We start from the raw sequence: 111,216 nt of genomic DNA on the forward strand, positions 1-111,216 counted from the left end.
ACGACTACCCCAGTGCACTGAAGGCCACGACGGTGTTCTTCTCTCCGGGCAACGAACACGCCGCCGCCACGGTGGCCGCGGCGTTCGCCAATTCCAAGGTGCACCGGGTGTCGGGCTACGGTCAGGTCGTCCAGGTGGTGCTCGGCCCGGACTTCAGCGCCGTCGCCGATCCGCCACCCGGCGGCTCACCGGTCAGCGTGCAGATCGAACGCAACTCGGGCGACACGCCGGCCAAGCTGCCCGAAGACCTGACGGTCACCAATGCGGCGGACACCACCTGCGAATAGCCTGATTTCGCGAGAGTCCGCAAAGCGATTTCGGCATCGAGAACGTAGGCTTGGCGGCATGCGGACCGCCTACCATGAGCAGCTTGCGGGCCTGTCCGAGCGGCTTGGCGAGATGTGCGGGCTGGCGGGCATTGCGATGGAACGCGCCACCCAGGCGCTGCTGCAGGCCGACCTCTTGCTGGCCGAACAGGTGATCTCCGACCACGAACAGATCGCGGCGATGAGCGCCCGCGCCGAGGAGAGCGCCTTCGTGCTGCTGGCGTTGCAGGCACCGGTGGCGGGTGATCTCAGGTCGATCGTGAGCGCCATCCAGATGGTCGCCGACATCGACCGGATGGGAGCGCTGGCCCTGCACGTCGCCAAGATCGCCCGCCGCCGGCATCCACAGCACGCGCTGCCGGAGGAGGTCAACGGGTACTTTGCCGAAATGGGAAGGCTCGCAGTCGATCTGGGCAACAGCGCGCAAGAGGTGGTGCTGTCCCGCGACCCGGAGAAAGCAGCCCGCATCCGCGAAGAAGACGACGCCATGGACGATCTGCACCGCCACCTGTTCTCGGTGCTGATGGACCGCAAATGGAAGTACGGCGTGGCCGCGGCCGTCGACGTGACCCTGCTGGGCCGGTTCTACGAGCGCTTCGCCGACCACGCGGTCGAGGTGGCGCGGCGCGTCATCTTCCAGGCGACCGGCAGCCTGCCCGAAGAGGAGAACAAAGGCTCCTCAGAGTAGGCCTCAGCCGAAGCGGCCGGAGATGTAGTCCTCGGTGGCCTTCTCGGTGGGGTTGGAGAAGATCTTCTCGGTGTCGTCGATCTCCACGAGTCGGCCGGGCTTGCCGGTGGCTTCCAAGTTGAAGAACGCCGTGAGGTCGCTGACCCGGGCGGCCTGCTGCATGTTGTGGGTGACGATGACGATCGTGTAGTCCTGCTTCAGCTCACTGATCAGGTCTTCCACGGCCATCGTCGAGATCGGGTCCAGCGCCGAGCACGGCTCGTCCATCAGCAGGACATCGGGTTGCACGGCGATGGCCCGCGCGATGCACAGGCGCTGCTGCTGACCGCCGGACAGCCCCCCACCGGGCTTGTCCAACCGGTCCTTGACCTCGTCCCACAGGTTCGCGCCGCGCAGCGAGTGTTCGGCCACCTCGTCGAGCACCTTGCGGTTGCGCACGCCTTGCAGCCGCAGCCCCGCCACCACGTTGTTGCGAATCGACATGGCGGGGAACGGGTTCGGGCGCTGGAACACCATTCCGATCGCGCGGCGCACACCGACCGGGTCGACACCCGGACCGTAGATGTCCTCGTCGTCGAGCAGCACCTCGCCCTCGACGCGGCCACCGGGAACCACCTCGTGCATCCGGTTCAGCGCGCGCAGCACGGTCGTCTTGCCGCACCCGGACGGGCCGATGAACGCCGTCACGCTGCGGGGCAGAACCGACAGCGTCACATCCGCGACGGCCTGAAACGACCCGTAGTAGATGTCGACACTCTTGAGGTCCAACCGCTTGGCCACCTAGTGCTCCTGCCTTGATTTTCCGGGGGCGAAGATTTTCGAGATCACCCTGGCACCGATGTTGATGACGGCGATCACCAGGATGAGGGTCAGGGCGGCACCCCACAACCGATCCGTGGGCACGGGGTTCACGCCCGCGCCGGCCGATACCTGGTTGTAGATCATGCCCGGCAGCGACCCGATGAACCCGTGGAAGATGTCGAAGCCTATCGACTGCGAATAGCCGACCAGGATAAGCAACGGGGCCGTCTCCCCCAACACCCTGGCCACCGCAAGCATGATGCCCGTGATGATGCCTGACAGCCCGGTCGGAATCACAATCCGGGCGATGGTCTTCCACTTCGGGATGCCCAGCGCGTAGCTTGCCTCGCGCAGATCCACCGGCACGATGCGCAGCATCTCCTCGGTGGACCGCACGATCACCGGCAGCATGAGCAGCACCAGGGCCAGCGACACCGCGAACTCGGAGCGGGCGAGGCCGAACGTCGCCACCCCCACGGTGTAGACGAACAACGCCGCCACGATCGAGGGCACCCCGGACAGGATGTCCACCATGAACGAGGCCACCCTGCCCAGCGGCGTGCCGCCCCCGTACTCGACCAGGTAGATCGCCACCAACATGCTGATCGGGATGGAGATCACCGCGCACACCAATCCCTGCAGCAGCGTGCCGACGATCGCGTGGTAGGCGCCGCCACCGGCCACGAACGCCGTCATACCCGCCTGCGAATGCGTCCACCACGCGGCCGACGCGATCGCCCTGTACCCCTTGGCGATCACCGAGAACAGCACGTAGACCAGCGGCGCCAGGGCGACGAGCATCGACGTGGTCACGAACGCGGTGGCGAGATTGTTCGCCACCCGACGACGCCGGCCGAGGCCGGGGAACGTCCGGGCCTTGAGCGGGCGGTCCAGGATCGAGGTCACCGGCCGCCCCTTCTGCGCCAGATCCCGGCGACCGCGCCGCGCGCCAGGGCGTCGACCAGGAAGGTGAGCACGAAGAGCACCAGCCCGGCGGCGATGTAGGCACCCGCCCGGTACGGGTCGTCCAGCTCGGACGCGGCGCCGGCGATCTTGGACGCGAAGGTGGAACCGCCGTCGAACAACGACCAGCCGAACGCGGACTGGGCTCCCCGCAGGATGACCAGCAGCGCCATCGTCTCGCCCAGGGCGCGGCCCAGACCCAGCATCGCGCCGCTGACGTAGCCGGACCGCCCGAACGGCAGCACGGTCGTCCTGACCACTTCCCAACGGGTGGCGCCCAACGCCAACGCGGCCTCGATCTGGTCGTAGGGCGTCTGGACGAACACCTCGCGGGTGACCGCGGTGGTGATGGGCAGGACCATCACCGCCAGCACGAGGCCGCCGGTGAACACGGTGCCGCCCCCGGTCACCGAGGTGTTCCCGCCGGCGAACAGGAAGCACGAACCCAGGGTGTGGTTCAGCCAGGTCGCGACGGGCCGCAGCCGCGGCGCCAGCACCTGCAGGCCCCACACGCCGTAAATGATCGAGGGAACCGCGGCCAGCAGGTCGACCGCGTATGCCAGCGGGCCGGCGACCGGGCGCGGCGCGTACTGCGTGATGAACAAGGCCACACCCAGGGCGACCGGCATGGCCAGGAGCAGCGCGAACAGCGACACGAAAACCGTCACCTGCAGCAGGTCGAGCATGCCGAAATGCATCGCCGAGGTGTCGGTGGTGACCCACGCGCCCGCGTAGGTGAAGAAGTTCTCCCGGTTGCGCTCCAGCGCCGGGAGGGCGCGCAGCAACAAGAACCCGCCGATCGCGACGATCAACGCGACCATCAGGGCGCCCGACGCCTGCGCGAGCCGGCGAAACACCCGGTCGCCGAGCCGCGGCTGGCCCCGGCCCCATGGGCTGATCGGCACCACCGGGGCCTCGGGGAACGGCGCGGCCACGACCGCGCCCGAACCCGCGTCGGCCGGATTCGGCACTGAAGACATTGTCACTGTGATCCCGTCACAGTTGCGTTGTCGCTCCTTGCGCCCAATTGATCACTGCATGGCGTTGATCGCCGTAACCAGTCGCTCCTTGACTTTATCGGGCAGCGGAACATAGCCGGCAGAAATCAGGCCGGCCTGCGCGTTGGTGGCGGCCACGGTGAGGAACGACTTGACCGCGCGGGAGGTGTTCGGGTCGTACCCCTTGGAACACACGATCTCGTAGGTGGCCAGGATCAACGGGTAGGTTCCCGGCTCCTGGGAGGCGTACATCAAGTCCAGATCCAGCACCAGATCGTTGCCGGTGGCCACGAACGTGGCCGTTTCGATGGCGTTGGCGGCCGTGTCCTCGGTCAGCGGGACCATACCGCTGCCGGTGTCGATCTCCGCGTAGGGCACTCCGGCTTGGTCGGCGAATCCCTTCTCGACGTAGCCGATGGCGCCCGGCGTGGCCCGCACCGCCTGGACCAGACCGGCGGACTTGGTGGCCCCTTCCCCGACGCCTCCCTGGAACTCGGTGCCGACGCCTCTGGTCCAGCTCTGCGGGGCCGCGGCCGTCAGGTATTGCTGCATGTTGTCCGTGGTGCCCGACGAGTCCGCGCGATAGATCGGCCTGATCTTGACGTCGGGCAGGGTCACGCCCGGATTCAGCGCCGCCAGTGTCTGGTCGTTCCAGAACGTGATCCTGCCGCTGAAGATCTCGCCCAGCGCGTCACCGTTGACGACCAGCCTCTGCACGCCGGGGAGGTTGTAGACCAGGGCGATCGGCCCGAACACCAGCGGCAGATCCCACGCGGGGTTCCCGCCGCAACGCCTGGTGGCCGGGCCGATCTGGTCCGCGAGCAGCGGCGAGTCGGCGCCCCCGAAGTCGACGTGCCCGGCGATGAACTGCGCCCGGCCGGCGCCGGAGCCGGTCGCGTTGTGGGACACGCTCTTGCCCGGGCAGTGCTCGCCCCAGACCTGGCTGAAAACCCCGATCGCGTTCTGCTGGGCGGTCGGCCCTTCGGCCGTGAGCCCGCGCTTGCTGCCGCAGCCCGCCGTGCCCGTCGGTCCGGAGAGCGCCACCGCCGCGGTGCCGTGGTTGATGTCGGCGCCGCAGCCGGTCACCACCGCGACACCCAGCACCGCCGCCAGCGCGATCGCCTTGCCCTGCCCGTGGAGCCTCACCGATCTCGCTTTCTGAGCCGTCGCGGGCGTATCCGGGCGGTGCTGGACAAACGCCTGGACATGCTCGAGCGCAGGTTGCTGAGCCAAAGCGAAACTATGCGCCCGCGCGGGCCGAAAGAACCGGCCATGCGGTGAATCTGCAATGAACAATCGGGCACCACGCCACTGCTGCCTGCGATTCCGCTCAGCCGGCGGGGGGCGGGGCCGCGTAGGCGGTGTCGACGCTGTACCGGGTGAAACCCAGGCGTTCGTAGGTGCGCACCGCGGCCACGTTGTCCGACTCCACGTAGAGCATCACGGTCGGGTCGGCCGCACCTGCCAGCCGGCGTGCCAGCGACTCGATGCCGATGGCCGTCAGCAGCTGCCCGATGCCGCGGCGCTGCGCCGCCGGGTCGACGCCCAGAACGTAGACCTCACCCAGGCCGGGCTGGTCTGGATGCACTTTGGTCCAGTGGAATCCCACCAGACGCCCGGCCTGATCGCTGGTCGAGTCGCCGAACGCCAGGAACAGCCCCGCCGGGTCGAACCACGGTTCGGCGCGCCGCTCGGAGAGGTCGGCGTCGGTCCATCCCCCCTGTTCGGGATGCTCGGCGAACGCGGCGTTGTTGACCCGCAGCAGTTCGGCGTCGTCGCCCGGGCCCGCGTAGGTGCGGATACGCATCCCGCCGGCGGGTTCCACCGGGGGGGTGTCGCGCAGCGAGCGCCGCATCTGGACGAGCTCCCGCACGGCGACCAGGTTCAGCGCGGACGCGGTCGCCCGGGCCGCTTCCAGGGTGCCGTGGGCCCAGAACCGGTTGCCTGCGCCGGTCTTTGCCATCGCCGCCCGACTCATCGCCGCCCCGATGCCGCCCCGGCGGGCCTGCGGGTGCACCACGAGTTCGGCCATCCCGGCCTCGCCGTCGCGGGGCGGACTGAGGTTGAGGTAGCCGACGATCGCATTGTCCGACGAGTCGGAGACCAGGAGGTGCTCGGTGCGGTCGTGGCCGAGTTCGCGCAGCACCTGTTCGCCGACGGGAGCGACACCATCGAATTCTGTTGCCGCCGCCACCAATTGGCGCACCTGTCGCTGTTCGTCGGTGGTCAGCCCGGAGCGCCAGTCCGAGGGGGTCACTGAGTGCGCGCGGGGTCGGCGAGTGCGCCCGGCAGGTCCTCGGCCTCGGGCTCGGCATCCCCGGAGCCGTCGGGGTCGGCGAGGGGCGCCCGGCCGCGTGCGGGCCTGACGGCCTTGTAGCCGACGTTGCGGACCGTGCCGATCAGCGCCTCGTGTTCGGGACCGAGTTTGGCCCGCAGCCGGCGCACGTGCACGTCGACGGTGCGGGTGCCGCCGAAGAAGTCGTAGCCCCACACCTCGTGCAGCAGCTGTGCGCGGGTGAACACCCGGCCGGCGTGCTGGGCCAGATATTTGAGCAGCTCGAATTCTTTGTAGGTGAGGTCGAGCGGGCGGCCCCGCAGCCGCGCGGTGTAGGTGCCTTCGTCGATCACCAGCTCGCCGAGGCTCACCTTGCCCGCGCTCTCCTGCTCGGCCAGGCCGCCGCGCCGCCCGACCACCAGCCGGAGCCTGGCGTCGATCTCGGCCGGCCCCGTGCTGGGCAGCAGGATGTCGTCGAGCCCCCAGTCCGCGCTGACCGCCACCAGACCGCCCTCGGTGACCACGGCCAGGACCGGGGCCGACCGGCCGGCCGTGTTCAGGAGGCGGCAAAGACCACGCGCCGACGAGAGGTCGGCGCGCGCGTCGACCAGCACGGCGTCCGCCGTTCCGACCTCCAGCAGGGAGGACGGCTCCGGCGGGACCGTCCGCACGGTGTGGGGAAGCAGCGACAACGACGGCAGGACGGGGTCGGGATGCAGCTCCGAGGTAAGCAGTAGTAGCTCCAACAAGCCCCTCCAGCTCGTGGGAAAGGCATCTCCCCATGCGGGACGCAACGTCGCGTTAGTTGCCAGGTCATCTAACGATAACGTGCCACCTGGTCTTTGGCTTAGCGATCGAGCGCCCCGGCATGCAGTGTGACCAACCGCTCGCGGCAGCCGGGAGGGGACCGCAGGACCTACCTCGCGGCAAACGCGGCGCCGGCTCGGCCACAATATGCGGGTGCGCAAGGTTCTGATCGGTGCGACGGCCGCGGTGATCGCCGTGGCCGTGGTGGCCGTCGGCGCCGTCGGCGTCGACTACGGAACGAGCATCTACGCCGAGTACCGGCTGTCGACGACCGTGCGCAAAGTGGCCAAGCTGGGCTCGGACCCGTTCGTGGCCATCCTGGCCTTCCCGTTCATCCCCCAGGCGATGCGCCGGCATTACAACGAGTTGGAGATCAAGGCCAACGCGGTCGACCACGCTTTGACCGGCAAGGCCACCCTCGAGGCGACCATGCACTCGATCGATCTGACCTACGCGTCGTGGCTGATCAGGCCCGATGCGAAGCTCCCGGTGGGCGAGCTGGAGAGCCGCATCATCCTCGACTCCATGCACCTGGGCCGCTACCTGGGCATCAGCGACCTGATGGTCGACGCGCCGCTCAGGGAAACCAATGATGCGACCGGCGGGACCACCGAATCCGGTATCTCCGGCAGCCACGGCCTGGTGTTCACCGGCACGCCGAAATCGGCCGGCTTCGATCACCGGGTCAGCGTGTCGGTCGATCTGTCGATCGCCCCCGACGACCAGGCGACCCTGGTGTTCACGCCGACCGGGGTGCTCACCGGACCGGACACGGCGAATCAACCGGTCCCGGATGACGAGCGCGGGGCGGTGCTGCACGCGTTCAGCACCACCCTGCCCGGCCAGCGGCTGCCGTTCGGTGTGGCGCCGCAAACCGTCGGGGCGCGCGGTTCGGACGTCATCATCGAGGGCATCAGCTATGGAGTGACCATCACCCTGGAAGAATTCAGGCAATCGTGACCCGGCGCTTGTGACCACCGTTCTCGCCGCCATCGCGGTCGCGGCCGTCGTGGCAACGCTGGCGGGCTGGTTGCTGAGCCGGCGCGCGCGACGGATCAGGCAGGTTCGCCCGGGCTCCACGCGGCACGAGGCCGTCGACCTCGCCGATTTGGGCCTGTCCACCGGTGGGCCGGCCGTCGTCCACTTCAGCGCCCCGTGGTGCGGACCGTGCGACCGGGTCCGCAGGGTGGTCGGCCAGGTTTGCGACGACCTGGGCGGCGTCGCCCACGTCGAGATCGACCTGGACGCCGACCCGGCCGCCGCCCGCCGCTTCGCGGTGCTGTCGCTGCCCACCACGTTGATCTTCGACGCCGAAGGACGGCAGCGATACCGGACCTCGGCCGTGCCCACGGCCTCCGATCTGCGTTGCGCGCTGGAACCGCTGTTGGCCTGACAGCCGCGCGCCTGACGACGTCGCCGGGCCGACTGTGAACTCACGGCTTTCGGTGTGTACACGGGGCGCGCCTCCTCGGCGTGTCCCCGCCCGGGGTTCACCCCCGATGCGGGAAGGGGCGGCGGGAGGGGCCGCGGCCCGCGCCGTCGGCGAATAGACTCGTCTGCGTGGTGCTGTTCTTCGAGATCGTGCTGGTGCTGGTGGTCGTGGTCATCTCCTGGTTCGCGCTGTACACGCTGTACCGGCTGATCACTGACGAGTCGTGACCTCCTCTGACGACGACGCTGACGGCGCGGGCGGTGCGGCCTTCGGCGACCGCGCCATGGCGGCCGCTGCCGAACGCGCCAAGGTGACCTCGGCGCGCAACATCCCGGCGTTCGACGATCTGCCGCTGCCGGCCGACACCGCGAACCTGCGGGAAGGCGCAAACCTCAACGACGCACTCTTGGCGTTGCTGCCGCTGGTCGGCGTGTGGCGCGGGGAGGGCGAAGGCCGCGCGCACGACGGGGACTACCGGTTCGGCCAGCAGATCGTGGTCTCGCACGACGGCGGCGACTACCTGAATTGGGAGGCCCGCTCCTGGCGGCTCAGCGAGGCGGGCGGCTACCAGGAACGCGGGTTGCGCGAGTCCGGGTTCTGGCGTTTCGTCAACGACCCCGACGATCCCAGCGAGTCGCAGGCCATCGAGTTGCTGCTGGCTCATTCCGCCGGTTATGTCGAGCTGTTCTACGGGCGGCCGCGCAACCAGTCGTCGTGGGAATTGGTGACCGATGCCCTGGCACGCAGTCGGTCCGGGGTGCTCGTCGGTGGCGCCAAGCGGCTCTACGGCATCGTCGAGGGCGGCGACCTGGCCTACGTCGAGGAACGGGTGGACGCCGACGGCGGGCTGGTGCCGCATCTGTCGGCGCGCCTGTCGCGGTTTGCCGGATAGCGCCGCGCCGTCGGGATCTCACCGAGCCCGGACATGGAGCGGCCCCCAAGCAAAGCTCCTGGTTGGACAAGACCGGATGCTCGGGGGCCGGGTGACTGCGGGGAATTCGCCAGCGCGCATTGGCCACTGGCTCTTCTCTGCCGAGCCAGTGCTGCTAGCGCGCAGCCACCTCACATGTCCATGAAGCTATCAATTTCGCGGACCACCTCCTTTCCTGTGTAAGCCGACCGTACCTGCAAATCGGCAAGCCGACAACACAATTCACTTCTCAGCGATCGCTGGTGACGGCCGCGTCGATCAGGGCGGCGAATTCTGCGACCATCGCAGGCCGCGGCAGCGGGCGGCCGTCGAGGGTATGCACCCGGGCGGCCAGAGTCATGCTCGACACGAGCCAAACCCCGTGCGCAGCATGGAGATCGGCTATGCGTAACGCGCGGTAGTCGCAGTCGTACCCCTTGGACCGGGCCACCTCGAACAGCGCTTGTTGGGTGGTGCCCCGCAGGATCGGATACCAGGGCGGCGGTGTCAGCAGGCAAGGGCTTTCCGCATCGGAGTTCGTGACGATGACCACAGTCGAACGCGGGCCCTCCAGGACGTAGCCGTCGGAGCTGACGAACACGACGTCACCGGCGCCTCGGCCGGCCGCGTGACGCAGTGCGGCCATGTTGATCGCGTACGACAGCGTCTTGGCGCCGGCCAGCAGCCAGGGCATCGCATCGACACCGAGGGCGGGCAATCCGCGATCGAGCGTGATCGCCGCCAGGCCTTCGCGCCGCACGGCCGCGACGCGTTCCGGGACGCCGTTGACCATCACGTAGGCGGTGGGCGCCGAGCCGCTCTCGCGGCCCCGGCTGTAGATCAAGCGCAACGCGCCCTCGCCGTCGGTGTCCGCCACCCACCGGCGGGTGGCCACGTCGATCGCGCTCCGCCAGCTCGCGAGGTCCGGCGGCGGCAGGTCCAGCATCCTGGCCGACTGGGTCAGCCGCTGTAGGTGCGACTCGATCAGACAGGCTCTGCCGGCGCGGACCAACAGCGTCTCGAAGACGCCGTCACCGCGGACCGCCGCGAGATCGTCGGCGTACAGCAGCGGAGTCCCGGGCGCATGGACGTTGCCGTCCAGCGTGACGATCACACCCGCCTGGCCCGTCATGGAGAAGCAGCCTAGTGGCGAGCGCAGCGGATCGACACCGGGATCAGTGCATGCCGGGGCCCATCATGCCGGGCCCCATCGTGCCGGGGCCCATCATCCCGCGCATCGCCGCCGGCATGCCGTCGCGCACAAAGCCGGTGACCTCCTGCGCGTGCGCGCGGATGGCGTCGGTGAGCGCCGGGTCATCCGAGGTTTCCTCGACCGTCACGCCGGTCGGGGTGATCGTCAGCCGGCGGCGATAGCCGTTCGCATGCCTGAACAGGGTCGGCAGGCTGTCGCTCATGCACATGACCTCGACGCCCCGGTCGAGTTGGGTGTACATGCTCGACACGTGCGCCTGAAGTTGTGCGGCCAGATTCGGGGACGCCGACTGCGTGGTGGTTCGCACCCCGCCGGGTATGTCCTCGACGGTACGAGTTATCTCGTTGTGCCGGTGGAACATCTGGGCGTAGCGCCTCATGTCCGCTGGACCGGCCATGCACCCGTCCTGGTCGGCGAGCCGGATTCGGGGCGCAGGCCACCCGGTCGCATCCCGCAACGCAAAGCCGGCGACGGCCGCGCCGCCGGCTCCCAGCGCGGCAAGCACCGCGCGCCGTCTCACCGCCGCCATCCGGGACTCCGCAGCGGCTGAAAGGTGGTCATCGGCGTCGCCCTCGTGGTTATGGGCGAGGGGTGGGAGTAGGGGTCGCGGGCGACGTCGTCGGGCCGCTCGGCCCACCGGGCCCCATCATGCCGCCGGGCCCCATCATGCCACCGGGCCCCATCATGCCACCGGGCCCCATCATGCCGCCCGGCCCCATCGGACCGCCGGGGCCCATCATCCTGCCGGGCGCCCCCGGCCCCATCCGGACCCAGCCGTCGCGGTGCGACCCATCGTGACCACCGGAGCTCCAGCCCAGGAAGAAGCCCGAAAAGAAGACCACCGCGACGACGAACAGGCTCCCGGCGACGATGCCCACCCACATCGAGGCCTGGCCGAGGCGGCTCGGTCCGGATGGGGCGTCGTAACGCGGAGACTCCGCGGCGGGCGCGGTGCCGGGCACGCTCGCTTGGGGTGATCCAGCCATGTCGATCCCGCCCTCCGGATGACGCATGTTGGCGCGGCAGTCGACTCCGACCACCGGCGCCTCGGACACGCCCTCCAAGTTACCCCGCCCGGGTGGGGTGGGCTAGGGTCGTCGTGCAGTGTTCGGCCGGTCGGCGGGTTGCTTGCCGGGATTCGACCGACAAATTCTCCCCGCTACCTCAGGTGGGGTGGAGCAACGGGACTTGGTGGTGGATGTGAGCGAGGAACTGTCGTCGAAGAAGCGCGCCGCGCTGAACCGCCTCAAGACGGTCCGGGGGCACCTCGACGGCATCATCCGGATGCTGGAATCCGACGCGTACTGCGTGGACGTGATGAAGCAGATCTCGGCGGTTCAGTCCTCGCTCGAGCGCGCCAACCGGGTGATGCTGCACAACCATTTGGAGACCTGCTTTTCGGCGGCCGTTCGCGACGGCCGCGGGCATGCGGCCATCGACGAGCTGATCGATGCGGTCAAGTTCACTCCTGCGTTCACGGGCCCGCAGGCCCAGCTGGGCGGTGCGGCGGTCGGCGAACACAGCGACGACGAGCCGGCGCCTACCGCAAGCACGGTCTGACGACCACCCGTCGTGGCGGCCGCGATTGCGCCGGGCCGCCCACGGTGGCGACCGGTGTGGTGGGGGTCGCGGCACCCGAGGCGTTGGCGAAGGCCCCTGGTCGCGGCGTCGACACGTCCGGGCAGCCCGAGTCCGTAGAGTTGACGTGTGAGCGAAGCGGCGCGGGCAAGATCGGCGCACCCGACCGCGGTCCCCGCACCCGACGGTGGGCCCGACGCGGGCGCGCCCTGGCACTACGGTGACCCGCTGGGCGAGCAGCGCGCGGCGGCGACCGACGCGGTCGTGGTGGACCGCTCGCATCGGGCCGTGCTCGTCCTGACCGGCGGCGACCGGCAGAGTTGGCTGCACAGCATCTCCACCCAGCACGTCAGCGACCTTCCCGAGGGCGCCAGCACGCAGAACCTGAGCCTCGACGGTCAGGGCCGCGTCGAAGACCACTGGATTCAGACCGAACTGGCCGGCGCCACCTACCTCGACACCGAACCGTGGCGGGGCGAACCGCTGCTGGGCTACCTGCGCAGGATGGTGTTCTGGTCCGACGTCACACCGGACAGCGCGGACCTGGCCGTGCTGTCGTTGCTCGGGCCCCGACTCGCCGACGCGGCCGTGCTCGACGCCTTGGGCCTGGACGCCCTGCCCGCCGAGATGATCGCCGCGCCGCTCGCCGGCGGCGGATTCGTGCGGCGCATGCCCAGCGCCGTGGCCGGCTCCGTCGAACTGGACGTGCTGGTGCCACGCGGCGATGCGGCCGACTGGCAACAGCGCCTGGCCCGGGCGGGCGTGCGCGCGGCCGGGGTGTGGGCCTATGAGGCGCACCGGGTCGCGGCGCTGCGGCCCCGCCTCGGGGTCGACACCGACGAGCGCACCATTCCCCACGAGGTGGGCTGGATCGGTGGGGCCGTCCATCTGGACAAGGGCTGCTATCGCGGGCAGGAGACCGTCGCGCGGGTGCACAACCTCGGTAAACCGCCGCGAATGCTGGTGTTACTGCACCTCGACGGGTCGGTGGACCGGCCCGCGACCGCCGACGCGGTGCTGGCCGGCGGTCGCGCCGTGGGACGCCTCGGCACCGTCGTCGAGCACGTGGACCTCGGCCCGGTGGCGCTGGCCCTGCTCAAGCGCGGCCTGCCGCCCGAGATCGAGTTGGCGACGGGGCCGGAGGCCGGGGTTGCTGCGTCCATCGATGCCGATTCTCTGCCGTCCGCCGAACAGATCGGTGCGGGCCGGCTGGCCGTTGAACGATTGCGGGGCGGTGCGCGATGATGGGTGATGACGTCCGCCACAGCGGGCGGGGGCGCCGACGCCCGACCAGTGGGCACGGTAAACTGTCGGCAGGACAATAACGACACCAGAGATCGGAGCCGCCTACTTGTTAGGCCGCTCCGTTATTGCGCGAGGGGGTTCCCCCATGGGCCGCGGCCGGGCTAAGGCAAAGCAGACCAAGGTTGCTCGAGAACTGAAGTACAGCTCCCCGCAGACCGACTTCCAGCGGCTTCAGCGCGAGTTGTCGGGAACGGGTGCTGACATCGACTCCGCCGAACTGGACGACGGCCCAGACAGTTCGTGGAGCGCCGAGGAAGACTGGCGCCACTAGGCACGTGTAATTCCCCGGTGCCGGTGCGCTCCACATCGGAACGGTTTCTCTACCTTGCGGTCTTCAAAATCTCGGGTGTTGGCCGACCAGTTTTGCCCGCGGGCCGTCCTTGCCTTTGCACACGGTGCCCAAGACCCAGCAGTCCAGGTGCCGCGCGGTCAAGATGGCCAACGCGCGGTCGGTGTCTTCCGGGGCCACGATCGCGATCATGCCGACGCCCATGTTGAACGTCTTCTCCATCTCCTCGCGGTCGACACGGCCGCGCTGGGCGATCATCGCGAACACCGGCGCGGGCGTCCACGTGCCCCGGTCGACCTCGGCGACCAGCCCGTGCGGGATGACCCGCTGCAGGTTGCCGGCGAGCCCGCCGCCGGTGACGTGGCAGAACGTGCGGACCTGCGTCTCGGCGGCCAGGGCAAGGCAGTCCCTGGCGTAGATGCGGGTGGGCTCCAATAGTTCTTCGCCCAACGTGCGCCCGAACTCCTCGACGTGACCGGCCAGCGGCATCCGGTCGATCTCGAGCAGCACCGCGCGGGCCAGGGAGTATCCGTTGGAATGCAGGCCGGAGGAGCCCAGGGCGATGATGACGTCGCCGGGTTTGACACGGTCGGGGCCCAGCACGTCGTCGGCCTCGACCACGCCGACGCCGGTGGCCGAGATGTCGTAGTGGTCGGGCTCCATGAGGCCGGGATGCTCCGCCGTCTCCCCGCCCAGCAGGGCGCAACCCGCGCGCACGCACCCCTCGGCGATGCCGCCGACGATCGCGGCCAGTCGCTCGGGCACGGTCCGGCCGACCGCGATGTAGTCCTGCAGGAACAGCGGCTCGGCGCCGGACACCACCAGGTCGTCGACCACCATCGCCACCAGGTCCAGGCCGACGGTGTCGTGCTTGTCCATCGCCTGGGCCACCGCCAGCTTGGTGCCGACGCCGTCGGTGGACGCCGCCAGAACGGGCTCGCGGTAGTCGCCGCGCAGCGCGAACAGGCCGGCGAAACCGCCCAGGCCGCCGCGCACCTCCGGTCTGGTCGCCTTGGTCGCCAGCGGCTTGAACAAGTCGACGGCGCGATCACCGGCTTCTATGTCCACTCCGGCAGACGCGTAGGTGATGCCCTGACTGGCCGGCTCTCGTCCGGGGCTTTTTCCGGGATCCGTCATCGCGATAAAGGCTACCGGGCGGCAGCGACCGCCGGTATCAAACTTCTTCGCGGCGTCGACGGGCCCCCGCGTCAGCGGCCGATCGGCACTTCCCCGGCGGCGGTCCCGGTGGCGGTGATGTCCAGCTCCGCCCCGCGCGCCGCATTGGCCAGCATGTGCTCGACGACGTTTTTGCCCAGCGCCGTCTCGCCCGGCAGCGCGATCGGATACCTGCCGTCGAAACAGGCGGTGCACAACCGGGACGCGGGCTGCTCGGACGCCGCGACCAGCCCGCGCAGCGAGATGTACCCCAGCGTGTCGGCCCCGATGGCGTGCCGAACCGCCTCGAGCATCTCCTCTTTGTCCTCGACGGCATTGGCGATCAACTCCGCCGGCGACGGGAAGTCGATCCCGTAGAAGCAGGGCCACTTCACCGGCGGCGAGGCGATGCGGACGTGCACCTCGAGGGCACCGGCCTCGCGCAGCATCCGCAGCAGCGCGCGCTGGGTGTTGCCCCGCACGATCGAGTCGTCGACGACGATGAGCCGCTTGCCGCGGATCACCTCTTTGAGCGGGTTCAGCTTGAGCCGGATGCCGAGCTGACGGATCGTCTGGGACGGCTGGATGAAGGTGCGCCCGACGTAGGCGTTCTTCATCAGGCCCTGACCGTAGGGAATGCCGGACTCCTGCGCGTACCCGACCGCGGCGGGCGTGCCCGATTCGGGCACCCCGATCACCAGGTCGGCCTCGACGGGGCATTCCCGGGCCAGTCGGCGGCCGATCTCCACGCGGGTCGCGTGCACGGACCGGCCGACCAGCGTGCTGTCCGGACGGGCCAGGTAGACGTACTCGAAGACGCAGCCCTTGGGGGTCGGGTTGGCGAACCGTGTCGAGCGCACCCCGTCGGCGTCGATGGCCAGCAGTTCCCCCGGTTCGATGTCACGGACGAACGAGGCGCCGACGATGTCGAGCGCGGCTGTCTCCGAGGCCACCACCCAGCCTCGATCCAACCGTCCGAGCGAAAGTGGGCGCACCCCGTGCGGGTCGCGGCACGCGTAGAGGGTGTTCTCGTCCATGAACGTCAGGCAGAAGGCGCCACGCACCGTCGGCAGCAGCTCCAGCGCGGCCTGTTCCAGGGTGGAATCGGCCGCGCCGTGCGCCAGCAGCGCGCCCAGGATGTCGGAATCCGTCGTTGCCGGGGCGGGGGCGCGGCGGGCGATCAGGCCGGCGTCGCGGGCCCGCGCGGCGAGTTCGGCGGTGTTGACCAGGTTCCCGTTGTGCCCCAACGCGACTCCCGTGCCGGCCGCGGTGTTGCGGAAGACTGGCTGGGCGTTTTCCCAGGTGGTGTCCCCGGTGGTGGAGTAGCGGCAGTGCCCGATGGCGACGTGGCCGTGCATTGCCGCCAGCGTCTGCTCGTCGAACACCTGGCTGACCAGGCCGAGGTCTTTGAAGACCAGCACCTGGGATCCGTCGGCGACCGCGATGCCCGCGGCTTCCTGCCCGCGATGCTGCAGCGCGTAAAGGCCGTAGTAGGTGAGCTTGGCGACCTCTTCGCCCGGGGCCCAGACCCCGAATACACCACACTCTTCACGGGGCGAGTTGAAGTCCTGCTCGGGTGCATCTGCTCCAGCGACGGTCACGTTCGGCGGCTCCCGGAGAACGGTGGGTGACGTAACGGAGTCTACGGGCACACCGCGCGCAGCGCCGAATCGGACAGCGCGTGTTGAGCGCCGAAAATTGTCCACCTCCACCCTAAACCTGCAGTTCAGGGTTATGTTCAGCCGACACCGAACAGGGGCAACCAGTGCTCGATCTCACGCGCCCGCGAACCTGACAACGTCAGTATCCCGGCGGTCCTGGCCTCCTGCAGCCGCAGCAACCCGGTGGCCAGCAGGAGCCATGTCCGCGGGTCGGTTTCGACGACGTTGGGCGGCGTGCCGCGGGTGTGCCGGGGCCCGGCGACACACTGCACCGCGACGAACGGCGGGATGCGGACCTCGACGCTGGCGCCCGGCGCCACGGCGGCCAGGGTGCGCGCGGTCAGGCGCACCGCAGTCGCCAGCGCGCTGCGGTCGGGTGCGGGCCGCGATTCGTCACGCAGCCAGTCGGCGACGGCCAGCACGGCGGCCCGGGTCGCGGCCGGATCGGCGTTGTCGCGGGTGGGCATGCCTCAGGGTCTCAGAATTCGATCCTGCCTACCGCAATCGTCCGCCTGCCGCCCACCACGGCCGCGGCGACAACTCACCTCAGTCAGAGCGGGCGGTTTGGGGTCGGCGGCGGCTTCTGTATCACCACCACCGTGGGTTTGCGCTCTTCTTGTGCCGGGCCGGCGGCGCCGGTATCGCGGCTGCCGGCACTGCCGGCCCCGCTCATACCGCGAGCGGCCAAACTCGCCAGCGCCATCCCGCTGAGCAGGCCCGTGGCGTTGCCGTCCACGACGGTCGAGTCCGCGCCGACACCGCTGCTGGGCAGCGCCTCGACAGCAAGCCGAATCTCCGGTGCGGTCGTCGTCCAGCTGTGCGGCACCGACAACGCCCCGACCAGTGACGCGTGGCCGACGCCCGCGGTCGCGAGTCCGGCTTCCCCGCCGGATTCCCGGTCGGGGCCGGGCTCGGCCGTCGTCGCGCCGATTGTGCCCCCTTGAGTCGGCTGCAACGCCCCGCCATTCCCATACAGGCCGCCGGGCCAGGGTCTGGTGGTGTTCGTGATCGACAGCGCGAGGCTGCCGGTCCCGACGGCCGCGATGTACAGAGCCAGAACGTCCAGCTCCCCTATCGGGGTTGGGATTGCCTGGGCAGCGTTCGGAAGTTGCGGACCAAGGCTCGATGCGATTCCCAGGAGGCCCGATGTGAACGGATCGGCAGCGCTAAACGGCGGTGGCAAACCGCCCCCGACGGCCCCGGACGACAGCTGCGCCAACAGTGTCTGTGGGTTCGTTGCCGCGCCCGCCTGAGTGAGCATCGCGGTCTGGGCCGTCAGATCGGTGTTCCGCGTGGGATGGGTGAACGGCTTCAGTGTCGACGCGGCCGCCGACGCCGCCTCATAGCTGTACATCGCGGCGGCGTCTTGTGCCCACATCTCGGCATACTCGGCCTCGGTGGCCGCGATCGCCGCGCTGTTCTGCCCCACAATGTTCGTCGCGACCAGCGACATCAACCTGCTGCGGTTGGCCGCGATCAGCGGCGGTGGCACCGTCATCGCGAAGGCGGTCTCAAACGCCGCTGCCGCCGTCCTGGCCTGCGTGGCCGTCTGCTCGGCCAGGGCCGCGGTGGTGGCCAGCCACCCCGCATACGGTGCGGCTGCGGCCGCCATCGCCGCTGACGCCTGCCCCAGCCACGGCTCGGCGATCAGCGCCGACACCACCGATGGGTACGCCGCCGTCGCAGAACTCAACTCGGCCGCCACGCCATCCCAGGCAGCCGCGGCGGCCATCATCGACTCCGACCCCGGCCCCGCATACATCCGCGCCGAGTTGACCTCTGGCGGCAGGACCCCGAAATCCATTTCTCGAAAACTCCTTAGCTGGGCGCAGTCATATCAACGGCCTCCGGGGCCGCATAGGAGTCGGCACCGGCCGCCGGGGTGGCCACCAACTTTCTGGACAATCAGCGCGGTCTGCGCGCTCGTTACCCGGTTTAGCTGAGTGTCCGTGTTGCGCCGCACCACCGTCAACCCCGACACCTCATCGGCGGCCGCTGCAACCACTCCGATCGCTTGGCCGTGGAAGCGTCGCGGCGCGGATCAACGTAGTGTTTGCTGTCGGCTGCGCCGCAATCCGTTGTCGTCATCATGCCGCGCGGCCATTTTCCGTCCGCGGGGAATGGCCGGCCGATCATGTGTCAACACTCGACACTGCATGCGGGTTTCCCAAGAGCGTTCCGGCCCGCAAGCGCATCACCTTCGTCCCCCCGCATCGACCGGGGCGTCCCGGCCCGCCGCGCGAGGTGCAGGCGTTCAGGAACGGCGTGCCGGGGTCTCTGGTGTGGCTCGATCAGCCAAAACCATTGCGCGAGAACGTCACCTGTGCTGTTTTACGCGGCTACGCTGGACGAGCGACGCGGCGATCGCACCGGCCTCGTTGACGGCCAGGTGCGCCAGCATCGGGGCGGCCAGGCTTCCGGACCTGTCGGCGAGCCACCCGAAGGCCCAGCCCCCGAGTCCGGTGGCCAGCACGGTGGCCGCCACCGGTTCGCCCGTCGCACGCGCGTCCGGGATGTGGAACAGCCCGAACGCGCCGGCCTGCAGCAGCCGCCCGCCGACGGCATCACCGGCGGCCCGCGCGGCGAGATGGGCCAGCGCCGCGCGGAAGGCCGCCTCCTCGGCCCATACCGTGCCCACGGGGATGCGCAGCAACAGCCAGGCCGGCGTCGACGCCGGCAGCTGACGGGCGGACATGGAAAGCCGCACCGGCGCGAACGCGGTCGTCCCGGCGATCACGGCCGCGGCCGCAGCGCCCGCCGCAGCTCCCCACCGCAACCCCGTCCACAGCCGCGGCGGGCGCAGGCCCAGCGGCGCACGGGTCAGCCGGACCAGCAGCGCACCCACACCGGCCTGCACGACGGCCCGCCACCCGGACCGCAACCGCGGGGCGACGAACCCCCAGCCGACCAGGGCGGCGGCCAGAGACAACGCGTCGGGGCGGCGAAAAGGCCTCTCAGGCATCGCTGTTCGCCGGTGACGCCCCTCCGAAGTATCCCGGCAACACCGAGGCGGACGTTTCGCGCAGTTCGGCCAGCGACACCGTGAACAGGCCCTGAACCTCCAGCGCGTCCGACCCCTGGTCCACGACCCCGATGCGGATCGCGGGCAGGCCCCGCGCGTCGCACATCGACCGGAAGCGGCTCTCCTCGGTGCGCGGCACCGCGACCAGCGCCCGGCCCGCCGACTCGGAGAACAGCGTCACGAACGGATCGGCGCCTTCGGGAATGACTATGCGACAACCGGTTTCACCGGCCAGGGCCGCTTCCACGACGGCCTGGGCCAGCCCGCCCTCGGACAGGTCGTGCGCCGCCGACACCAGCCCGTCGCGTGAGCCCGCCCGCAGCACCTCGGCCAGCAGCTTTTCCCGCGCCAGGTCCACCGCCGGCGGCAGCCCACCGAGATGGTCGGCGGTCACCTGCGCCCAGACGGATCCGTCGAACTCGTCGCGCGTGTCGCCCAGCAGCAGCAGGGTCTCCCCCGGCTCGGTGCCCAGCCCGGTGGGGATGCGCCGGGCGACGTCGTCGATGACGCCGAGCACCCCGACGACCGGCGTCGGCAGGATCGCCACGGACCCGGTCTGGTTGTAGAAGCTCACGTTGCCACCGGTCACCGGAATGCCAAGGGCGGCACAGCCGTCGGCCAGGCCGCGCACCGCCTGCGCGAACTGCCACATCACCCCGGGGTCCTCGGGGGACCCGAAGTTGAGGCAGTTGGTCACCGCGACCGGGGTGGCGCCGGTCACCGCGACGTTGCGGTAGGCCTCGGCCAGCGCGAGCTGGGCTCCGATGTAGGGATCCAGCAGCGTGTAGCGCCCCGACGCGTCGGTCGAGACCGCGATGCCGCGGCCGGTGGCTTCGTCGACGCGCAGCATGCCGCCGTCGGCGTGCTCGGCCAGCACGGTGTTGCCGCGCACGTAGCGGTCGTACTGCTCGGTGATGAACGCACGGCTGCACAGGTGCGGGCTGCCCAGCAGCGCAAGCAGAGTCGCGCGCAGCTCGGCACCGGTGGCGGGCCGTGACAGCCGGTCGGAGCGGTCGGCGTTGAGGGCGTCCTGCGATTCGGGTCGCGCCAACGGCCGCTGGTAAACCGGGCCTTCGTGGGCGACGGTGCGCGGCGGCACGTCGACGACGGTCTCGCCGCGCCAGGTGATCCGCAACCGGTCGCCCTCGGTCACCTCGCCGATCACGGTGGCCAGCACGTCCCACTTGCGGCACACCGCCATGAAGGCGTCCACGTTCTCCGGCGCGACGACCGCGCACATTCGCTCCTGGGACTCGCTGCACAGCACCTCGGCGGACGTCATGTCCTTGGCGCGCAGCGGGACGTTGTCGAGCTGTACCGACATCCCGCCATCGCCGGCTGACGCTAATTCTGATGTGGCACAAGCCAGTCCGGCGCCGCCGAGGTCCTGGATGCCGATCACCAGCTTGCCCGCGTAGAGCTCGAGGCAGCACTCGATGAGCACTTTCTCCATGAACGGGTCGCCCACCTGGACCGACGGCAGTTTCTTGCGAGATCCGGTGGCGTCGAACGTGTCCGACGCCAGCACCGACACCCCACCGATACCGTCCAGACCGGTCCGCGCGCCGAACAGGATGATCTTGTTGCCGGCGCCCGAGGCGAACGCCAGATGCAGGTCCTCCTGGCGCAGTACGCCGACGCACAGCGCGTTGACCAACGGGTTGCCCGCGTAGCACGCGTCGAAGACAGTCTCGCCGCCGATGTTGGGCAGGCCCAGCGAGTTGCCGTAGCCCCCGATGCCGCGCACCACGCCGTCGAGCACGCGGCGCGTGTCGGGGGCGTCGGCGGCGCCGAACCGCAGCTGGTCCATCACCGCGACGGGTCGCGCGCCCATCGCCATGATGTCGCGCACGATGCCGCCGACACCCGTGGCCGCGCCCTGGTAGGGCTCGACGTAGGACGGGTGGTTGTGCGACTCCACCTTGAACGTGACCGCCCAGCCGTCGCCGATGTCGACGACGCCGGCGTTCTCGCCGATGCCGGCCAGCATGCCGGCGCGCATCTCGTCGGTCGTGGTCTCGCCGAAGTAGCGCAGGTGCACCTTCGAGGACTTGTACGAGCAGTGCTCGCTCCACATCACCGAGTACATCGCCAGCTCGGTGTCGGTGGGCCTGCGGCCCAGGATCTCGCGGATCCGCTGGTACTCGTCGTCTTTGAGGCCCAGCTCACCGAACGGTTGCGGTTGGTCGGGCGTGGTCGCGGCTTGCGAGACGGTGTCGATCGACCCGGGGACGGTCACGCCGAACAGTCTAAGGTGACCCCGCCCGGGCCGCCCGGGTCGCCCGGACGCGGTGGCGAAGGTTTGTGCCGGTCGCGCACGGGTGGCCGCCCCGGGAGCCGGGCGTCACGCCGGCGAGAAGAACGCGCGCAGCGCCGCCGAGTAGGCGGCCACGTCGTGCGCGCCCATCAGTTCGCGCGCGGAGTGCATCGCGAGCTGGGCGGCGCCGACGTCGACGGTCGGGATGCCCGTCCGGGCCGAGGCCAGCGGGCCGATCGTGGAACCGCACGGCAGGTCCGCCCGGTGCTCGTAGCGCTGCAGCCCCACCCCGGCCTGCCGGCACGCCAGCGCGAAGGCCGCGGCCGTGCGTCCGTCGGTGGCGTAGCGCAGGTTCGGGTGCACCTTGAGCACCGGCCCGGCGTTGACCGCGATCGGGTGGCCGGGCTCGTGCCGATCCGGGTAGTTGGGGTGGGTGGCATGCGCCATGTCCGCCGAGGCCAGCAGCGACGCCGGCAGTCGGCGCAGAAAGTCCTCGCGGGTGCCGCCGGCCGCGAGCACGATCCGTTCCAGGACGGTGCTCAGCAGGTTGGACTGCGCGCCGTGGTCCGAGGTCGAGCCGACCTCCTCGTGGTCGAAGAGCACCAGCACCGGCAGAAAGCCGCGCGGCTCGAAGGCCAGCAGCGCTTCGGTGCCCGCATAGCAGCTGGCCAGGTTGTCCAGCCGCGGAGCGCTCACCATGTCGGCCTCAGCGCCGACCACCGTCGAGCGCGTCAGGTCGTGCGTCATCAGGTCGGCGGCCAGCACGTCGGACGCCGCCACCCCGGCGCGCTCGGCGACGTAGCCGACGAACGCTCCCGGCTGCCCGCCGACCCCCCACACCGCGTTGAGGTGTCGCTGCGGGTCCAGGGTCAGCGTCTTGCGGTCCTCGGCCAGATGGATGGCCAGTTGCGGCACCCGCAGGAGCGGGTCGTCGATTCGGACGAGCCGGTGGCCGAGCCCGGTGCCCTCGCGCAGCGCCAGGCGTCCGCTGATCCCCAGATCGCGGTCCAGCCAGGAGTTGAGCCAGGCTCCCCCGTAGGGCTCCAGCGCGACCACCCGCCAGCCGGCGACGAGCCGGTCGGGGTGCTGCTTGACCCGCAGGTTGGGGCTGTCGGTGTGGGCGCCGACGATGCGGAACGGGCCGTCGGCCCCCTCGGAGTTCCAGGCGACCAGCGACCCGGCCCGTACGGTGAAGTACCGGCCGGGCCGGTCCGGCCAGCGGTCGGTCTCGCCGAGCTCGGTGTACCCGGCGCCGCGCAGTCGCCCGGCGACCGTGGCGCAGGCGTGAAACGGCGACGGGGACGCGTCGATGAAGTCGCAGAGGCCACGGGCGCTGGCGGTCAGCGCCCCGTCTGTTCGCTCTCCGGACACGTCCACCATCATGGCTGCCGGGCCCGGCGGCGTTCACGATAGGGTCGAAAGAGTGCCGTCCGTTCAGCCACAACCCATCCTCGCGCCGCTGACGCCCGCTGCGATTTTCCTCGTGGTCACGATCAACGAGGGCGGGGAGGCGGCCGTGCACGACGCGCTGCCCGACCTGTCCGGGCTGGTGCGCGCCCTCGGCTTCCGCGACCCGGCCAAGCGGCTGTCGATGATCACCTCCATCGGTTCCGCCGCCTGGGACCGGTTGTTCAGCGGCCCGCGGCCCGCCGAGCTGCACCCGTTCATCGAACTGACCGGGCCGCGGCACACGGCCCCGACCACCCCCGGCGACGTGCTGTTCCACATCCGGGCCGAGAGCATGGACGTCTGTTTCGAGCTGGCCGGGCGAGTCCTCAAAGCCATGGCCGGGGCGGTCACCGTCGTCGACGAGGTCCACGGATTCCGGTTCTTCGACAACCGCGACCTGCTGGGATTCGTCGACGGCACCGAAAACCCGGACGGCCCGATCGCGCTCAGCGCCACCATGATCGGTGACGAGGACCCCGACTTCGCCGGGTCGTGCTATGTGCACGTGCAGAAGTACGTGCACGACATGCCGGAGTGGGAGTCGCTGCCGGTACCCGAGCAGGAACGCGTGGTGGGCCGCACCAAGCTCGACGACATCGAACTCGACGAGGACGTCAAGCCCGCCAACTCCCACATCGCGCTCAACGTCATCACCGACGACGACGGCACCGAGCTGAAGATCGTGCGGCACAACATGCCGTTCGGCGAGGTGGGCGCGGGCGAGTACGGCACCTACTTCATCGGCTATTCGCGCCGGCCTGCGGTGACCGAGCAGATGTTGCGCAACATGTTTCTCGGCGATCCGCCGGGGAATACGGACCGCATACTCGATTTCTCCACCGCGCTGACCGGGGGGATGTTCTTCTCCCCCACCGTCGACTTTCTCGACGACCCACCGGCGCTGCCCGGCACGCCGGGGCGTCGGGCCGGTTCCGCGTCCGACCCCACCCCCGAAAGCGGCTCGCTGTCGATCGGCAGCCTGAAAGGAACCTCCTGATGAACAACCTCTACCGCGAGCTGGCACCGGTCACCGAAGCGGCGTGGAACGAGATCGAAACCGAGGCCACGCGGACGTTCAAACGCCACATCGCCGGCCGGCGGGTGGTCGACGTCAGCGGCCCCGGCGGGCCGGCGACCGCGGCGGTCAGCACGGGACGGCTGCTGGACGTGGAGGCGCCCACCGACGGCGTGGTCGCGCACCTGCGCGCCAGTAAACCGCTTGTGCGGCTGCGGGTTCCGTTCACCCTGTCCCGCTACGAGATCGACAACGTGGGGCGGGGTGCGCAGGACGCCGACTGGGACGCGGTCAAGGCCGCCGCCAAGAAGCTGGCCTTCGTCGAGGACCGCGCGATCTTCGAGGGCTACCCCGCGGCGTCGATCGACGGCATCCGCAGCTGCACCTCCAACCCCCCGGTGACGTTGCCGGAGGATCCGCGCGACATGCCGGATGCGATCTCGCAGGCGTTGACCGCGCTGCGGCTGGCCGGTGTCGACGGGCCGTACTCGGTGCTGCTGGCCGCCGAGGTCTACACCAAGGTCAGCGAGACCACCGAACACGGATATCCGATCCGCGAGCACCTGAGCCGGCTGGTCGGCGGCGACATCATCTGGGCGCCCGCCATCGACGGCGCCATGGTGCTGACCACCCGCGGCGGCGACTTCGACCTGCAGTTGGGCACCGACGTCGCGATCGGCTACACCAGCCACGACACCGACACGGTGCAACTGTATCTGCAGGAGACGATGACGTTCCTGTGCTACACCGCGGAGGCGTCGGTCTGCCTGGGCTGCTAGCAGCCGCGCGGAGCCCCGCAGCGCCGTCGATTGGGACATTTGACCCACAAAGCCCCTGGCGAACCGCGCGCCCGGGTGCATAATGGGATGGCCGACGCAAAAATAGGAGGCCTGCCCGATGCCGAGATCCACCTGCTCGACGGCGGACACTTCCTGCCGGAGTCCGCGCACGACGACGTCACCGGCCTGATCCGCGACTTCCTCGCCACGGTCCACCCGACACCCTGACGAGACCCCTCGGGGGCGTGCACCGCCACGCGCTCCCTGGGCTGGATGTCCCATAACCCGGGGCGCGCGCACGTTACCCTGACGCGATGGCCGAGCCCGAGGTTCAGGACGAACAACGGTTGACCGCCAAGGGGCGCGCCACCCGCGACCGCATCGTGCAGGCCGCCGCCCAGCTGATCGTCGCCGAGGGCCTGGCGGCCGCCAACATGGAGAACATCCGCCGGGCGGCGTCGGTCAGCGGGTCGCAGCTGGCGCACTATTTCGCGGACAAGGCCGCCCTGATCCGGGCGGTCCTGCGTCGCCAGATCGGCGTGGTTTTGGACTTTCACCGCCAGCCGGGGCTGCACGGCCTGGAGTCGTTCGACGACTTCGAGCGCTGGATCGATCTCAACATGCGCTACCTGCGCCGCATCGGGTACGCGGGAATGCCGACCTACCATGCCCTCGCCGCGCAGCTGGCGAAATCCGACGACGCCACGCGCGCCACGTTGGCGGAAGGGTACGCGCGCTGGATCGACCTGCTGGCCAACGCGATTCAGCGGATGAAGGACAGCGGCGCGCTCCGGGCGGACGCGGACCCCCGCCGGCTGGCCGTGGTCGTCGTCAGCGCCCACCAGGGGGGCGGCACGTTGGCCTTCACCTACCGGGCGGAATGGCCGCACGCCGACGCCACCCGGTTCGCCGTCAACTATCTCCGCATGTTCGCCACCGATCCCGCCGAGCGGAGCCCCCGTCCGGCCGGACGCCAAAGGCGCAGACGTGACTGAGGATTCGCGCTTCACCCGCAAGGGACTGGCAACCCGGTCCCGCATCGTCGACGTGGCCGCCCGCCTCATCTTCGAGCGCGGCATCGCCAACACCAGCATCGATCAGGTGCGGCGCGCGGCCAAGGTGGGCGGATCGCAGATCTCGCACTACTTCCGCGACAAGCACGAGCTGACGCGCCACGTGGTCGCCGCGCGCCGCTCCGACGTGCGGTCCTTTCATGCGCAGCCGCAGTTCGCTTCCCTCGACACCCTCGACTCCCTGCAGGCGTGGGCCGACGCCTGCGTGGCCGACATCGACGCCGTGTACCGGGTGGGTGGCTGTGTCTACGGCTCGCTGGCCGGCGAACTCATCGACGCCGACGACGAGCTGCACGCCGACCTCTCCGGCGGATACGACGAGTGGATCGGGCTGTTCCGGGCCGGCCTGACCGCGATGCGCGACCGCGGGGAACTGCGCCCCGACGCCGACCCGCGCCACCTGGCCGTGTCGCTGGTCGTCGCACATCAGGGCGGCGCCATGCTCACCCACGCCACCGGCGACGGCGACCCGCTGCGGTTCGCAGTCCAGGCCGCAGTGGACTACGTGCGCTCCTTTGCGACGCGGTCCGCGCCGGCCACCCGACGACCCGCCCGGGGTAAGCGCAAGCTGGACAATTCTGGGCCTACTGGCCCACAATATTGGGTCAATTCGCCCATTTAGCTGGGACGACACGGACGAGCCGGGACGGTGGCGCCAAGATGGGCACGCGGGGTGGCTGCGAACGGGTGCTCGCGTTCTCCGACGGCGTGTTCGCGGTGCTCATCACCATCCTGGTCCTCCAGCTCAGGCCGCCGCACGACCACAGCCTGGGCGCCCTGCTTCCGCAGTGGCCCGGGGCTGAGCTATGTGGTCAGCTACGGGTTCATCGCCATCGTCCCGGTGAACCACCATTACCTGCTCGGCTACGCCAAGGGCCCGACGCCGCGGCTGGTCTGGTCGAATTTCGCGCATCTGTTCTCGGTGTCGCTGATCCCCTTCACCACCGAGTGGATCGCCGACAGCAGGCTGGCCGCGGCGCCCGTGGCGTCGTACGCGTCCGTCTTCGTCCTCGTCGACATCACCTATCTGGGCGCTGTACTGGGAGGTCGTCGATCACTCCGCCCACGAAGACGTCCCGCAGCGGATGCGCAGGCTGCTCAGGATGCGGTCGTTGCTGACAAGTCGTTAATCTACCTGCTATCGCCCGCCATGAGTCGGTTTGCGGCCCGCACCGACTAGCAGTGAAATCTGCATCATTACGGTATAATTTCTGCACATGCTTGACTTCGAGTTTGACCCCGCCAAGAGCGCGGCAAACCTGGCCAAGCATGGCATCGACTTCGATGCCGCACAGTCCATCTGGTCGGATCCGCGCCGCATTGAAGTACCGGCACGCACGACGGACGAGTCGAGGTGGATGGTGATCGGTCAGATCGACGGTCGATGTTGGTCAGCAGTAGTGACCTATCGAGATGATCGTGTTCGAATCATCTCTGTACGCCGCTCACGGGAAGGAGAGGCAGCAATCTATGAAAGCTAGCGAGTTCGACGAATGGTTCGACAGCGGCCAGGACATGTCAGCTGCCCTCGATACCGCGCGGGCGCGGCGCCCTGGAGCGGAACACCGGCGGGTCAACGTCGACTTCCCGGTCTGGATGATCGCCGAACTCGACCGGGAAGCAACCCGGCTCGGAGTCACCCGGCAATCACTCATCAAAGTCTGGATCGCAGAGAAACTTGACAACGGCGGTCACACCGCGGCCTGACTGCCACTCGGCACCAGGTGCCCTGAGTCCGCCAACCCGCTGGCGTCGCCATTGAGGAGGTCCGTGGAATCGCTACCGGCGGCACTGATGCATGTCACCTCACATGTCCCGAGTAACACCCCCCCGCCCCACCAGGAGCCTCTACCAGCCCTTTTGTTGCCGACAGTCAAGCGAGGCGGCATAAACAGCTGACATTTGTTGCAAGTCGGGAATCTACCCCCTTGGCGCTCGGCCGAGAAGGTGGCGCCAGACAGGTGCCGCCGTTAGGCCGGCCGCTTGAACACTTCGCGTTCGAGCCGTGCCAGCCGTTCGGCTATGGTGCCCGACTCACCATGATCTTCGGCGTGGAGTCGATCAACGGCCCATACCCGAATGAGGGTCGACAGCGACATTCCCGCTTTATGGGCGGCCTGACTCAGTCGCTCGTGCTCATCGGCTGCCAAGCGCACCGAAACCACGGTCTGACGGCCAAGATTGGGACGGCTGGTCGTGACATGCCCAGGCACCGGGCCACCCTGGTAGGCCTCCGCACGCGCGCCTTCGTCGGCGAGCAAATCATCAATCCGGCTCATTCTTGCTGCTCCTCACTGTAGAGACTCCGGTCCTGCTCATTCGCCATCCAGGCATTGCTGCCCCACCACTCGCCGTCGGGGCGCTCATCAGGGTCCGCGTCGGGGATATCAAAATCACTGTCAGCACCGCTCGTACTGACGGCGAATAACCGATCACCCGAATCAACAGGCCCGACCGGCTGGCCGGGTCAGGCACTTGCCAGACGGCGTGACGGTCGTTAACCGCCTCATCCGCCCAGGCCACAGAGATGCCGTGCCGCTCCCCGATGTAGCCGGCCCGCTTACTCCAGTCAACCCGCACGCCTACAATATACTACGAACAACTACGATACTGCGGATACGTCATTCAGGTACAAGACGGCGCTACTCGCCCTCCCGAGCGGTTACCGACATCCACCGCGACGCTTTAGCTCAAGTACATGGGCGGATTCGCTTAGCCAGCACTCGGCCCACGCCCTCCGGTTCCACACTCAACGGCGCTCAAGTAGACCCACGCACACGGGCCACCTCCCATGTCGCGAACAACACCCCATGCCCCCGCCGACGCTTTTAGCGGCGATTTTGCCGATTTCTACGGCCAAAAATGACACAGGTACCTCACCTTGGTGACAAGTCGGGAATCTACCCCCATCCGGTGCCGGTAAAGACAGCTGGCGAGCTTCGCTGCGGCGTTCAACGTCAAGCATTGTGAGATGGCTATAAGTGTCTTACAATTATCCAGTGTGCGCATCGAAATTTTGCCTCACGCGTGGCAGCACAGCATTACAGGTGATGAGATGCGCGCGGTGATCTCGTATCCGCTTCTGCGGTACGCGATCATCACGCCATATCCCGATGCGGACTCCTACATGTTCGTGGGCCAGGTTGGGCAAGAACCTTGGATCGAGGTTGCCGCCGAGGATGAGGATGGAGAGACCTGGGCAGTGTTCCATTCGATGCTGCTCACCGAGAAAACCGCGAATGATATCTACGACATTTCAGGAAGCGCCATCGATCTTCGGGGTCAGGTGGTGAGGCAGCGACTGTTCATCGGTCCGCAGTATGGAAAGGAGAACTAACGATGGCTAAGCGGAGCGCGAAGGACTACGCCGAGATGAGCCGCGCCGTCGAGTCCGGTGACTACACGGTTGCCGGCCCCTTGGAGATGGGATCGACGCTGCGGATGGGCCGCCCGGTCGGTGAGAGCCGCCGGGGTTCCAGCCCGACACGCACCATACGATTGCCCGCTGAGTTGAACAAGCGGTTAGATGCCTATGTATCCGCCGAACACACCACACCCAGCGAGGTCATGCGCCACGCGCTCGATGAGTACCTCGGACGCATCGGGGCGTGACGGAGCAGGCCAGCCCGCGACGAGACGGTGCTCCTGTCGCTTGTACAGCTTCAACACAGCCAGTCGACCTACCTCAGGAGTCGCAAATGACACCCCATGCCTATCATCGGACTCCTACCAGCCCTTTTGTTGCTGACAGTCAAGCGAAGCGGCATAGACAACTGACCTTTGTTGCAATCCGGAAATCTACCCCCATGGACCGCGGCAGATCGGCCAGTCCACACGTTCGGGTTTTGGGGTTCCCCCAAAAAAGTGGACACGGTTAACTTGCTTCCGTGGTGACAGTCAGCGAGCACTCGTAGTTGATAGGTGAGCGCATCCCGATTGCTGAATGCCTTCGTTGATTATTGTAGAAATGCATCCAATTGTCAACTGCTGCAATCAATTCCGCTTTTGTTGCGTAGGCGTGCCGGTAGTAGCATTCGTGCTTGAACGTTGACCACAGCGATTCGGCGCCGGCGTTGTCCCAACATTGACCGGCTAATCCGGGCTCATGGAGTCGCGGTGTCGGGCGGAATGGTTCATCGTCGGGGTGCTGATTTGGTGAGCTTGCGGAGTTGTTCTTCGTGGCGTTTGACTCCGGCGGCGAGTTCTTCGACGGCGGTTCGCAGGTGTGCGACTTCGGTGGCCAGGCCGGTGAGGGTGCGGGCGTCGGTTTGTCGGGTGCGGTGTTCGTCGACGATGGCGCGTAGTTGGTGGTCGCGGTAGAGCGTCGTGCGGCTGATCTGGGCGTTTTCGGCGACGGCGGTGAAGGTGATGGGCTGGCCTGAGGTGGCGAGCTCGGCGCAGACACGTTCGACTCGCAGCAGAATGCTTTCCTTCATGCGGGTTCCGATTGGGCAATGAGGGCGTCGAGTCTGGAGACGAGCTTGCGGTGGCGGTCTGCTTCGTCGATCCATCCTCGTTTTTCTGCGTCTGCGGCCAGATCCTGGGCGTCGATGCGTTGGGCGGCAAGGACGGCGAGGTGGGTGGCGTCGGTGTGAAAGCTTGGGCAGTGTTCGCAGATGTTGGCGTAGGGGCAGGATCCTTGCGCAGGCGCTCGTAGACAGTAGCCGCCGGCCAGGCGGGATTTGATGGCCGGTGCGTCTTTCCATCCGGTGCCGGTGATATCGGTGATCGGCAGTGAGGCTGTGGTGGTCGGCAGCGCTCCGATGTGGCTTTTCGCCAGGTCCAGGGCGCGTTCGTATTCGGTACGCACGGTGTGGTCGAAGAGGTGGGCGTAGCGCAGGCTCATCTGGCTGGAGACGTGGCCGAGTAGTGCCATGAGGGCTTGTAGTGATACTCCGGCGTTGATCAACGCGGTGGCGTAGGTGTGCCGCAGTTGGTGCGGTGTGATGTGCTCCAGGCCGGCGGTCTGGGCTGCCCGCTTCAGTTCTTCACGTACTGCGTTCTGGGAGAGTCGTTTTCCGTGGTGGGTGAACAGGAAGTCTGCGGGTGCACCGGTGCGGGGATGGATCATGGGCCGCCCGCAGGAGCGGATCGTGGTGATGCGGTCCACGAGGGTGAGGACCTCGTCGTCGACTGGGATCATGCGTTCGGAGTTGAGCTTGCCGAGGGGAACTTTGAGCCAGGATCCTTGTCCGGGGATCTCGTGGATGCAGTCGAGTTCGAGGTCGAGCAGTTCGCCGATGCGCAGTCCGCATGCCCGCTGCACCAGCAGCGCATCGGCGGCCAGTCGGTAGGGTGATTTCGCCAGTGCGGCAGTGAGTTTGCGGTCTGCGTCGACGGGCAGATACCGGGGCAGGAAGCGCGGTGGGCGAGGCAGATCGGTGCGGAAGATCAGGCGCCGCGGTGGGGCGTCGTCCCATCCCCATTCGGTGATCTCGGCCAGGAAGTTGCCCACCGCATGGATGCGCCTGATCCTATCGGCGACGGTGATCGGCTCACCGGTGACGCTGTTGGTGGCGGTGGTCAGCGAGGTGATGAACGGCTCGATGTGCCGGCGGCGGTCCAGTTGATTGAGCGAGGTCAAGCTGGGATCGGCGGCGGCGAGGTAGCGCCCGAAATGGGCCAATCGGGTGGCCAGCGAGCTGACGGTTTTGGGCACGCAGGTGGCGTATTTGCGGTTCAGGTAGGCCACGAACGCCGGGCGCAGCGCGGCAGGAACGTCGACCATCCGCTGCTCGAGGGTCAACGCGGTGACCGCCGGTCGCGCTTGGCTGTCGAGCACGCCGAGGTGGAACAGGATCTGGCGGGCACTGTGGGTGGTGCTGCGATAGTGTTTGGCACCGCGTCCGGTACGTTCTTGGCGAACATCGCAGGCATGCAGCAATTCCTGCAGATCGCTTTCCCGTATTTCGGTCAGGGGCTGGGCGGTCTGGATCAGCAGCCGGGCGATGATCTGCGAGCCGATGGCTGAGGCGACCCGTTCGGAAAAGCCCAATTCCAATGCTGCGCTGATGAACTGTTCGAGATCGGGTTGCAGGCAACTGTCGGTCAGCTCATGCCACAGGCTCGACAGTTTACGGTGCACGAGGTAGTCGTAGCCCGGTTGCAGGCGTCGGCTGACCATCAAGAAGGTGATGAACGGGCGTGTCGAGCAGTTCGCGGCCAGCTGCTTGTCGAGGGGAATGTCAGCCCACGTCTGGACTCGGGGCCAGCGCCGCAAAAACGAGCGGGCGGCCTGGGCGTAGGCGGTATTGCCGCGGTCTCGCCGTTGCAGGTGCACGAGGTAGGCGGCGTAGATCTGCGCCGGTGTCTCAGGTGCGGGAACGTAATCGTGTTCGGGCAGCATCGAATTCCGCCTTGACATGGGTGGGTGCCAGATGGATGTAGCGGGCTGTGGTGTCGATGTGGGAGTGTCCCAGCAGTGCCTGCATCACCGCCAGATCCACTCCGGCCTCGGCCATCGCGGTGCCGAAGGTATGACGCAACGCATGCGGGTGACCAGCGCGCACTCCGGACTTGGCCCGGTGATAGCGGAAGATCGTGCGCAGCCCGGCCGCGGTCAACGGCTGACCCCGGTGGGGGCCCTTGGCGACCAGGAAAAGGCGGGTGCTTGTCGACTCGGGTCTCTCGGTGAGCAGGTAGGTTTGGATCAACCCTGCGACCTCCATATCGAGAGGCACGCGACGCTCCTTGGCGCCTTTGCCCATCACCCGCACCCAGCGGGCCCCGATGTCGACGTCGGTAACCTCAAGGGTCAGCAGCTCACCGGATCTCAACCCGGACAACAACATCAGACCGGCCAGCGCCCGGTCGCGCCAGGTCCGCAGGCTCGACAACAGCTCCGCGGTCTCGCGCCGATTCAATGCCCGCGGTAGCCGCCGCGGTTCACGCAGGCGCAGCGCGGACCGTCGTTTCGGCCGGACCAGATGCCCGAGCAGACCGCTGCGTTCCTCGGCACTGACACGCCGCGCTTCGCGGCCGCTGGGGATCGGGCTACGCAGCCCGGGGTCACGCAGCGCCCGGAAGGTGAACAGCCCCGTCAACGCGGCAAGTCGGTGGTTGATGGTGGTCGAGGAATAATGGTCAAGACGTTTGCCGGTCATCGACACCACATTGGCCGGGCGTCCCGCGACCGGCGTCTGCCGGCAGTACCGCATGAAGTCGAGCACGGTCTCGGTAGTCACCGAAACCAACTCGACGTCGACGCTGTCGAGCCAACGACAAAACGCCAACAGGTCATACCCGTAGGCCCGCAGGGTGCGGGGAGAATAATTCCGGTCAGCCAGATACCCGAGGTACTCGTTGACCAACGCATACTTCCCGGCACCCGGACCGGACAACACCCAGGCGATATCGGCGCCTGCTTCCAGACGCAGCTGATGCTGAATCGTCATGAAACAAGTGCAACTCCGCCGCATACTTTAGGTCAAGCATTTCCCTTGCTGGCGTGTCGTTTACGTGCTTCTGGCGTCCCCGATTAGCCGGTCAACAGGCAGATCCCGGTGGCCCCCATCGAGCGGCGCAATCTGTGCTCGGCACACGCTGTGGCCATGTCGTGGGCGGTGTACTGGCTGCCGCGATCCGAATGCAGGATCACCCCATGGACGCGGCCGCCGCGCACGAACACCGCCCGATCGACCGCACAGGTGACCAGCTCGGTGCGCATGTGGTCATCGGTGTTCCAGCCCAGGGCCCGCCAAGAATGCTCATCACGGATCGCGCACAAGTACATGTCGCCTTCGCCGCAGGTCAGATAGGTGATATCCGAGCACCACACCGCATCACAGCGGCCCTGATCGAAGCGCCGTCCGACCAGATCCGGCGGAAATGACGCCGCTGGGTCGACCACGGTGGTGGTCTTGAACGTGCGCGGGCTGATGCCCTCGATGCCCAGCTCGGCCATGATCTTGGCGACCGTGTTGACCGACACCCGCTCACCCTCGTCGTGCAGATCGGCGGTGATCCGCGGTGAGCCGTAGGTGCCCTTCGACGCACGGTGATGAGCCAAGATCTTGACCTCCAGGTCCCGGCGCCGCTGCAGCTGCGGGCCGGGCTCATCGGCGGTGCGGACCTGCAGGTGCTTGTAGTAGCCCGACCGTGACACACCAAGCAGGCCGGCCATGCGCGTGACGTCGTGGTCGGCGCACTCTGCGGCGATGAGCTCATATCTGCTCACCTTCGATGTGCTGCCGCAAAGTACGCCGAGGCTTTTTCCAGGAACGCGATATCTTTCGACTGCTCGGCCACCTGCGCTCGAAGCCGCACTAACTCCGCCCGCTCCTCAGTCGAAAGCGGTTCGCCTCCACCGGGATCGGATCGATCTCCAGCACCGGCAGCGGCCATCCGCCGGCGTTCATCACGCACCCAGGTGTGCAGCAGATTCTCGTGCAAATCCAGCTCGCGGGCAACCTCAGCAACACGCCGATTGCCGTCGATCACCCGATGTGCGGCCTCCACCCGGTACTCAGGGGTATACGATCGCCGAGCTCGTGACATAGGAACATCCTTCCAGGGGACCACCGTCCCGCTATCTCAGATGTCCACCGTTTCTGGGGAACCTCATTTCAGGACCTTACCTTCGGTTCATTCAGATATTTGGCAGTGACGTGCTCATGAACGCGCACCGCGTCTGGAGCTGAGGACAGGGCAGATGATCATCGACATCGCCTCGTGCCCGCACCCGCTCAGCCGCCCGATCCGACTGGGTGCGGTGTATCCGCGTCGGCCGTGATGACCAGCTGGGTGCGTAGTCCCATCCGAGCGGCGAGATTTACCAGCGTGTCCAGGGAAAACTTGCTGATCTTCCCGCGGATGAGATCGGACACCCGGGGCTGGGTGATCCCGAGGTTGCGCGCCGCGGTGGTCTGCGACCACCCGAACTCGGTGAGCCGATTCCCGACGGCGAGGATGAGGTCAGCGCGGGCACGCAGGTTGGCTGCCTCTTCAGGGGTGTCCGCGATAGCGTCCCACACGTTGGTGAAGCTCCGCACTTCGTCGCTCATGGTGTGTCTCCTTCCCTGTGTGCTGCGTCCCTACGGGCCGCTTCCAATCGCTTCTTGCAGAGGTCTTTCGCCGACTTCGGTATCTTCTGGGTCTTCTTCGTGAAGCAGTGCAGGACGTAGACGCATTCACCGATCACCGTCGTGTACATGGTGCGGAAGATGCCCTCGGCGGTTTTGACTCGGATCTCCCGGACGCCCGGGCCGACAGTGCTCATCGGCTTCCAGTCCTTCGGGTCCAGCCCCTGCTGTACGCGGTACAGCTCAACGCCGGAGTCATGTCTCGCGTGATCGGGGAACTCCTGCGTTTCGTCAAGTGGTTTGGCCCCACTGATCTGCATGAATTTTGGCCCCATGTGGCGGTGTTCGGTTCTTGATCGTTGGTGGCTGGTTCGGCAGCGGCGAGGTGCGTTGCGTGTTGGTGTGCGGTGTCGAGTTCGGCGGCGGTGTGCTGCGCGTGTTCGATGGCGTGTTGCAGGCTGCTGGTCAGGGCGTGCATCGTCGGGGCGAGGTCGGGCTGCGGCGCGAGTGAGTCGAGGGTCAGCCTGCCGGTTTGGTGCTGGTGTGCCAGCCAGCGGGTGAGCTGGGCGAGCAACTGCGGGAGCATGCCGGTCATGTGTGCCAGGGTGGCGATGATCGCGGCGGTGTCGGCGGGATAGACGAGGTCGTCACCGCCCGGGTGGGTGCGGTGGTTGAGCTGGTAGATGGCGTGCGCGGCCCGGTCGGCCAGTTGGCCGGCGGTGAGGTGCTCGGTGGTTGTGGTTGTGTCTGGCATCAGAACACCGGTTCGTCGTCGTTGCGGCTCAGCAGCGCGCTGAGTTGGTCGAGGCCGACCCGCAGGCCGGTGAGGTCGTAGCCGTGTTTGGTCAGCAGCGGATCGAGTTGGTCTTGCTCGAGGTCGATCCAGTCGCGCAGGCAGCTCAGCAGGTCGGCGAATTCGGCGGCGTCGCCGCTGTTGATGGTGATGTCGGGCATGGTCGTTTTTCCTTTCGCTGGTCAGGGGGTGTTCTTGGTTCGACGGGTCTTGCTGGTGCGTAGCCGGTAGGACTGGGTGCCGGTCTCGAGGATGTGGGCGTTGAAGGTGATTCGGTCCACGATCGCGGCGACCAGGCGCGGATCGGCGACGACAGTTCCCCACTCGCTGAAGGGGAGGTTGGTGCCGATGGCGATGCTGGCGCGTTCCTCTCGTTCGGTGATGATCTGGAACAGCAGTTCGGCTCCGCGGGTGTCGATTTGGACGTAGCCCAGCTCGTCGAGCAGCAGCAGGTCCAGGCGGGCGTATCGACCAACGACGCGGGATAGTTGCCGGTCGTCGGCGGCCTCGACGAGTTCGTTGACGAGCTGTGCGGTGGTCACGTAGCGGACCCGGCGGCCTTGTTCGCAGGCCGCCAGTCCCAGGCCGATGAGCAGATGTGTTTTGCCGGTCCCGGAGTCGCCGAGCAGCACCAGCGGTTGCCCGTTGTCGATCCAGGCGCCGCCGGCCAAAGTGGCCAGCTGCGCGGCGCTGACCGATGCCACGGCGTCGGTGTTGAACTCGGCGAGCCGTTTGAGGCGAGGGAATTTCGCTTCGCTGATGCGCCGAGCGCGGCGCCGATCGTTGCGGTCGTCGACTTCGGCGGTGAGGACTTCGGCGAGGAAGCCCAGGTGGGTTTGACGTTCCCGCACGGCGATCTCGGCCAGGCGGGTGGCTTCGTCGCGGACGGTGGGCAGATGCAGTTCGCGGGCCGCGGCACCGATGGCGGCTTGGGCGGCGTCCTGGGTTCGAGCACTCATGGTGCGCTCTGGATCGTGGCGTTGGTGCTCAGCAGGTCGTCGTAGCCGGTCAGCGTTGGGGCGGGCCGGTCGTAGCGCGCCAGCGCACCGATCGGGATGACCGGCGCGAGCGCGCCGCCGGCGTGGCGGCGGGCGTCGATCAGCACCGCCTGCGGGTCCAGCGTGGCGGCGTCGACTGCTTTGTCCATCGCGGCGATCATCGCGGTGGCGGGCAGGCTGCGGTGGGCGAGCAGGACTTCGATCAACGCCCGGGTGCCCGCCTGGTCGCCGCGTTCGCGGCGGGCGGCGTCCCAATACCGTTGGTGGGTAACGGTAAACGCCCCACACGCTTTGGCTTGGGCCAGCGCGGTCGCCCCCGGTAGCGCACCCGGTTTGATCTTGAGGACTTCCAGGTAGTGATCCAAGACGAGGACCTGGGCGTATTTGGTGGCCGCCCGCTCATGGGCGGCCACCACCTGCGCGCCGTCGAGGATCTCGACCCGGCTCGCCGACAGCCGTACCGCCAGGCGCCGCCCGGCGTAGCGCACCGGCACCGAGTAGTAGCACTGCCGCACGCAGACCCGGGCCCGGGTATCGACCCGGGCTTGCAGCAGCCGGGCCGCATCGAAGCGCTCATCGGGCAGCGGTGACAGATGCGCGCGTTCGGCGTCAAACGCCGCCGCGATGCTGACCGGCCGCCCGGTGATCACCCGGGCGTCATCAGCCCAATCGGCGGCAGCGATCACCTCGTTGAGTTCAGCCAACGACGCTACCTTGGGCACCGGAACCAGGTGTCGGCGGCGGAACCTGCCGATCTCACCTTCCACGCCGCCCTTCTCGTGCGCTCCTTGTTTGCCCGGGATGCAAAAGAACCCGTCGAAGCCGTAATGGCTGCGCAGGGCGATGAATCGTTCTGATTCGGCCCGGTCCCGGCCACGCAGCACCCGCACCACCGCGGGCTTGAGGTTGTCGTAGCGGATCCGGGCCGGCACCGCACCGAAATGCTCGAAGGCAAGCACGTGTCCTTCCAGGAACGCTTCTTGGGCCTGGGTGGCAAACCCCACGTGGAAAGCCTTGCCCGAGTGCGACAGGCGCATCACGAACATCCACACCTTGACCAACACCCCGGCGATGGTGGCGAAAAACTCGCCGAAGTCGACCTCGGCCTCAGCGCCCGGGGCGTGGGTCTGGGGCACCATCACCTCGACCCGGTCCAGACCCAGCTCGCTTTTGCGGTGGGCGACATACCGCGACACCGTCACCTCGGCCACCTGCGCGCCATGCTCAGCGACCAGCCGTTGCCAGACCCGACGCGCGGTATGGCGCTGCTTGCGCGGCACCTTGTGATCGCCCAGCAGCCAGGAATCGATCACCTCGACATACGGGTCGATCGCCGGGCGCGGCCGCCGCCCGTAGGCCTTCCGCGGCGGCGGAACCGCCGAGGCCAACGCCTGGCGCACCGAGCGCCGATGCACCCGATGCCGCTGAGCCAACTCGCGGATCGACAGCTCCTCGACCCGCCTGTCACGCCTGATCTGTTCGAACAGTTCCACCTTCGACCGTGCCATTCCCGAACCTCCACGCCGATGACGACTGACGTGGAAATCGCATCCCGGGTGGGGCCAATATTCGCGACGACACGCTGAGCCCACCGCCCAGCGGATCACCGCCCAGGTGGAGCCAAAATTCATGCAGAAAAACGACCCAACTGGGGCCAACTCAGGTGATCACACGCAAACTCCCTAAGCTCATCGAGCGCCCGCCCCACGAACCTGACCTCCTTCACAACCCGACTATACAAAAATTTGTATAACATGACTAGAGCGTCACAAAGGGTCTCCTGACGTTTCTGTGGGTCTGGTTTCATGCTGCTCGACCGGGCAGTGCGGGGCATAGGCCGCCGCGGGTGAGCATGGCCATGCCGATCATCGCCTCAGGGCTGTGAAACCCGTACGCACGCGTGGTCAATGCCCGCAGGTGGGTGTTCGTCGCCTCTGAGCGGGCATTCGACAGTTGGTGGTCGAGAGTGTTGCCGATGAGCTCCTTGTGACGGCGGACGGTGCGGGCTACGGCAACGAATTCCGGGATGCGCGAGTGCGACGCCCAGGACAACCAACCGGCCAGCAGGCGATGGCCGTCGCGGCCTTTGACCCGAAACACTTCGCGGAGTTGCTCTTTGAGCAGATACGCCCGATACAGCGTGGCGTTGGTAGCCGTGATCGACGCGAGGCTGGTGCGTTGCTCACCGGTCAGATCGGCCGGGTTCTTGCGGGTCGCCCACATCGCGTGCCGGTCGCGGACACCGGCGCGGGCCATGGTACGCACCCGCACCTTGTCGAGGGCCTTGAGCGCCCAGGCCACGACATGAAACGGATCCAGGCAGATCACCGCACCCGGGGCCCGGTCCCGCAGCACGGCGTGAATCCATTCCGCCCCATCACAGCTGACGTGAGTCAACGCCGCGGCACGTTGGGCGCCGAGCTGGTCGAAAAACCGGCCCAAGGTGTCCTGGTTGCGGCCTTCGGCTGCCCACACCAGCCGGCCTGTCGTGTGATCGATGACGCAGGTTACATAGCGGTGGCCTTTGCGGTAGGCGATCTCGTCGATGCCGATGCGGGTCAACCCGGCCAGCAGGTCGTTGGTGTCGCGGCCATCGGCGACCACCCGGCCCACGATCGCGGCGATGGTGCGCCAGGCCACCCGCAAAAACACCGCGACCACACTGATCGCGGCATGCGCGGTCAACCACGCGGCTGTGTCCTCAAACGCCCAGGTGTGACGGGCCCCGGGCCGCGCCCAGGGCAGGTGGGCCACCACCACTCCATGCTCGGGGCAGGCTACCCGCGGCGCTGCGGCCTGCAGATAGGCCTTCGTCGTCCCCAGATCCAGGGTGCGCCAGCGCCTGATCCCCTCCCCGCCGTCATAGCCCGCACAGCGTTTGCGGCACCGCGAGCACCGGCTGGCCTGGTTCGCCTTGGGCCGCACCTCAAACACCAGCACCTCGCTGGTCACCGGCTGTTTTCCGCGCGAAGTCTCCGTCTCGATCATCACGTCATCGACGACCATGTCCTGGCCACCGAGGACCGTCGCGAATACCCTGGATTTACCCAACGCCGTACACCCTCCTTCGTCTTGAACCCGATAACAGTCCAAAACGTAAGCAGGACACGGCGTTGGGCCACAAGCCCCCTGGTCACAGACCCACGACTACGGCAGAAGAGCCGTCACAAAGCAGTACTGAACCGTCTTACCTCAGATGTCGGGAATAACACCCCTACTTTCGCCAGCTCCGTCGCCAGCCATTTTGTCGATGATTCACCGTCAAAACGGCAGACAATCGTGAGCTTCGTCACGATCGTCGGCTTCGCGGCCGCCGCGGGCGTGGCACTGCGCTGACCGGTGGCGGGGATGGCGCTGATTTGTCTGTGCCTGCTGGGGTATGCACGGCCTGACATCCCCGCACTGAAGAACGGTGATCACCAGCCATGCCCACCACACCGGCGGTCCTCGTTTTCGACGTTAACGAGACGCTCCTCGACATCGGTTCGCTGGCTCCGCTTTTCGAGCGGCTGTTCGGCGACCGCCGCATCCTGCGCGAATGGTTTGCCCAGCTCGTCATGTACTCGATGACCGTCACGCTGACCGAGGGCTACGTGGACTTCTCCGCCCTCGCCCGGGGCGCGCTGCGCCTGCTGGGCGAGGCCTACCGGGTGGACGTGACCGACGACGACCTGGACCGGCTGAGGACCGGTCTGCTCACGATGCCGGCACACTCCGATGCGGGCGAGGGGCTCGCCGCGCTGCGCGACGGCGGCTTCCGGCTGGCCACTCTGACCAACTCACCGCCCAACCCGGACGGTCCCACGGCGCTGGAAAACTCCGGGCTGGCGCACTTTTTCGAGCAGCGCCTCAGCGTCGACGCCCGGCACGCCTTCAAACCCGCCCCGGCGGTGTACCGGTACGCGTGCGAAACGCTCGGGGTGTCCCCCGGCCAGTGCATGATGGTGGCCGCGCACCCCTGGGACCTGCTCGGCGCGCAGAACGTCGGCTTCGGCGCCGCCCTCGTCACGCGGCCGGGCAATCCGCCGCTGCCCGTCGACGGGCTGCCGCAGCCCGACCTGGTCGTCGCCGACCTGCGCCGCCTCGCACAGCGGCTTGCCGGGCCGCACTGAGATGCACAGCGCCGAGTGAAGGGAGCAGCTGGACACCGCGCCGTGGGGCGCGCACGCCACGACCGCCGACCACCACGCCGTGCCGCAGACCTTCTTCACCGACCCCGAAGCCGCCGCGGTCGGGCTGACGGCGCGGCAGGCCGAGCAGGCCGGGCACCGGGTCCGCACGGTCGACGTCGAGAGCGGTGACGCCGTGATGGGCGCCAAGCTCTACGCGGACGGGTACACCGGCCGGGCGCGGATGGTCGTCGATGCCGACGGGGGCCACCAGCTGGGTGTCACGCTGGTCGGCCCGGGCGTCGGCGAGATCCTGCACTCGGCCATCGTCGCCGTCGCCGGGCGGGTGCCCGTCGACCGGCTGTGGCACGCGGTGCCCTGCATCCCGACGATCAGCGAACTGTGGCTGAGACTTCTCGAAGCGTATCGGGACGCCCCGCGCGATAATTGAGCGATGGCGACCTCGGACGGCTTTCACCCCGACTTCGACGACACGGCGGCAGGCGCGCCGCGGGTGCACCACGTCCGGGCGTCGGAGCTCAGCGCCGACACCGCGCAGTCGGAGGGAATGCGGCGCTTCGCCGCCCTGTCCGGCCGGTCGGTCGGCGCGGCGAGCCTGTGGATGGGCGAGACGCACGTCGCCCCGCAGGCCGCGTCGGCCAACCACCATCACGGCGAATCCGAGACCGCGATCTACGTGCGCGCCGGCCACCCGGAGTTCGTCTTCCACGACGGCGACCGGGAGGTGCGCATCGCGACCGCGCCCGGCGACTACGTCTTCATTCCGCCCTACCTGCCGCACCGCGAAGAAAACCCCGACCCGACGACACCTGCCGAGGTCGTGATCGCCCGCAGCACACAGGAGGCCATCGTGGTCAACCTGCCGGGGCTCTATCCGCTCTGAATCCGCTCGTCGGCCGAGCGTTTCCCGGCGCGGCACTCAGCGAATTCTCAACAGATTCTTCGGTTCCGGCCAGCCTGGCTCCAAGGCTGCGCAAAGCCATTGTCAGCAGCATGGACTCATGACGAGTGAGCCGCTCTGCACCGACCTGATCGAACGTTACCTGCGTACCCGCGGTAGCCGGTATTTCCGCGGCCAGCACGACGGCGACTTCTTCTACGTCGCCAACACCCGCCCGCGACGGCTGCACGTGCACCTCGAGGTGTGCCCCGCGCACGACGACGTGCTGGTGGTTCGGGTGGTTCCCGCGTGTTTCTTCCCCGCCACCGATCGCCCGTGGCTGACCCACCTCGCGGACGGCTGGAATCGGCAGGATCGCGAAGTCACCGCGATCGTGCACAATTCCTGCGACCCGCAGCGCATCGGCGTGATCGCCCGCCGGTCGCAGTGGATCCGCGAGGACATCCCCTTCGAGGATTTCTCGCGCTTCGTGGACAACACGATCGCGGCCGCGATCGAACTGTTCGGCGAGTTGACCCCGGTTGTGGAGTGGCACCCGGAGCAGCCGCTGCTGCGCGACGCCGGCTGAGCACCGCCGCTGCGGTTTCGGCTCAGACCGCGAGAACGGCGTCCAGCGCCGAATAGAACAGGCCCAGCCCGTCGTCGGACGGCCCGGTCAGCGCCTCGATGGCGTGCTCGGGATGGGGCATCAGGCCGACCACCCGCCCGTTGGCCGAGCTGATGCCGGCGATGTCGTGCAGGGAGCCGTTGACGTTGTCGTGGTAGCGGAACACCACCCGGCCCTCGCCCTCGAGCTCGGCGAGCACGTCCCGGGGCGCCACGTAGCGGCCCTCCCCGGATTTCAGGGGGACCAGGATGTCCGCGCGCGGCTCGTACCGCGACGTCCAGGCCGTCGCGGTGGACGCCACCGTCAGCCACACGTCGCGGCAGACGAAGTGCAGGCCCACGTTGCGGGTGAGCGCGCCGGGCAGCAGCCCCGCCTCGCACAGGACCTGAAAACCGTTGCAGATGCCCAGCACCGGCATCCCGCGTGCGGCGGCGCCGACCACTTCGGCCATCACCGGGGCGAACCGGGCGATCGCCCCCGCCCGCAGGTAGTCGCCGTAGGAGAAGCCGCCGGGTACCACCACGGCGTCGACGCCCCGCAGGTCGGCGTCGGCGTGCCAGAGGCTGACGGGTTCGGCGCCGACCCGCCGTACCGCGCGGGCGGCGTCGGTGTCGTCGAGCGAACCCGGGAACGTGACGACGCCGACGCGCACCGTCACCTCGCCTCCCGCGTGATCGTCCAGTCCTCGATCACGGTGTTGGCCAACAGCGACTCCGCGATCTCGGCGAGCGCGGAGTCGTCGACGGTGTCGTCGACCTCGAGCTCGAATCGCTTGCCCTGCCGCACATCCGAGATGCCGGGATGGCCCAGCCGGCCGAGCGCGCCGACAATAGCCTGACCCTGCGGGTCGAGAATCTCCGCTTTGGGCATCACGTTGACGATCACCCGGGCCACCGGCGCTCCTCCTGACGGTTTCTGTCGGCGCCAACTCTACCGGCGGCCGGCGGTTTCACAGGCACGAGGCGATGTACGCCTCGCACAGGGGCGCGGCCATGGCGTTGAGCACCGGCTCGTCGGCCATCGCGGGCCAGGGCACCTGCGGCGGGGCTGACGACCACAGCGTGAGCTCGGCGATCGTGCTGCTCGACGGGTGGGCGAGCAGGTAGGTGTGCACGATGACCGGCCCGGAGATCACCGCGGCCGCCCGGTCGGGCCCGTCGGTGGTGACCGACGGCGATTCCAGCGGCGCCCCGAGCTGGCAGCCGCGCAACGCGGCGACGGCGGTGCCGAACACGGCGGCCGCGGTCGGGCCGCCGCGGGCGGTGTCGCCGCGCCAGTGCAGGATCTGCGCCTGCAGCTGCCACTGGCCGTCGGGGTGCGCCACGGTCGCCCGGGCCGCGACCGCGCCGGCGCGCGGATCCCGCGGGACCGCCGGCGTGGCGCACACCTCCTCGAACCGGAACCGGGCCCCGTCGCCGATGCCGGTGATCTGCACCGCCAGACCGGCCGGTGCGGGCCAGTGGTAGACGGGGTCCAGCGGCACGGCACGCGCCGGCATCCACGCGGTGGCCGGTATCTGATCACAGACGGGTGGGCAGGTTTCCGGCTCCGCGTGCGCGGACACCACGACTGCCAGGGAACCCGCCAGGCAACCGGCGATCACGATCATCGCCAGGATCACCCGCATCGGCACCACCTTCGTCCGGGCACAATCGTAGACATGCAGCTGACGCATTTCGGGCACTCGTGCCTACTCGCCGAGTTCGGCCACACCCGCGTGCTCTTCGACCCCGGCACATTCGCGCACGGTTTCGAGGGGACCACCGGCCTGACAGCCATCCTGGTCACCCACCAGCACCCCGACCACATCGACACCGCGCGGCTCCCGTCGCTGCTGGAGGGCAACCCGGGCGCCGCGCTGTACGCCGACCCGCAGACGACCGCCCAACTGGGCGCGCCGTGCCGGGAGGTACACGTCGGCGACGAGCTGCGGATCGGGGAGGTGACCGTGCGGGCCGTCGGCGGCAGGCACGCGGTGATACACCCGGAAATCCCCGTGGTAGAGAACATTTCGTACCTGGTGGGCGACGCCGACCATCCGGCCAGGCTGATGCATCCCGGCGACGCGCTGTTCGTCCCCGACGAGCCGGTCGACGTGCTGGCCGCCCCGGCGGCGGCCCCCTGGATGCGGATCTCGGAGGCCGTGGACTACCTGCGCGCGGTGGCACCCGTGCGCGCGGTGCCCATCCACCAGGGCGTCGTCGCACCCGAGGCCCGGGGCCTCTACTACGGGCGGCTCACCGAGATGACCGACACCGACTTCCAGGTATTACCCGAGGAGAGTGCGGTCACCTTCTAGCCCGGATTTTTCGCGGAATGCCGAAGTAGCTGGGTGTTGATGCGCGAAAGTGCCTGTCCTGCAACGCATAATGGGAATTCTCTAGGTTTCCATATGGCGAGCGGAAGGCACTTCGCAAGTGAAGAGTATCGCGGTGACGCGGCGGGTGAAAGTATCGGCGGACGGTCGCGGGGTGGTGTCGCACGCCGGGATGGGGCTGTTGCGGGAACTGGCCGATCTGACCGGGTTATCAGCGCAGGTCACGGCGGTGTTGGCCGATACTTACAAGGGGCCGTGGACTTATGCCCCGGGTGCGGTGTTCGCCGATCTTGCCGCGGCGGTGGCTGACGGGGCGGACTGCATCGACGGGGTCGGCCAGTTGTGTGGGGATCGCGAGCATGTGTTCGGGGCCAAGGCCTCGACAACGACGATGTGGCGGCTGATCGATTATCGCATCGATGCCGCGCACCTGCCGAAGGTTCGCACCGCGCGGGCATCGGCGCGGGCGGCGGCCTGGGCGGCCGGGGCCGCGCCCCCGGCGGGTGTGCCGCTGTACATCGACATCGACGCCACGCTGGTCATCGACCATTCCGACAACAAGGCGCAGGCGGCCCCGACGTGGAAGAAGTCGTTCGGCCATCACCCGCTGCTGGCGTTTCTGGACCGCCCGCAGATCGCCGGCGGTGAGGCCCTGGCCGGGCTGCTGCGCAAAGGCAACGCCGGATCCAATACCGCCGCCGATCACGTCACGGTCCTTCAGCAGGCTTTGGATTCGCTGCCGGCAGATTGGCGTCCCGGCCCGCAGAACCCGGCCGCGCCGGCGGTGGTGGTGCGCTCAGATTCCGCCGGAGCCACCCACAAGTTTGCCCAGGCCTGCCGCGATCACGGGGTCGGGTTCTCCTTCGGGTTTCCCGTCGATGCCCGGGTCCAGGACGCCGTGGACACCCTCAACCTCGGCGATGGCTGGTATCCGGGGATCGACTCCGATGGGCAGATCCGGGACGGGGCGTGGGTGGCCGAGGCCACCGGCCTGGTCAACCTGTCGGCCTGGCCTGCCGGGACCCGGCTGGTGCTGCGCAAAGAACGCCCACACCCCGGGGCGCAGCTGCGCTTCACCGACATCGACGGCATGCGGGTGACCGCCTTCATCACCGACACCCCACCGGGGATGGTTCCCGGGCAGCTGGCCGGTCTGGAACTGCGCCACCGCCAGCACGCCCGCGTCGAGGACCGCATCCGCGAAGCCAAAGCCGCCGGCCTGGCCAACCTGCCCTGTCATGATTTCCAGTCCAACGCCGCCTGGCTCGAAATCGTCCTGGCCGCCGCCGATCTGGTCGCCTGGGCCCAACTGATCGGATTCACCGACGCCCCGCAGCTGGCCCGCTGCGAGATCACCGCCTTCCGCTACCGGGTCCTACACGTCGCGGCCCGCATCACCCGCGGCGCCCGCCAACTACGGCTGCGCATCGACGCCACCTGGCGCTGGGCCGGTGCCATCGCAACCGCCTGGCAGCGCATCCGCGCCGCCTTCCCCTGACCACCGCAAACCCGCCCCGACGACCCGAAAGACCCACCGGCCATAGGAAAGCCCGCCCACCCCGGCGACACGGGACGGCCAAACACACCCCAAGCCCAAAATCGCTATCGCTCAGCGATCTTCATGGCTCAGCACCCCCGAACCCCACCCGCACGAAAAATCGAGGCTAGGGCGGGCCCAACCTCAGGTGATGTCGTCGGCCGCGCCCCGGCCCGCGGCGCGCCCGGAGAAGATGCAACCGCCCAGGAACGTGCCCTCCAGCGCCCGGTAGCCGTGCACGCCGCCGCCGCCGAAGCCCGCCACCTCACCGGCCGCGTACAGCCCCGTGAGCGGCGTGCCGTCGGCTTTGAGCACCCGCGCGTGCAGGTCGGTTTCGATGCCGCCCAGCGTCTTTCGCGTCAGGATGTGCAGCTTGACCGCGATCAGCGGCCCGGCCTTCGGGTCGGTCAGCCGGTGGGGCGCCACCACCCGGGTGAAGCGGTCGCCCAGGTAGCCGCGGGCGGCGCGGATCGCGGTGACCTGGCCGTCCTTGCTGAACCTGTTGGCGACCTCGCGATCGCGGGCGGTCACCTCGGCCGCCACGGTGGAGTAATCCAACGGCGCCACGTCGGGCAGCTTGTTCATCGCGGCCACCAGCTCACGCAGCGAATCGGCGCTGACGAAGTCCGCACCACGGTCGACAAACGCCTGCACCGGGGCCGGCGGCCCGGAACTGGCACGGTTACGCAGCAGCGCGCGCACACTCTGCCCGGTCAGGTCGGGATTCTGCTCCTGGCCCGACAAGGCGAATTCCTTCTCGATGATCCTGGCGTTGAGGATGAACCAGGTGTAGTCGTACCCGGACCTGGTGATGTATTCCAGCGTGCCCAGGGTGTCGAACCCGGGGTAGAGCGGGACCGGCAGCCGCTTGCCGGCCCCGTCCAGCCACAGCGACGACGGGCCCGGGATGATGCGGATGCCGTGCAGCGGCCAGACCGGCTCGTAATTGGTGATGCCCTCGGTGTAATGCCACATCCGGTCGGGGTTGATCACCCGCGCACCGGCCCGCTGTGAGATGTCGATCATCCGGCCGTCGACGTGGGCGGGGACGCCGCTGAGCAGCTGCCCGGGGACCCGGCCCATCCGCGCGGGCCAGTTCTTGCGCACCAGATCGTGGTTGCCGCCGATGCCGCCGCTGGTGACGATCACCCCCGGCGCACGAAACTCGAATTGCGCCACAGCTTTTCGGGAGGAAGGCATCCCACGCGGGGCGGTGCTGGGTTCCAGCACGCTACCCCGGACGCCGGTGACCGCGCCCCCTTCGAGGATCAACTCGTCGACCTGGTGGCGGTGCGCGAAGCGCACGTTCGAGCGGTCGCGCAGCCGGCGGGCGAAGATCTCGACCAGGGCCGGTCCCGTGCCCCAGGTGATATGAAAGCGGGGCACCGAATTGCCATGTCCCAGCGCGTCGTATCCGCCCCGTTCGGCCCAGCCGACCAGCGGGAAGAGCTTCAGGCCCCGGGCACGCAGCCAGCTGCGCTTCTCCCCGGCCGCGAAATCGACGTAGGCGTAGGCCCATTGCCGGGGCCAGTAGTCCTCGTCCCGGTCGAAAGCCGCCGTCCCCAGCCAGTCCTGCAGCGCGAGTTCATGGCTGTCACGGATCCCCAGTCGGCGCTGTTCGGGGCTGTCGACGAAGAACAGCCCGCCGAACGACCAGAAGGCCTGCCCGCCCAGGTTGGCGCTGTTCTCCTGGTCGAGGACCAACACCCGCAGGCCGCGTTCGACGAGTTCGCAGGCGGCCACGAGGCCCGCCAGACCGGCTCCGACGATGATCGCGTCGGCGGCGAACCCGCCGGCCGAAGAATCGCTCATGTCGGATCAGGGTAGTGCCCCGACCGGGCCGTGGGATCAGGCGGCGTCGACGATCGCCTTGTCGCGCTGCCAGTGGTATACCGTCGGCGTGCAGCCGTGCATCAACGCCAGGTCGACGGCGTCGAGCATCGCCTGGTGCGGGCCCGGCTTGCGCAGCTGACGGGCGGCGACCGCCACCCGCACCATGCCGTCCCGGCGCGCGATCCGCTCCGCGGACAGCACCACCATCCGGCACCACCAGGGTTCGGTCAGGAACCCTTCGCCGATACCGAGGACCCGGGCGCGCACGGTGGTGTGCCGGACCAGGTCGGTGACCCCGTGCAGGTCCGCGAGCAACCGGAATCCGTTCTGCGGCAGAGCCTTGACGACGCCCGGCGACACCACCCAGCCCGGCGCGGCGAACAGCCGGGTGCGCAGCCCGAGATGCTCGAGGACCCGGTCGGCTGCCGTCAGGCGCAGCTTGGCCTCGTGCGCCCGCAGCATCGCGAACTCGGCGCGCCGCTTCTTGGTGGCCGCGTCGTCGTAGCCGTGCAGCACGATGGCGTCGCCGCCGGCACGCCGGGCGGTCAGCCACTCGACGGTCCGCGGGTCGCGGTCGAGCCGGTAGTCCCCTTTGAGCCTCGGAGCCACCAGCAACGACACCAGCACGTTGCGGGCATCCATTTCCCCGCAGAACGCCTCGACGTCGGCCAAGGTGCGGTCACCTATGCCCGAGATCGAGACGATCAATTTTCCAGACACACCCGTAGTTTGCCGACTCCAAGTTTCGGGACGGTGAAGGACACGCAGACGGCAGGCGTATATCGCGCCGCCGCCCCGCCCGCAAACCCTTCCTGCGCTCCGACGTCGGGTGCGGGGCCGGGCACGGCCCGCCCCCGCGGCGATCCAGCAAACGGCTGTCGGCGTCGGCGGGGTCGACGGTTCGATATGCTAAGCAACGCCATGGAAAAGGCTCCGCCTGTCGCCCCGCCGTCCGCCGCCACCACCCCGCAGCGGGCGGCCGGTGAGCGCGAGTATCCCGACAAGCTGGACGCCGCACTGCTGCGGATCGCCGGGGTGTGCATCCTGGCCACGGTGATGTCGATCCTGGATGTCACCGTCGTCAGCGTCGCCCAGCGCACCTTCATCGCCCAGTTCTCATCCACTCAGGCCGTGGTCGCCTGGACGATGACCGGCTATACGCTGGCTCTGGCGACCGTCATCCCGGTAACGGGTTGGGCCGCCGACCGATTCGGCACCAAACGGCTGTTCATCGGCTCGGTCCTGGCGTTCACGTTGGGCTCGCTGCTGTGCGCGCTGGCGCCGGACATCCTGCTGCTCATCGCCTTTCGGGCGGTGCAGGGCATCGGGGGCGGCATGCTGTTGCCGCTCGGCTTCATGATCTTGACCCGCGAGGCGGGCCCCGGGCGACTCGGCCGTCTGATGTCCATCCTGAGTATCCCCATGCTGCTCGCCCCGATCTGCGGGCCGATCCTGGGCGGCTGGCTCATCGACACCGCCGGCTGGCGATGGATCTTCTTGATCAACCTGCCGATCGGTCTACTCACGACCGCCCTCGCGGCGGTCGTGTTCGCCAGGGACCAGCCGTCGCGGTCGGAGACGTTCGACCTCGTCGGCGTGCTGCTGCTCTCCCCCGGCCTGGCCACGTTCCTGTTCGCGGTGTCCTCCATCCCGGGTCGCGGCACGGTCGCGGATCGGCACGTGTTGATACCGGCGGCGGTCGGGCTGGCCCTGATCGTGGCCTTCGTCCTGCACGCCTGGTATCGGGCCGATCACCCGCTGATCGACCTGCGGCTGTTCAAGAACCGGGTGGTCACCCACGCCAACGTGACGATGACGGTGTTCGCGGTCGCGTTCTTCGGGGCGGCGCTGCTGCTCCCGAGCTACTTCCAGCAGGTGTTGCACCAGACGCCGACGCAGGCCGGAGCCCACATGATCCCGCAGGGCCTCGGTGCGATGCTGACCATGCAACTCGCCGGCCCGATCGTGGACCGGCGGGGGCCCGGCAACGTCGTGCTGGCCGGCATCGCGCTCATCACCACCGGCCTGGGGACCTTCGCCTGCGGCGTGGCCAGGCAGGCCGACTACCAACCCACGCTGCTGACCGGGCTGGCGATCATGGGCATGGGCATGGGCTGTGCCATGATGCCCCTGTCGGTGGCGGCGGTGCAGGCGCTGGCCCCGCACCAGATCGCCCGCGGTTCGACGCTGATCAGCGTCCTGCACCAGGTGGGCGGCTCGGTCGGGACGGCCCTGATGTCGGTGATCCTGACGAGCCAGTTCAACCGCAGCGAAAACATCGGCGCCGCGAACAAAATGGCGCTGCTGCAGCAGAGCGCGGCCAGGCTCGGTGTGCCCCTTGACAAATCCGCGGTCCCCAGGCAGACCTTCACCCACCACTTCGCCGGCGACCTGCTGCACGACCTCTCACACGCCTACACCGCGGTGTTCGCGCTCGCGGTGGTGCTGGTGGCGTCCACGCTCATCCCCGCCTGGTTCCTGCCGAGACAGCCTGCCCGCGAATTCCTCACCCCGGCAGGCTGACCCGGCTCAGCCGCGGCCGTAGCTACCGGGATCGGCGACCGCCAGCAACCACGCGTACTGGAACGCGGTCTCCTGCCACGCCTTGTAACGGCCGCTGACGCCGCCATGGCCGGCGTTCATCTGCGTCTTCAACAGCACCGGAGCACCGTCGGTGTTGGCGTGGCGCAGCGCCGCGACCCACTTGGCCGGCTCCACGTAGTACACCCGGGTGTCGTTCAGCGACGTCATCGCCAGGATCGCCGGATACGGTTTCCCCTCCACGTTCTCGTACGGCGAATACGACTTCATGTAGGCGTAGACGTCCTTGTCGCTCAACGGATTTCCCCATTCGTCCCACTCGGTGACGGTCAGCGGCAGGGAGGGGTCCAAGATCGTGGTCAAGGGGTCGACGAACGGGACCTGCGCGAGGATGCCGGCGAACAGGTCCGGCGCCAGATTGGCCACCGCGCCCATCAGCAGGCCGCCTGCGCTGCCACCCAACGCCACCAGCTGCCGGGGGCTGGTCAGCCCCGAGTCCACCAGATGCCTTGCCACCGCGACGAAGTCGCTGAAGCTGTTCTTCTTGGCCAGCAGCTTGCCGTGCTCGTACCACAGCCGGCCCATCTCGCCACCGCCGCGGACATGGGCGATGACGAACGCCATGCCGCGGTCCAGCAGCGACAGCCGGGCGATGGAGAACGCCGGGTCGGTGCAGATCTCGTAGGCGCCGTAGCCGTAGAGCAATGTCGGAGCCGGGAATTCGGTCCCGGTGCGGTACACGATCGACACGGGGACGCGGGTGCCGTCCTCGGCGCGCGCCCAGTCGCGCCGCTCCACGTAGTCGCCGGGCCGGTAGTCGCCGAGCACGGGTTGTTCGCGCAGTAGTGTCCGCTCGCCGCTGGCCAGGTCGATGTCGTAGATCCGCACGGGAGTGACGAAAGAACCCACCCTGATCCGCAGCTTCGGGGACTCCCAGTTCGGGTCGGCGCCGGCGCTGACCCACATCAGCTCGGAGTCCGACGAAATCTCCTCGGGCTCGCCGTAACCGCCGTCGGTGTTCAGGGGCCACAACTGGACGCGGGGCAATGCCTCGCGCCGGTAACTCACCACCAGGTGGTCGGCGAACGCGTCCACGCCCTCGAGCCGGACGTCGTCGCGGTGCTCGATCAGAGTGCGCTGCCGCGTGGGATCCTCGACCGGGGATTCGACCAGCGTGAAGTTGACCGCGCCGTCGTTGTGCAGGATCAGGAACCGGTCGCGGCCCCCGACCACCGCGTGTTCGACCGAGTAGTCGACGCCTTCGCGGCGTGGCAGCACGACGGTGAACGCGGCATCCGGGTCGGCCGCGTCCGCGTACCGCCACTCGGAGGTGATCGCCGAGGCCGCGTTGAGCAGGACGTAGGCCTTGCTCCGGGTCAGTCCCACCCCGAGCCAGAATCGTTCGTCGGCCTCGTGATACACCAGTTCCGCCGGCTCGCCGGAGCCGAGCCGGTACCGCCAGACCTTGTCGGGGCGGTGCGCGGTATCCAGGGTCAGGTAGTACACGGTGCGGTTGTCGGCCGCCCACGTTCCCCCGCCCGCGATGTCGGCGATCTCGTCCCCGAATCGTTCTCCGGTGCGTAAGTCCTTGAACCGCAAGATATACCGCTCGTCGCCGACCGTGTCGACGGAGTAGGCCAGCAGGTTGCCGTCCAGGCTGACCATGGCCGCGCCCAGCGCGAAAAACTCGTGGCCCTCGGCCTCGGCGTTCGAGTCGAGCAGGACCTGCTCACCGGGCACCTCGGTGTTCTCGTCCAACGTCGGCGGGGTCCAGTCGCCGGGATCGGCGATCGGGCAACGGCACTGGACGCGGTACTGCTTGCCCTCGAACGTTCGGGAGTAGTACCACCAGTCGCCCTGCCGGGTGGGCACCGACAGGTCGGTTTCCTTGGTGCGCGCCTTGATCTCGTCGAAGATCTGCCGGCGCAGCGGTTCGAGGTGGTCCGTCATCGCGTCGACATAGTCGTTCTCGGCCTCGAGGTGGGCGACGACCTCCGGGTCGGCCTTGTCGCGCAGCCATTCGTAGGGGTCGACGAAGACGTCGCCGTGGTGCTCGCGCCGGGTCTCCACCCGCTTGGCCACCGGGGGCCGGGGCGTGTCGCGGGACGTGGCGGTCATGCGCCCGGCCCGATCCAGTCATCGAAGCTCAAGCCGGAAATCCGTTCGTAGGCATTGACGTATCGATCGCGGGTGGCCTCGATGATGTCGCCGGGCAGCGGTGGTGGTGGTTGCGAACCGTGCCGGTCCCAGCCGGATTCGGGACCGGTGAGCCAGTTGCGGACGAACTGCTTGTCGAAGCTCGTCTGCACCACCCCGGCGCGGTAATCCGCGGCCGGCCAGTACCGCGAGGAATCCGGTGTGAAGATCTCGTCGGCCAGCAGCAGGTTGCCCTCTGGGTCGGTGCCGAACTCGAACTTGGTGTCGGCGATGATGATGCCCTTCGTCAGCGCGTGTTCGGCGGCCTGGGCGTAGATCTGCAGGGTCCGGTCGCGCAGCTGCTCGGCGCGCGGCGCGCCCACCAGCTCGACCACCCGGGAGAACGAGATGTTCTCGTCGTGGTCCCCCAGCGCGGCTTTGCTGGCCGGGGTGAACAGCGGTGCGGCGAACTTGCTGGCCTCGACCAGGCCGGGCGGCAACGCGATGCCGCACACCTTTCCGCTCGCCTGGTAGTCCAGCAGACCCGACCCGGTCAGGTAGCCGCGGGCCACGCATTCCACCGGCAGCATCTCCAACTCGCGCACCACCAGCGCGCGGCCCAGCACCTCGTCGGGGATGCGCGGATCGTCGGGCGGACCGGCGAGGTGGTTGGGCGCGTCGACGAAGCCGAAGAAGAACACACTCATCGCGGTCAGGATGCGGCCCTTGTCCGGAATGGTGCTGTCCAGGACGTAGTCGTACGCCGAGATCCGGTCGGTGGCGACCAGCAGCAGGTGCTCGCCGTCGACGCGGTACAGCTCACGGACCTTACCGCTGGCCAGATGCCGGTAGTCGGACAGTGCGGGACGCATCCGGCCAGCCTATCGGGCGCCGGAAACGGACCCCGGCGCCGGGAGCTGTGCTGGGATCGAAGGATGCGATCGCGTTTTCTGCCCTACGCCACCACCCCCGGCCGGCTGGCGGCCCAGCTGTTCAGTGACTTCGCCGTCTTCCTCTGGACGGGGATCTGGCTGCTCGTCGGCCTGGCCGTCTACGACGCCATCTCGACGATCGCCGAGGCCGGCCGGCAGGTGGAGGCCGGTGCGCACGGCGTCGCCGGCAGCCTGGCGTCAGCCGGTCAGGGCGCCGGGCACATCCCGCTGCTGGGCGACGCGGTCAGCACGCCGCTCACCTCCGCCAGCCAGGCCGCCCTCCAGATCGCCGGCGCCGGAAGCACCCTGGACACCACCGGCAGCTGGCTGGCGGTGCTGCTCGCCATGGCCGTCATCGCCCTACCCATCCTGATCGCCGTCCTGCCGTGGCTGTTCCTGCGCCTGCGGTTCTTCCGCCGCAAACTGGCGGCCACCGCACTGGCCGCCACCCCGGCCGGCGAACAGCTGCTGGCCCTGCGGGCGTTGACGAACCGCTCGCCGCGCAAGCTGGCCGCCGTGAGCGCGGACCCGGTCGGTGGGTGGCGTTACGCGGATCCCTACACGATCCGCGCGTTGGCCGCCCTGGAGTTGCGGTCGGCCGGCATCACGATCCCGAACCGCTAGAGGGCCGCCGGCCCAGGGCGCGGGCCGACAACAGCAGCCCGGCGACGACCATGGCCGACCACGCCGCGAACGCGTCCCAGAAGAACACGAGCGAGACGGTGACCAGTGCCGGTCGTCCGGTCTCGACCGCCATGGTGTAACTCGCCACCGAGTACATCCCCAGCGGAAACACGAACGCCCACCACATGCCGGCGAAGTTCAGCGTGCCGGTGCTCCGGTTGATCCAGTGCAGGGTGAAATAGACCAGCGGCGGTATCCACAGGCTCGCCGCCACCCAGGTCACCACGGTGACGGCGCGCACCGCCCCGGCCAGCCAGGCGGGCGCCAGGACGTGGATGTCGTCGCCGGCCAGCGTCGCAATGGCCAGGCCGCCCATCAGGATCCAGGAGTCGGGCTCGAATCCGTCCCGGTCCCTGCGCTCGGCGACGGTGCGCCACAACGCCAGCCAGGTCATCAGGGCGTAGAGGCACAGCGCCGCAACCCAGACCGGGACGGCCACGGCCAGCCACCGCTCGTCGACGGGGTGCCGGGCCATCTTGGTGGCCGTGATCGCCAGGCCCGACGTCCCCACGCTGGCCAGCTCCCAGGCGCCGTGCGCGTGGTCGCGCAGCTCCCGCCACGAATGCGCGGACATGTTGCGCACGCTGAGCACGATCAGCACCAACCAGGCCGGCAGCGCGACCAGACCCAGCGACCGCACCAGCACGGGATAAGCGTCCAGCCGGCTGTCCAGCACCGCACACGCGCGACAAAGGTGAACAGCCGCAACGTGACATCGGGATCGTGCAGATCCCAACGCACGGACCGGCGCCTGAAGAGCACCAGGGCGACGAGCACCAGCAGGCCCAGCGACGCCAGAACACCCGTCGTCTCGCTGATTCCGGGATAGTGGTGGTTTTCGGCGGCGACGGACAACACACCGGTCGCCATCACCGCGGCGAAGACATCTGGTGACGGCTCGACGGCGGCGAGCCGGTTCGTCATGGCGTCCGGTGCAGCTCCACGACGAGGTGCCGGATGCCGGTGTGCCGGTTGCTGCGCGTCCATTCGGCGGGCCGCACGACACGCACGGCCCCGAAACGCGTGAACAGCTCCTCGAACAGGACCCGCAGCTCGAGCCGGGCCAGGTTGGCACCCAGGCAGTAGTGCACTCCCTGCCCGAAGCCCAGGTGGGGATTGGGCTTTCGGGCGATGTCGAACTCGTCGGCGCGGTCGAAGGCACCGGCGTCGCGATTGGCCGAGCCCTCCCAGATCTGGACCTTCTGCCCCGCCCGGACCGGCTGCCCGCCCAGCGTGACGTCGCGGGTCGCGGTCCGCCGCTTCGACGGCGATGGCGACGTCCACCGCACCATTTCCTCGACGGCCGTGGGCAGCATCCCGAAATCCTCACGCAACAAACGTAATTGGTCGGGATGCTCGGCCAGCGCCAGCAGCCCGCCGGCGACCGCATTGCGCGTCGTCTCGGCACCGGCGCTGAACAGCAGGCTGAAGAACAGGTAGAGCTCGAGGTCCGACAGGGCCGGCGCCCCATCGGTGTCGTCGGCGTCCTCCAGCATGGCGTTGGCGACGACGGACAGCATGTCGTCGGTCGGCTCGGCGCGTTTGGCGGCGATCAACTCCTGGCCGTAGGCGTACATCCGCGAGCCGGCCTCCTCGGCCGACGTTCGCGGCGACAGCTGCGAGAGTGAAGCCTTGCGCGAGCCCCCGAAGTCGAATTGCGGCTCGATCGCCTGGAACAGCCAGTGCCGCTCGGACTCCGGCACACCCAACAGGATGCAGATCATCTGCATCGGCAGCTCGGCTGCGATGTCGACCAGGAAGTCGAACGGCTCACCGGGTACCACCGCATCCAGCAGAACCCGGGCCCGGCCGCGCAGGTCGTCCTCGACGCGCCGGATCATCCGCGGCGTCAGCCCGGAACTGACCAGGCGCCGGATCTGAGAGTGCCGCGGGTCGTCCATCATGTTGAGCACCTGCCCCGCGATGGCAAGATCCTGCAACAGCGTGCCGCCGAACGGCCGCTCCCCACCGGTCACCGACGAATACGTCACCGGATCCTTCAGCACCGCAAGCGTTTCCGCATACGTGGCGACCGACCAGAAGCCTTCGCCGTCGGGGGTGTTGTCGGTCGGCTCGTGCCAGTAGATCGGCGCCTCGCGGCGGTGCACGGCGAACAGCTCGTGCGGAAACCCGTTGGCGAAGTTGTCCAGGTCGGTGAAGTCGATTTCCGCGAGCGCCGGGCTCACAGGATCGCCCCCGGACGGTATTTGGCGGCGTCGGGATGGCGGGCCACCAGCGCGTCCACCGCGGCCACGACCTCGTCGACCTGATCACCGGCCGCCCCGGTGAAGGCCTTCTTGTCGGCCAGCGCGGCGTCCAGCGCCGCGCGGTCCAGCGGCAGCCGCGGATCGGCGGCCAGCCGCTCCAGCAGGTCGGGCTCGGCACCGCGTTCGCGCATGTCCAGCGCGGTGGCCACGGCGTGTTCGCGGATCACGTGGTGGGCGGCCTCGCGTCCCATCCCGGCGCGCACCGCCGCGATCAGCACCCTGGTGGTGGCCAGGAACGGCAGGTAGCGGTCCAGCTCGCGGGCGATCACCGCCGGGTAGGCGCCGAACTCGTCGAGCACCGTCAGGAACGTCTCGATCTGACCGTCGCAGGCAAAGAAGCTGTCCGGCAACGCCACCCGACGCACCACCGAGCAGAACACGTCACCCTCGTTCCACTGCGCGCCGGCCAGCTCGGCGGCCATCGACGCGTAGCCGCGCAGCACGACCTGCAGGCCGTTGACCCGCTCACAGCTGCGGGTGTTCATCTTGTGCGGCATCGCCGACGAGCCGACCTGCCCCGGCGCGAAGCCCTCGGTGACCAGTTCGTGCCCGGCCATCAGCCGGATCGTGTGGGCCAGCGACGACGGCCCGGCACCCAGCTGCACCAGGGCGGAGATGACGTCGTGGTCCAGCGAGCGGGGATAGACCTGCCCCACGCTGGTCAAAACCGTCGTGAAGCCCAGGAACTCGGCCACCCGGCGCTCGAGCACGCCCAGCTTGGCCGCATCTCCGTCGAGCAGGTCGAGCATGTCCTGCGCGGTGCCCATCGGACCCTTGATCCCGCGCAGCGGGTACCGGTCGATCAACTCGCGCAGCCTGGTCAACGCGACCAGCGTCTCCTGCGCCGCCGAGGCGAAACGCTTGCCCAGCGTGGTGGCCTGCGCGGCGACGTTGTGGCTGCGCCCGGCCATCACCAGGTCCCGATAGCTCACCGCGTGCTCGGCCAGCCGCGCCGCCACCGCCACCCCGTGGGCGAACACCAGCTCCAGCGAACGCCGCACCTGCAGCTGCTCGACGTTCTCGGTCAGGTCGCGGCTGGTCATCCCCTTGTGCACGTGCTCGTGGCCGGCCAGCGCATTGAATTCCTCGATGCGGGCCTTGACGTCGTGGCGCAGCACGCGTTCCCGTGCCGCGATCGAGGCCAGGTCCACGTCGTCGAGCACCCGCTCGTAGTCGGCGACCGCCTCCGCGGGTACGGGGACGCCCAATTCCGCCTGGGCCCGCAGCACGGCCAGCCAGAGCCGCCGCTCGGCGGCGACCTTGGCCGCGGGCGACCAGATCGCGACCATCTCGGCGCTGGCGTAGCGGGAGGCCAGCACGTTCGGAACGCTCACAAGCACACAGCTTACGGTCGTGCGCGGCGGCGGCGGGCCGGCTCCGCCCCGCAAGCCGGGACTCGGCGCAGCCGTCAGATATGCCACACGCGCCTCGCTCCATGGCGGACGCACTCTGCGCCCGCCTTCGAGCGACAAAATCGGGTGTCCGCCGCGGCCCGCGCGTTGTCGCTCGCAGGCGGGCGCAACGAGCGCCTTTCCCGGCAGCGACCGCGCCGCGCAGGCCCGCCGGGCCACCGCCGCACGCCCTACCCTGTGCGGGTGTACTTCGCGGGTGTGGACCTGGCCTGGGCCGGGCGCAACCCGACCGGTGTCGCGGTCGTCGACGCGCGGGGCCGCCTGGTGCATGTCGGCACCGTCCGCGACGACGCCGCGATCCTCGCCGCGTTGCACCCGTACGTGCAGGGCGACTGCCTGGTCGCCTTCGACGCGCCGCTGGTGGTGACCAACCCCACCGGACAGCGTCCGGCCGAGGCGGCGCTCAACCGCGACTTCCGCCGGTTCGAAGCCGGCGCCCATCCGTCCAACACCGCCAAACCGGAGTTCGCCGACGGCCCGCGCGGCGCGCGGCTGGCCGGGGCGCTCGGCCTCGACATGGACCCGTGGTCGCCGGCCGGGCGGCGCGCCATCGAGGTCTACCCGCACCCGGCGACGGTGGTGTTGTTCCGACTGGCGCGCACCCTCAAGTACAAGGCCAAGCCCGGGCGTGACCTCGAGGGCCTCAAAGCCGAGTCGCTGCTGCTGATGGACGGCATCGAAGGCCTCGCGGACGCCGCGGTGCCGCTGCGCGTGGCCGGCCACGACGGCTGGACCGCGCTGCGCGCCCAGGTGGTCACCGCGCGACGCAAAAGCGACCTGCGCCGCGCCGAGGATCCGGTCGATGCCGTCGTGTGCGCCTACGTGGCGCTGTACAGCCACCGGCGCCCGGACGCTGTCACGATCTACGGCGACGTCGCCACCGGGTGCATCGTCACCCCGTCGCTGCCGTAGTCAGCGGGTGTCCGACAACGCCGGCGACGGCTCGGTGCCCGCGCGCCGCTTCTCCCACCGCCGGCTGACCAGGCGGCTGACCAGCGCGATCACCACCCCGCTGGAGATCATGATCGCGGCCAGCACGTATTGCTGCACGGGCCGGCCGAAGAAGGGCATCAACAGCAGCACCGACGACAGGAAGCCGAAGACCGGCAGGGGGGTCGGCGTCCTGAAGTGGGGCCGCCCCTCCGTCGACGTGTCGCGGCGCAGCACCAGCACCGCGACGTTGACCATGGTGAACACCGCCAGGAGCAACAACGACGTGGTACCGCTGAGCACCGAGATCGCGTCCCTGTTCGCGAAGGCGGTGACATAGAGAATCAGCCCCAACGCGATCGCCGTCGTGAACAACACCGCGACCCACGGCGACCGTCGGGTCGGACTGACCGCGCCCAGAAACGACGGCAGCACGCCCTCGCGCGCCATCCCGTAGATGAGCCGACTGGCCATCAGCATGCCGAGCAGCGCGGTGTTGGACACCGCGACCATCGAGATGAACGGCAGGATGATCTTGGTCGGCAACGCGGGCGCCGCCGCCTGGACCACGTCGACGAGCGGCGTGTCGCTGGCCTGCAGCGCCTTCACGGGCACCACCGCGACGGAGACGATCGCCACCAGCGTGTAGATGACGGCTGCGATGCTCAGCCCGGACAGCAACACCTTCGGGAACGTCCTGACCGGGTCCTTGGTCTCCTCGGCCATGTTCACCGAGTCCTCGAATCCGGCCATCGCGAAGAACGCCAGCGACGTCGCGGCGGTCAGGGCGACGAACAGGTTCTTGTCGCCGACGTTGAACGCGATCACCCGCGAGTAGTGGGCGTGGCCGCCTCTGACCGACGCCCACAGCCCGACGACGATCACCATCACCAGCCCGGTGATCTCGATGAGGGTGAGCACCACGTTGAGCTTCGCGCTCTCCCGCATGCCGCGCAGGTTCACCACCGCCAGCGCCACCATGAACAGCATGGCGACGACGACCACGCCCTTGGTCCCCCAGAAGAGCTTGAAGGCGACGATGAAGTTCGACCCGAAAAACCTCGACGCGGTCGCGGCCCCCGTGATGCCGGCGCACATCACCAGGAACGCGACCATGAAGGTGACGAAGCGGTTGCCGAACGCCTTGTGCACGTACAGCGCCGTGCCGGCGGCCCGGGGATATTTGGTCACCAGCTCCAAATAGCTGCAGGCGGTCACGGTTGCGATGACGAAGGCCAGCAGGAACGGAACCCATGCCGCGCCGCCGACCTCGGCACCCACGTCACCGATCAGGGCGTAGATTCCGGTGCCCAGCATGTCACCGACGATGAACAACAACAGCACGCCCGGCCCCATGACCCGATGCAGGTGAGACCCGCCGGTGTCTGCCCCGTCCATGGTTCCTCCCCGGAAGTCGGCTTTGGACTTCCTACCACGCTGCCAGAGCGGTCTAAACACACTTCAGTACTACGCGATGCACTGCGCGGCGCCGCCGTGCTCGTTGTGACGAAGTCAGATCCGGACGGGTCGCTGGTCGATGGGCGCGAGGACGTCGACGAGGTCGACCACCGTGTCCAGCGCCGCCGAGCGGGGGTCGCGACCTTCCACCAAGGCCGAGACAACCGACCCGTCGACGGCACAGATCAGGGTGCACACCAGTTCGATGTGGACGGAGCGGCCCGACCGCTCGAGCGCCTCGGCGACGGCCTCGGCGCGCTGCCGCAGGCTGCGGCGCATGGTCTCCCGCAACGCCGACAGGCGGGTGCACGCGATGTGCCGCTCGTACCGCGAAATCAGCTGATCGGTGAGTCCCGGCCCGGAAACGTCGCCTACCAGCAGGTCTACCAGCACCTCGGCGGTCGTCTCGGGCCCTCGGCGGCGCCGGGACAGCGCGGCGACCCGGGAGCGCAGCTGCGCCACCTCGATCATCCCGATGTGCTCGACGGCGCGTGCGATCAGATCGTCGAGCGACGAGAAGTAGTACGTGGTCGACGCCAGCGGCAGGCCGGCGCGCCTGGCGACCGCCCGGTGCCGCACCGCCTCGAACCCGCCCTCCGCAAGCAGCTCGGCGGCAGCGCTCACTAGCGCATACCGTCGACGCTCTCCTTTTGGAGTAACTGCTGCGGTCACGAGAAGCCATGGTGCCAGTCAAAGTGGTACTGCATTGCCATTTTGGCCAAACGGCCCACCGAACGAACATGGCATGATGGCCCGCATGCCCGACTTGAGCCGCCGCGCCGTGCTGGGGCTCGGGGCCGGCGCGGCCATCGGCGCGGTGGGCGCGTATGCGCTCGATATCGTGCTCAAGCCCCGCGCGTCCCAGGCCATGCCGGTCTCCGCTCCCGTCTCCAGGACCGCCACCGGCCCGCCGATGGCGCCGGCCGCGCCCCGCGAACCCGCCCCCTCGAGTCAGCCCGCCCCCACCATGGTCACGGGCTCCTTCGTGTCGGCGGCGCGCGGCGGCATCACCACCAACTGGGCGATAGCCCGCCCGCCCGGCCAGACCAGGCCGCTGCGGCCGGTGATCGCGCTGCACGGCAAGGGCAGCGACGCGGCCACCGTGATGGCCGGCGGCGTCGAGCAGGGGCTGGCCCAGGCCGTCGACGCCGGATTGCCGCCGTTTGCGGTGGTCGCCGTCGACGGCGGGGGCGGCTACTGGCACAAGAGGGCGTCCGGCGAGGACAGCGGGGCCATGGTGCTCGACGAGCTGATCCCGATGCTGGGCACCCAGAGCCTGGACACCTCGCGGGTGGCGTTCCTGGGCTGGTCGATGGGCGGCTACGGTGCCTTGCTGCTCGGCGGCCGGCTGGGTCCCGCACGCACCGCGGCGATCTGCGCGGTGAGCCCCGCGCTGTGGCTGTCGTCGGGGGCGGCCGCACCCGGCGCGTTCGACGGACCCGCGGACTTCGCGGCCAACTCGGTGTTCGGCATGCCGGCGCTGGCGTCCATCCCGATCCGAGTGGACTGCGGCGACAGCGATCCCTTCTACGCCGCGACCAAGCAGTTCGTCGCCCAACTGCCCACCCCGCCGGCGGGCGGGTTCTCCCCCGGAGGCCACAACCCGGCGTACTGGAGTTCGCAGCTGCCCGCCGAGCTGACCTGGCTCGCGCCGCTGCTGACGGGCTGACGCCGCCGTGCGAGCGTTACGCTCGCGAAGGTGACCGCCCCCTTCGACTGGAGCTTCCCGTACGCGTGGCCGCGCAAGCCCGTGCTGGCGCCCAACGTGGTGTGCACATCGCAACCGCTCGCCGCCCAGGCGGGTCTGCGCATGCTGGCCGAGGGCGGCGGCGCGGTGGACGCCGCGGTTGCCACCGCGATCGCCCTCACCGTGGTGGAACCGGTGTCCAACGGCATCGGCTCGGACGCCTTCGCCATCGTCTGGGACGGCGGGCAGCTGCACGGGCTCAACGCGTCGGGCCGCTCACCGGGGGCCTGGACACCGGAGTACTTCGGCGGCAAGGACGTTCCCGTCCTCGGCTGGAACTCGGTGACCGTCCCGGGTGCGGTCTCGGCGTGGGCCGAGCTGCACGCGCGCTTCGGCCGGCTTCCGTTCGAGCGGCTCTTCGGGCCCGCGATCTCCTACGCCCGCAACGGCTTTCTGCTCTCCCCGACCATCGCCGAGCAGTGGGCGGCGCAGGTGCCGCTGTTCGCGGACCAGCCCGGGTTCGCCGAGACGTTCGCGCCGGGCGGGCGGGCGCCCGCCCCCGGCGAGCTGTTCCGGCTGCCCGACCACGCGGCCACGCTGGAAAAGATCGCCGACACCCGCGGCGAGGCGTTCTACCGCGGGGAGCTGGCCGCCCGGCTCGAGGCCCACGCCGCGGCCAAAGGCGCAGCCATGCACGCCGACGATCTGGACGCCCACCGCGCCGACTGGGTCGGCACGATCGACGCCCCGTATCGCGGCTACACCGTCCACGAGATACCGCCCAACGGCCAGGGCATCGTGGCGCTGATCGCGCTGGGGATCCTCGAGCATTTCGACATGGCTTCGCTGCCGGTCGATTCCGCCGACAGCGTGCATTTGCAGATCGAAGCGGTGAAGCTGGCTTTCGCCGACGCCCAGGCCTATGTCTCCGACATCGGGCACATGCCGGTGGGCCCGCAGCACCTGTTGGACGCGCAGTACCTCCAACAGCGCGCCGCGCTGATCGAGCGGAATCGGGCCAGGCCGGCGTCCGCGGGCACCCCGGGCGGGGGCACCGTCTACCTGACCGCCGCCGACGCCGCGGGGGTGATGGTCTCGATGATCCAGTCCAACTACATGGGGTTCGGCTCGGGCGTGGTGGTGCCGGGGACCGGGATCTCGCTGCAGAATCGCGGCGCGAACTTCGTTGCGACACCGGGGCATCCGAACCGGGTGGGGCCCGGCAAGCGTCCGTACCACACCATCATCCCCGGCTTCGTGACCAGGGACGGCGCGCCGGTGATGAGCTTCGGGGTGATGGGCGGCACCATGCAGCCCCAGGGCCACGTGCAGGTCATCGTGCGGATCGCCGACCACGGCCAGAATCCGCAGGCGGCGTGCGACGGCCCCCGGTTCCGGTGGGTGGACGGCATGCAGGTCAGCTGCGAACGGGGTTTCCCGCCGGCCACCCTCGACGAGCTGCGTCGGCGCGGGCACGACCTGGTCACCGTGGGGGACTACAACCAGTTCGGCAGCTGCCAGGCGATCTGGCGCCTGGGCGGCGGGTACCTCGCGGCCAGCGACCCACGCCGCGACGGCCAGGCCGCCGGTTTCTAGACGCGGATCTTGCCTTCGGCCGCCAGCAGCGCGATGTCGCTGCGGAAGTGGCTGCCCGGCAGCCGGATCGAACGCAGGATGTCGTAGGCGTTGGCGCGGGCCGCCGACAGGTCGGCGCCGGTGCCCACCACCGAGAGCACCCGGCCGCCGGACGAGACGATCGCGCCGTCATCGCGGCGCGCCGTCCCGGCGTGCAGCACCCCGTCGGCTTCCGAGCCGACGACGACGTCACCGACCCGCGGTCGCCCGGGATAGTTCTCCGCGGCCAGTACCACCGCGACCGCCGCCCCCGCACGCCAGCGCAGCTCCCCGAAGCCGGCCAGCGTGCCGCTGCCGGCGGCGTAGAGCAGCTGCCCCAGCGGCGACTCCAGCAGCGCCAGCACGGCCTGGGTTTCCGGATCGCCGAAGCGGCAGTTGAATTCGACCACCGCAGGACCTTTCGCGGTGATCGCCAGCCCGGCGTACAGCAGCCCGCAGAACGGGCTTTCCCGCCGGACCAGTTCCGCCGCAACGGGTTCGACGATGTTGGTGACCACGTCCCGGTAGACGTCGTCGGGCAGCCACGGCACCGGCGCGTAGGCGCCCATCCCGCCGGTGTTGGGTCCGGTGTCGCCGTCACCGGCCCGCTTGAAGTCCTGCGCCGGCAACAACGGCACCACGGTCCGGCCGTCGACGACGCAGAACAGCGACACCTCGGGCCCGTCCAGAAAAGACTCGAGCAGCACCGGGTGGCCGGCCTCCAGCAACCCGGCCGCGTAGGCACGCGCGACCTCGCGGTCCGCGGTCACCACCACGCCCTTGCCGGCGGCCAGGCGGTCGTCTTTGACCACCCAGGCGGGGTCGCCGGCCGGCGGTCCGAACCTGTCCAGGGCGGAATCCAGATGCGCTGGGGAATCGACGATTTCGCTGGCCGCGGTGCGCACTCCCGCCGCGGCCATGACGTCCTTGGCGAACGCCTTGGAGCCTTCGATGCGAGCGGCGTCCCGGCTGGGCCCGAAGCACACGATGCCGGCGGCGCGCACGGCGTCGGCCACCCCGAGTACCAGCGGAACCTCGGGGCCGACGACGACCAGGTCGGCGCGCACCGTGCGCGCCAGGGCGACGACGTCCTCGCTCGAGGTCACGTCGACGGGGTGCTGCTCGGCGATCCGGGCCGTGCCGGCGTTGCCGGGAGCGATCGCCAGCCCGGTGACCTCCGGATCTCTCCGCAGCGCCAGCAGCAGCGCATGTTCACGGGCACCGGAACCGATCACCAGGACGCGCACGACACGTCACTCTAGCGGGCCGGCCGGCAGGCGATCGGCTACCTCGGCAGTACGGCCTCGATGGCCTCGACGACCTCCGGCGCATCGGGCTCCGTGCGTGGCCGGAAGCGTCTCACCACCGCCCCGCCGGGGGCGATGAGGAACTTCTCGAAGTTCCATTGCACGTCACCGGCTTCGCCGGCGGCGTCGGGCGTCTTGGTCAGCTCCGCGTACAGCGGATGCCGGCCCGGCCCGTTGACCTCGGTCTTGGCCATCAGCGGGAACGTCACACCGTAATTCGTGGAGCAGAAGGTCTGAATCTCCTCGGCGGTGCCGGGCTCCTGGCCCATGAACTGGTTGCAGGGCACCCCGATCACCGTGAGCCCGCACTCGGCGTAGTCCTGCGCGAGCCTTTCCAGCGCGCTGTACTGCGGGGTCAGCCCGCATTTGGAAGCGACGTTGACCACCAGCACCGCGCGGTCGGCGTAGTCGGCAAGCGATGTCTCGCGCCCGTCGAGGGTGGTGAGGGCGATGTCGGTGACAGTCATGGCGGTGACGTTACCCCGGGGCATCAGCCGCCGGATTCGCCCGCGTTCATCTTCAACGCAGCCTCCACGTTGGCCTTCTTGTCCTCACCGGTGCCCTTCGCCGCGGCCTTCTTGCGCTTGGCCACCACGGTGCCGACCGCACCGTTGAACGCCGAGCCCAGCGGGAAGCCGAGGTAGTGGGTGAGAAACACGGCCATTTCTTTGAGTTCGTCCTCGGTGAGTTCCTCGTTGAGCAGCGCGGCGTTGATCTGAATCTCGGCCAGGTCGCGACTTCCGATGGCGGTCACCGCCGTCAGCGTCATGATCCGCTTGTCGCGCATCGACAGTCCCGGGCGCGTCCAGATGCTGCCGAACAGGTGATCGACGGTCAGGTCGAAGTACGGGTCACCCTCGATGTTGGGCATCTCCCAGCCGTAGACCTCGTTCATCTTCTCGAGGCCCTTGCGGCGCAATTCGTCCATTACGACCCTTCCTCCGTGTGTGGTACCCCGAGCCCGGCGGCCAGCCCCTCGTACGCGATCCGGGCCAGGGGTAGATCGACCGATACCGCCTCGCCCAGTCCCAGCGCCAGGCTCAGGTCCTTCTCGCCCAGCCCGCGGGTATGCAGGAAAGGCTGGTACAGGAAGTTGTCCGGCTCGAGGTCTTTCATGTTCTCCCGCACCATGATCGCCCCCGGGCCACCCGTGAGGGCGTCGGTGTGGCGGACCACCCGGCCCAGCGCCTGCAGATCCAGTCCCGCCGCCTCGGCGAGTTTCATCGCCTCACAGGCCGCGACGTAGGAGGTGAACGTCAACATGTTGCGGGCGAGTTTCATCCGGGTCCCGGCGCCAGGCGCTCCGGCGTGAATCACCATCGCCGCCCAGTGTTTGAAGGCCGGCTTGATCCGCTCGTACACCTCGCGTTCGGCGCCCACCATGGTGGCCAGCTCGCCCCTGGCCGCGGCGGCGGCCCCACCGCTGACGGGCGCGTCGACGACATGGATGTCCCGCGGTCGGTACGCGGCGGCCAGTTCGACGGCGGTGCTGTCGCTGATCGTCGAGTGGATCGCGATGACGGTGCCGGGCCCGGCGTGGGCGGCCAACTCGCCGACGACCTGGCGCACCTGGGCATCGTTGAGCACGGTGATGTGGATGATGTCGGCGGCGGCGACGTCGGCGACACTGTCGGCCAGGCCGGCGCCCTTTTCGGCCAGCGGCGTCATCGCCTCCGCCCGGATGTCGTAAACCGTTATCCCGCCGGGCCATTCGGTCATCTTGGTGGCCATCGGCGCACCCATGTTCCCCAGGCCGATGTAGCCGAGTCGCAAGTCGCTGGTCATTTGCGCCGCCCCTCCTCATCGCTGCGCTCTGCATCGTCGCCGGCGCGCGTCATGATCGGATGATCTGCCCGCCGTCGACGTTGAAGATCTGCCCGGTGATCCACGCGGCTTCGTCGGAGAGCAGGAACAGGCACATACCGACCAGGTCCTCGGGAGTTCCCATCCGCGACAAGGGAAGACCCTTGACGATGTCGGCGACCATCTCCTGGGGCGTGGTGGTGCGGTTGGCCTCGGTGTCGATCGGTCCGGGCGCGATCGCGTTGATCCGGATGTTCTGGCCACCCAGTTCGCGCGAAAGCTGTTGGGTCAGGCCGTTGATGCCGACCTTGGCCAGGCCGTAGAAGTTGGCGTACAGCCACGCGGCGGTGGACGACTGGTTGACGATCGCCCCGCCGCCGCGCTTGGCCATCTTCTTGTACACCGCGCGCGTGCACCACAGCGCGCCGTCGAGGTTCACGCTCATGAACTTCTTGTAGTACTCGGGGTCGACGGTGACCAGGAAGTCCAGCTTCATGCCGCCGAAGATCGCGGCGTTGTTCACCAGGTAGTCGATGCCGCCGAACTCGGCCAGCGTGCGGTCGGCCATCGCCTTGGCCGAGGCCGGGTCCGAGACGTCCACCGGGACGGCCAGGGCCGTGCCGCCTTCGGCACTGATCTGCTTGGCCACCGCCTCGGCGGCGTCGGCCTTGATGTCGGCCACCACGACCGCGGCGCCCTCGCGGGCCAGCGCCTCGGCGTAGGCCTGGCCGATCCCGCCCCCCGACCCGGTGACGATGGCGACCTTGTTCTCGAACCGCATGCTGTTCAGACTCCTCTAGTTGATTGCCGTGGCAATGGTCTTGGTTTCCAGGTACTCCTCGAAACCGGCCAGACCCATCTCGCGACCGTTTCCGGACTGCTTGTAGCCACCGAAGGGCGCGTCGGCCGAATACCACACGCCGCCATTGACGTTGATCGTGCCCGCGCGGATCCGCGCGGCCGCCCGCGCCGCCCGCTGCGGGTCGGCGCCGAACACGGTGCCCGACAGCCCGTACGGCGAGTCGTTGGCGATGCGAACCGCGTCCTCGTCACCGTCGTGCGGGATCACCGTCAGGACCGGGCCGAAGATCTCCTCGCGCGCGCAGCGCGCGTCGTTGCCCAGGCCCGCGATCACGGTGGGCTCGATGAAGAACCCGACGTCGCGGTCGGCCGGCCGGCCGCCGCCGCACGCGAACGTGCCGCCCTCGGCGATCGCGGAGTCGAGGTAGCCCTGAATCCGGTCGCGCTGGCGCGCCGAAATGACCGGCCCGCAGATGGTTCCGGGGTCGGTGGGGTCGCCCGCCTTGATCCCGGCCATCGTGGCGGCGGCGATCGAGACGGCTTCGTCATATTTGGCGCGCGGCACCACCAGCCGGGTGGTGATCGCGCAGCCCTGCCCGGCGTGCATGCACACCGAGAACCCCGCCACACCCACCGCACCGCCCAGGTCGGCGTCGTCGAGGACGACGAACGCCGACTTGCCGCCCAGCTCGAGGAAGACCTTCTTGATGGTCGCGGCGCCGTCGGCCATCACGCTGCGGCCGGTGGCGGTCGACCCGGTGAACGAAATCATGTCCACCCGAGCGTCTTTGGCCAGCAGCGCGCCCACGCGGTGGTCGCTGGAGGTGACGATGTTGAGGACGCCGGGCGGGAAGTCGGTGTGCTCGGCGATGAGTTCGCCCAGCACGGCGGCGCACCAAGGGGTGTCGGGCGCGGGCTTGAGGACGACGGTGTTGCCGGCGGCCAGTGCCGGCCCGATCTTGGCGAGGTTGATCTGGTGCGGAAAGTTCCACGGGGTGATGGCGCCGACGACGCCGACCGCCTCCCGGGCGATGGTGCGCCGCGTCGGGATGCCCATGGGCGCGGCCTCGCCGAGATCCTGGTTGTACTCGTATGATTCGGCGGTGTCGGCCGCGAACGCGAGGTCGTTGACCGGGACCTCGAGCTGAGCGATGGTGGTGAGCATCCGCGGCGCGCCGACTTCGGCGATGGTCAGGTCGCGCAGCTCTTCGAGGTGCTGCTGCATCGCCTCGCGCAGCTGGCGCACGCACCGCACCCGTAGCTCGGTGTCGCGCGACCAGTCCGTCTCGTCGAAGGCGCGCCGCGCGGCGTCGATGGCGCGGCCCATGTCGTCGGCGCCGGCGTCCGCGGCCACACCGAGCACCTCCTCGGTCGCCGGGTTGATCGTCGGGAAGGTGCCGGCGCTGCCGGCCGACATCTTGCCGTCGATGAAAAGTTGACTCACGCCGTCGGCCAGCAAGGCCATCTCGCGCTCCCGTCTTCGCGTGGCGGACCGCGGGCCAAAAACCCGCACGACATCAAGTGGACACTTGTCCGGTATTGTCCCAGGGAACCATAGCCGCCCGGTCGGCGGCGGTGCAAGAGGCGATACCGGCCGCGGCGCGTACGGACGCAGATATTCGCCGGTGAGACCACCATTTCACGCGTGGCCTTGCCAGGTGCCGAGTCGATCCGTTAGCTTGGACAGGTGTCCAGCGATGCAGTGGCGACGACGTCATCTCAGGCCGGTCGGCACGCCGGTCAGGCGCCCCGAAATCGGCGCCAGGAGGAGACGTTTCGCAAGGTGCTGGCCGCCGGCATCGAAACCCTGCGCGAGACGTCGTATGCCGACCTGACGGTGCGCGCGGTGGCGGCGCGCGCCAAGGTCGCCCCGGCCACCGCGTACACCTACTTCTCCTCGAAGAACCACCTGATCGCCGAGGTCTATCTGGACCTGGTCCGGCAGGTCCCGTTCTTCACCGACGTCAACGACCCCATGTCCACCCGGGTGGAGATGGTGTTGCGCCACCTGGCGCTGGTGGTGGCCGACGAGCCGGAGGTCAGCGCCGCGTGCACGACGGCGTTGCTCAGCGGCGGCGGCGACCCGGCGGTGCGCGCCGCGCGCGACCGCATCGGCGCGGAGATCCACCGCCGCATCACGTCCGCCATGGGCCCCGATGCCGATCCCACCGCCGTGTCGGCACTGGAGATGTCGTTCTTCGGCGCGCTGGTCCAGGCCGGCAGCGGCGAGTTCACCTATCGCGAGATCGCCGACCGGCTGGCCTACGTGGTGAAGCTCATCCTCACCGGCGCCGGCGAGACAAGCCAGGAGACAGACAGCGAATGACCGTGCATGTGGGGGACCACGAGCTGGTGCTCGATCCCTACGACTACGACTTCCACGAAGATCCGTACCCGTACTACCGGCGGCTGCGCGACGAGGCCCCGCTGTACCGCAACGAGGAACTGAAGTTCTGGGCGGTGTCGCGGCACGGCGACGTGCTGCAGGGCTTCCGCAACAGCACCACGCTGTCCAACAAGTACGGCGTCTCGCTGGACCCGGCGTCGCGCGGCCCGCACGCGTCCAAGACGATGTCGTTCCTGGCGATGGACGATCCCGCCCACCTTAGGCTGCGCACCCTGGTGTCGAAAGGGTTTACCCCGCGCCGGATTCGGGAGCTCGAGCCCCGGGTCACCGAGATCGCGACACGGCACCTGGACACGATGCTGGAGAAGGCCACGTCTTGCGCGGCCGGCACGGTCGACTACGTCGACGAGTTCGCCGGCAAGCTGCCCATGGACGTCATCTCCGAGCTGATGGGGGTCCCGGAGCCCGACCGGGCGCAGGTCCGGGCCTGGGCCGACGGGGTGATGCACCGCGAGGAGGGGGTCACCGACGTGCCGCCGGAGGCCATCGAGGCCTCCCTCAACCTGATCGTCTACTACCAGGGGATGGTGGCCGAGCGGCGCGAGAAGCCCACCGACGATCTGACCACGGCACTGCTGGAGGCCGAGATCGACGGCGACCGGCTCACCGACGACGAAGTTCTCGGGTTCATGTTCCTGATGGTGATAGCCGGCAACGAGACGACCACCAAACTCCTTGCCAATGCGGCATTCTGGGGCCACAAGAATCCCGACCAGCTGACGCCGGTCTACACCGACCCGTCCCGGGTGCAGCTGTGGGTCGAGGAGACCCTGCGCTACGACACGTCCAGCCAGATCCTGGCCCGCACCGTCTCCGGCGAGCTCACCCTCTACGACACCACCCTGCCCGAGGGCGACGTCCTGCTGCTGCTGCCCGGTTCGGGGCATCGCGACGAGCGGGTGTTCGACCGCCCCGACGAGTTCCTCATCGGACGCGAAATCGGGCCCAAGCTACTGAGTTTCGGCAGCGGGGCGCATTTCTGCCTGGGCGCGCACCTGGCCCGCATGGAGGCGCGGGTGGCGCTCACCGAGTTGTTCAAGCGAATCCGCGGGTACCAGGTCGACGAGGCCGGCGCCGTCCGCGTCCACTCCAGCAATGTCCGCGGCTTCGCCCACCTGCCGATGACTTTCGAAACCAACTGAAGGGCCGCACATGCCCCGCTTCGACCCCCTGCCCGACCGTCGCCCGGCGATCGTGGCCGGCGCCTCCTCCGGCATCGGGGAGGCCACCGCCATCGAGCTCGCGGCCCACGGATTCCCGGTCGCCCTGGGTGCGCGCCGCGTCGAGAAGCTGAACGACATCGTCGGCAAGATCAACGCCGACGGCGGTGAGGCGGTCGGCTTCCACCTGGACGTCACCGACCCCAGCTCCGTGAAATCTTTTGTCGCACAGTCCGTCGAAGCGCTCGGCGACATCGAGGTGCTGGTGGCCGGCGCGGGCGACACCTACTTCGGCAAGCTCGCCGAGATCGCAGGCGACGAGTTCGAGTCGCAGCTGCAGATCCACCTGGTCGGCGCCTTCCGGTTGGCCTCGACCGTCCTTCCCGGCATGCTCGAGCGGCAGCGCGGCGACCTGATCTTCGTCGGCTCCGACGTGGCCCTGCGCCAGCGGCCACACATGGGCGCCTACGGCGCCGCCAAGGCCGCGCTCGTCGCGATGGTCACCAACTTCCAGATGGAGCTCGAGGGCACCGGCGTGCGGGCCTCGATCGTGCATCCCGGCCCGACGAAGACCTCCATGGGCTGGAGCCTGCCGGCCGACAAGATCGGCCCCGCGCTCGAGGACTGGGCCAGGTGGGGGCAGGCCCGCCACGACTACTTCCTGCGCGCCGCGGACCTGGCGCGCGCCATCACGTTCGTGGCCGAGACACCGCGCGGTGGCTTCATCGCGAACATGGAGCTGCAACCCGAAGCGCCGTTGGCCGACAACACATCTCGCCAGAAGCTCGCGCTCGGCGAGGAAGGGATGCCGTCATGACGACCACCGCGATCGTGCCGCGGGTTTCCGGCGGCGAAGAAGAACACGGACACCTCGAGGAGTTCCGCACCGATCCGATCGGGCTGATGCGGCGCGTCCGCGACGAGTGCGGGGACGTCGGCTGGTTCCAGCTGGCCGACAAGCACGTCATCCTGCTCTCCGGCGCCGAGGCCAACGAGTTCTTCTTCCGCTCCGCCGACGAGGACCTCGACCAGGCCGAGGCCTATCCGTTCATGACGCCGATCTTCGGCAAGGGCGTCGTGTTCGACGCCAGCCCCGAGCGGCGCAAGGAGATGCTGCACAACTCCGCGCTGCGTGGTGAGCACATGAAGGGCCACGCCACCACCATCGAGCGCGAAGTGCACCGGATGATCGAGAACTGGGGCGACGAGGGCGAGATCGACCTGCTGGACTTCTTCGCCGAGCTGACCATCTACACCTCGACGGCATGCCTGATCGGCACGAAGTTCCGCAATCAGCTCGACTCGCGGTTCGCGCACTTCTACCACCAACTCGAGCGCGGCACGGACCCGCTGTGCTACGTCGACCCGTACCTGCCGATCGAGAGCTTCCGCATCCGCGACGAGGCCCGAAAAGGGTTGGTGGCGTTGGTGCAGGAGATCATGAACCAGCGCATCGCCAACCCGCCGGCCGACAAGAGCGATCGCGACATGCTCGACGTGCTGGTGTCGATCAAGGACGAGGCGGGCAACGCGCGGTTCTCCGCCGACGAGGTCACCGGGATGTTCATCTCGCTGATGTTCGCGGGGCACCACACGAGTTCGGGCACCTCGGCGTGGACGCTGATCGAGCTGATGCGCCACCCCGGCTCCTACGCCGAGGTGGTCACCGAGCTCGACGAGCTCTACGCGGACGGGCAGGAGGTGAGTTTCCATGCGCTGCGCCAGATTCCGAAACTGGAGAACGTACTCAAGGAGACGCTGCGGCTGCACCCGCCGCTGATCATCCTGATGCGGGTGGCCCAGGGCGAGTTCGAGGTCGAGGGTTACCCAATCCACAAGGGCGACTTCGTCGCGGCGTCGCCGGCGATCTCCAACCGCATCCCCGAGGACTTCCCCGACCCCGACGACTTCGTGCCACAGCGCTACGAGGAACCGCGCCAGGAGGACCTGGTGAACCGGTGGACGTGGATTCCGTTCGGCGCCGGCAGGCACCGCTGCGTGGGTGCGGCGTTCGCCCAGATGCAGATCAAGGCGATCTTCTCGGTTCTGTTGCGCGAGTACGAATTCGAGATGGCCCAGCCGCCCGACAGCTATCGGAACGACCATTCGAAGATGGTGGTGCAACTGGCCCGGCCCGCCAAGGTGCGCTACCACCGCCGCAACAGGAGCTGACGATGGGTTTTCGAGTCGAAGCCGACCTGGACCTGTGCCAGGGGCATGCGATGTGCGAGCTGGAGGCCCCTGACTACTTCCGGGTGCCCAAGCGCGGCAAGGTCGAGATCATCGATGCCGAGCCGCCCGAGGAAGCCCGCCGCGAGATCGAACAGGCCGTGCGCGCCTGTCCCACCCAGGCGCTGTCCATCAAAGAGAAAGGCTGACACATGGCGTCATTCCCCAGGGCTGAGCTCGACGAGTGGGTGCGATCCTGGCTCCAGGCCAACAAGGATTGCGAGCAGGCGGGCGACTGGAAGCCCCTGGCGGACTTCTACGCCGCCGACGCCACCTACGGCTGGAACATCGGCCCCAAGGAGGACGTGATGTGCGTCGGGATCGACGAGATCCGCGACATCGCGCTCGGCCTGGAGATGGAGGGCCTGGAGAACTGGCAGTACCCCTACCAGAAGGTGATCGTCGACGATCAGCAGGGCGAGATCGTCGGCTTCTGGAAGCAGGTCGTCTTCGACGGCGACGGCGGAGAACAGGAGGTCTACGGGATCGGCGGCAGCTGGTTCCGGCTGGGCCCCGACAAGCTCATCGAGTGGCAGCGGGACTTCTTCGACTTCGGCCACGTCCAGACGCTCTACCTGGATCTGATCAAGGCCGGCAAGCTGTCCAAGGGCATGCAGAAGCGCATCGAGCGCAGCCTCGCCGGCGAGAAGCTGCCTGGCTACTACCCCCTCGGCAAGACCCCGGTGCCGATCTGGTAGCACCCGGGGCCGATTGCCGCTCCCCCTTGTCTACGCTGCGGTGACGCACGTCATAATGGTCCGGAGAACGAGAACACGTTCTAAATTACCGTCCGGCCCCGGCCGGTCCCCAACGCCCGAGCACTCGGGTCAGGGCTTGCTAGTGGAGGTGGTTCATGAAAACAAAAGGCGCGCTGATCTGGGAGTTCAACCAGCCGTGGTCGATCGAGGAAATCGAGATCGGTGACCCGCAGAAGGGCGAAGTCAAGATCCAGATGGAAGCGTCGGGCATGTGCCACTCCGACCACCACCTGGTGACGGGCGGCATCCCGATGGCGGGCTTCCCGGTGCTCGGCGGGCACGAGGGCGCCGGCATCGTGACCGAGGTCGGACCGGGCGTCGAGGCCGTCGCCCCCGGCGACCACGTCGTGTTGTCGTTCATCCCGTCGTGCGGCAAGTGCCCGACGTGCCAGGCCGGCCTGCGCAACCTGTGTGACCTGGGTGCGGGCCTGCTGGGCGGCACCGCCGTCTCCGACGGCACGTTCCGCATCCAGGCCCGCGGCCAGAACGTCTACCCGATGACGCTGCTGGGGACGTTCTCGCCCTACATGGTCGTGCACGAGAGTTCGGTGGTGAAGATCGACCCGTCGGTGCCGTTCGAGGTGGCCGCGCTGGTCGGCTGCGGCGTGACCACCGGCTACGGGTCGGCGGTCCGTACCGCCGACATCCGGCCGGGCCAGGACGTCGCCATCGTCGGTGTCGGCGGGGTCGGGATGGCCGCGCTGCAGGGTGCGGTCAACGCCGGTGCCCGCTACATCTTCGCGATCGACCCGGTGGAGTGGAAGCGCGACCAGGCCCTGAAGTTCGGCGCCACGCACGTCTACCCCGACATCGAGGCCGCGATGATGGGCATGGCCGAGGTCACCTACGGCCTGATGGCCCACAAGGTGGTGGTCACCGTCGGTGAACTGCACGGCGCCGACGTCGACAACTACCTCAACATCACCCAAAAGGGCGGCACCTGCGTGCTGACCGCGATCGGCAGCCTGCTGGACACCAACGTGACCCTGAACCTGGCGATGCTGACCCTGATGCAGAAGAACCTGCAGGGCACCATCTTCGGCGGCGGCAACCCGCAGTACGACATCCCGCAACTGCTGTCGATGTACAAGGTCGGCAAGCTCAACCTGGACGACATGATCACCCGCCAGTACAAGCTGGAGCAGATCAACGACGGCTACCAGGACATGCTGGACGGCAAGAACATTCGCGGCGTCATCCGGTACACGGACGCGGACCGGTAAGCGGTCCCCCTCCGGGTCGGGTCCGGGGTGGCCGGGTTCCCGCACCTGCTGACGCCGGGACGAATCGGCGCCATGACGGTGCGCAACCGGGTGGTCATGTCTCCGATGGAGACCATGTACGGCACCCCGGACGGGCTGCCGTCTCGGCGCACGCGTGACTACTTCGCCGCCCGGGCCAAGGGCGGCGTGGGCCTGATCACGTTGGGCGCCACGGGAGTCGACCCGCAGCACCCCGAGACCCCCGGCGGGCTGCACCTGGGCACCGACGACGCGGTGGCGGCGCACCGGGCGCTGGTCGCCGCCGTGCACGAGCACGGCGCCAGGATCCAGCCGCAGATCGTGCACGCCGGGCCCGACGGCCTGGGTCCGGAGATCTTCGGCGTCACCTCGGTGGGGCCGTCGGTGATCCCGTCGTATCTCACCGGGCGCCCGTCGGTCGAGATCAGCAAGCCGCAGCTGTGCGAGGTGCTCGATCTGTTCAAGGCGGCCGCGCGGCGGGCCGCGGAAGCCGGGTACGACGGCATCGAGTTGCACGCCGCGCACGGCTACATGCTGCTGGGCTCCTTCCTTGCGCCGCAACGCAATCGGCGCACCGACGACTACCGCGGCGACTCCGCGCGCGGCCGGGTGCGTGTCGTGCTGGATGCCCTGGCCGCGATCCGGTCAGAGATCGGCGACGCCCTGCCGATCACGTTGCGCATCTCCGGCTACGAACGCGTCGCCGGGGGCAGGCCGATGCACGAGACCGCCCGGATGGCACCCGAACTGGTGTCGGCCGGGGTGGACGCGTTCCACGTCAGCGGCGGGGTGATCGATCGCCTCGTCACTCAGATGGTCAACGGCGCCGACGACGGCGACGCGCTCAACGTCGGCGCCGCTGCCGCGGTCAAACAGGTGGTCGACGTGCCGGTGATCGCGGTGGGCCGCATCCACGACCCGGTTCACGCCGAACGGATCCTGGCCGAGGGGCAAGCCGATTTCGTCGCAATGGGGCGTCCGCTGCTTGCCGATCCCGATCTGCCGCGCAAACTGCGCTCCGGTCAGGCGCAGCGGATTCTCCGGTGCATCTCGTGCGAGAACTGCATCGACGCAATGGAACAGCGCTTCTCGGTCGACTGCGCCGTCAACCCCCGCACCGGCAAGGAGCGCGACCTGGCCGCGCGCCGCGCCGATCGCGCCAAGCGGGTCGTGGTGATCGGCGGCGGGCCCGCCGGGCTGGAAGCCGCCCGCGTGGCCGCCGAACGCGGCCACCGCGTCACGCTGTTCGAGCGCAGTGGCCAGCTGGGCGGGGCGCTGCGCTGGGCGTCGGTCCTGCATCCGGAGAACCAGCCGTTCCTGGAATACCTGCGCAACGAGATCAAGCTCTGCTCGGTCAAAGTCCATGTCGGGCATGCCGTTTCGGCCGATGACGTGATCGGGATCGCTCCCGACGCGGTGGTGGTGGCCACTGGCGGCCGGGTCGCGGTGCCCGCCATTCCCGGCGGGGACCTACCGCACGTGCACACCGGGCCGGGGCTGCGCGAGCTGCTCGGCGGTCATGCGCAATCCGGCGACCCGGCGTGGCAGCGGCTCGGCGCGTCGCTGCTGGGCGGGTGGCGGCAGCGCCTGGTACGCCCGGCCGCGGTCCGGCTGGCCAGCCGCGCCTGGATGCCGCTGGGCCGGCGGGTCGCGGTCATCGGCGGCGACCTGGTCGCCCTGGAGTTGGCGGAGTTTTTGGCGAGCCGCGGCCGGCTGGTGTCGATCCTGGAGGCCGGCAAGGACATCGCCCCGGAGGTGGGCAACAAGCGCAAGACCGAGCACATGGACCGCCTCGACCGGCTGGGCGTCACCGTGCACGTGCGGGCGACCCCGCAACGGATCACCCCCCGCGCGGTGGTCTTCACCCCCGCCGGCGGCACCACGCGCGAGTTGGCGGCCGACAGCGTCGTGCTGGCCGGGACCGTGCACCCCGACACCGGCCTGTTCGACGCCCTGGTCGCGGCCATGCCCGGCGCGCAGGTGCACGCCGCGGGTGACTGCACGGGCCTCGGCCTGATTCGCAAGGCCACCGAGGAGGGCGCACGCGCCGCGTGCGCGATCTAGAGACAGGAGAACAGATGACCGAAACCGCACCATCTCCGGCGCTGACCGCGTCGCAGTCGTCATGGCGCTGCGCGCAAGGTAAGGACCGGGACGGCTGGCTGGCGCTGATGACCGACGATGTGGTCATCGAGGACCCGATCGGTAAGTCGGTCACCAACCCCGATGGCAACGGTGTGCGCGGGAAGGCAGCCGTCGGCGAGTTCTTCGACAACAACATCGCCCAGAATCAGCTCACCATCACGTGCGAGGAAACCTTCCCGTCGAGCTCTCCCGACGAGATCGCACATATTTTGGTGCTGCAGAGCAAGTTCGAGGGCGGGATGACCAGCAAGGTGCGTGGCGTGTTCACCTACAAGGTGAATGACGCGGGGCTGATCACCAACATGCGCGGCTACTGGAACCTCGACGTCATGGAGTTCGGCCAGGAGGACTGACTCCGGGGGCGTCGGATCGCCGAACCTATGCTGGGGCCCATGTCGTCGGTCTTCACCAAGATCATCAACCGAGAACTGCCCGGCCGTTTCGTCTACGAGGACGACGAGGTCGTCGCGTTCCTGACGATCGAGCCGATGAGCCAGGGTCACACGCTGGTGGTGCCGCGCGCCGAGATCGACCAGTGGCAGGACGTCGACGGCGCGGTCTTCGCCCGCGTCATGGCGGTGAGCCAGCTGATCGGCAGGGCCGTGTGCAAGGCCTTCAACACCGAACGGGCCGGCGTGATCATCGCCGGGCTCGAAGTGCCCCATCTGCACGTTCACGTGTTCCCCACCCGCAGCCTGGGCGACTTCGGCTTCGCCCACGTCGACCGCAACCCGTCGCCGGAATCGCTGGACGAGGCGCAGGCCAAGATCAAGGCGGCCCTGGCTCAGCTGACGTGAACCGGCTGCTCCGGCACGGGCACGTCGCTCACCCGCGGCAGCGTGACGCGAAAGCAGCAACCGTCGCCGGGGGCGGTGGTCACGGTGACGGTGCCGCGGTGCGCGTGCACCAACGAGTCGACGATGGAAAGCCCGAGGCCGGTGCCGCCGCTGGCCCGGGCACGTGACGAGTCGGTGCGATAGAAGCGCTCGAACACCCGCGCCGCATCCTCGCGGCTCATGCCCGGCCCCTTGTCGGCCACCTCGATCACCGCGTCGTCGTCGTCGGTGCCGACCCGCACGATCACGTCGGCGCTTTCCGGGGTGTGCTGCAAGGCGTTCACCAGCAGGTTGCTCAGCACCTGGCGGATTCGGGCCTCGTCACCGACCACCTCCGGGGTGCCCGGACCGTCGAAGACCTCCATGCTGATCGTGCGCCTGGGGTCCATGGCCTGCGCGTCGTGCACCGCGTCGCTGGCCAACGCCAGCAGATCCACCTGGTGATGTTCCAGCGGCCGTTGGGCGTCCAGGCGGGCCAGCAGCAGCAGATCCTCGACGAGCAGCCCCATCCGGCTGGCCTCGCTTTCTATCCGCGACAGCAGCATCGACACGTCGCGCGCGGCGCCCTGGCGATACAACTCCGCGAAACCGCGGATGGTGGTCAGGGGGGTCCGCAGCTCGTGGCTGGCGTCGGTGATGAACCGCCGCATCCGCTCCTCGGAACTGCGCGCCTTCTCGGCCGAGGACTCCGAGGACGCCAACGCCTCCTGGATCTGGGTGAGCATTCCGTTGAGCGCCAGCGACAGCTGGCCCACCTCGGTGCGGGGATCGCGCTGCGGGATCCGGCGGTCCAGTTGGCCGCCGGCGATGGCCGCGGCGGTCTGTTCGACCTCGGACAGCGGGCGCAGGCTGCGCTGGACGACGGCGAAGCTGGCGATCCCGGCGACGACCAGCACGCCCACCCCGATGCCGACCTGCAGCCAGACCAGCGAGCGGACCGTGTGCTGGACGTCGGAGAGGTCGATCGCCACGGTCGTCAGGCCGTGCGGGCCGCGCACCGACACCGCCCGCCACTCGATGTCGGAGCCGTTGACCGACGGCAGGGTCGTCGGGTCGGGGCCCACATCGTTGTCGGGCGGCAGCGCCGGCTCGGCGTTGCGGTCGTTGATGGCGGTGAACGGCGTGCCGTCGGTGCCGATGCCGCGCACGTAGAACTTCGACGGGGGCCGGCCGGGGTCCGGGCTCTCGTAGGGCGGCGGTGACTGCCGGCGCGGGGCCAGCGCCCAGCCGCGGGACGCCTCGAGAAGCGTCTGGTCGATCCGGCTGACCAGCACGTGACGCAGGATCGAGGTGACCGCGACCCCCGACACCAGCAGGCCGCAGCCGACCAGGACGAGGGTGGCCGCGACCAGGCTCACCCGTAGGGGCACACCGCGTCGGACCCGCTTGAGCATGTCCGTATTCTTCGCCACCGGTCACCTACCTCGCCACGCGGCCGCGTGGGTGCTCAGCGCGGTTCACGCAGCACATAGCCCACACCGCGCAGGGTGTGCAGAAGCCGCTTGTCCCCGGTGTCGATCTTGCGGCGCAGGTACGACACGTAGGACTCGACGACGTTGACGTCGCCGCCGAAGTCGTACCGCCAGACGTGGTCGAGGATTTTGGGTTTGCTGAGCACCGTGCCCGCGTTGATGACGAAGTAGCGCAGCAGGGTGAACTCCGTCGGCGACAGCGATACCGGCTGGCCGGCCTTCCACACCTCGTGGGTCTCTTCGTCGAGTTCGATGTCGGCGAACGTCAGCCGGGCGTTGCGGGGTTCCGCTCCGCCCTTGCCGGCGCGCCGGAGGATGACCCGCAACCGGGCGACGACCTCTTCCAGGCTGAACGGCTTGGTCACGTAGTCGTCACCGCCCAGGGTCAGGCCCGCGATCTTGTCCTGCAGGGAGTCGCGGGCCGTCAGGAAAAGCGCCGGGGCGTCGATGCCGTCGGCGCGCAGCCGGCGCAGCACGCCGAACCCGTCCATCCCGGGCATCATCACGTCGAGGATGACCGCGTCCGGACGGGCTTCGCGCGCCCGGTCGAGGGCCTGGGCCCCGTTGGTCGCGGTGTGCACCTCGAATCCCTGAAACTTCAGGCTGACGGAGAGCAGTTCGACGATGTTGGCCTCGTCGTCGACCACGAGGATGCGAGCCTCCGGTTTGGACTCGCTTTGGATAGCCGCTGTCATTGGGGCCTTCTGTCCTAACTTGAACGTTGCCTGCACAGTAAGTGTGTACTTGCTGTGAGCAAGGTGGTAACCATCTGATAATAGCCTGCCAGCCATCATCGCACCGCCGTCGACCCGAACGCCGTTCATCGAGGTCGCGTCGCGAATAGACTCCAGGCATGAACCTCGTCAAAAGCGTCGTGTCCCTGGCGACCGCCCCCGCGCGGGCCGGCCTCGCCGCCGCGGAGGCGAGCTTGAACGTCGCCTCGGTGGCCGTCGGGGTGGCCAAGCGCGCGGTGGGCGACGGCGGGACCGGCGCCGGGACGAACGGCGTGGCGGCCATGCTGGGGATCGACGACGCGATCGTGCGCGCCAACCGGCTGGCGCGGCTGATGGACGACGACGCCCCGCTGGGGCGCGCCGTGGCCCCCGACGGTCCGCTGGACCGGCTGCTGCGCCCGGGCGGCGTGGTCGACATGCTGACCTCGCAGGGCGGCCTGCTGGACCGGCTGACCGCCGACGGCGGCGGCCTGCAGCGCGCGTTGCAGCCCGGCGGGCTGGCCGACCAGCTGCTCGCCGAGGAAGGCCTGATCGAACGCGTGCTGTCCGAGGACGGGCTGGCCGACCGGCTGCTCGCCGACGGCGGACTGATCGACAAGCTGACCGCCAAGAACGGTCCGCTGCAACAGCTCGCCGACGTCGCCGACACCCTGGCCCGGCTGACGCCGGGGATGGAGGCGCTCGAGCCCGCGATCGAGACGCTGCAGGACGCGGTCGTCGCGTTGACCATGGTGGTCAACCCGCTGAGCAACATCGCCGAGCGCTTTCCGTTCCCCGGACGACGGCTCCCGCGCCGCACCGTGACGCGCCCGGTGCGCTCGACGCGCATCATCGACACCGAGGAGTGATTCGTTAGGCTGGCACCGGTTTCACCGGCCTCCTTAGCTCAGTGGTAGAGCACTCGCCTTGTAAGCGAGCGGTCGTCAGTTCAATCCTGACAGGGGGCTCCGACTTTCCGTGCCGCATCCGCCGCGACACCGCGCCGTTGGCCGATCTGAGATGCGATTGACCGCGTGGGTCGGTGAAGGGGACCGGCTGGCCGAGTTCGGTGACACTGAGCCGCAGATGCCCCAGGGTGCCGAGTTGCGGGAACTCGATGCGGTGGCTGCCGGGGATGCCACAGGTGACGAATGATCGCAGCTCAGGAGCTGCCCCCGCCGGAGAGCGGGAATCACTTGACGAGCAACGCCTTGATCAGGGGAGCGTTGAATACGCGGAACGCCCGCGCCAGTTTCCTATCGCTTGCCGACGCGCGGCTGTCCGGATGTAGGCAGGACCGGATCACGTTGTACTCGTCCGGCGTGATCAGTCCTTTGGCGGCGGTGAGCTTAGCTCTGTGAGCTGCGAAGTCGGCGTCGAGCTTGGCCTTGTGGGCCGCGACGTTGGCGTCACACTCGGCGCGGTACTGATCGACGCGTTTCTTCACCTCGGCTTTGACGCGCTGTTCAAACTCGACGGTGGTGACAGAGGCGTCCGGGGCGGTAGGCATTGCGCCGGCATCATCCGGTGCAGTGGGCGCACCGCGAGAGCGGCTGGCATAGACGCGGTGCTTGGTGCAGCAGAATCGCTGCTTGGCGGCCATCGGTCCAGGAGTGGGGGTGAATTGCTCATTGCAATACTCGCAGATACGCGGGCCGAGCCCGAACACCCCACCTGGTGGGCAGGGTTCGCCCGGAGGCGTACCAGGCTGCATGCGATTACGTTACGCGTAACGTGGGACCCCCACAAGGCCCGATTGAAAACGCCCTCGTGCTCGTCCGGCGTCGACCCGTGCTCGGCGACCTGGCACGGTAGTTGCGGTCGCCCGGGAACGCCAGGTTGATGCCGAAGCCGCCGCCGGCGTCGTCGATAGCTCGCCGGCGCGGCCAATGCAAAGGGTTCTGCAGCGGTCGATTACGGCAGCACGACCCCGGTGGCCGGGCCCAGGATGATCTGCTGGCCGCCGGGGGGCACATAGCCGCCGGTGGTCCCGTACAGGCCGTAGTCCGGGTTGAGCGGGCCGTGCCCGGTGTAGATGTCGTTGATCCAGCCCGTGGACAGGGTGTAGACGGCCTGGGTATCGCCGCCCGGGGAGTACTGGGTGAGCAGCTGCGAGACGAAGTCGATGACGGGCTTGTTGCCCAGCAGCGAGTCGACGTGCGAGCCGTTGAGCAGTTCGACCCCGACGAACTGCTGCGGGTACAGACTGGCCAGTTGATTCGTGGTGGCGCCATAGGCGTTCCATGCCTGGGGCTGCGCGGCCACCACGTAGTCGGGGATGTTGAGCGTCTTGAGGTTGGCGATCGCGGACGCGAAGGCCGTGGAGCTGTTGGCGACCCCGTCGAACATCACGACACCGAGAAGGTGGTTGGCGGAGGTGTTCGTCCCGAGGTCGGCGACGTAGTCGCCCGCGGCGATCGTGGCGAGGCCGCCACCGGCGGAGTGTCCGGTGACCAAGAAACTCTGCGGCAGCGTGCCGTGGTAACCGGCCTGGCTCGCGCTGAGGTTCAGCGCCGTCTCGTTGCCCAGGAACAACGATCCGACGGCCTGCTGCATCTGCGTGCCGCTCAGCCAGGCCCCGCCCGGCAACGGCAGCGACGACACGGTGGGGACGACCACGATGCTGTCGGTGCCGTACGCCAGGGCGGTGGCCAGGCTGCCGTACCAGCCGCCCGTCCCCAGGAAGCCGTGCTGCAGATAGATGACACCGCGGGCATCGACGGTGCCGTTTGCCTGCGTCGGGAAGTACCAGCGCGCCGGGGCGTCATAGCCGTGGGGCCCGACCCCGAGCTGCAGGTAGGAGAACCCCTCCCGGACCCCGGTCACCGGGCCGGGGGTTCCCGTTCCCTGCGTCACGCCGCTGCTGCTGGCCCCGAGGGTGCCGTTGAAGAAACCGGTGAGCAGCCTGCCCAACAGGCCGGGCCCGGTGGTCCCGGTGACGGCGGGCCCGACGGCATCTCTACCGAAGAGCGGTTGCCCCGTCAGATAGGTGAAGGGGGAGAAGAAACCCTGGTCGAAGAACTGCTGCTCCACCCCCTTGACCAGCAGCGACACATTGAGAATTTCACCGTCGATGTATGCGGTTGCCGCCCCGCTCAACGCGCCGGCGAACTGGCCGTGAAACAGGACGGTCTGCGCGGTCAGCGCTTGGAACTCCCGGGCGTAGCCGCCGAAAACGTTCGCGACGGCCACCGACACCTCGTCGCCGGCCGCGGCGACGATCGCCGTCGTCGAGGACGCCGCCGCCGCATTGGCGGCCCGCAGCGACGAGCCGATGCCCGCCACCTCCGCCGCTGCCGACGTCAACACGTCGGGGGTCGCAAACAGGTAGGACAAGGAGCCTCCCACGGGTCGTTCACCCCCCGATGGCACCGAAATGGTACTGCGACCGGCCACGCCCTCCGGCGCCTTTGCGAAATTTCTTCGAGGGCCGGGGCCCGTTACGGGTCGATGTGGTAGCGCGGCTGCCCGGCCGGCGTCACCGGCCACGGCTCGGCCGGATTGATCTTGTAGCAGCGCGAGGTGTCCGGCTTCCAGCCCTGCAGCCGGGACTGGGCGTCGTACACCGGCCCCCCGAACGCGACCTGGCAGCGTCGCCAGGTGCCGTCGGCTCTGATCGGCCCGTCGCAATAGTGCGCGGACGGCTGGGACTCGCAGCCCGCGGATGCCGGCACCTCGAAGCCTGCCCCGGCCGCGGCGAACGCCGCCACCGCCAGCGCGCTCAGCTGCAGTTTCATCGTGATGGCCTCCGGCGGTGACATAGCGGTCGAACGCAGTTCCTCCCTGCGGTCTTACATAGCCACCCGCGGCCACCCGGCAAACATCCGCCGCCAGAAAGCGCAACCCGCTGGTCGTCAGGGCAGCAGGCTGCTCACCCCGCCCAGGCCGGGCACGCCGACGGCGTCGACCATGTCCTGGGTCACCGCGACGGGGAACTGCGTCACCGCAGCGCCGATCTGATTGGCACCGTTTCCGATCGCGTCCACGATCGTCGCCGGATCGCCGGTCGGCAGGGCCTGCACGACGTCGAAGGCCGCGAACTGCGGCGCCATCATCACGTTGCGCACGTCGACGAAGAGTTCGGTCGGCAAGGACGCCGGCGGGACGGGCACCCCGTCCCAGCTCATCAGCGTCCAACCGCTCTGGGGGTCGCCCTGCATCACGACCATGCCGGTGTTGGCCAGCGGGTGGGTGAGCATGAGCAAGGGATCGGGGTTGTTGACGGTCATCAGCGTCCCGACCTCGATGGCGAATTCGCTGGAGTACGCGACGTCGGTGATCTGGCCGTTGGCGGCATGCACCGGATTGGCCATGGCCGTGGCGTACATCGTTTGCAGCGCGTTGGTGAAGCTCTGGTCGAAGACCACTCCGTTGAAGTCGACGGATCCCGGCGCCAGCATCGGCATGAGCGGCAGCCCGAGCGTCCAGGCGAGCGGCCCGGGCAGGTACAGCAGACCGGCCGGGCTCAGCTGCGGCAAGCCGTCGAAGAGGCCGGCGTTCACCTCGTTGAGGCCGGGCAGCACCTGCGGGGTCACCTGGAGCAGGGAAGCCAGCGGCGCGGCGGTCTCCTGCACCCTGGTCAACTGCGACTCGAAGATCCCGGCGTAGGGGCCCTGGCCCGCGAGCAGGTGCGCGACGGCCGTTGCCTCCTGCTGACCCAACTGGGTGAGCCCGGTTCCGGGCACACCGGTGTCGATCAGGTTCAGCGCGTTGCCGATCGACTGCCCGTGGCGCACGAAGTCGATGACGATCGGCTGCCCGCCCCCGCCGGTCTGCGCGACCACGCCGGTTCCGGCGTTCCCGACGAACAACCCGCCGCGCCCGCCGGCCGCGTCGATCGCGCCCGCGCCGCCGTTGCCGAACAGCAGCGCCTGGCCGCCGGCACCACCGACACCGCCGGCCCCGCCGACGCCGCCGTTGCCCATCAGAAAGCCGCCGATGCCGCCCGCCCCGCCCGTCCCGCCGCCGAACCCGGCACCGCCGGCGCCGCCGTTGCCGATCAGCCCGGCGCTACCGCCGTTGCCGCCGGCCAGGGCCCCCGTGCCTCCGGTCGGGCCGTATCCGTGGCCGCCGTCGCCGAACAACAGGCCGCCGGCGCCGCCGTTGGGGGCTGCCGCCGTGCCCGCGGCACCGTTACCGATCAGCGCGCGCCCGAGCAGCAGGTCGGTGGGCGCGTTGATGATCGGGTCCAGCACCCGCCCGGCCGGGCTGTTGATCCAGGCCTCGCCGACCGCGTGCGCCGGTCCGTAGACCACGGCCTGGAAGCCGTCGGCGAGGAGCGAGCGCACACCGCCGAGCAGCGTGCTGCCCGACGTCTCCGTACTCGCGTACGACGCCGCGGCGGCGTTCAGGGTGCCCACGAACTGCTCGTAGTACGCCGCGGCCTGCGCGGCCGCCGCCTGGTACTGGCGGGCGTGCGCGCCGAAGAACGACGCGGCCATCACCGACACCTCGTCGGCGCCCGCGGCCGCGATGCCGGTAGTCGGGATCGCGGCGGCACGAGTGCCGTCACTCACCGCCGCACCGATCCGCGCCAGATCCGCCGCGGCCCCCTCCAGCATCTCCGGCGCCACAAGCACAGACGACATCGCTTCCCCCCAAGCCCGCGTGTACCTAGCCATGATGGGGTCTGGGGCCGGAAGAAAACGCGCGTTTCGGAAAAATCGCGCGCACCCGGGGTTCGCGACCCCGTTACCGCGTCGACCGGCACCTGCAAGCTGCCGGCAACGACTACGCCATGGGGGCGGTCAGGGCCTTGATCGCTTGAATCTCGTTGTCCTGGAAGGCCCGTCCGTTCGGGCCCAGCAGGTCGTGGAACCACACTTTAGGGACCGCCGGGTAGGGGTGGTCCCAGGAGTCCCAGGGGAAGTAGGTCTGGGTTTTGCCGGCGACCAGGCCCCAGTTGTAGGCGCCGACGTTGTGGCGTTTGGCCACCGGCAGGATGCTCTGGACGGTGCTGCCCTGGGTGCGGGCCATGTACTCGGTGCACAGGATCGGTCGCCCCTGCGGGGTGAGTTCGGCGATGCGGCTCTCGAAGGTCGCCGGCTCGGCGTAGGAGTGGAAGGTGATCACGTCGGAGTTGTCGAGCTGGATGCCGGCGATGGCGCTGCGGCGCCCGGGATCCGACCACTGGCCCTGCCAGACCCCGCTCGTCAGCGGCTGGCTGGGGTCGACCGCGCGCGCCCACCCGAACACCTGCGGGAGCAGGTCGGCGACACGCTCGAGTTTGTCTTTCCGTTCGACCGAGCGGTAGACGCGCGCGGGATTGTCGGGCTCGTTCCACAGGTCCCAGCCCAGCACCCGGTCGTCGTTGCGGAACTGGCCCAGCACGCCGGTGACGTAGTCGTACAACACCCGCGTGTAGCGGCGGTCATCGAGCCGTTCGGCGCCCGGGCTCTGCACCCACCCGGAATTGTGGATCCCGGGCCGGGGCGCGCGCTGCCGGCCCAGTCTCGGGTGCGGGTCCCAGCAGGAGTCGAACAACACGAACAGGGGTTTGATGTTGTGGCGCGCGGCGATGGCGACGAATTGCGCCAGCCGGCCCTGAAATCCGCGGGCGTCCTGCGCCCAGAGCTGATCGTGCAGGAAGACCCGCGCCGTGTTGAACCCGGCCGAGCGCGCCCAGCCCAGCTCGGTGTCGATGCGCCGCGGGTCGTAGCTGCCCGGCTGGAACATCTCCAATTGGTTGATGGCATTCGACGGGATGAAGTTCGCCCCGACGAGCCAGCCCTGCGCCTGGTACCACCGGTTGGCCCGGTCGGGCGACCACCGGCCCGCGGCCGCGGATGCGCGGGGCACCCGGGTCACCGCCGTCCCTGCGGCCAGCAGCAGCGGCAACTTCAGGACCTCTCGGCGGCGCACGATGGGCACCATAGAGTCATTAGGCGCCGTGTTCGGCCGTGCGTGCCGGATCGCGACGCTATGTCGTGGGAATCGTTATCTTTTCGTCACCTGGGGGCGGCCGGGCCCCGCACCGCCCGCCGGCTCCTAATCGCACCGCTACTCGGAAACTGTTGCACATAAAGAACTTTCGCCGCTTCCCGCGGCGTCAGTAGAGCGGGATCCAATCTCCGAAGAACCAGTACCCCCAGCCCCCGAACTGGGAGTTGAAGACGGGAGTGGCGGTGAAGGTGTTGTAGGCGAAGGGACCGAAGTCGCTGCGAGCGGCGGCCATGTCGCGCGGCGGCCCGCTCCATGGACGGTTCCAACCGCCGGGCGGCGGCGGACCGTTCCATCCACCCGGAGGCGGGGGGCCGTCCCAGTTGGGTGGCGGGTGGCCGGGAGCCGGCCCGTCGTTCCAGCCATACCCTCGCGGCGGTGGCGGTGGCGGAGCCCCGTGATCCGGCACGCTGAAACCCTGGGGCACATCCATCGGCCCGCCCACTTGCTTGTTCGGCCGATCGTAGGCGCCGCGCGGGCGGTAAGCCGGGTGGGGAGGCTGGGTGCTCGGGGCTTGGAGGGCCGGGGCGGGCTGCCCGCCCCCCGGCGGGGGCGGAGCCTGCCCACCCGGCGGAGGCGGCGCCTGCCCACCCGGCGGAGGCGGCGCCTGCTGGCCCGGCGCAGGCGGCGCCTGCTGGCCCGGCGGAGGCGGCGCCTGCTGGCCCGGCGCAGGCGGCGCCTGCTGGCCCGGCGCAGGCGGCGCCTGCTGGCCCGGCGCAGGCGGAGCCTGCCCACCCGGCGGAGGCGGCGCCTGCTGGCCCGGTGCAGGCGGAGCCTGCCCACCCGGCTGCCCGCCCGGAGGCGGGTTCTGCGGAGCCGGCGCCCCGGCGCCCGGCCCCTGGCCGCCCGGACCACCGCCCCCCTGGCAGTTCGGGCACGGCGGTGGGGTTGGGTCCTGCGGCGCGGCCTGGGCGAGCCCAGCGGCCAGCGACATTGCCGAGATGCCGACACCCGTGGCGACCGCCGCCGCGCCGGCCACACGCTTCATAGACATACCTGCGTCCCCTCTGGGGCTTGGGGCCCCGACCGTGCTGGTGGCCTGCGCTACGGGCAGGTCACGTCCATCTCGAACGGCTTGGTCACCGGCTTCGGCTGCTGCGGGTTGCTCATGTCGACGCCCGTGGCAGTGCCCTTGATGGCGTAGGACTTACCGTTGACGGCGGCCCCCGCGTTGCCCGCCTGGTTCGGCGCGGCGTCGGAGAAGCCGAGCGTGACACCGTTGACGCTGCCCAGGCCGACCGAATGGACGATCGGCGGATTACCGTTGCTGACCACCGCGCCGACCCCGTCGGAGGCGTCGCCGATGCCGATGTTGACGTTGTCGCCCGACGGGGTGCACGAGACCTGTCCGCTGACGTTCTGCTTCTGACCGCCGACGACGACCTGGGTGCCCGGCGCCGCCGAGCTCGACGCGCCACTGGTGGACTTGTTGCTCGAGCAGCCGGCGCAGGCCGCGACCGCCATGGCCACTCCGGTTACCCCGACCGCGATCCCACGCTTCACTACCGCTCTCCTTCGTGTCGCTGCCCGCCGTCCGGCCACGGGTGTCCTGGCCGCTCCCGCGGATACCCCGTACCAGGGGCTGCGAAACGACAGGTGCCCGCGGCTGCGCTCTGCGCTACCGCGCACCCGATGGGCGCAAGCGAATGCCCTGTGGCCCAGCGGTTTCCCATGCCGACGCGGCGGGGCCGGCCGAGCCCGAGGCGGTCACTCGCGGTTGGCCGCGACGGGTTCGCGCTCGAGCTTGAGGAAGTTCTTGATCCCGAAGCGGGCGAACTCGCGCCGTCGCCGACCCGCTCCACCACCACCGGCGTACTGTACGTCTTTCCCGAGCGGCGGCCCGTGTGCTCGATTACCCCTGCGTACCGATAGTGCTGGCCGGCGACCAGCTTCATCGCCGGGTTCAGCACGTGTTTGTTGAACACGCGCACCCGGTCAAGGACCATGTCGAGGACCATCTGCCGCTCCTTGAGCCGAGAGCCTGGAGCCTGGAGCCACGCTAAGACGCCCGCCGCGGCGGCCCTAGGTGGCTGGTGTTTTTCGCGTGGCGTTGACCGGGTAATCGGGTGCGGTCGGCGAGAATGGTTGGGTGAGTTTGGGTTTGACGCCGAAACAGGCGGATTTGTGGCGGTCGACGGTGGATTTCTGCGAGGGCCGGGTGGCGCCGGACTCGATTTACAGCGTGCTGCACCGGGAGTGCTTCAACTTGTTCGGCGATGAAATGTTCGCCGACTTGTTCACCGATGTCGGCCGGCGCAGCGTGCCGCCGATGATTGTGGCGGTGGTGATGGTGTTGCAGCGCATCGAGGGGCTTTCGGATCGGGAGGCGGTGGATCGGTTCGCGTTCGACGCGCGGTGGAAGTATGCCGCGGGCGGGCTGGACTTCGATTATCCGGGGTTTGTGCACACCGTGTTGGTGGACATGCGCGCGAGGCTGGCCCGCTCGGATCGCCCGGACCGGATCTTTGAGGTCACCCTGCAAGCGGCCAAGGCGGCCGGGCTGGTGGGCCGTAAGCGGGTGCTGGACTCGACCCCGCTGTATGACGCGGTGGCCACCATGGACACGGTCACATTGATCCGCTCGGCGATCCGGGGACTGCTGGCGGTCGCCGGCGCGGAGCTGCAACCCGCGCTGCGGGCGCGGCTGTCCCGCGACGACGACTACGTCAGCGCCGGCAAACCGGTGTGTGACTACGACGACGTGGCGGCGCGCGAGGCGCTGGTGGACGCGCTGGCCCGCGACGCGTCTGCGCTGCTGGCCTGCCTGGATGAGCAGGCGCTGAAGCCCGAGGTGGACAAGGCGGCCAAACTGTTGGCCACCGTGGTCGGCCAGGACCTCGACCAAGACGCCGCCGACGGGATATTCCGCATCGCGCGCCGTGTGGCCGCCGATCGGGTGATCTCCACGGTGGACCCGCAGGCACGCCACGGCCACAAGACCTCCGCGCGGGGTTTCGACGGATACAAGGGTCACATCGCGATCGACCCCGACGCCGAGATCATCACCGCCACCGAAGTCACCGCCGGCAACGCCGGCGACGCCCAACCCGCCACCGACCTGCTGGCCGGCGACCTACCCACTCCGGTGACCAGCGACACCAACACCGCCGACGGAGATTGCGTTGATCCTCAGGACGACTCGAGCCTCGGTGCAAGTGCTGGCACGACGACCGCGGCCAGCGCGGTCGGTGATGGTGATGGCGACGGGAGCGCCCCCAGCGTGTGCGGAGCCCAAGACCAGCGATGCCCGGCGGTTTACGGCGACGCCGCCTACGGTGCGGGCAAACTGCTGGCCGTGTTGGAAACCGCGGGCGCGGAAATCTTCACCAAGGTGCAGCCACCGACCGCGCCGGGTGGCCGCTACGCCAAGGACCGCTTCGTCATCGACCTCGACGTCGGCACGGTCACCTGCCCGGGCGCGGTGACCGTGCCGATCCGCCCGGCCAAGGGCGGCGGCGGCAACGCGGTGTTCGGCCCGGCTTGCGCCTGCTGCCCACTGGCCGAGCAGTGCACCAGCTCAACCGCCGGGCGCACCATCGCGATCAGCCGCTACGAGGCCGAACTCACCCGTGCTCGCACCACCCAAGCAGATCCGGGCTGGGTCGCCGACTACAAGGCCACCCGGCCGAAAGTGGAACGCAAGATCGGCCACCTGATGCGCCGCCGCCACGGCGGCCGCCGTGCGCGCGTGCGCGGCACCACCAAGGTCGCCGCCGATTTCTCCCTGCTGGCCGCCGCGATCAACCTCGCACGCCTGGGTGTGCTCGGATTACACCGGGAAGGCGCAAACTGGGCCGCCGCCACGACCTGAGGCCGGTCGGCGATGCCAACCGGCCCACCAGGACCGCCTGTAGACCAGCCAAGCAACGGAATCGCCAATCCCGACAACCGAATTCACCCGAGCTAGGAACCGCTCACGACCACACGAGCATCGCCCAATAGCCCGACCGGTCAACCAGCGCCCCCACAATGGCCGTTCGACACCAGCCACCTAGGGTCTTTGGACACCACCGGCCTCGACATGCCGGGCGAGGAATTCGAGCACCGCCCCGGCGAAGACGTCGTTGCGATCCCCGGCGACCATGTGCCCCGCACCGCGCACGTCGGCGAACTCGACCTGCGGGAAGCGTGCGAGGAATTCGTCGGCGCGCTCCTGGCTGACGAGATCGCTCATCCGCCCACGGACCAGAAGCATCGGCACGCCGCCTGCCAGGATCGTGTCCACGGCGGCGTGCATGCGCTCGACGTCGGTGACCTCCATCGCCGGGTGCGCCGCGGTGCCGCTGATGAACTTGGGATCCCAATGCCAGTACCAGCGATCGCCACGCCGACGCAGGTTGGTGGTCAGCCCCCCGAGATCGGTCGGCCGGGGCCGGTGCGGGTTGTACTCGGCGATCGCGTCCGCGACCTCGTCCAGGGAGCCGAACCCCGATTCCACCCGCTCGGCCATGAAGGCGTGGATGCGGCTCGCCCCGGATTGCTCCATGTTGGGCACGATGTCGACGAGCACGACCGCGCTCGCGATGCCGGGCGCGATCTCTCCCGCCAGCAGCATCGAGGTGAACCCGCCCAGGGACGCACCCACCAGCACCGGCTTCTCCGGTAGGCCCCGCAGCACTTCCTGCACGTCGCGGGCGAAGCTGATGACGCGATAGTCGCCCTCGCCGGACCAGTCGGACTCCCCGTGGCCGCGCAGGTCGACCGTGACGGCCTGCCACCCGCGTTCGGCGACGGCGCCGGCCGCCTTGCCCCATGATCGGCGGGTCTGTCCGCCGCCGTGCAAGAACACCACGGCGCGGGCCGCCGGATCCCCCAGCCGGTCGCAGGCGATGCGCACACCGCCCGGCGCGCGCGTCGTGAACGGTTCTGGCGCCCGCACGGCTCCGGTCCCATCAGCGGCCATCAGGAGATATTAATTCGCAGTCCAGATGCCGAGTCGGAGCAACCACCCATCCCCCCCGCGCATGTATCCGCCCAACATGTTCTTCACGTCGGAGTCGGTCACCGAGGGGCATCCCGACAAGTTCTGCGACCAAGTCGCCGATGCGGTATTGGACGCCTGCTTGTCGCGGGACCCCGAATCCAGGGTGGCCTGCGAGGCCTATGTGACGCTGGGCGTGATGATCATCGGTGGGGAGATCACCACGCGGGCACAACTCGACGTGGACGGGCTGGTCCGCCGGCTGGGCAACGAGATCGGTTACACCTCAACGCTGTACGGCTACGACGTCAACACCGCGGGCATCCTGCAGGCCTTCCATCGGCAGTCGCCCGACATCGCCGGGGCGTCGCCCGCGCCGGCGACCGGCTCGGTGCCGGCGACCAGGGAACGATGTTCGGCTACGCCTGCCGCCAGACCGAGGAACTGATGCCGTTGCCGATCCTGCTGGCGCACCGGCTGGCGATGCGACGCCGTCGCCCGTCCGGTCCTCGGCGACCTCGTCGACGACAACACCACGTTCGCGGTGAACGGCGCCGGTAAGTTCCTGGTCGGCGGTCCGCAGGCCGACACCGGACTGACCGGCCGCAAGATCGTCGTCGACACCTACGGCGGCTGGGCGATGCACGGTGGCGGCGCCTTCAGCGGCAAGGACCCGACCAAGGTGGATCGCTCAGCCGGCTACATGGCGCGCTACGTGGCCAAGAACATCGCCGCCGCCGGGTTGGCGGAGGAGTGCCTGCTGCAGCTGGCCTACTGCATAGGGCAAAGCGACCCCGTGTCGGTCATGGTGAACACCTACGGCACCGGCAGACTCGCCGATGGCGCTCTCTCGGCGCTGGTGCGAGACGTCTTCCCGCTCTCGCCGAAGGGCATGATCGGCCATCTGCGTCTGCACCAACCGATCTACCGCACGACGGCAGCCTACGGTCATTTCGGCCGTCCAGGCTTCAGCTGGGAGAACGTCGACGCCGCCGAGGCGCGGCTGGCCAGGGCGGCCAAGTTCGAACGGTGCTGAAGCAGGCCGGTCAGGGCACGGGCCATTCGTGCACCGGAGCATCGGTGCGCGCGTTCTCCGCGTACCGCCGGGTCATTTCGTGCAGCGCCGCGCCGCGCGCCATACCGCGGTCCTCGAGGTGGCCAACCACCTCCGCCTGCCACACCGCACCGGTGCGCCCGGACCGGACGCGGGCGTCGATGACACCGAGGTACCGGTCGCGGTCCTCCGCATCCACGTCCCAGGCGTCCAACCCGGCCGCGGCCGCCGGCAGCAGCGTTCCGAGGATGATCTCGTCGGCCGGGTATTCGGCGTCCCGCCACCACAGCCGGGCCGCCAACCCGTCGCGGGCCGCGCGGTACAGGTTCTGCTCAGCCGCCGTGAAGGGCAGCTGCGTCCACGGGGCAGGATCACTGTCAGCGATCGAGCGAACCAGACCGTAGTAGAACGCCGCATTGGCGATCATGTCGACCGCGGTCGGCCCGCTGGGCAGCACCCGGTTCTCGATGCGCAGCTGTGGGCGGCCCGCCTGCACGTCGTAGACCGGACGGTTCCAGGGCCATACGGTGCCGTTGTGCAGCCGGAGCTCACCCAGCCGCGGAGCGCACCCGGCAGCAAGGGCGGCGTCGGGGTCCTCGCCTTCCAGAATCGGCAGGAGCGGCGGGAACAAGCGGACGAGGTCGTCGAAGAGTTCCACCGGTCCGTGGATCCACCGGTCGCCGAGTCGCACCCGCGCCGGTGCGCCGGCCCGAACCTCGCTGGGGTGGCGGGTGTCGAGCAGTTGCTCGAGAAATGTGATGCGGGTTTCCTGCCAGGCGTGGCGACCGAGCAGATACGGCGAGTTGCCGGCCGCCGCCACCTGCGCCCCCGCGATCGCGGTAGCGGCATTGTAGTAGTCGGCGAATCGGTCCGGCGGTACCCGCAGGTGCAGCTGCAGACTGGTCGTCGCGGCGTCGGGGGCGGCCGAGTCGGTGACGAATTCCACCGGCTCGCAACCGTCGCCGATGCGCACCTGGAACAACCTTCGGCGAGCGGCCCGCAACCGGCGGGACAGCAGTGCGTAGCGGGGGTTGGCCGAGACCCGCTCGATGGTCAGTTGCTCCGCACTGAGGGTAGGCAACATCCCGACGGCGACCAGCCGGGCACCGAGTCGCTCGATCCGGGCCCTGCCCCGGTCGAGGACGTCGGCCAGGTCGCGTTCGCTGTCACGCAAGACGCAGCCCCGCAGCCGCCGGGGGGCCAGGTTCAGCTCGACGTTGAACTGGCCGAACTCCGGCTGCATGTCCGCGCGGCCGAGGCACGCCAGCACCGCGCCGTTGACCAGCCGCGGCCGGCCCAGCGGGTCCGTGAGGTCCAGCTCCACCTCCATGCCAATGGAGTCCTCGTGGTCGACGAACCAGCCGTGCGCCACCATGTGGTGCAACGCGGCCACGCAACGCTCCAGCCGCTGCCGCACCTCGGGCTCATGGCCGACGAGCAGGGCGGATGCCTCCACGCGGTCACCCACGGCGCACCTCCTCGCGGCGGTGTCGGACTTCAACGGCCACCAGACCATGATGGCGCAACCGCGCCGGTCACGCAGACCGTCTGCGCCGCCGGGCCGGCGACACGACCGCCGTGTCGGCGGGCCTCAGGATCCGGAGTCGCCGTCCCCGGAGCGGTGACCGCCTCGCCACATCGTGGCGAACCGGCGGGCGATGCGACCTAGCCGGATTCCCGGTCGCTGGGAACTCTTCAGTTTGCCCAGGGCCTGTTCCCCCTCGACGGCGTAGTCTTCGACCGTTTCGTCGCCTTCTTCAGCACGCATTTCTGCCTCCTCGGGTGTCTGACACTCGGGCGGTTCCGGCGGCTCTGCCGGAGCCAATCGTTCGGGCGTCTCCTGTAGTGCGCCGCGGATCACTGCCCTCGATCAGTTCGAAGCCGCCTACCCGCCGCTCCCCGGTCCTCAAACCGCTGCCGGCGTCGGAACGGGCGCCGCCGGGGTCATTGCCCGCGTCCGATCCGGCGATCACCCGAAAGCCGAAACCGTTTCAGCACATGCTCCCGGCGTACCTGGACCCGACGTGGCTGCGGCACCTGCCGGTGCTGCCGCTGGATCGGTCGTTCGTCACCACGGTGGTCCACGCCGACGACGTCGCCGACGCGTTCGTCCGCGCGATCGAGCGCCGCGCGGGGGGCGCGTTCAATCTCGCCGGTGAGCCGCCGGTGCACCGCGAGGACGTCGCGGATGCCCTGGGCGCCAAGCCGGTGCACGTCCCGGCGGCGTGGATGCGGCCGTTGGTGCGGCTCAGGTGGCTGGCGCGGCTGCAGCCGATCGATCAGGGCTGGTTCGACCTGGCCTTCTCGGCGCCGCTGCTGGACACCCGGCGGGCGCGTGAGGTCTCGACTGGTCACCGCAGTGGATGTCGGACCGGACGCTTTCGGATGTGGGCCAGGGGTTTTTGGACGGCACCGGCACGGACAGCCCGGTCCTGGCCGCGCGTTCGTTCCTGGCCGCGGTCGGCCGCAACGTCACCAAGGACCCGCTGACCACCCGCCCGGTGCCCTAGCGGCGTCAGTGCTCGTCGTAGTGCCCGCCGTGCGCCGCGTGCCGGCACCCGTCGTGCACGTAGTCGACGTGGTCGCCGTGGGGCACCGCGACGTGGCCACACCCGTTACCGTGGACGTGGTCGTGATGTTCGTGCACGGTGTGGCCGGCCGGCTCGCACTCGTCGTAGTGGTCCCCGTGGTGCCGATGGAGGTGACCCTCGTGGACGTAGTCGACGTGATCCGCGTGCGGGATCGCGACGTGGCCGCACCCCTCGCCGTGCACGTGCTGGTGTCCTGCGTGGGTGTGGTGGGTTGCGCTGGTCATCGCCTGTCACCGCCGTCCTCGAAGCTGTTGGTGCACGCCCACTTTAGTCGCTCCGGGCTACACCGGACATGGCCTTAAGTCACCTGTTGCTTGCTCGCCTTGACCGGCGCGGCGCTCGGCGGCGCCTGCCACGGATTGCCGCCCAGGCCGCCGCGTACGGTGCGGGCGGCGACCAGCACCCAGGTGAAGAGCAGTCCGGCATAGGCAATGGCCGCGGCGACAGTGAAGGCGGGCAGCTGCGTGTGCGCGGCGAGCTGGGACGTGCCCGTGACCAAGGTTCCGACCGGAATACATGCACGTCACCGTGCGCAGGCAGTCGCCCCGCAGCGCCGGCAGCACCTCCGCCGCCCGTCGGCGCACCGCGTCGATCTCGCGCCCGTGCACCGTACGGTCGATCGTGTCCGGGTTGCACGGGCTTCCCTTGCGCGCGAACGCCACTTTCACCCCGCCGCGTGGCCCGTCGATCGCCGGAAAGCCGTAGAGGCTTGTGCCATCGGCATTTTCGGCGATGAAGATGGGGTGATCCTCGAATTCGGAGACACCGCCGACCGGGTCGAGCCAGTACATCACCGCGCGCTCCACCGTGATCGGCACAGCGAGGGATTCCGGATCGGGGGTGAAAGTCGGGAACCGCGCGCATATCTCGGCGGCGTCGAGCACCTCGTGCGGCAGATCCCACCGCCGGGCGGCGCGCAGGCCACCGGCCACGGTCGGGCCGTCGGGGGCCCCGATGAAAAGCCCGCCGGTGAGCCGGTATACGTCGTGTCCGGAGTCGACGGCCAGTCGCTCCCACAGCTCATAGGCACGCAGCAACAGCGGAACGTAGCCGGGATCCTCGAAATAGGCCTGGCGGATGATCCGCGACCCGCCGTGGCTCGAGCCCCGGTCATGGACGCGCTGGTGGCGCTCCAGGCCGAGAACGCGGTGGCCGCGGGCGGCGAGATGGCAGGCGGCGGCGCTGCCCATGCCCCCCAGACCGATCACGATGACGTCGTATCGCGATGCGGCGCCGGTCATCCCAGCTACCTCCAGATCCAGCCCGCTGGTTTCGGCGGGACGTACCGTCGAATCGCCGGTGCGGTTTGCGCACTCCAGTGTCGCATCCATTGTGAGCGGGGTGCTGGATGCGCCGAACGGGCCGCACCACTACCATGGGGTCACACCGCCGGGCGCCGTTACACGCCGGCTCCCATTTTCGCTGCGCCCGAACGCAGTTCACGCGCGATGTTCGAGCCCCTGGAGGGAACATGCACCACATGGGACACCACCTCGCCCGCGGCGTGCGCATCGCCGCCGGCCCGGCCCTGGCCGTGGCCGCGCTGCTGGGCTTTGCCGCACCCGTACCCGTCGCGCTGGCCGATGTGCGCCAAAGTGCCTGCGGCACAACTGCCCGGTGCCCGCTCGGCCCGGCCCCGGACGGCGGGGATCAAGGCACCGCCGAGCGGCAGATCATGAACGGCTACGTCGACAACGAGAAAGGGTGCAGGCCGGACGCGTCGCCCGATCCGCATTCCGTGACCTGGGACCCGCCGGGCTTCCAGCCCAAAGTCGGGGGTTCGGGAAAGGTCACCGACGCCGATCCGCACCTGGGCGGGCAGTTTCGCGCCGACTGGGTGAACGGTCACTGGCACATCGAGTACCCGCACTGCTGACCTGGCACTTCGATCCCGCCGCCACTTCGATGTGGTTGTATCGGAGCGCGTTACGGCCAATCGCGTCGGGGCCGGCGGCAGCGCCGGATTCGGTGTCTCGGCCCGGTAACGGAGAGGCCCCGATCTCGTGGATCGCGTGCCCGCCGTGAGACATTCCGGAGATGTGCGCGGCGAAACCTGCTGGTAGCGTGGTTGCGGCGGTCGCGAAGGCCGCCGATCCGCCAGGGGGAGCCCCGTACCGTCGCCACGTTCTGCTTTGGGGCTTCGCAGCAAGCTACCGCATACTGGGAGCCGTGCCAGAAGTGACCTCGCCGCAAACCGCCGACGCGGTCCCGGGCGGTGCCCCGGCCACGACTCGGGGTCGCTGATGGCACGCTCGGGCGCTCACCACCGTCATCGGGCGGTCAAACAACCGTCGGCGCTGCGCAAGGCGCTGACGCGCGGCTTGATGACACTGGTCTCGGTGGCCGCGGTGACGCTGACCGGCGCGGGATACTACGTGGCCCACGGCGCGCTGGGCGGCATCACCGTTTCACAGGCGCTCAGCCCGGAAGACCCGCATTCCAGCGGCGACAGCATGAACATCCTGCTCATCGGGCTGGACTCGCGCAAAGACCAGGACGGCAACGACCTGCCCTGGTCGATCCTGAAGCATCTGCACGCGGGTGATTCCGACGACGGCGGCTACAACACCAACACGCTGATACTGGTGCACGTCGGCGCCGACGACAAAGTGGTCGCCTTCTCGATCCCCCGCGACGACTGGGTGCGGTTCAACGGGGTTCCCGGCTACAACCACATCAAGATCAAAGAGGCGTACGGGCTCACCAAGCAATACGTCGCGCAGAAGCTGGCCAACCAGGGCGTGAGCAGCCAGCGAGAGCTGGAGACCAAGGGCCGCGAAGCGGGCCGGGCGGCGACGTTGCGCGCGGTGCGAAACCTGACCGGTGTTCCCATCGACTATTTCGCCGAGGTCAACCTGGCGGGCTTCTACGACTTGACCAAGGCGCTGGGCGGTGTCCAGGTGTGCCTCAAGCACGCCGTCTACGACTCGTATTCCGGTGCCGACTTCCCCGCCGGGCCCCAGACGCTGGACGCCGCCCAGGCGCTGGCGTTCGTCCGGCAACGTCACGGCCTGGAAAACGGCGACCTGGATCGCACCCACCGCCAGCAGGCGTTTCTGTCGTCGGTCATGCACGAACTGCAGGAGTCGGGCACCTTCACCAACCTGGACAAGCTCAAGAGCCTGATGGCGGTGGCGCGCAAGGACGTCGTCCTGTCGGCCGGCTGGAACGAGGAGCTGATCCAACGCCTCGGCGAGCTGGCCGGCGGCCCCAACGAGAACCGGGTCGAGTTCCGGACGCTGCCGGTGGTGCGCTACGACAACATCGACGGCCTGGACGTCAACATCGTCGATCCGGCGGCGATCAAGGCCGAGGTGGCCCGGGCGATCGGCGCCGCACCGCCGACGACCCCGACCACCACGACCGCCGCCAAACCCAGCCCCGACACCGTCGTCGACGTGATCAACTCGGGCAGCATCAGCGGGCTGGCCACAGAGGTCTCCCACGCGCTGAAAAAGCAGGGCTACACCTCCGGCCAGGTCCGCGACCGCGAGTCCGGCGAGCCCACCGCCACGACGCTCGACTACGGCGTCGGTGCGCAGACCGATGCGCGCAACGTGGCCACCCTGCTCGGCCTGGACGCGCCGAAGAACCCCGATCCCTACCTCAAGCCCGGACACATCCGCGTGACCCTGGCCACCGACTACTCGCTGCCGGCCCAGGACGAGACCACCGACGAGAGCACCACCACCACGACGTCCAGCAAGGCCAGCTCGTACGGGTACTGGAGCACCAGCACCTACCCCACGCCCGATCCGGGCAAGCCGATCGACGGCGGCGGGGTGCCCTGCGTCAATTAGGCCCGGGGCCGCTCAGGCGTGGGTTCCGCCGTCGATCCGGATCTCGGTGCCCGTGATGAACGCCCCGTCCTCGGACACCAGCATGGCGATCACCCCGGCGACCACCGCGGGATCGGCCATGCCCGCACCGCTGGACTCCACCGTGGTGGGCAGGATCGGCATCAGCCTGGAGAACAGCGACCAGTCGGCGTCCTGCGGGATGTAGCCGCCGGTGGCATCGGTGATCCCCGATTTGATGCTGCCCGGCGCCACACACACCGCACGCAGGCCCTTGCGCGCGTATTCCAGCGCCAGCGAGTGCGTGAAGGCCTGGATCCCGCCCTTGCTGGCCGCGTAGGCCGCCATGTACGGGTGGGCGAACGCCGCCGAGGTGGAGCTGAAGTTCACGACCGCGCTGCGCGGGTTGGCCAGCAGCGCCGGCAGCGCCTCGCGGACCACCAGGAACGTGCCGGTCAGGTTGACACCGACGATCTTGTTCCACAACTCCAGGGTGGTGTCGTGGGTGTGCGCGGCGCGCAGCATGCCGGCGGCGTTGACGAGCGAATCCAGGCCGCCCAGCGCATCCACGGCCCCGCGCACGCCGGCGGTCACCGAGCCCTCGTCGGCGACGTCCATCTCGCACGGGACGAACCGCTCGGCGGTGCCGTCCTGGGCGGCCCGGGCCCGCGTGGCGTCCAGGCCGTCGGCGGCGATGTCGGCGGCCACCACCGCGGCACCCTCGTCCAGCAACCGCAGCGCGGTGGCCTGGCCGATCCCCGACCCCGCTCCCGTCACCAGGATCCGTTTGCCCTCGAGTCGCTTCATCTGCCGCTCCCGTTGTCTCCTCCGTAGGCGTGCCCATCATCGCAGGGCCGGGACGAGGCAAGGTAGACGCATGGACATCGGATTCATCGGCCTGGGGAACATGGGCCGCGGCATGGCCGCGAACCTGCTGCGGGCGGGCCACCGCGTCACCGTCTACAACCGCTCGCCGGGAAAGGCCGAGGCCCTGGTCGGGCAGGGCGCGACCGCGGCGGGCTCCGTCGCCGAGGCCGCCGACGCCGACGTCGTGTTCACCATGCTGGCCGACGACCCGGCCGTCGAGGACGTGACGCTGGGCGCGGGCGGCCTGGTGGCTTCGCTGCGGCCGGGGGCCACGCACGTGTCGTCGAGCACGATCAGCGTCGCCCTCTCGGAGCGCCTGGCGACGGCCCACACCGCGGCGGGTCAGGGCTATGTTGCGGCACCGGTGTTCGGCCGGCCCGAGGCGGCCGCGGCCGCAACGCTTTTCGTGGTCGCGGCCGGCGTCCCGCAGGTTCTCGAGCCGCTGCTGCCGTTGTTCGAGGCGATCGGCCGGCGGACGTTCGTGGTGTCCGAGCAGCCCCACACCGCCAACCTGGTGAAGCTGAGCGGCAACTTCCTGATCGCCTCGGTCATCGAGAGCGTCGGCGAGGCCGTGGCGCTGGTCGCCAAAGCCGGCGTCGACAGGTCGCAGTACGTCGACATCCTCACCTCGACGCTGTTCGCCGCGCCGGCGTACCAGACCTACGGTGGGCTCATCGCGCGCCGGGAATTCGAGCCCGCGGGGTTCGCCGCGCGCCTCGGCCTCAAGGACGTCCGGCTCGTGCTGGCCGCCGCGGAGCAGCTGCAGGTGCCGCTGCCGGTGGCCAGCCTGCTGCGCGACCGGCTGCTCACCCTGGTGGCGACCGGTGGTGGCGAGCTGGACTGGTCGGCGCTGGCGATGCTCGCCGACCGGGACGCCGGGACGGGGTCAGACCACCCCGCGTAGCCCGTCGGCGCCGAACGCGGGTTCCAGCATCGCGGAGAAGTCCGGGCCGCGGCGCAGCATGTGGCCGCCGTCGACGTTGATGCACTGGCCGGTGATCCAGCTCGCCGCGTCGCTCAGCAGGAACATCGCCAGGTTGGCGACGTCTTCGGCCTCGCCCGGCCGGGGCAGCGGGGTGCAGATCCGGTAGTCCTCGCTCAGCTCCGGCGACCCGGTGATCGGCGCGACCAGATCGGTGCGGATCAGGCCCGGGCGGATGCTGTTGACGCGCACCCAGGACGGGCCCAGCTCGTCGGCGGCCAGCATCATCATGTGGTCCACGGCCGACTTGGTCACCCCGTAGGCGCCGAACCAGCGGTGGGTGTTGCTGGCCGCGATCGACGAGATCCCGACGAACGACCCGCCGCCACCGCGCACCAGCTCCCGGGCGGCGTGCTTGAGCACGTACATGGTGCCGTTGACGTTGAGGTCGACCGTGCGGCGCCACGCCTCCGAGTCGACCTGGGTGATCGGGCCGATGGTCTCCGACCCGCCCGCGCAATGCACGACGCCGTGCAGCCGGCCCTGCCACGCCGTCGCGGCCTCCACGGCGCGGGCGGCCTCCTCCTCGTTGGTGATGTCGGTGGGCTCGTAGCGGATCGCGCCGCCCGCGTCGAGCGCCTCGACTTCCTGCACGGCGGCCGCGAGCCGGTCGGCGTTGCGTCCGACGATCATCACGGAGGCCCCGGCGGCGACCAGCCCGGCGGCCACCCCCTTGCCGATTCCGCTGCCACCACCGGTGACGAGATAGGTCCGGTCCTCGAAAGAAAGCTGCACGCAAAGCCCCTCACGCCGAAACTGAAACAGGTTCCAGCCATCGAACCATGCGAGCGTGGGTGCGCGCACCAGCGGTCCGCCTTCGGACCGTCAGGGCGTATCGCGGCGCGCCAGCTTCGTCGGCTTGGCGTTGCGCCAGTCCTCGACATCGGGCGGCAGGCCGACCGGATACCTGTTCTCGTTGTGGGCGGCCCAGTGCGCGTGGCCCAACTCGTGGATGTGGAACGCGTGCCGCAGCGCCTCGGTGAAACCCATTGCGTCGGAAGCGGCGTTGACCGAGTCCTTGACGAGCAGCGCCGCCATCGTGGGCCGGTCGGCGATGCGCCGCGCGAACTCCAGTGTCTTCTCGGCCAGCTCGTCGACCGGGAAAACCTTGGACACCATGCCGAGCCGGTAGGCCTCGTCGGCGTCGAGCGAATCGCCGGTCAGCAGCAGCTCTTTGGCTTTGCGGGGGCCGAATTCCCAAGGGTGCGCGTAATATTCGACGCCCGGCATGCCCAGGCGCACCGCGACCACATCGCTGAACTTGGCGTTGTCGGCGGCCACGATCAGATCGCATGCCCAGATCAGCATCAGGCCCGCGGAGATCGCATTCCCCTGCACCTGGGCGATGGTGATTTTGCGCAAATCCCGCCAGCGGCAGGTGTTCTGGAAGAAGTAGTGCCACTCCTGCAGGTAGAGCTTCTCCGCGATGGGATCGCGGGTACCGCCGTTGATGCGGAAGCTGGGAAGCTGGCTGCGCTCGGCGATCGCCAGCTCCGAACCCAGGTCGTGACCCGCGGAAAAGTTCTTACCGCGTGCCGCCAGGATCACCACGCGCACGGTGTCGTCGGCCTCGGCGCGCAGAAACGCCTCATCGAGCTGGACCAGCAGGCCGCGGCTCTGCGCGTTGTGGGCCTCGGGCCGGTTGAGCCAGATCCGGGCGATGCGGCCCTCGTCGAGGGTTTCGTAGGACACCAGCTCCTGGGCGTCGGCGTCGGCCTCCGCAGCACCGGCCTGATCAGACAGTGTCATCTCGCCCACCTCGCTTCCTGTCGGCTCCGGGCCGGCTCCGACCCGTTTACACATTACGGCCAGAGTGTAAGAGTGCCACGGGGTGGGTTGAGCGGCTCCCGGCAATTCGCGGCCGGGGTCGGCACCCCCCGCGTCACCGATCCGCGGCGTCGTGCCGGATCAGGACTTTCCCAGCGCCGCCGCCAGCAGCGCCGCGGCCGACTTGAGCAGCCCCAGCGACCGCTTGAGGTTCGCGTTCTCTTCCTTCAGCAGCTCGACCTCGGATCGGTCGAATGCCGCGGCCGGGCCACCGCTGTCGATAGCACCCGCGCGAGTCCGTTCGTGGACAGCCTCGGCGACCATGTTGCCGTGCGTGTCGGTGGCCGCGCGGATCGCCATCCTCTCCATGTCGTGCCGCCCGTGCACCGGGGCCGCCGCACGCGCCTCCCGCAGGCGCGAACCGCCGTTGAACGCCGCGGCCTTCGGCACCGCCCGCAACTGCTGGGCCTGCCGGCGCGGGCGGGCCCCCTGGCCGGGAACCGCCTCCGCACCGACGCACGAGGTGACCGATTCCTGCTGCTCGAGCCGCCGGCGAAGATCTGCCTGCTGCTCGCGGAGCTCGGCTTCGCGCTGGTCGAGCTGGGCTTGCCGCTGGGCGAGCTTGGCTTCCTGACGTTCGTGCCCGCCTTCGTGTTCGCGGAGCTCGCCTTCCCACTGCCCGAGCTTCCTGCTGGCGGAGATGCTCCGCACGCTGGTGCACTTCGCGTTCGTGCTGCCGGAGGGCGGCTTCCCGCTGGCACAGTTCGGCCTCCCGCTTCTGCAGTCCCCCGTCGCGACTGCGGAGCTCGGCATTGCGGCTGCGGAGCTCGCTCTCCTCCTCCAGGTGCCGCACCAACTCCTGCTCGACCAGATCGATGAAGAGATCGACTTCCTGCTCGTTGTAACCGCGCTTGCCGATGCGTGGCCGCGAAAACGCGATGTTGTGGACATCGGCCGGAGTGAGAGCCATTTTTCGGCTCTTCTGCCGTAGTCGTGGGTCTGTGACCAGGGGGCTTGTGGCCCAACGCCGTGTCCTGCTTACGTTTTGGACTGTTATCGGGTTCAAGACGAAGGAGGGTGTACGGCGTTGGGTAAATCCAGGGTATTCGCGACGGTCCTCGGTGGCCAGGACATGGTCGTCGATGACGTGATGATCGAGACGGAGACTTCGCGCGGAAAACAGCCGGTGACCAGCGAGGTGCTGGTGTTTGAGGTGCGGCCCAAGGCGAACCAGGCCAGCCGGTGCTCGCGGTGCCGCAAACGCTGTGCGGGCTATGACGGCGGGGAGGGGATCAGGCGCTGGCGCACCCTGGATCTGGGGACGACGAAGGCCTATCTGCAGGCCGCAGCGCCGCGGGTAGCCTGCCCCGAGCATGGAGTGGTGGTGGCCCACCTGCCCTGGGCGCGGCCCGGGGCCCGTCACACCTGGGCGTTTGAGGACACAGCCGCGTGGTTGACCGCGCATGCCGCGATCAGTGTGGTCGCGGTGTTTTTGCGGGTGGCCTGGCGCACCATCGCCGCGATCGTGGGCCGGGTGGTCGCCGATGGCCGCGACACCAACGACCTGCTGGCCGGGTTGACCCGCATCGGCATCGACGAGATCGCCTACCGCAAAGGCCACCGCTATGTAACCTGCGTCATCGATCACACGACAGGCCGGCTGGTGTGGGCAGCCGAAGGCCGCAACCAGGACACCTTGGGCCGGTTTTTCGACCAGCTCGGCGCCCAACGTGCCGCGGCGTTGACTCACGTCAGCTGTGATGGGGCGGAATGGATTCACGCCGTGCTGCGGGACCGGGCCCCGGGTGCGGTGATCTGCCTGGATCCGTTTCATGTCGTGGCCTGGGCGCTCAAGGCCCTCGACAAGGTGCGGGTGCGTACCATGGCCCGCGCCGGTGTCCGCGACCGGCACGCGATGTGGGCGACCCGCAAGAACCCGGCCGATCTGACCGGTGAGCAACGCACCAGCCTCGCGTCGATCACGGCTACCAACGCCACGCTGTATCGGGCGTATCTGCTCAAAGAGCAACTCCGCGAAGTGTTTCGGGTCAAAGGCCGCGACGGCCATCGCCTGCTGGCCGGTTGGTTGTCCTGGGCGTCGCACTCGCGCATCCCGGAATTCGTTGCCGTAGCCCGCACCGTCCGCCGTCACAAGGAGCTCATCGGCAACACTCTCGACCACCAACTGTCGAATGCCCGCTCAGAGGCGACGAACACCCACCTGCGGGCATTGACCACGCGTGCGTACGGGTTTCACAGCCCTGAGGCGATGATCGGCATGGCCATGCTCACCCGCGGCGGCCTATGCCCCGCACTGCCCGGTCGAGCAGCATGAAACCAGACCCACAGAAACGTCAGGAGACCCCATTTTTCTTCTCCCGGAGGCCTAGACGTCGATGGGACCGTCGAAGTGGGGGCGTTTGGCCTCAAAATAATGCTTTTCTTGTACACCTGCTGCGTTTGCCATTGCACAAGCGACCGCGGCGGAGTTGTGGCCGCGCCCGCCGCCTGCGGGCCGGCACCCGAGAACCGGCCGCCAGCAACGTGACGCGACGCCGCGTCGGGCCGAAATGCTGTTCAGCGCAACGCAGCCGCGAAGGCGATCGTACGGACGTCGGCGCGGGCTCCCCGCCGCAGCGCCTCGACCGAGGGCCGCAAATGTTCGCCAAATGGCCGGTTCGCCGGGTCGGCCGACAAAGTCGTCAGCAAATTGAGTGATTTGAATCCGCGGTATTACCGGAGCCGGGCCCCACGAAAGAAACCACTCTGCCAATTTGCGCAGTATTAACAATTCCGGACGATTATGTGAACACCAGGACGCACCGAGGTTTCGATCCGGTTCGGGCCTGCCGATGGCGCCGGTCCGCGACCGCTGCGCGGACCGCGGCGACGCCCCGGCCAGGCAAGACGGCTGCGGCCCGATGAACGCGTCGCATACAGTTGTGTCATGCCTACGAAATCCGACCCTGGCGAACTCGGCGATGTGGAACCGCTGGCCGACAGCACCGCCAGCCAGGCCCGGCGCGTCGTCGCCGCGTATGCGACCGACGCCGACGAGTGCCGCGTCTTCTTGTCCATGCTCGGCATTGGACCCTCGAAACTCGATGCGTAGATGACTCCCAGCGGGGTCGAGCATGCCGACGGTTCGCCCGTCGGGGAGTCCGACTTCGTCGTGGTCGCCAATCGGCTGCCGGTCGACATGGAGCGGCTGCCCGACGGCAGCACCTCCTGGAGGCGCAGCCCCGGCGGGCTGGTCACGGCCCTGGAACCACTGCTGCGGCGCAGGCGTGGCGCATGGGTGGGCTGGCCCGGTGTCGCCGCCGAGGAGATCGGCGACACCGACGACGGGCCGATCGTGCAGGACGAGCTCACCCTGCACCAGGTGCGCCTCAGCGCCGACGACGTCGCCGAGTACTACGAGGGATTTTCCAACGCCACGCTGTGGCCGCTGTACCACGACGTCATCGTCAAGCCCATCTATCACCGCGAGTGGTGGGAGCGCTACGTCGACGTCAACCGCCGCTTCGCCGAGGCCACCGCGCGGGCCGCCGCGCACGGGGCCACCGTGTGGGTGCAGGACTACCAGCTGCAGCTCGTGCCGCAGATGCTGCGCACGCTGCGACCAGACCTGACCATCGGGTTCTTCCTGCACATCCCGTTCCCGCCAGTGGAGCTGTTCATGCAGATGCCGTGGCGCACCGAGATAATCAAGGGCCTCCTGGGTGCCGACCTGGTGGGGTTCCATCTGGCCGGCGGGGCCCAGAACTTCCTGTTCCTGGCCCGCCGCCTGGTCGGCGTGGAGACCTCCCGGGGGTCGGTCGGGGTGCGGTCGCGCTTCGGAGAGGTGCAGCTGGATTCGCGCACCGTGCGGGTGGGCGCCTTCCCCATCTCCATCGACTCCGCCGACCTGGACCGCAAGGCCCGTGACCGCAACGTCCGGCGCCGGGCCCGCGAGATCCGGGCCGAGCTGGGCAATCCCCGCAAAATCCTGCTCGGCGTCGACCGGTTGGACTACACCAAGGGCATCGACGTCCGGTTGAAGGCGTTCTCGGAGCTGCTCGCCGAGGGCCGGGCCAAACGCGACGACACCGTACTGATCCAGCTGGCCACCCCGAGCCGTGAGCGGGTGGAAAGCTACCGCATCCTGCGCGACGACATCGAACGCCAGGTCGGGCACATCAACGGCGAATACGCCGAAGTGGGGCATCCGGTGGTGCATTACCTGCATCGCCCGGTTCCCCGCGACGAGCTCATCGCGTACTTCGTCGCCGCCGACGTCATGCTGGTCACCCCGCTGCGCGACGGGATGAACCTGGTGGCAAAGGAATACGTCGCCTGCCGCAGCGATCTCGGCGGTGCGCTGGTGCTCAGCGAGTTCACCGGGGCCTCCGCCGAACTCCGGCTGGCCTACCTGGTCAACCCGCACGACCTCGAAGGGGTCAAGGACGCCATCGAGGCGGCGCTCAACCAACCCGAGGAGGACGGCCGCCGCCGGATGCGGTCGATGCGGCGCCAGGTGCTCGCCCACGACGTCGACCGCTGGGCGCGCGCGTTCCTCGACGCGCTCGCCGAGGCGCGCCCGCCCGGCGCCGAGTAGTCGGCGAAAGCCGTGGTGCGGCCGCCCCAACGCTGTGATACTCGAGAGCAGCGCGATGGTGTGAGCAGGGAGGGACGAACATGAAGATTCGTCGCGGACTGGCCGCCGGCGCGGGCGTCTTCTCGGTGGTGGCGATGGGCATCGCACTCGAATCCGGCGACCCGGCGCGCGCGGTCGCGCCGCCGGCGGACGGCCTGTACAACTTCGACCAGGCGGGCGTGTCGGGCGTGACCTGGCAGGTGACGGCGCTGTGCGACCAGGTCAACGGGAGCCGGTATTACAAGGACTATTCCAACCCCGACATCATGGCCGACTTCTGCTCCTTGAACGTGGTCAGCTACACGAACGAACGGATCACCCGCGCGGACAAGCTGCAGAACTACAGCGGCAGGGCCCGACTGACCAGCGGGCTGTGGACGTTCGAGGTGGGCAAGGCCGACGGAGTCTCCTGCCCGGGCGGCGGCACCGGGGCGTCCAGCGAGACGTTCGCCTTCGACAACGAGACGATGGCCGGCACCCACACCACGTTGCACGGCGCCGTCTGCGGCCTGCAGCCGGAGATGAAGAAAGAGCCGTTCTCGCTGCACCTGACCGGCCCCCCGCCCAGCCCGATCCAGCGTTACCCGTTGTACTGCAACGACATTGCGATGTGCTACTGATCAGATCGGCGTGATGTAGTTGATCAGCCACTGCTTGCCGATCTTCTGGAAGTCCACCCGCAGCCGGCTGCCGTCGTAGAGCGGCTGCCGCGACTTGTCGGTGACGGTGCGGTTCAGATAGACCATCACCGACGCCGAATCCCGGTTGGCCGACATCACTCCGGCGCCGACGACGTTGGCCTGCACCACCACCTCACGCTTCTTCGCCTCCGGGATGATCTGCGCGTTGGCGCTCTTGCGGAACTCCTGGCGATACGCCGGTGTCAGCATCGGATACGCGTCGGCGAGGCTGCGTTCGACGGTCTGATAGTCATAGCCGAAAACCTCGGGGATCTCCCGGGTGGCCAGCCCGGGCAGGACCGCCCGCGCCGCCTGCTCGCCGCGGGCCTGCACGCGGTCCCAGTAGAACCAGCCGGTCGCCGCGGCCAGTCCGACGAAGCCGACGACGAGCAGGGCGACCGCGGCGGCCGTCAGCCACCGCAGCCCCCGGCGCAACCGCATCAGTTGCCCCCGTTGGGATACTTCAGGTCATACCCGGTCATTCGCCCGGACTCGTCCTCGTGCACGATGACCCGCAGCCGGTACGGCATGGACGGTTTGTTGACCCCGTCGATGTCGGCGACGGTGACCCGCACCGAGACGAGGACCGACGCGTTGTCGGTGACCGGGTCGATGCCCTCGAGGGCGGCGCCGTTGACGACGGCTTCCGACGTCGCGTTGGTGGACCGGAACAGGCCCTTGAGGTTCTCGATGTTGTTGTTGGCCCCCAGCATGCCGCGCAGGGGGCCGCTCGTCTGGTCGTAGAAGCGGTTCACGCTCTCGTCGATGTTGTCCTGCTTGTAGCTGAACATGTTGACGACCGTCTGGGTGGCGGTGTCGACGAACCGCTGGTCGCGGGCCTGCTCGGCGCTGGCCTGCCGATGCTGGGCGACCAGCGCCGTCAGACAGGCTGCCAGCGCGCCGATCGCCACGACCGCGGCGGCAACCGAGACCCACGCGACCAGGACCCGGTGCGGCCGCCGCCGCGGCGGCGGCTTGACGGGTTTGAAGGTCCGGACGGGCGGCGCCGCCTGCTTCGGCTCGACCGGGACGTCGACCCGTGCCGCCGCGCCGTCGGCGGACTCACCTCTGGCGGGGCCCGCCGCGCGGGACGCCCGCCGCCGGACGCGTGCCGGCTTGGTCTGCTCGTCTGTCACTACCGGATCCATCACATGGGTCTTGGATCGAGCATGAGCTCCACCCAATTCTCGGCGCCCGACGCGCCGTTCGCACCGGCCGCGAAGATACCAGTGCCGCCCGCCGTTATGTGCTCTCTCTGGGCGTGTCTCACGGACCAAGTAGCCCCCGGCGAATACGGTGGGGCGGATTGATCAGCGGGAGGTGACACGTTGCAGCTGTACTTCGCGGATTGGGCAGCGGTCGAGCAAAGCGAGTATCAGATCGATGTTGGCCCGGCCGACCGTCGGCTGGCCTGCGGCACTCCCATACTCGTCGATGACGCGATGCGGCCAATGGAGCCGTGGTGCACCTTCTTGCGGCTGTACTGCCAGAACCTGCGGACGAACTCGATTTACGCGTACGCCCGTGATGCGTTGGAGTTCGGACGGTTCTTGGACACGAGAGGCATCGGGGTGCTTGATGTCTCAGAGCCCGATCTCGTTGCATTCCGCAAGCACCGACTCGCCAACGGCGTGTCACCCAGTTCTTGGTCTCGACATCTTGTCGTCATTCGGGCGCTATTCACCTACCTGTACGAGACTGGCCAACGCGACAGCCTGCCCTGGATCCAGGTCGGGAGCAGGTCAGTCGTGACGCCCAGGACGCCACGCACGGAGATGGACGTCAGAGCGCTGTCACATTCGCAATGGCTGGCCCTGCGCAATATCGGATTTGGTGGAGAGCTGCCCTCAGGAGAGGTCGACCGCTCCTATCGTGGTCAATCGACCGTCCGCAACGTGTGCGCGGTCGACCTGGCCCTGACCACCGGCATGCGCCTCACCGAGTGGTCCACGCTGCTGGATGCCGAGATCCCGTCTTCCGACGGCGGCGCTTCGCTGGTGCTGGAAGCGTGTGCGAAGAATGCGCGCCGCCGGCGGGTCTATATCCCAGCCTCGACCGTCAAGGCAGTCGAACTCTACCGCGCCACAGAACGTAAATCCCTTGTCCGCAAAGCTCAGACCGCTCTGCGGCGCAGGCTGCCGACGCTGGCAGTCGCCACCCACATCGACCCGACCGCGGGCAAGCTCACATACCGTCAAAAAGGGATCGACACGCGGGAGGACTTCGCTGCGATCCCTCCCGAAGTGCGACGGCTCCTGGTCAGAGTCGACGCGGCTGGGTATATCGAGCCGTTGTCGCTATTTGTGGGTAAGGGCGG

The 111,216-nt window shown here is 69.0% G+C and carries 118 protein-coding genes, 1 tRNA gene and 5 pseudogenes (2 of these 124 only partly in view); 54 read left to right on the top strand and 70 right to left on the bottom strand.

The genetic code is table 11. The annotated features are described in order from the left end of the window. On the top strand, window positions 1-287 hold the 3' end of the coding sequence (locus tag ACJ512_RS26100; RefSeq protein ID WP_407686928.1) for an LCP family protein. Its footprint begins 1,840 nt before the window's first position; the window shows 287 of its 2,127 coding nt (coding positions 1,841-2,127); the start codon falls outside the window, past its left edge; its stop codon occupies window positions 285-287. Window positions 288-345: 58 nt separating this feature from the next. Further along, entirely contained in the window at window positions 346-1,014 is a 669-nt protein-coding gene (phoU, locus tag ACJ512_RS26105) for a phosphate signaling complex protein PhoU (RefSeq protein WP_407686929.1), read from the top strand. A 3-nt stretch (window positions 1,015-1,017) separates the two neighbouring features. Here phoU and pstB read toward each other — a convergent pair whose 3' ends face one another. The 6 genes from pstB to ACJ512_RS26135 form a co-directional block, all read right to left on the bottom strand. After that, on the bottom strand, window positions 1,018-1,794 hold the full coding sequence (gene pstB, locus ACJ512_RS26110) for a phosphate ABC transporter ATP-binding protein PstB (RefSeq protein ID WP_407686930.1): 777 nt from the start codon (window positions 1,792-1,794) through the stop codon (window positions 1,018-1,020). Beyond that, complete coding sequence (gene pstA, locus ACJ512_RS26115; protein WP_407686931.1) at window positions 1,795-2,721, bottom strand: phosphate ABC transporter permease PstA; 927 nt, start codon at window positions 2,719-2,721, stop codon at window positions 1,795-1,797. After that, window positions 2,718-3,764, bottom strand: a complete 1,047-nt coding sequence (pstC, locus tag ACJ512_RS26120; RefSeq protein WP_407686932.1) for a phosphate ABC transporter permease subunit PstC — start codon at window positions 3,762-3,764, stop codon at window positions 2,718-2,720. The genes pstA and pstC overlap by 4 nt, the downstream gene beginning before the upstream one ends. 45 nt (window positions 3,765-3,809) lie before the next feature. Then, entirely contained in the window at window positions 3,810-4,922 is a 1,113-nt protein-coding gene (gene pstS / locus ACJ512_RS26125) for a phosphate ABC transporter substrate-binding protein PstS (protein WP_407686933.1), read from the bottom strand. Between the two features lie 184 nt (window positions 4,923-5,106). After that, window positions 5,107-6,033: a mycothiol synthase gene (mshD, locus tag ACJ512_RS26130; protein WP_407686934.1), complete on the bottom strand. Its 927-nt coding sequence runs from the start codon at window positions 6,031-6,033 to the stop codon at window positions 5,107-5,109. Then, a complete protein-coding gene (locus ACJ512_RS26135; RefSeq protein ID WP_407686935.1) occupies window positions 6,030-6,800 on the bottom strand; it encodes a winged helix-turn-helix transcriptional regulator in 771 nt (256 codons plus the stop codon). The genes mshD and ACJ512_RS26135 overlap by 4 nt, the downstream gene beginning before the upstream one ends. A gap of 205 nt (window positions 6,801-7,005) precedes the next feature. Here ACJ512_RS26135 and lmeA point away from each other — a divergent pair, with 205 nt between their 5' ends. The 3 genes from lmeA (at window position 7,006) to ACJ512_RS26150 (ending at window position 9,182) form a co-directional block, all read left to right on the top strand. Beyond that, window positions 7,006-7,818, top strand: coding sequence for a mannan chain length control protein LmeA (gene lmeA / locus ACJ512_RS26140; RefSeq protein ID WP_407686936.1), 813 nt, complete (start codon window positions 7,006-7,008; stop codon window positions 7,816-7,818). A 10-nt stretch (window positions 7,819-7,828) separates the two neighbouring features. After that, entirely contained in the window at window positions 7,829-8,251 is a 423-nt protein-coding gene (locus ACJ512_RS26145; RefSeq protein WP_407686937.1) for a TlpA family protein disulfide reductase, read from the top strand. A gap of 322 nt (window positions 8,252-8,573) precedes the next feature. After that, complete coding sequence (locus tag ACJ512_RS26150) at window positions 8,574-9,182, top strand: heme-binding beta-barrel domain-containing protein (protein ID WP_407686964.1); 609 nt, start codon at window positions 8,574-8,576, stop codon at window positions 9,180-9,182. Window positions 9,183-9,450: 268 nt separating this feature from the next. Here ACJ512_RS26150 and ACJ512_RS26155 read toward each other — a convergent pair whose 3' ends face one another. From ACJ512_RS26155 to ACJ512_RS26165, 3 genes are all read right to left on the bottom strand, one after another. After that, window positions 9,451-10,314, bottom strand: a complete 864-nt coding sequence (locus ACJ512_RS26155) for an aminodeoxychorismate lyase (RefSeq protein ID WP_407686965.1) — start codon at window positions 10,312-10,314, stop codon at window positions 9,451-9,453. A 61-nt stretch (window positions 10,315-10,375) separates the two neighbouring features. Continuing rightward, complete coding sequence (locus tag ACJ512_RS26160; protein ID WP_407686938.1) at window positions 10,376-10,942, bottom strand: hypothetical protein; 567 nt, start codon at window positions 10,940-10,942, stop codon at window positions 10,376-10,378. 49 nt (window positions 10,943-10,991) lie between these two features. Continuing rightward, entirely contained in the window at window positions 10,992-11,468 is a 477-nt protein-coding gene (locus tag ACJ512_RS26165) for a hypothetical protein (protein WP_407686939.1), read from the bottom strand. Window positions 11,469-11,613: 145 nt separating this feature from the next. Between ACJ512_RS26165 and csoR the strand changes: the two genes are divergently transcribed. From csoR to ACJ512_RS26180, 3 genes are all read left to right on the top strand, one after another. Then, the gene (gene csoR / locus ACJ512_RS26170) at window positions 11,614-11,973 is read left to right on the top strand and encodes a copper-sensing transcriptional repressor CsoR (RefSeq protein ID WP_407686966.1); all 360 of its coding nucleotides are present in this window, start codon (window positions 11,614-11,616) and stop codon (window positions 11,971-11,973) included. Window positions 11,974-12,120: 147 nt separating this feature from the next. Beyond that, on the top strand, window positions 12,121-13,236 hold the full coding sequence (gene ygfZ, locus ACJ512_RS26175; RefSeq protein ID WP_407686940.1) for a CAF17-like 4Fe-4S cluster assembly/insertion protein YgfZ: 1,116 nt from the start codon (window positions 12,121-12,123) through the stop codon (window positions 13,234-13,236). A 145-nt stretch (window positions 13,237-13,381) separates the two neighbouring features. Beyond that, window positions 13,382-13,567: a DUF3073 domain-containing protein gene (locus tag ACJ512_RS26180; protein ID WP_407686941.1), complete on the top strand. Its 186-nt coding sequence runs from the start codon at window positions 13,382-13,384 to the stop codon at window positions 13,565-13,567. A 63-nt stretch (window positions 13,568-13,630) separates the two neighbouring features. On the opposite strand, the gene purM is transcribed toward ACJ512_RS26180, so the two are convergent. The 7 genes from purM to ACJ512_RS26215 all read right to left on the bottom strand — a co-directional run bounded on the left by purM (window position 13,631) and on the right by ACJ512_RS26215 (window position 23,024). Continuing rightward, window positions 13,631-14,722 carry a phosphoribosylformylglycinamidine cyclo-ligase gene (gene purM, locus ACJ512_RS26185; protein ID WP_407686942.1) on the bottom strand — a complete coding sequence of 364 codons (1,092 nt, stop codon included), beginning with the start codon at window positions 14,720-14,722 and terminating at the stop codon, window positions 13,631-13,633. 71 nt (window positions 14,723-14,793) lie between these two features. After that, window positions 14,794-16,341, bottom strand: coding sequence for an amidophosphoribosyltransferase (gene purF / locus ACJ512_RS26190; RefSeq protein ID WP_407686943.1), 1,548 nt, complete (start codon window positions 16,339-16,341; stop codon window positions 14,794-14,796). A 137-nt stretch (window positions 16,342-16,478) separates the two neighbouring features. Then, complete coding sequence (locus ACJ512_RS26195; RefSeq protein WP_407686944.1) at window positions 16,479-16,868, bottom strand: sterol carrier family protein; 390 nt, start codon at window positions 16,866-16,868, stop codon at window positions 16,479-16,481. Window positions 16,869-16,951: 83 nt separating this feature from the next. Beyond that, entirely contained in the window at window positions 16,952-18,205 is a 1,254-nt protein-coding gene (locus ACJ512_RS26200) for a PPE family protein (RefSeq protein ID WP_407686945.1), read from the bottom strand. Between the two features lie 513 nt (window positions 18,206-18,718). Next, the gene (locus tag ACJ512_RS26205; protein ID WP_407686946.1) at window positions 18,719-19,363 is read right to left on the bottom strand and encodes an Rv0804 family intramembrane glutamic endopeptidase; all 645 of its coding nucleotides are present in this window, start codon (window positions 19,361-19,363) and stop codon (window positions 18,719-18,721) included. Then, a complete protein-coding gene (purL, locus tag ACJ512_RS26210; protein ID WP_407686947.1) occupies window positions 19,356-21,662 on the bottom strand; it encodes a phosphoribosylformylglycinamidine synthase subunit PurL in 2,307 nt (768 codons plus the stop codon). The genes ACJ512_RS26205 and purL overlap by 8 nt, the downstream gene beginning before the upstream one ends. A 105-nt stretch (window positions 21,663-21,767) precedes the next feature. Further along, window positions 21,768-23,024 carry a M18 family aminopeptidase gene (locus ACJ512_RS26215; protein ID WP_407686967.1) on the bottom strand — a complete coding sequence of 419 codons (1,257 nt, stop codon included), beginning with the start codon at window positions 23,022-23,024 and terminating at the stop codon, window positions 21,768-21,770. Between the two features lie 37 nt (window positions 23,025-23,061). Between ACJ512_RS26215 and ACJ512_RS26220 the strand changes: the two genes are divergently transcribed. The 9 genes and pseudogenes from ACJ512_RS26220 to brnA all read left to right on the top strand — a co-directional run bounded on the left by ACJ512_RS26220 (window position 23,062) and on the right by brnA (window position 27,703). Further along, window positions 23,062-24,126 carry a Dyp-type peroxidase gene (locus ACJ512_RS26220; RefSeq protein WP_407686948.1) on the top strand — a complete coding sequence of 355 codons (1,065 nt, stop codon included), beginning with the start codon at window positions 23,062-23,064 and terminating at the stop codon, window positions 24,124-24,126. Continuing rightward, entirely contained in the window at window positions 24,126-24,923 is a 798-nt protein-coding gene (locus tag ACJ512_RS26225) for a family 1 encapsulin nanocompartment shell protein (protein WP_407686949.1), read from the top strand. The genes ACJ512_RS26220 and ACJ512_RS26225 overlap by 1 nt, the downstream gene beginning before the upstream one ends. Window positions 24,924-25,028: 105 nt before the next feature. Continuing rightward, a pseudogene (locus tag ACJ512_RS26230) lies at window positions 25,029-25,151 on the top strand (alpha/beta hydrolase); the annotation flags it as partial. Between the two features lie 86 nt (window positions 25,152-25,237). Next, entirely contained in the window at window positions 25,238-25,918 is a 681-nt protein-coding gene (locus ACJ512_RS26235) for a TetR/AcrR family transcriptional regulator (RefSeq protein WP_407686950.1), read from the top strand. Next, window positions 25,911-26,618, top strand: coding sequence for a TetR/AcrR family transcriptional regulator (locus ACJ512_RS26240; protein ID WP_407686951.1), 708 nt, complete (start codon window positions 25,911-25,913; stop codon window positions 26,616-26,618). Before ACJ512_RS26235 ends, ACJ512_RS26240 begins: the two co-directional genes overlap by 8 nt. Window positions 26,619-26,656: 38 nt before the next feature. Beyond that, a pseudogene (locus ACJ512_RS26245) lies at window positions 26,657-26,740 on the top strand (TMEM175 family protein); the annotation flags it as partial. Window positions 26,741-26,804: 64 nt separating this feature from the next. After that, on the top strand, window positions 26,805-27,176 hold the full coding sequence (locus tag ACJ512_RS26250; RefSeq protein ID WP_407686952.1) for a TMEM175 family protein: 372 nt from the start codon (window positions 26,805-26,807) through the stop codon (window positions 27,174-27,176). A 37-nt stretch (window positions 27,177-27,213) separates the two neighbouring features. Beyond that, on the top strand, window positions 27,214-27,477 hold the full coding sequence (locus tag ACJ512_RS26255; protein ID WP_407686953.1) for a BrnT family toxin: 264 nt from the start codon (window positions 27,214-27,216) through the stop codon (window positions 27,475-27,477). Continuing rightward, window positions 27,467-27,703, top strand: a complete 237-nt coding sequence (gene brnA / locus ACJ512_RS26260; RefSeq protein WP_407686954.1) for a type II toxin-antitoxin system BrnA family antitoxin — start codon at window positions 27,467-27,469, stop codon at window positions 27,701-27,703. The genes ACJ512_RS26255 and brnA overlap by 11 nt, the downstream gene beginning before the upstream one ends. A 263-nt stretch (window positions 27,704-27,966) precedes the next feature. Here the strand turns inward: brnA and ACJ512_RS26265 are convergent, their stop codons facing one another. Then, on the bottom strand, window positions 27,967-28,275 hold the full coding sequence (locus ACJ512_RS26265; RefSeq protein WP_407686955.1) for a plasmid mobilization protein: 309 nt from the start codon (window positions 28,273-28,275) through the stop codon (window positions 27,967-27,969). Between the two features lie 722 nt (window positions 28,276-28,997). Between ACJ512_RS26265 and ACJ512_RS26270 the strand changes: the two genes are divergently transcribed. Then, window positions 28,998-29,333: a hypothetical protein gene (locus tag ACJ512_RS26270; protein ID WP_407686956.1), complete on the top strand. Its 336-nt coding sequence runs from the start codon at window positions 28,998-29,000 to the stop codon at window positions 29,331-29,333. Window positions 29,334-29,335: 2 nt separating this feature from the next. Then, window positions 29,336-29,608, top strand: a complete 273-nt coding sequence (locus ACJ512_RS26275; RefSeq protein ID WP_407686957.1) for a ribbon-helix-helix protein, CopG family — start codon at window positions 29,336-29,338, stop codon at window positions 29,606-29,608. A 262-nt stretch (window positions 29,609-29,870) separates the two neighbouring features. Here ACJ512_RS26275 and ACJ512_RS26280 read toward each other — a convergent pair whose 3' ends face one another. From ACJ512_RS26280 to ACJ512_RS26340, 13 genes are all read right to left on the bottom strand, one after another. After that, on the bottom strand, window positions 29,871-30,053 hold the full coding sequence (locus ACJ512_RS26280; RefSeq protein ID WP_461480158.1) for an integrase core domain-containing protein: 183 nt from the start codon (window positions 30,051-30,053) through the stop codon (window positions 29,871-29,873). A 76-nt stretch (window positions 30,054-30,129) separates the two neighbouring features. Beyond that, on the bottom strand, window positions 30,130-30,432 hold the full coding sequence (locus tag ACJ512_RS26285; protein WP_407686958.1) for a hypothetical protein: 303 nt from the start codon (window positions 30,430-30,432) through the stop codon (window positions 30,130-30,132). Then, window positions 30,429-32,342: a tyrosine-type recombinase/integrase gene (locus ACJ512_RS26290; protein WP_407686959.1), complete on the bottom strand. Its 1,914-nt coding sequence runs from the start codon at window positions 32,340-32,342 to the stop codon at window positions 30,429-30,431. The genes ACJ512_RS26285 and ACJ512_RS26290 overlap by 4 nt, the downstream gene beginning before the upstream one ends. Beyond that, window positions 32,308-33,390: a tyrosine-type recombinase/integrase gene (locus tag ACJ512_RS26295; protein ID WP_407686960.1), complete on the bottom strand. Its 1,083-nt coding sequence runs from the start codon at window positions 33,388-33,390 to the stop codon at window positions 32,308-32,310. Before ACJ512_RS26295 ends, ACJ512_RS26290 begins: the two co-directional genes overlap by 35 nt. An 83-nt stretch (window positions 33,391-33,473) precedes the next feature. Next, window positions 33,474-34,172, bottom strand: coding sequence for an IS3 family transposase (locus tag ACJ512_RS26300; RefSeq protein ID WP_407686961.1), 699 nt, complete (start codon window positions 34,170-34,172; stop codon window positions 33,474-33,476). Beyond that, a complete protein-coding gene (locus ACJ512_RS26305) occupies window positions 34,169-34,435 on the bottom strand; it encodes a transposase (protein ID WP_461479890.1) in 267 nt (88 codons plus the stop codon). The genes ACJ512_RS26300 and ACJ512_RS26305 overlap by 4 nt, the downstream gene beginning before the upstream one ends. A 245-nt stretch (window positions 34,436-34,680) precedes the next feature. After that, complete coding sequence (locus ACJ512_RS26310) at window positions 34,681-34,998, bottom strand: helix-turn-helix domain-containing protein (protein WP_067971410.1); 318 nt, start codon at window positions 34,996-34,998, stop codon at window positions 34,681-34,683. Beyond that, window positions 34,995-35,258 (bottom strand): type II toxin-antitoxin system RelE/ParE family toxin, encoded by a 264-nt coding sequence (locus tag ACJ512_RS26315; protein ID WP_461480159.1) that lies wholly within the window; start codon window positions 35,256-35,258, stop codon window positions 34,995-34,997. Before ACJ512_RS26315 ends, ACJ512_RS26310 begins: the two co-directional genes overlap by 4 nt. Beyond that, window positions 35,210-35,770, bottom strand: coding sequence for a hypothetical protein (locus ACJ512_RS26320; protein WP_461480172.1), 561 nt, complete (start codon window positions 35,768-35,770; stop codon window positions 35,210-35,212). Before ACJ512_RS26320 ends, ACJ512_RS26315 begins: the two co-directional genes overlap by 49 nt. Next, window positions 35,770-35,970 (bottom strand): hypothetical protein, encoded by a 201-nt coding sequence (locus ACJ512_RS26325; RefSeq protein ID WP_407689841.1) that lies wholly within the window; start codon window positions 35,968-35,970, stop codon window positions 35,770-35,772. The genes ACJ512_RS26320 and ACJ512_RS26325 overlap by 1 nt, the downstream gene beginning before the upstream one ends. Window positions 35,971-35,991: 21 nt before the next feature. After that, window positions 35,992-36,768, bottom strand: a complete 777-nt coding sequence (gene istB / locus ACJ512_RS26330) for an IS21-like element helper ATPase IstB (RefSeq protein WP_461479870.1) — start codon at window positions 36,766-36,768, stop codon at window positions 35,992-35,994. Next, entirely contained in the window at window positions 36,765-38,315 is a 1,551-nt protein-coding gene (istA, locus tag ACJ512_RS26335; RefSeq protein WP_461479869.1) for an IS21 family transposase, read from the bottom strand. The genes istB and istA overlap by 4 nt, the downstream gene beginning before the upstream one ends. A gap of 295 nt (window positions 38,316-38,610) precedes the next feature. After that, window positions 38,611-39,858: an ISL3 family transposase gene (locus ACJ512_RS26340; protein ID WP_407689820.1), complete on the bottom strand. Its 1,248-nt coding sequence runs from the start codon at window positions 39,856-39,858 to the stop codon at window positions 38,611-38,613. A 374-nt stretch (window positions 39,859-40,232) separates the two neighbouring features. Here ACJ512_RS26340 and ACJ512_RS26345 point away from each other — a divergent pair, with 374 nt between their 5' ends. The 4 genes and pseudogenes from ACJ512_RS26345 (at window position 40,233) to ACJ512_RS26360 (ending at window position 42,406) form a co-directional block, all read left to right on the top strand. After that, window positions 40,233-40,919 (top strand): haloacid dehalogenase type II, encoded by a 687-nt coding sequence (locus ACJ512_RS26345; protein ID WP_407689651.1) that lies wholly within the window; start codon window positions 40,233-40,235, stop codon window positions 40,917-40,919. A gap of 28 nt (window positions 40,920-40,947) precedes the next feature. Further along, a pseudogene (locus ACJ512_RS26350) lies at window positions 40,948-41,367 on the top strand (pyridine nucleotide-disulfide oxidoreductase); the annotation flags it as partial. 3 nt (window positions 41,368-41,370) lie between these two features. Then, entirely contained in the window at window positions 41,371-41,820 is a 450-nt protein-coding gene (locus ACJ512_RS26355; protein WP_407689650.1) for a cupin domain-containing protein, read from the top strand. Between the two features lie 118 nt (window positions 41,821-41,938). Further along, window positions 41,939-42,406, top strand: a complete 468-nt coding sequence (locus ACJ512_RS26360) for a YbjN domain-containing protein (protein WP_407689649.1) — start codon at window positions 41,939-41,941, stop codon at window positions 42,404-42,406. A gap of 22 nt (window positions 42,407-42,428) precedes the next feature. Here ACJ512_RS26360 and purQ read toward each other — a convergent pair whose 3' ends face one another. The 3 genes from purQ to ACJ512_RS26375 are packed head-to-tail and all read right to left on the bottom strand — an operon-like array spanning window position 42,429 to window position 44,129. Beyond that, window positions 42,429-43,103, bottom strand: a complete 675-nt coding sequence (purQ, locus tag ACJ512_RS26365; RefSeq protein ID WP_407689648.1) for a phosphoribosylformylglycinamidine synthase subunit PurQ — start codon at window positions 43,101-43,103, stop codon at window positions 42,429-42,431. Further along, window positions 43,100-43,339: a phosphoribosylformylglycinamidine synthase subunit PurS gene (gene purS / locus ACJ512_RS26370; RefSeq protein WP_407689647.1), complete on the bottom strand. Its 240-nt coding sequence runs from the start codon at window positions 43,337-43,339 to the stop codon at window positions 43,100-43,102. The genes purQ and purS overlap by 4 nt, the downstream gene beginning before the upstream one ends. 55 nt (window positions 43,340-43,394) lie before the next feature. After that, window positions 43,395-44,129, bottom strand: coding sequence for an ATPase (locus ACJ512_RS26375; RefSeq protein WP_407689646.1), 735 nt, complete (start codon window positions 44,127-44,129; stop codon window positions 43,395-43,397). Here ACJ512_RS26375 and ACJ512_RS26380 point away from each other — a divergent pair. Together ACJ512_RS26380 and ACJ512_RS26385 are read left to right on the top strand one after the other, a co-directional pair. After that, on the top strand, window positions 44,106-44,744 hold the full coding sequence (locus tag ACJ512_RS26380; protein WP_407689645.1) for an MBL fold metallo-hydrolase: 639 nt from the start codon (window positions 44,106-44,108) through the stop codon (window positions 44,742-44,744). The genes ACJ512_RS26375 and ACJ512_RS26380 overlap by 24 nt on opposite strands. A gap of 118 nt (window positions 44,745-44,862) precedes the next feature. Continuing rightward, window positions 44,863-46,260: an IS1380 family transposase gene (locus ACJ512_RS26385; protein WP_461479851.1), complete on the top strand. Its 1,398-nt coding sequence runs from the start codon at window positions 44,863-44,865 to the stop codon at window positions 46,258-46,260. A 183-nt stretch (window positions 46,261-46,443) separates the two neighbouring features. On the opposite strand, the gene ACJ512_RS26390 is transcribed toward ACJ512_RS26385, so the two are convergent. Both ACJ512_RS26390 and ACJ512_RS26395 read right to left on the bottom strand, forming a co-directional pair. Then, window positions 46,444-48,111, bottom strand: a complete 1,668-nt coding sequence (locus ACJ512_RS26390; RefSeq protein ID WP_407687195.1) for an FAD-binding dehydrogenase — start codon at window positions 48,109-48,111, stop codon at window positions 46,444-46,446. Between the two features lie 36 nt (window positions 48,112-48,147). After that, window positions 48,148-48,852 carry a DUF2334 domain-containing protein gene (locus ACJ512_RS26395; RefSeq protein ID WP_407687196.1) on the bottom strand — a complete coding sequence of 235 codons (705 nt, stop codon included), beginning with the start codon at window positions 48,850-48,852 and terminating at the stop codon, window positions 48,148-48,150. Between the two features lie 186 nt (window positions 48,853-49,038). Here ACJ512_RS26395 and ACJ512_RS26400 point away from each other — a divergent pair, with 186 nt between their 5' ends. Then, a complete protein-coding gene (locus ACJ512_RS26400; protein ID WP_407687197.1) occupies window positions 49,039-50,655 on the top strand; it encodes a DHA2 family efflux MFS transporter permease subunit in 1,617 nt (538 codons plus the stop codon). A 6-nt stretch (window positions 50,656-50,661) separates the two neighbouring features. On the opposite strand, the gene ACJ512_RS26405 is transcribed toward ACJ512_RS26400, so the two are convergent. Together ACJ512_RS26405 and ACJ512_RS26410 are read right to left on the bottom strand one after the other, a co-directional pair. Then, complete coding sequence (locus tag ACJ512_RS26405; protein ID WP_407687198.1) at window positions 50,662-52,791, bottom strand: S9 family peptidase; 2,130 nt, start codon at window positions 52,789-52,791, stop codon at window positions 50,662-50,664. Next, window positions 52,788-53,681 (bottom strand): phosphoribosylaminoimidazolesuccinocarboxamide synthase, encoded by an 894-nt coding sequence (locus ACJ512_RS26410; RefSeq protein WP_407687199.1) that lies wholly within the window; start codon window positions 53,679-53,681, stop codon window positions 52,788-52,790. Before ACJ512_RS26410 ends, ACJ512_RS26405 begins: the two co-directional genes overlap by 4 nt. A gap of 63 nt (window positions 53,682-53,744) precedes the next feature. Here ACJ512_RS26410 and ACJ512_RS26415 point away from each other — a divergent pair, with 63 nt between their 5' ends. Next, window positions 53,745-54,365, top strand: coding sequence for a hypothetical protein (locus tag ACJ512_RS26415; protein ID WP_407687200.1), 621 nt, complete (start codon window positions 53,745-53,747; stop codon window positions 54,363-54,365). Here the strand turns inward: ACJ512_RS26415 and ACJ512_RS26420 are convergent. Genes ACJ512_RS26420 through purB form a run of 4 tightly spaced genes read right to left on the bottom strand, consistent with a single transcriptional unit; the run spans window position 54,346 to window position 58,026 of the window. Beyond that, on the bottom strand, window positions 54,346-55,065 hold the full coding sequence (locus ACJ512_RS26420) for a tellurite resistance/C4-dicarboxylate transporter family protein (protein ID WP_407687201.1): 720 nt from the start codon (window positions 55,063-55,065) through the stop codon (window positions 54,346-54,348). The two genes, ACJ512_RS26415 and ACJ512_RS26420, sit on opposite strands and share 20 nt — an antisense overlap. After that, the gene (locus ACJ512_RS26425; protein WP_407687202.1) at window positions 55,020-55,349 is read right to left on the bottom strand and encodes a TDT family transporter; all 330 of its coding nucleotides are present in this window, start codon (window positions 55,347-55,349) and stop codon (window positions 55,020-55,022) included. The genes ACJ512_RS26420 and ACJ512_RS26425 overlap by 46 nt, the downstream gene beginning before the upstream one ends. Then, window positions 55,346-56,611, bottom strand: coding sequence for a cytochrome P450 (locus ACJ512_RS26430; protein ID WP_407687203.1), 1,266 nt, complete (start codon window positions 56,609-56,611; stop codon window positions 55,346-55,348). Before ACJ512_RS26430 ends, ACJ512_RS26425 begins: the two co-directional genes overlap by 4 nt. Then, window positions 56,608-58,026, bottom strand: coding sequence for an adenylosuccinate lyase (gene purB, locus ACJ512_RS26435; protein WP_407687204.1), 1,419 nt, complete (start codon window positions 58,024-58,026; stop codon window positions 56,608-56,610). Before purB ends, ACJ512_RS26430 begins: the two co-directional genes overlap by 4 nt. A 261-nt stretch (window positions 58,027-58,287) precedes the next feature. Here purB and ACJ512_RS26440 point away from each other — a divergent pair, with 261 nt between their 5' ends. Then, window positions 58,288-59,016: a DUF429 domain-containing protein gene (locus ACJ512_RS26440; RefSeq protein WP_407687205.1), complete on the top strand. Its 729-nt coding sequence runs from the start codon at window positions 58,288-58,290 to the stop codon at window positions 59,014-59,016. Here ACJ512_RS26440 and ACJ512_RS26445 read toward each other — a convergent pair whose 3' ends face one another. Together ACJ512_RS26445 and ACJ512_RS26450 are read right to left on the bottom strand one after the other, a co-directional pair. Continuing rightward, window positions 59,017-60,432 carry an APC family permease gene (locus ACJ512_RS26445; protein ID WP_407687206.1) on the bottom strand — a complete coding sequence of 472 codons (1,416 nt, stop codon included), beginning with the start codon at window positions 60,430-60,432 and terminating at the stop codon, window positions 59,017-59,019. 114 nt (window positions 60,433-60,546) lie between these two features. After that, entirely contained in the window at window positions 60,547-61,164 is a 618-nt protein-coding gene (locus ACJ512_RS26450) for a TetR/AcrR family transcriptional regulator (protein ID WP_407687207.1), read from the bottom strand. A gap of 73 nt (window positions 61,165-61,237) precedes the next feature. On the opposite strand from ACJ512_RS26450, the gene ACJ512_RS26455 reads away from it, so the two are divergent. Beyond that, on the top strand, window positions 61,238-62,161 hold the full coding sequence (locus tag ACJ512_RS26455) for an alpha/beta hydrolase-fold protein (RefSeq protein ID WP_407687208.1): 924 nt from the start codon (window positions 61,238-61,240) through the stop codon (window positions 62,159-62,161). A 30-nt stretch (window positions 62,162-62,191) separates the two neighbouring features. Continuing rightward, on the top strand, window positions 62,192-63,775 hold the full coding sequence (locus tag ACJ512_RS26460; protein ID WP_407687209.1) for a gamma-glutamyltransferase family protein: 1,584 nt from the start codon (window positions 62,192-62,194) through the stop codon (window positions 63,773-63,775). On the opposite strand, the gene purD is transcribed toward ACJ512_RS26460, so the two are convergent. From purD to ACJ512_RS26490, 6 genes are read right to left on the bottom strand one after another with little or no spacing between them, the layout of a single operon-like run. Further along, window positions 63,772-65,040: a phosphoribosylamine--glycine ligase gene (gene purD / locus ACJ512_RS26465; RefSeq protein WP_407687210.1), complete on the bottom strand. Its 1,269-nt coding sequence runs from the start codon at window positions 65,038-65,040 to the stop codon at window positions 63,772-63,774. The two genes, ACJ512_RS26460 and purD, sit on opposite strands and share 4 nt — an antisense overlap. A gap of 38 nt (window positions 65,041-65,078) precedes the next feature. Continuing rightward, on the bottom strand, window positions 65,079-65,567 hold the full coding sequence (locus tag ACJ512_RS26470) for a glutathione peroxidase (protein ID WP_407687211.1): 489 nt from the start codon (window positions 65,565-65,567) through the stop codon (window positions 65,079-65,081). A gap of 23 nt (window positions 65,568-65,590) precedes the next feature. After that, window positions 65,591-66,028 carry a carboxymuconolactone decarboxylase family protein gene (locus ACJ512_RS26475; RefSeq protein ID WP_407687212.1) on the bottom strand — a complete coding sequence of 146 codons (438 nt, stop codon included), beginning with the start codon at window positions 66,026-66,028 and terminating at the stop codon, window positions 65,591-65,593. Further along, window positions 66,028-66,885, bottom strand: a complete 858-nt coding sequence (locus ACJ512_RS26480) for an NAD(P)-dependent oxidoreductase (protein ID WP_407687213.1) — start codon at window positions 66,883-66,885, stop codon at window positions 66,028-66,030. Before ACJ512_RS26480 ends, ACJ512_RS26475 begins: the two co-directional genes overlap by 1 nt. A 49-nt stretch (window positions 66,886-66,934) precedes the next feature. Beyond that, the gene (locus ACJ512_RS26485) at window positions 66,935-67,684 is read right to left on the bottom strand and encodes an SDR family oxidoreductase (protein WP_407687214.1); all 750 of its coding nucleotides are present in this window, start codon (window positions 67,682-67,684) and stop codon (window positions 66,935-66,937) included. A gap of 15 nt (window positions 67,685-67,699) precedes the next feature. Continuing rightward, window positions 67,700-69,169, bottom strand: a complete 1,470-nt coding sequence (locus ACJ512_RS26490) for an aldehyde dehydrogenase (protein ID WP_407687215.1) — start codon at window positions 69,167-69,169, stop codon at window positions 67,700-67,702. 222 nt (window positions 69,170-69,391) lie between these two features. Between ACJ512_RS26490 and ACJ512_RS26495 the strand changes: the two genes are divergently transcribed. From ACJ512_RS26495 to ACJ512_RS26540, 10 genes are all read left to right on the top strand, one after another. Further along, window positions 69,392-70,030, top strand: a complete 639-nt coding sequence (locus ACJ512_RS26495; RefSeq protein WP_407687216.1) for a TetR family transcriptional regulator — start codon at window positions 69,392-69,394, stop codon at window positions 70,028-70,030. Beyond that, a complete protein-coding gene (locus ACJ512_RS26500; RefSeq protein ID WP_407687217.1) occupies window positions 70,027-71,253 on the top strand; it encodes a cytochrome P450 in 1,227 nt (408 codons plus the stop codon). The genes ACJ512_RS26495 and ACJ512_RS26500 overlap by 4 nt, the downstream gene beginning before the upstream one ends. Before the next feature lie 10 nt (window positions 71,254-71,263). Next, the gene (locus ACJ512_RS26505) at window positions 71,264-72,088 is read left to right on the top strand and encodes an SDR family oxidoreductase (protein ID WP_407687218.1); all 825 of its coding nucleotides are present in this window, start codon (window positions 71,264-71,266) and stop codon (window positions 72,086-72,088) included. Beyond that, complete coding sequence (locus tag ACJ512_RS26510; protein ID WP_407687219.1) at window positions 72,085-73,443, top strand: cytochrome P450; 1,359 nt, start codon at window positions 72,085-72,087, stop codon at window positions 73,441-73,443. Before ACJ512_RS26505 ends, ACJ512_RS26510 begins: the two co-directional genes overlap by 4 nt. Window positions 73,444-73,445: 2 nt before the next feature. After that, a complete protein-coding gene (locus tag ACJ512_RS26515) occupies window positions 73,446-73,649 on the top strand; it encodes a ferredoxin (RefSeq protein WP_407687220.1) in 204 nt (67 codons plus the stop codon). 3 nt (window positions 73,650-73,652) lie between these two features. After that, on the top strand, window positions 73,653-74,198 hold the full coding sequence (locus ACJ512_RS26520; protein ID WP_407687221.1) for a Cif family virulence factor: 546 nt from the start codon (window positions 73,653-73,655) through the stop codon (window positions 74,196-74,198). A gap of 155 nt (window positions 74,199-74,353) precedes the next feature. Beyond that, window positions 74,354-75,481: an NDMA-dependent alcohol dehydrogenase gene (locus ACJ512_RS26525; RefSeq protein ID WP_407687222.1), complete on the top strand. Its 1,128-nt coding sequence runs from the start codon at window positions 74,354-74,356 to the stop codon at window positions 75,479-75,481. Between the two features lie 27 nt (window positions 75,482-75,508). Then, window positions 75,509-77,563, top strand: a complete 2,055-nt coding sequence (locus ACJ512_RS26530) for an FAD-dependent oxidoreductase (RefSeq protein ID WP_407687223.1) — start codon at window positions 75,509-75,511, stop codon at window positions 77,561-77,563. 14 nt (window positions 77,564-77,577) lie between these two features. Next, complete coding sequence (locus tag ACJ512_RS26535; protein WP_407687224.1) at window positions 77,578-77,997, top strand: ketosteroid isomerase family protein; 420 nt, start codon at window positions 77,578-77,580, stop codon at window positions 77,995-77,997. A 39-nt stretch (window positions 77,998-78,036) separates the two neighbouring features. After that, complete coding sequence (locus tag ACJ512_RS26540) at window positions 78,037-78,441, top strand: HIT family protein (RefSeq protein WP_407687225.1); 405 nt, start codon at window positions 78,037-78,039, stop codon at window positions 78,439-78,441. Here the strand turns inward: ACJ512_RS26540 and ACJ512_RS26545 are convergent. Continuing rightward, a complete protein-coding gene (locus tag ACJ512_RS26545) occupies window positions 78,429-79,874 on the bottom strand; it encodes a sensor histidine kinase (protein ID WP_407687233.1) in 1,446 nt (481 codons plus the stop codon). The genes ACJ512_RS26540 and ACJ512_RS26545 overlap by 13 nt on opposite strands. Window positions 79,875-79,927: 53 nt before the next feature. Further along, window positions 79,928-80,647 (bottom strand): response regulator transcription factor, encoded by a 720-nt coding sequence (locus ACJ512_RS26550; RefSeq protein ID WP_407687226.1) that lies wholly within the window; start codon window positions 80,645-80,647, stop codon window positions 79,928-79,930. 158 nt (window positions 80,648-80,805) lie between these two features. Here ACJ512_RS26550 and ACJ512_RS26555 point away from each other — a divergent pair, with 158 nt between their 5' ends. From ACJ512_RS26555 to ACJ512_RS26565, 3 genes are all read left to right on the top strand, one after another. Beyond that, on the top strand, window positions 80,806-81,534 hold the full coding sequence (locus tag ACJ512_RS26555; RefSeq protein ID WP_407687227.1) for a hypothetical protein: 729 nt from the start codon (window positions 80,806-80,808) through the stop codon (window positions 81,532-81,534). Between the two features lie 27 nt (window positions 81,535-81,561). After that, a tRNA-Thr gene (locus tag ACJ512_RS26560) sits at window positions 81,562-81,633 on the top strand. Between the two features lie 52 nt (window positions 81,634-81,685). Beyond that, window positions 81,686-81,820, top strand: a complete 135-nt coding sequence (locus ACJ512_RS26565; protein WP_407687228.1) for a hypothetical protein — start codon at window positions 81,686-81,688, stop codon at window positions 81,818-81,820. A 37-nt stretch (window positions 81,821-81,857) separates the two neighbouring features. Here ACJ512_RS26565 and ACJ512_RS26570 read toward each other — a convergent pair whose 3' ends face one another. The 7 genes from ACJ512_RS26570 to ACJ512_RS26600 form a co-directional block, all read right to left on the bottom strand. Further along, a complete protein-coding gene (locus tag ACJ512_RS26570) occupies window positions 81,858-82,268 on the bottom strand; it encodes a hypothetical protein (RefSeq protein WP_407687229.1) in 411 nt (136 codons plus the stop codon). Between the two features lie 311 nt (window positions 82,269-82,579). After that, window positions 82,580-84,001: a PE family protein gene (locus tag ACJ512_RS26575; RefSeq protein ID WP_407687230.1), complete on the bottom strand. Its 1,422-nt coding sequence runs from the start codon at window positions 83,999-84,001 to the stop codon at window positions 82,580-82,582. A gap of 104 nt (window positions 84,002-84,105) precedes the next feature. Then, window positions 84,106-84,402, bottom strand: coding sequence for a CDGP domain-containing protein (locus ACJ512_RS26580; protein WP_407687231.1), 297 nt, complete (start codon window positions 84,400-84,402; stop codon window positions 84,106-84,108). A 117-nt stretch (window positions 84,403-84,519) separates the two neighbouring features. Continuing rightward, a complete protein-coding gene (locus ACJ512_RS26585; protein ID WP_461479891.1) occupies window positions 84,520-86,253 on the bottom strand; it encodes a PE domain-containing protein in 1,734 nt (577 codons plus the stop codon). Between the two features lie 142 nt (window positions 86,254-86,395). Beyond that, window positions 86,396-87,526 carry a glycoside hydrolase 5 family protein gene (locus ACJ512_RS26590; RefSeq protein WP_461479892.1) on the bottom strand — a complete coding sequence of 377 codons (1,131 nt, stop codon included), beginning with the start codon at window positions 87,524-87,526 and terminating at the stop codon, window positions 86,396-86,398. A 187-nt stretch (window positions 87,527-87,713) separates the two neighbouring features. Next, complete coding sequence (locus ACJ512_RS26595) at window positions 87,714-88,592, bottom strand: MAP_0585 family protein (RefSeq protein WP_461479893.1); 879 nt, start codon at window positions 88,590-88,592, stop codon at window positions 87,714-87,716. 56 nt (window positions 88,593-88,648) lie between these two features. Then, window positions 88,649-89,107, bottom strand: a complete 459-nt coding sequence (locus tag ACJ512_RS26600) for a lipoprotein LpqH (protein ID WP_407689765.1) — start codon at window positions 89,105-89,107, stop codon at window positions 88,649-88,651. A gap of 586 nt (window positions 89,108-89,693) precedes the next feature. Between ACJ512_RS26600 and ACJ512_RS26605 the strand changes: the two genes are divergently transcribed. Continuing rightward, window positions 89,694-91,415, top strand: coding sequence for a transposase (locus ACJ512_RS26605; protein WP_407689781.1), 1,722 nt, complete (start codon window positions 89,694-89,696; stop codon window positions 91,413-91,415). A gap of 180 nt (window positions 91,416-91,595) precedes the next feature. On the opposite strand, the gene ACJ512_RS26610 is transcribed toward ACJ512_RS26605, so the two are convergent. Then, a complete protein-coding gene (locus ACJ512_RS26610; protein WP_407689052.1) occupies window positions 91,596-92,507 on the bottom strand; it encodes an alpha/beta fold hydrolase in 912 nt (303 codons plus the stop codon). A 61-nt stretch (window positions 92,508-92,568) separates the two neighbouring features. On the opposite strand from ACJ512_RS26610, the pseudogene ACJ512_RS26615 reads away from it, so the two are divergent. Then, window positions 92,569-93,561, top strand: a pseudogene (locus tag ACJ512_RS26615) (methionine adenosyltransferase). 10 nt (window positions 93,562-93,571) lie between these two features. Here the strand turns inward: ACJ512_RS26615 and ACJ512_RS26620 are convergent. Continuing rightward, complete coding sequence (locus ACJ512_RS26620) at window positions 93,572-95,047, bottom strand: hypothetical protein (protein ID WP_407689051.1); 1,476 nt, start codon at window positions 95,045-95,047, stop codon at window positions 93,572-93,574. Window positions 95,048-95,170: 123 nt separating this feature from the next. Next, the gene (locus tag ACJ512_RS26625; RefSeq protein ID WP_407689050.1) at window positions 95,171-95,347 is read right to left on the bottom strand and encodes a hypothetical protein; all 177 of its coding nucleotides are present in this window, start codon (window positions 95,345-95,347) and stop codon (window positions 95,171-95,173) included. A gap of 230 nt (window positions 95,348-95,577) precedes the next feature. On the opposite strand from ACJ512_RS26625, the gene ACJ512_RS26630 reads away from it, so the two are divergent. Beyond that, window positions 95,578-96,069: a Rossmann-fold NAD(P)-binding domain-containing protein gene (locus ACJ512_RS26630; RefSeq protein ID WP_407689049.1), complete on the top strand. Its 492-nt coding sequence runs from the start codon at window positions 95,578-95,580 to the stop codon at window positions 96,067-96,069. 25 nt (window positions 96,070-96,094) lie between these two features. Here ACJ512_RS26630 and ACJ512_RS26635 read toward each other — a convergent pair whose 3' ends face one another. Both ACJ512_RS26635 and ACJ512_RS26640 read right to left on the bottom strand, forming a co-directional pair. After that, window positions 96,095-96,394: a hypothetical protein gene (locus ACJ512_RS26635; protein WP_407689048.1), complete on the bottom strand. Its 300-nt coding sequence runs from the start codon at window positions 96,392-96,394 to the stop codon at window positions 96,095-96,097. A gap of 57 nt (window positions 96,395-96,451) precedes the next feature. After that, entirely contained in the window at window positions 96,452-97,411 is a 960-nt protein-coding gene (locus ACJ512_RS26640; protein ID WP_407689047.1) for an FAD-dependent oxidoreductase, read from the bottom strand. A gap of 239 nt (window positions 97,412-97,650) precedes the next feature. Here ACJ512_RS26640 and ACJ512_RS26645 point away from each other — a divergent pair, with 239 nt between their 5' ends. Both ACJ512_RS26645 and ACJ512_RS26650 read left to right on the top strand, forming a co-directional pair. Then, on the top strand, window positions 97,651-98,046 hold the full coding sequence (locus ACJ512_RS26645) for an integrase (protein ID WP_407689046.1): 396 nt from the start codon (window positions 97,651-97,653) through the stop codon (window positions 98,044-98,046). A gap of 367 nt (window positions 98,047-98,413) precedes the next feature. Then, window positions 98,414-99,970, top strand: a complete 1,557-nt coding sequence (locus ACJ512_RS26650) for an LCP family protein (RefSeq protein WP_407689045.1) — start codon at window positions 98,414-98,416, stop codon at window positions 99,968-99,970. 12 nt (window positions 99,971-99,982) lie between these two features. On the opposite strand, the gene ACJ512_RS26655 is transcribed toward ACJ512_RS26650, so the two are convergent. Further along, a complete protein-coding gene (locus ACJ512_RS26655) occupies window positions 99,983-100,774 on the bottom strand; it encodes an SDR family NAD(P)-dependent oxidoreductase (protein ID WP_407689044.1) in 792 nt (263 codons plus the stop codon). A gap of 70 nt (window positions 100,775-100,844) precedes the next feature. Between ACJ512_RS26655 and ACJ512_RS26660 the strand changes: the two genes are divergently transcribed. Beyond that, entirely contained in the window at window positions 100,845-101,738 is an 894-nt protein-coding gene (locus ACJ512_RS26660) for an NAD(P)-dependent oxidoreductase (RefSeq protein ID WP_407689043.1), read from the top strand. Here ACJ512_RS26660 and ACJ512_RS26665 read toward each other — a convergent pair. From ACJ512_RS26665 to ACJ512_RS26680, 4 genes and pseudogenes are all read right to left on the bottom strand, one after another. Continuing rightward, window positions 101,721-102,551 carry an SDR family oxidoreductase gene (locus ACJ512_RS26665; protein ID WP_407689042.1) on the bottom strand — a complete coding sequence of 277 codons (831 nt, stop codon included), beginning with the start codon at window positions 102,549-102,551 and terminating at the stop codon, window positions 101,721-101,723. The two genes, ACJ512_RS26660 and ACJ512_RS26665, sit on opposite strands and share 18 nt — an antisense overlap. A gap of 90 nt (window positions 102,552-102,641) precedes the next feature. Further along, entirely contained in the window at window positions 102,642-103,565 is a 924-nt protein-coding gene (locus ACJ512_RS26670) for an enoyl-CoA hydratase (protein ID WP_407689041.1), read from the bottom strand. Window positions 103,566-103,724: 159 nt separating this feature from the next. Further along, the gene (locus tag ACJ512_RS26675; RefSeq protein ID WP_407689040.1) at window positions 103,725-104,294 is read right to left on the bottom strand and encodes a hypothetical protein; all 570 of its coding nucleotides are present in this window, start codon (window positions 104,292-104,294) and stop codon (window positions 103,725-103,727) included. Between the two features lie 49 nt (window positions 104,295-104,343). Next, window positions 104,344-104,553: pseudogene (locus tag ACJ512_RS26680) on the bottom strand (DivIVA domain-containing protein); the annotation flags it as partial. Between the two features lie 162 nt (window positions 104,554-104,715). Here ACJ512_RS26680 and ACJ512_RS26685 point away from each other — a divergent pair. The 4 genes from ACJ512_RS26685 to ACJ512_RS26700 all read left to right on the top strand — a co-directional run bounded on the left by ACJ512_RS26685 (window position 104,716) and on the right by ACJ512_RS26700 (window position 108,839). Then, window positions 104,716-105,918 (top strand): ISL3 family transposase, encoded by a 1,203-nt coding sequence (locus tag ACJ512_RS26685; protein WP_461480160.1) that lies wholly within the window; start codon window positions 104,716-104,718, stop codon window positions 105,916-105,918. 612 nt (window positions 105,919-106,530) lie between these two features. Then, window positions 106,531-106,695: a hypothetical protein gene (locus tag ACJ512_RS26690; protein WP_407689431.1), complete on the top strand. Its 165-nt coding sequence runs from the start codon at window positions 106,531-106,533 to the stop codon at window positions 106,693-106,695. Beyond that, window positions 106,696-108,180 carry an alpha,alpha-trehalose-phosphate synthase (UDP-forming) gene (locus ACJ512_RS26695; RefSeq protein WP_407689430.1) on the top strand — a complete coding sequence of 495 codons (1,485 nt, stop codon included), beginning with the start codon at window positions 106,696-106,698 and terminating at the stop codon, window positions 108,178-108,180. Between the two features lie 80 nt (window positions 108,181-108,260). After that, entirely contained in the window at window positions 108,261-108,839 is a 579-nt protein-coding gene (locus tag ACJ512_RS26700; RefSeq protein ID WP_407689429.1) for a hypothetical protein, read from the top strand. On the opposite strand, the gene ACJ512_RS26705 is transcribed toward ACJ512_RS26700, so the two are convergent. Both ACJ512_RS26705 and ACJ512_RS26710 read right to left on the bottom strand, forming a co-directional pair. Further along, a complete protein-coding gene (locus ACJ512_RS26705) occupies window positions 108,840-109,340 on the bottom strand; it encodes a mammalian cell entry protein (protein WP_407689428.1) in 501 nt (166 codons plus the stop codon). Beyond that, on the bottom strand, window positions 109,340-110,047 hold the full coding sequence (locus ACJ512_RS26710) for a mammalian cell entry protein (RefSeq protein ID WP_407689427.1): 708 nt from the start codon (window positions 110,045-110,047) through the stop codon (window positions 109,340-109,342). The genes ACJ512_RS26705 and ACJ512_RS26710 overlap by 1 nt, the downstream gene beginning before the upstream one ends. Before the next feature lie 180 nt (window positions 110,048-110,227). Between ACJ512_RS26710 and ACJ512_RS26715 the strand changes: the two genes are divergently transcribed. After that, a protein-coding gene (locus tag ACJ512_RS26715; protein WP_235848076.1) for a tyrosine-type recombinase/integrase crosses the window boundary here: on the top strand, window positions 110,228-111,216 show its 5' portion. It continues 412 nt past the right edge of the window; the window shows 989 of its 1,401 coding nt (coding positions 1-989); the start codon lies at window positions 110,228-110,230; the stop codon falls past the right edge of the window.

The sequence above is a fragment of the Mycobacterium cajalii genome, assembly GCF_045809005.2.
Classification (GTDB): Bacteria; Actinomycetota; Actinomycetes; order Mycobacteriales; family Mycobacteriaceae; genus Mycobacterium.

Coding starts and splice junctions, on each gene's coding strand:
- ACJ512_RS26405 (WP_407687198.1), bottom strand. CDS start 52,791: ATGACCGCCACGTCCCGCGACACGCCCCGGCCCCCGGTGGCCAAGCGG.
- ACJ512_RS26455 (WP_407687208.1), top strand. CDS start 61,238: ATGATGGCCCGCATGCCCGACTTGAGCCGCCGCGCCGTGCTGGGGCTC.
- ACJ512_RS26550 (WP_407687226.1), bottom strand. CDS start 80,647: ATGACAGCGGCTATCCAAAGCGAGTCCAAACCGGAGGCTCGCATCCTC.
- ACJ512_RS26500 (WP_407687217.1), top strand. CDS start 70,027: ATGACCGTGCATGTGGGGGACCACGAGCTGGTGCTCGATCCCTACGAC.
- ACJ512_RS26565 (WP_407687228.1), top strand. CDS start 81,686: ATGCGATTGACCGCGTGGGTCGGTGAAGGGGACCGGCTGGCCGAGTTC.
- ACJ512_RS26475 (WP_407687212.1), bottom strand. CDS start 66,028: ATGGACGAATTGCGCCGCAAGGGCCTCGAGAAGATGAACGAGGTCTAC.
- ACJ512_RS26515 (WP_407687220.1), top strand. CDS start 73,446: ATGGGTTTTCGAGTCGAAGCCGACCTGGACCTGTGCCAGGGGCATGCG.
- ACJ512_RS26380 (WP_407689645.1), top strand. CDS start 44,106: ATGCAGCTGACGCATTTCGGGCACTCGTGCCTACTCGCCGAGTTCGGC.
- ACJ512_RS26255 (WP_407686953.1), top strand. CDS start 27,214: ATGCTTGACTTCGAGTTTGACCCCGCCAAGAGCGCGGCAAACCTGGCC.
- ACJ512_RS26295 (WP_407686960.1), bottom strand. CDS start 33,390: ATGACGATTCAGCATCAGCTGCGTCTGGAAGCAGGCGCCGATATCGCC.
- ACJ512_RS26415 (WP_407687200.1), top strand. CDS start 53,745: ATGCGATCGCGTTTTCTGCCCTACGCCACCACCCCCGGCCGGCTGGCG.
- ACJ512_RS26555 (WP_407687227.1), top strand. CDS start 80,806: ATGAACCTCGTCAAAAGCGTCGTGTCCCTGGCGACCGCCCCCGCGCGG.
- phoU (WP_407686929.1), top strand. CDS start 346: ATGCGGACCGCCTACCATGAGCAGCTTGCGGGCCTGTCCGAGCGGCTT.
- ACJ512_RS26360 (WP_407689649.1), top strand. CDS start 41,939: ATGACGAGTGAGCCGCTCTGCACCGACCTGATCGAACGTTACCTGCGT.
- ACJ512_RS26355 (WP_407689650.1), top strand. CDS start 41,371: ATGGCGACCTCGGACGGCTTTCACCCCGACTTCGACGACACGGCGGCA.
- ACJ512_RS26345 (WP_407689651.1), top strand. CDS start 40,233: ATGCCCACCACACCGGCGGTCCTCGTTTTCGACGTTAACGAGACGCTC.
- ACJ512_RS26505 (WP_407687218.1), top strand. CDS start 71,264: ATGCCCCGCTTCGACCCCCTGCCCGACCGTCGCCCGGCGATCGTGGCC.
- ACJ512_RS26655 (WP_407689044.1), bottom strand. CDS start 100,774: ATGAAGCGACTCGAGGGCAAACGGATCCTGGTGACGGGAGCGGGGTCG.
- ACJ512_RS26650 (WP_407689045.1), top strand. CDS start 98,414: ATGGCACGCTCGGGCGCTCACCACCGTCATCGGGCGGTCAAACAACCG.
- ACJ512_RS26700 (WP_407689429.1), top strand. CDS start 108,261: ATGAAGATTCGTCGCGGACTGGCCGCCGGCGCGGGCGTCTTCTCGGTG.
- ACJ512_RS26320 (WP_461480172.1), bottom strand. CDS start 35,770: ATGCCAGACACAACCACAACCACCGAGCACCTCACCGCCGGCCAACTG.
- ACJ512_RS26645 (WP_407689046.1), top strand. CDS start 97,651: ATGGGACACCACCTCGCCCGCGGCGTGCGCATCGCCGCCGGCCCGGCC.
- ACJ512_RS26525 (WP_407687222.1), top strand. CDS start 74,354: ATGAAAACAAAAGGCGCGCTGATCTGGGAGTTCAACCAGCCGTGGTCG.
- ACJ512_RS26635 (WP_407689048.1), bottom strand. CDS start 96,394: ATGACCAGCGCAACCCACCACACCCACGCAGGACACCAGCACGTGCAC.
- ACJ512_RS26695 (WP_407689430.1), top strand. CDS start 106,696: ATGACTCCCAGCGGGGTCGAGCATGCCGACGGTTCGCCCGTCGGGGAG.
- ACJ512_RS26640 (WP_407689047.1), bottom strand. CDS start 97,411: ATGACCGGCGCCGCATCGCGATACGACGTCATCGTGATCGGTCTGGGG.
- ACJ512_RS26540 (WP_407687225.1), top strand. CDS start 78,037: ATGTCGTCGGTCTTCACCAAGATCATCAACCGAGAACTGCCCGGCCGT.
- ACJ512_RS26425 (WP_407687202.1), bottom strand. CDS start 55,349: ATGACGAACCGGCTCGCCGCCGTCGAGCCGTCACCAGATGTCTTCGCC.
- ACJ512_RS26485 (WP_407687214.1), bottom strand. CDS start 67,684: ATGCGGTTCGAGAACAAGGTCGCCATCGTCACCGGGTCGGGGGGCGGG.
- ACJ512_RS26520 (WP_407687221.1), top strand. CDS start 73,653: ATGGCGTCATTCCCCAGGGCTGAGCTCGACGAGTGGGTGCGATCCTGG.
- ACJ512_RS26625 (WP_407689050.1), bottom strand. CDS start 95,347: ATGCGTGCTGAAGAAGGCGACGAAACGGTCGAAGACTACGCCGTCGAG.
- ACJ512_RS26510 (WP_407687219.1), top strand. CDS start 72,085: ATGACGACCACCGCGATCGTGCCGCGGGTTTCCGGCGGCGAAGAAGAA.
- ACJ512_RS26445 (WP_407687206.1), bottom strand. CDS start 60,432: ATGGACGGGGCAGACACCGGCGGGTCTCACCTGCATCGGGTCATGGGG.
- ACJ512_RS26160 (WP_407686938.1), bottom strand. CDS start 10,942: ATGGCGGCGGTGAGACGGCGCGCGGTGCTTGCCGCGCTGGGAGCCGGC.
- ACJ512_RS26595 (WP_461479893.1), bottom strand. CDS start 88,592: ATGAAGCGTGTGGCCGGCGCGGCGGCGGTCGCCACGGGTGTCGGCATC.
- istB (WP_461479870.1), bottom strand. CDS start 36,768: ATGAGTGCTCGAACCCAGGACGCCGCCCAAGCCGCCATCGGTGCCGCG.
- ACJ512_RS26570 (WP_407687229.1), bottom strand. CDS start 82,268: ATGGCCGCCAAGCAGCGATTCTGCTGCACCAAGCACCGCGTCTATGCC.
- ACJ512_RS26325 (WP_407689841.1), bottom strand. CDS start 35,970: ATGCCCGACATCACCATCAACAGCGGCGACGCCGCCGAATTCGCCGAC.
- ACJ512_RS26660 (WP_407689043.1), top strand. CDS start 100,845: ATGGACATCGGATTCATCGGCCTGGGGAACATGGGCCGCGGCATGGCC.
- ACJ512_RS26580 (WP_407687231.1), bottom strand. CDS start 84,402: ATGAAACTGCAGCTGAGCGCGCTGGCGGTGGCGGCGTTCGCCGCGGCC.
- ACJ512_RS26150 (WP_407686964.1), top strand. CDS start 8,574: ATGGCGGCCGCTGCCGAACGCGCCAAGGTGACCTCGGCGCGCAACATC.
- ACJ512_RS26710 (WP_407689427.1), bottom strand. CDS start 110,047: ATGGATCCGGTAGTGACAGACGAGCAGACCAAGCCGGCACGCGTCCGG.
- purM (WP_407686942.1), bottom strand. CDS start 14,722: ATGACGGATCCCGGAAAAAGCCCCGGACGAGAGCCGGCCAGTCAGGGC.
- ACJ512_RS26200 (WP_407686945.1), bottom strand. CDS start 18,205: ATGGATTTCGGGGTCCTGCCGCCAGAGGTCAACTCGGCGCGGATGTAT.
- ACJ512_RS26670 (WP_407689041.1), bottom strand. CDS start 103,565: ATGACACTGTCTGATCAGGCCGGTGCTGCGGAGGCCGACGCCGACGCC.
- ACJ512_RS26535 (WP_407687224.1), top strand. CDS start 77,578: ATGACCGAAACCGCACCATCTCCGGCGCTGACCGCGTCGCAGTCGTCA.
- ACJ512_RS26630 (WP_407689049.1), top strand. CDS start 95,578: ATGCTCCCGGCGTACCTGGACCCGACGTGGCTGCGGCACCTGCCGGTG.
- ACJ512_RS26490 (WP_407687215.1), bottom strand. CDS start 69,169: ATGGCCTTGCTGGCCGACGGCGTGAGTCAACTTTTCATCGACGGCAAG.
- ACJ512_RS26610 (WP_407689052.1), bottom strand. CDS start 92,507: ATGGCCGCTGATGGGACCGGAGCCGTGCGGGCGCCAGAACCGTTCACG.
- ACJ512_RS26235 (WP_407686950.1), top strand. CDS start 25,238: ATGGCCGAGCCCGAGGTTCAGGACGAACAACGGTTGACCGCCAAGGGG.
- ACJ512_RS26545 (WP_407687233.1), bottom strand. CDS start 79,874: ATGCTCAAGCGGGTCCGACGCGGTGTGCCCCTACGGGTGAGCCTGGTC.
- ACJ512_RS26685 (WP_461480160.1), top strand. CDS start 104,716: ATGGTCGTCGATGACGTGATGATCGAGACGGAGACTTCGCGCGGAAAA.
- ACJ512_RS26220 (WP_407686948.1), top strand. CDS start 23,062: ATGGCTGCCGGGCCCGGCGGCGTTCACGATAGGGTCGAAAGAGTGCCG.
- ACJ512_RS26390 (WP_407687195.1), bottom strand. CDS start 48,111: ATGAGCGATTCTTCGGCCGGCGGGTTCGCCGCCGACGCGATCATCGTC.
- ACJ512_RS26585 (WP_461479891.1), bottom strand. CDS start 86,253: ATGTCGTCTGTGCTTGTGGCGCCGGAGATGCTGGAGGGGGCCGCGGCG.
- istA (WP_461479869.1), bottom strand. CDS start 38,315: ATGGCACGGTCGAAGGTGGAACTGTTCGAACAGATCAGGCGTGACAGG.
- ACJ512_RS26410 (WP_407687199.1), bottom strand. CDS start 53,681: ATGCGTCCCGCACTGTCCGACTACCGGCATCTGGCCAGCGGTAAGGTC.
- ACJ512_RS26310 (WP_067971410.1), bottom strand. CDS start 34,998: ATGAGCGACGAAGTGCGGAGCTTCACCAACGTGTGGGACGCTATCGCG.
- ACJ512_RS26480 (WP_407687213.1), bottom strand. CDS start 66,885: ATGACCAGCGACTTGCGACTCGGCTACATCGGCCTGGGGAACATGGGT.
- ACJ512_RS26225 (WP_407686949.1), top strand. CDS start 24,126: ATGAACAACCTCTACCGCGAGCTGGCACCGGTCACCGAAGCGGCGTGG.
- ACJ512_RS26275 (WP_407686957.1), top strand. CDS start 29,336: ATGGCTAAGCGGAGCGCGAAGGACTACGCCGAGATGAGCCGCGCCGTC.
- ACJ512_RS26400 (WP_407687197.1), top strand. CDS start 49,039: ATGCTAAGCAACGCCATGGAAAAGGCTCCGCCTGTCGCCCCGCCGTCC.
- ACJ512_RS26265 (WP_407686955.1), bottom strand. CDS start 28,275: ATGAGCCGGATTGATGATTTGCTCGCCGACGAAGGCGCGCGTGCGGAG.
- ACJ512_RS26285 (WP_407686958.1), bottom strand. CDS start 30,432: ATGAAGGAAAGCATTCTGCTGCGAGTCGAACGTGTCTGCGCCGAGCTC.
- ACJ512_RS26470 (WP_407687211.1), bottom strand. CDS start 65,567: ATGACTGTCACCGACATCGCCCTCACCACCCTCGACGGGCGCGAGACA.
- ACJ512_RS26180 (WP_407686941.1), top strand. CDS start 13,382: ATGGGCCGCGGCCGGGCTAAGGCAAAGCAGACCAAGGTTGCTCGAGAA.
- ACJ512_RS26290 (WP_407686959.1), bottom strand. CDS start 32,342: ATGCTGCCCGAACACGATTACGTTCCCGCACCTGAGACACCGGCGCAG.
- ACJ512_RS26690 (WP_407689431.1), top strand. CDS start 106,531: ATGCCTACGAAATCCGACCCTGGCGAACTCGGCGATGTGGAACCGCTG.
- ACJ512_RS26205 (WP_407686946.1), bottom strand. CDS start 19,363: ATGCCTGAGAGGCCTTTTCGCCGCCCCGACGCGTTGTCTCTGGCCGCC.
- ACJ512_RS26705 (WP_407689428.1), bottom strand. CDS start 109,340: ATGCGGTTGCGCCGGGGGCTGCGGTGGCTGACGGCCGCCGCGGTCGCC.
- ACJ512_RS26195 (WP_407686944.1), bottom strand. CDS start 16,868: ATGCCCACCCGCGACAACGCCGATCCGGCCGCGACCCGGGCCGCCGTG.
- lmeA (WP_407686936.1), top strand. CDS start 7,006: ATGCGGGTGCGCAAGGTTCTGATCGGTGCGACGGCCGCGGTGATCGCC.
- brnA (WP_407686954.1), top strand. CDS start 27,467: ATGAAAGCTAGCGAGTTCGACGAATGGTTCGACAGCGGCCAGGACATG.